This window comes from Geodermatophilus sp. SYSU D00703 (genome assembly GCF_054050155.1).
In genome coordinates this window covers 1-109343 of record NZ_JBJGYU010000015.1, presented here as the reverse complement: position 1 = coordinate 109343, position 109343 = coordinate 1, and the positions used below count along the sequence as shown (strand labels likewise).

At 74.4% G+C, this 109343-nt stretch carries 99 protein-coding genes and 1 tRNA gene; 55 read left to right on the top strand and 45 right to left on the bottom strand.

The annotated features are described in order from the left end of the window. Positions 1-180 precede the first annotated feature (180 nt). Positions 181-255, bottom strand: coding sequence for a 50S ribosomal protein bL37 (locus ACI782_RS15720; RefSeq protein ID WP_014377707.1), 75 nt, complete (start codon positions 253-255; stop codon positions 181-183). Between the two features lie 215 nt (positions 256-470). Here ACI782_RS15720 and ACI782_RS15715 point away from each other — a divergent pair, with 215 nt between their 5' ends. Then, positions 471-1514, top strand: coding sequence for a biotin carboxylase N-terminal domain-containing protein (locus tag ACI782_RS15715; protein WP_456910796.1), 1044 nt, complete (start codon positions 471-473; stop codon positions 1512-1514). A gap of 113 nt (positions 1515-1627) precedes the next feature. After that, a complete protein-coding gene (locus ACI782_RS15710; protein WP_456910794.1) occupies positions 1628-1879 on the top strand; it encodes a biotin/lipoyl-binding carrier protein in 252 nt (83 codons plus the stop codon). 53 nt (positions 1880-1932) lie between these two features. Here ACI782_RS15710 and ACI782_RS15705 read toward each other — a convergent pair whose 3' ends face one another. Further along, the gene (locus ACI782_RS15705; protein ID WP_456910792.1) at positions 1933-2457 is read right to left on the bottom strand and encodes a GNAT family N-acetyltransferase; all 525 of its coding nucleotides are present in this window, start codon (positions 2455-2457) and stop codon (positions 1933-1935) included. A 43-nt stretch (positions 2458-2500) separates the two neighbouring features. Between ACI782_RS15705 and ACI782_RS15700 the strand changes: the two genes are divergently transcribed. Continuing rightward, a complete protein-coding gene (locus tag ACI782_RS15700; RefSeq protein WP_456910790.1) occupies positions 2501-3985 on the top strand; it encodes a sensor histidine kinase in 1485 nt (494 codons plus the stop codon). 172 nt (positions 3986-4157) lie between these two features. On the opposite strand, the gene ACI782_RS15695 is transcribed toward ACI782_RS15700, so the two are convergent. Both ACI782_RS15695 and ACI782_RS15690 read right to left on the bottom strand, forming a co-directional pair. Further along, complete coding sequence (locus ACI782_RS15695) at positions 4158-4448, bottom strand: WhiB family transcriptional regulator (protein ID WP_456910788.1); 291 nt, start codon at positions 4446-4448, stop codon at positions 4158-4160. Between the two features lie 453 nt (positions 4449-4901). After that, a complete protein-coding gene (locus ACI782_RS15690) occupies positions 4902-5924 on the bottom strand; it encodes a diacylglycerol/lipid kinase family protein (RefSeq protein WP_456910786.1) in 1023 nt (340 codons plus the stop codon). Positions 5925-6012: 88 nt separating this feature from the next. Between ACI782_RS15690 and ACI782_RS15685 the strand changes: the two genes are divergently transcribed. Further along, positions 6013-6495, top strand: a complete 483-nt coding sequence (locus tag ACI782_RS15685) for a hypothetical protein (protein WP_456910784.1) — start codon at positions 6013-6015, stop codon at positions 6493-6495. A gap of 59 nt (positions 6496-6554) precedes the next feature. On the opposite strand, the gene ACI782_RS15680 is transcribed toward ACI782_RS15685, so the two are convergent. The 6 genes from ACI782_RS15680 to sodN all read right to left on the bottom strand — a co-directional run bounded on the left by ACI782_RS15680 (position 6555) and on the right by sodN (position 11127). Continuing rightward, positions 6555-7337: an HAD-IIA family hydrolase gene (locus ACI782_RS15680; protein WP_456910782.1), complete on the bottom strand. Its 783-nt coding sequence runs from the start codon at positions 7335-7337 to the stop codon at positions 6555-6557. After that, positions 7334-7822: an N-acetyltransferase family protein gene (locus tag ACI782_RS15675; protein WP_456910780.1), complete on the bottom strand. Its 489-nt coding sequence runs from the start codon at positions 7820-7822 to the stop codon at positions 7334-7336. Before ACI782_RS15675 ends, ACI782_RS15680 begins: the two co-directional genes overlap by 4 nt. Further along, the gene (gene pssA, locus ACI782_RS15670) at positions 7819-8646 is read right to left on the bottom strand and encodes a CDP-diacylglycerol--serine O-phosphatidyltransferase (RefSeq protein WP_456910778.1); all 828 of its coding nucleotides are present in this window, start codon (positions 8644-8646) and stop codon (positions 7819-7821) included. Before pssA ends, ACI782_RS15675 begins: the two co-directional genes overlap by 4 nt. 10 nt (positions 8647-8656) lie before the next feature. After that, positions 8657-9322: a phosphatidylserine decarboxylase gene (locus ACI782_RS15665; RefSeq protein ID WP_456910776.1), complete on the bottom strand. Its 666-nt coding sequence runs from the start codon at positions 9320-9322 to the stop codon at positions 8657-8659. Positions 9323-9354: 32 nt separating this feature from the next. Then, the gene (locus ACI782_RS15660; RefSeq protein WP_456910800.1) at positions 9355-10542 is read right to left on the bottom strand and encodes a PP2C family protein-serine/threonine phosphatase; all 1188 of its coding nucleotides are present in this window, start codon (positions 10540-10542) and stop codon (positions 9355-9357) included. 183 nt (positions 10543-10725) lie between these two features. Then, entirely contained in the window at positions 10726-11127 is a 402-nt protein-coding gene (gene sodN / locus ACI782_RS15655; RefSeq protein ID WP_456910774.1) for a superoxide dismutase, Ni, read from the bottom strand. A 51-nt stretch (positions 11128-11178) separates the two neighbouring features. Here sodN and ACI782_RS15650 point away from each other — a divergent pair, with 51 nt between their 5' ends. Continuing rightward, entirely contained in the window at positions 11179-11568 is a 390-nt protein-coding gene (locus tag ACI782_RS15650; RefSeq protein ID WP_456910772.1) for a S26 family signal peptidase, read from the top strand. Here the strand turns inward: ACI782_RS15650 and ACI782_RS15645 are convergent. Further along, entirely contained in the window at positions 11551-12156 is a 606-nt protein-coding gene (locus ACI782_RS15645; RefSeq protein ID WP_456910770.1) for a dTDP-4-dehydrorhamnose 3,5-epimerase family protein, read from the bottom strand. The two genes, ACI782_RS15650 and ACI782_RS15645, sit on opposite strands and share 18 nt — an antisense overlap. Positions 12157-12275: 119 nt before the next feature. On the opposite strand from ACI782_RS15645, the gene ACI782_RS15640 reads away from it, so the two are divergent. Further along, a complete protein-coding gene (locus ACI782_RS15640) occupies positions 12276-13466 on the top strand; it encodes an NAD(P)-dependent malic enzyme (protein ID WP_456910768.1) in 1191 nt (396 codons plus the stop codon). A 71-nt stretch (positions 13467-13537) separates the two neighbouring features. Here ACI782_RS15640 and ACI782_RS15635 read toward each other — a convergent pair whose 3' ends face one another. The 7 genes from ACI782_RS15635 to ACI782_RS15605 all read right to left on the bottom strand — a co-directional run bounded on the left by ACI782_RS15635 (position 13538) and on the right by ACI782_RS15605 (position 21713). After that, positions 13538-14251: a metal-dependent hydrolase gene (locus tag ACI782_RS15635; RefSeq protein ID WP_456910766.1), complete on the bottom strand. Its 714-nt coding sequence runs from the start codon at positions 14249-14251 to the stop codon at positions 13538-13540. A 92-nt stretch (positions 14252-14343) separates the two neighbouring features. After that, the gene (locus ACI782_RS15630; RefSeq protein WP_456910764.1) at positions 14344-14769 is read right to left on the bottom strand and encodes a DUF2269 family protein; all 426 of its coding nucleotides are present in this window, start codon (positions 14767-14769) and stop codon (positions 14344-14346) included. 90 nt (positions 14770-14859) lie between these two features. Beyond that, positions 14860-15039: a DUF6104 family protein gene (locus ACI782_RS15625; RefSeq protein ID WP_456910762.1), complete on the bottom strand. Its 180-nt coding sequence runs from the start codon at positions 15037-15039 to the stop codon at positions 14860-14862. Between the two features lie 67 nt (positions 15040-15106). Continuing rightward, a complete protein-coding gene (locus ACI782_RS15620) occupies positions 15107-18928 on the bottom strand; it encodes a multifunctional oxoglutarate decarboxylase/oxoglutarate dehydrogenase thiamine pyrophosphate-binding subunit/dihydrolipoyllysine-residue succinyltransferase subunit (RefSeq protein ID WP_456910760.1) in 3822 nt (1273 codons plus the stop codon). A gap of 190 nt (positions 18929-19118) precedes the next feature. Beyond that, positions 19119-19928 carry an ankyrin repeat domain-containing protein gene (locus tag ACI782_RS15615; RefSeq protein ID WP_456910758.1) on the bottom strand — a complete coding sequence of 270 codons (810 nt, stop codon included), beginning with the start codon at positions 19926-19928 and terminating at the stop codon, positions 19119-19121. A 91-nt stretch (positions 19929-20019) separates the two neighbouring features. After that, positions 20020-20775, bottom strand: a complete 756-nt coding sequence (locus ACI782_RS15610) for an ABC transporter permease (protein WP_456910756.1) — start codon at positions 20773-20775, stop codon at positions 20020-20022. Beyond that, entirely contained in the window at positions 20772-21713 is a 942-nt protein-coding gene (locus tag ACI782_RS15605) for an ABC transporter ATP-binding protein (RefSeq protein ID WP_456910798.1), read from the bottom strand. The genes ACI782_RS15610 and ACI782_RS15605 overlap by 4 nt, the downstream gene beginning before the upstream one ends. 190 nt (positions 21714-21903) lie before the next feature. On the opposite strand from ACI782_RS15605, the gene ACI782_RS15600 reads away from it, so the two are divergent. The 3 genes from ACI782_RS15600 to ACI782_RS15590 all read left to right on the top strand — a co-directional run bounded on the left by ACI782_RS15600 (position 21904) and on the right by ACI782_RS15590 (position 25129). After that, a complete protein-coding gene (locus ACI782_RS15600) occupies positions 21904-22362 on the top strand; it encodes a universal stress protein (RefSeq protein ID WP_456910754.1) in 459 nt (152 codons plus the stop codon). A gap of 114 nt (positions 22363-22476) precedes the next feature. Continuing rightward, positions 22477-23487, top strand: a complete 1011-nt coding sequence (locus ACI782_RS15595; RefSeq protein ID WP_456910752.1) for an adenylate/guanylate cyclase domain-containing protein — start codon at positions 22477-22479, stop codon at positions 23485-23487. Positions 23488-23491: 4 nt separating this feature from the next. Continuing rightward, a complete protein-coding gene (locus tag ACI782_RS15590) occupies positions 23492-25129 on the top strand; it encodes an ABC-F family ATP-binding cassette domain-containing protein (protein ID WP_456910750.1) in 1638 nt (545 codons plus the stop codon). Here ACI782_RS15590 and ACI782_RS15585 read toward each other — a convergent pair. The 7 genes from ACI782_RS15585 to ACI782_RS15555 form a co-directional block, all read right to left on the bottom strand. Continuing rightward, entirely contained in the window at positions 25116-25832 is a 717-nt protein-coding gene (locus tag ACI782_RS15585; RefSeq protein WP_456910748.1) for a hypothetical protein, read from the bottom strand. The genes ACI782_RS15590 and ACI782_RS15585 overlap by 14 nt on opposite strands. 81 nt (positions 25833-25913) lie before the next feature. Beyond that, positions 25914-27098: an MFS transporter gene (locus tag ACI782_RS15580; RefSeq protein ID WP_456910746.1), complete on the bottom strand. Its 1185-nt coding sequence runs from the start codon at positions 27096-27098 to the stop codon at positions 25914-25916. 26 nt (positions 27099-27124) lie between these two features. Then, complete coding sequence (locus ACI782_RS15575; protein WP_456910744.1) at positions 27125-27688, bottom strand: N-acetyltransferase family protein; 564 nt, start codon at positions 27686-27688, stop codon at positions 27125-27127. After that, positions 27689-28798: an alpha/beta fold hydrolase gene (locus ACI782_RS15570; protein WP_456910742.1), complete on the bottom strand. Its 1110-nt coding sequence runs from the start codon at positions 28796-28798 to the stop codon at positions 27689-27691. Beyond that, positions 28713-29114: a hypothetical protein gene (locus ACI782_RS15565; protein WP_456910740.1), complete on the bottom strand. Its 402-nt coding sequence runs from the start codon at positions 29112-29114 to the stop codon at positions 28713-28715. The genes ACI782_RS15570 and ACI782_RS15565 overlap by 86 nt, the downstream gene beginning before the upstream one ends. A gap of 27 nt (positions 29115-29141) precedes the next feature. After that, on the bottom strand, positions 29142-30341 hold the full coding sequence (locus tag ACI782_RS15560) for an acyl-CoA dehydrogenase family protein (RefSeq protein WP_456910738.1): 1200 nt from the start codon (positions 30339-30341) through the stop codon (positions 29142-29144). After that, positions 30338-31840 carry a long-chain-fatty-acid--CoA ligase gene (locus ACI782_RS15555; protein ID WP_456910736.1) on the bottom strand — a complete coding sequence of 501 codons (1503 nt, stop codon included), beginning with the start codon at positions 31838-31840 and terminating at the stop codon, positions 30338-30340. Before ACI782_RS15555 ends, ACI782_RS15560 begins: the two co-directional genes overlap by 4 nt. A 131-nt stretch (positions 31841-31971) precedes the next feature. Here ACI782_RS15555 and ACI782_RS15550 point away from each other — a divergent pair, with 131 nt between their 5' ends. Together ACI782_RS15550 and ACI782_RS15545 are read left to right on the top strand one after the other, a co-directional pair. Next, positions 31972-32742 carry an SDR family NAD(P)-dependent oxidoreductase gene (locus ACI782_RS15550; RefSeq protein WP_456910734.1) on the top strand — a complete coding sequence of 257 codons (771 nt, stop codon included), beginning with the start codon at positions 31972-31974 and terminating at the stop codon, positions 32740-32742. A 336-nt stretch (positions 32743-33078) separates the two neighbouring features. Continuing rightward, entirely contained in the window at positions 33079-34272 is a 1194-nt protein-coding gene (locus tag ACI782_RS15545; RefSeq protein WP_456910732.1) for an alpha/beta fold hydrolase, read from the top strand. Between the two features lie 94 nt (positions 34273-34366). Here the strand turns inward: ACI782_RS15545 and ACI782_RS15540 are convergent. The 3 genes from ACI782_RS15540 to ACI782_RS15530 form a co-directional block, all read right to left on the bottom strand. Continuing rightward, positions 34367-34441, bottom strand: a tRNA-Arg gene (locus ACI782_RS15540). A 58-nt stretch (positions 34442-34499) separates the two neighbouring features. Further along, entirely contained in the window at positions 34500-35165 is a 666-nt protein-coding gene (locus ACI782_RS15535) for a DUF305 domain-containing protein (protein ID WP_456910730.1), read from the bottom strand. After that, positions 35162-35965 carry a DUF3105 domain-containing protein gene (locus ACI782_RS15530; protein ID WP_456910728.1) on the bottom strand — a complete coding sequence of 268 codons (804 nt, stop codon included), beginning with the start codon at positions 35963-35965 and terminating at the stop codon, positions 35162-35164. The genes ACI782_RS15535 and ACI782_RS15530 overlap by 4 nt, the downstream gene beginning before the upstream one ends. Before the next feature lie 176 nt (positions 35966-36141). Here ACI782_RS15530 and argS point away from each other — a divergent pair, with 176 nt between their 5' ends. The 23 genes from argS to ACI782_RS15415 all read left to right on the top strand — a co-directional run bounded on the left by argS (position 36142) and on the right by ACI782_RS15415 (position 58583). Continuing rightward, positions 36142-37803: an arginine--tRNA ligase gene (gene argS, locus ACI782_RS15525; protein ID WP_456910726.1), complete on the top strand. Its 1662-nt coding sequence runs from the start codon at positions 36142-36144 to the stop codon at positions 37801-37803. Continuing rightward, positions 37800-39293: a diaminopimelate decarboxylase gene (lysA, locus tag ACI782_RS15520; protein ID WP_456910724.1), complete on the top strand. Its 1494-nt coding sequence runs from the start codon at positions 37800-37802 to the stop codon at positions 39291-39293. Before argS ends, lysA begins: the two co-directional genes overlap by 4 nt. Then, positions 39290-40582, top strand: a complete 1293-nt coding sequence (locus ACI782_RS15515) for a homoserine dehydrogenase (RefSeq protein ID WP_456910722.1) — start codon at positions 39290-39292, stop codon at positions 40580-40582. The genes lysA and ACI782_RS15515 overlap by 4 nt, the downstream gene beginning before the upstream one ends. Next, positions 40579-41664: a threonine synthase gene (thrC, locus tag ACI782_RS15510; protein WP_456910720.1), complete on the top strand. Its 1086-nt coding sequence runs from the start codon at positions 40579-40581 to the stop codon at positions 41662-41664. The genes ACI782_RS15515 and thrC overlap by 4 nt, the downstream gene beginning before the upstream one ends. Positions 41665-41693: 29 nt before the next feature. Then, a complete protein-coding gene (gene thrB, locus ACI782_RS15505) occupies positions 41694-42584 on the top strand; it encodes a homoserine kinase (RefSeq protein WP_456910718.1) in 891 nt (296 codons plus the stop codon). 241 nt (positions 42585-42825) lie between these two features. Beyond that, the gene (rho, locus tag ACI782_RS15500) at positions 42826-44937 is read left to right on the top strand and encodes a transcription termination factor Rho (protein WP_456910716.1); all 2112 of its coding nucleotides are present in this window, start codon (positions 42826-42828) and stop codon (positions 44935-44937) included. Positions 44938-45130: 193 nt separating this feature from the next. Then, positions 45131-45355: a 50S ribosomal protein L31 gene (rpmE, locus tag ACI782_RS15495; protein WP_456910714.1), complete on the top strand. Its 225-nt coding sequence runs from the start codon at positions 45131-45133 to the stop codon at positions 45353-45355. Positions 45356-45440: 85 nt separating this feature from the next. Next, complete coding sequence (prfA, locus tag ACI782_RS15490; protein ID WP_456910712.1) at positions 45441-46520, top strand: peptide chain release factor 1; 1080 nt, start codon at positions 45441-45443, stop codon at positions 46518-46520. A gap of 12 nt (positions 46521-46532) precedes the next feature. Then, on the top strand, positions 46533-47393 hold the full coding sequence (gene prmC, locus ACI782_RS15485) for a peptide chain release factor N(5)-glutamine methyltransferase (RefSeq protein ID WP_456910710.1): 861 nt from the start codon (positions 46533-46535) through the stop codon (positions 47391-47393). A gap of 31 nt (positions 47394-47424) precedes the next feature. Further along, positions 47425-48066, top strand: a complete 642-nt coding sequence (locus ACI782_RS15480) for an L-threonylcarbamoyladenylate synthase (protein ID WP_456910708.1) — start codon at positions 47425-47427, stop codon at positions 48064-48066. 230 nt (positions 48067-48296) lie between these two features. Further along, the gene (locus tag ACI782_RS15475; protein ID WP_456910706.1) at positions 48297-49562 is read left to right on the top strand and encodes a glycosyltransferase family 4 protein; all 1266 of its coding nucleotides are present in this window, start codon (positions 48297-48299) and stop codon (positions 49560-49562) included. Continuing rightward, positions 49559-50035, top strand: a complete 477-nt coding sequence (locus ACI782_RS15470; RefSeq protein ID WP_456910704.1) for a hypothetical protein — start codon at positions 49559-49561, stop codon at positions 50033-50035. The genes ACI782_RS15475 and ACI782_RS15470 overlap by 4 nt, the downstream gene beginning before the upstream one ends. Positions 50036-50154: 119 nt before the next feature. Continuing rightward, positions 50155-50379, top strand: a complete 225-nt coding sequence (locus tag ACI782_RS15465) for a hypothetical protein (protein WP_456910702.1) — start codon at positions 50155-50157, stop codon at positions 50377-50379. Next, a complete protein-coding gene (gene atpB, locus ACI782_RS15460) occupies positions 50376-51206 on the top strand; it encodes a F0F1 ATP synthase subunit A (protein ID WP_456910700.1) in 831 nt (276 codons plus the stop codon). The genes ACI782_RS15465 and atpB overlap by 4 nt, the downstream gene beginning before the upstream one ends. Positions 51207-51273: 67 nt before the next feature. Then, complete coding sequence (gene atpE, locus ACI782_RS15455) at positions 51274-51513, top strand: ATP synthase F0 subunit C (protein ID WP_100498270.1); 240 nt, start codon at positions 51274-51276, stop codon at positions 51511-51513. Between the two features lie 44 nt (positions 51514-51557). Continuing rightward, on the top strand, positions 51558-52136 hold the full coding sequence (locus ACI782_RS15450) for a F0F1 ATP synthase subunit B (protein ID WP_456910698.1): 579 nt from the start codon (positions 51558-51560) through the stop codon (positions 52134-52136). Further along, on the top strand, positions 52136-52954 hold the full coding sequence (locus ACI782_RS15445; protein ID WP_456910696.1) for a F0F1 ATP synthase subunit delta: 819 nt from the start codon (positions 52136-52138) through the stop codon (positions 52952-52954). Before ACI782_RS15450 ends, ACI782_RS15445 begins: the two co-directional genes overlap by 1 nt. Positions 52955-53030: 76 nt before the next feature. Next, positions 53031-54665, top strand: coding sequence for a F0F1 ATP synthase subunit alpha (gene atpA, locus ACI782_RS15440; protein WP_456910694.1), 1635 nt, complete (start codon positions 53031-53033; stop codon positions 54663-54665). Between the two features lie 2 nt (positions 54666-54667). Further along, on the top strand, positions 54668-55642 hold the full coding sequence (locus tag ACI782_RS15435) for a F0F1 ATP synthase subunit gamma (protein ID WP_456910692.1): 975 nt from the start codon (positions 54668-54670) through the stop codon (positions 55640-55642). A gap of 70 nt (positions 55643-55712) precedes the next feature. Continuing rightward, entirely contained in the window at positions 55713-57146 is a 1434-nt protein-coding gene (atpD, locus tag ACI782_RS15430) for a F0F1 ATP synthase subunit beta (RefSeq protein WP_456910690.1), read from the top strand. A gap of 248 nt (positions 57147-57394) precedes the next feature. After that, on the top strand, positions 57395-57574 hold the full coding sequence (locus tag ACI782_RS15425; protein ID WP_456910688.1) for a hypothetical protein: 180 nt from the start codon (positions 57395-57397) through the stop codon (positions 57572-57574). Between the two features lie 178 nt (positions 57575-57752). Continuing rightward, positions 57753-58142 (top strand): F0F1 ATP synthase subunit epsilon, encoded by a 390-nt coding sequence (locus tag ACI782_RS15420; protein ID WP_456910686.1) that lies wholly within the window; start codon positions 57753-57755, stop codon positions 58140-58142. A 39-nt stretch (positions 58143-58181) separates the two neighbouring features. Continuing rightward, entirely contained in the window at positions 58182-58583 is a 402-nt protein-coding gene (locus ACI782_RS15415) for a DUF2550 domain-containing protein (protein WP_456910684.1), read from the top strand. Between the two features lie 57 nt (positions 58584-58640). Here ACI782_RS15415 and ACI782_RS15410 read toward each other — a convergent pair whose 3' ends face one another. Beyond that, entirely contained in the window at positions 58641-59261 is a 621-nt protein-coding gene (locus tag ACI782_RS15410) for a cob(I)yrinic acid a,c-diamide adenosyltransferase (RefSeq protein ID WP_456910682.1), read from the bottom strand. A 124-nt stretch (positions 59262-59385) separates the two neighbouring features. On the opposite strand from ACI782_RS15410, the gene murA reads away from it, so the two are divergent. Next, positions 59386-60663, top strand: a complete 1278-nt coding sequence (gene murA / locus ACI782_RS15405) for a UDP-N-acetylglucosamine 1-carboxyvinyltransferase (RefSeq protein WP_456910680.1) — start codon at positions 59386-59388, stop codon at positions 60661-60663. Positions 60664-60752: 89 nt separating this feature from the next. Here murA and ACI782_RS15400 read toward each other — a convergent pair whose 3' ends face one another. Further along, positions 60753-61073 (bottom strand): hypothetical protein, encoded by a 321-nt coding sequence (locus ACI782_RS15400; RefSeq protein ID WP_456910678.1) that lies wholly within the window; start codon positions 61071-61073, stop codon positions 60753-60755. A gap of 93 nt (positions 61074-61166) precedes the next feature. Between ACI782_RS15400 and ACI782_RS15395 the strand changes: the two genes are divergently transcribed. After that, complete coding sequence (locus ACI782_RS15395; RefSeq protein ID WP_456910676.1) at positions 61167-63206, top strand: protein meaA; 2040 nt, start codon at positions 61167-61169, stop codon at positions 63204-63206. A 38-nt stretch (positions 63207-63244) separates the two neighbouring features. Here ACI782_RS15395 and ACI782_RS15390 read toward each other — a convergent pair whose 3' ends face one another. Both ACI782_RS15390 and ACI782_RS15385 read right to left on the bottom strand, forming a co-directional pair. Further along, positions 63245-63943, bottom strand: coding sequence for a YqjF family protein (locus ACI782_RS15390; RefSeq protein WP_456910674.1), 699 nt, complete (start codon positions 63941-63943; stop codon positions 63245-63247). Positions 63944-63949: 6 nt separating this feature from the next. Then, on the bottom strand, positions 63950-64978 hold the full coding sequence (locus ACI782_RS15385; protein WP_456910672.1) for a Gfo/Idh/MocA family protein: 1029 nt from the start codon (positions 64976-64978) through the stop codon (positions 63950-63952). A 98-nt stretch (positions 64979-65076) separates the two neighbouring features. Between ACI782_RS15385 and ACI782_RS15380 the strand changes: the two genes are divergently transcribed. The 3 genes from ACI782_RS15380 to ACI782_RS15370 all read left to right on the top strand — a co-directional run bounded on the left by ACI782_RS15380 (position 65077) and on the right by ACI782_RS15370 (position 68616). Beyond that, on the top strand, positions 65077-66291 hold the full coding sequence (locus ACI782_RS15380) for a diguanylate cyclase domain-containing protein (RefSeq protein WP_456910670.1): 1215 nt from the start codon (positions 65077-65079) through the stop codon (positions 66289-66291). A 9-nt stretch (positions 66292-66300) separates the two neighbouring features. Continuing rightward, positions 66301-67074 (top strand): enoyl-CoA hydratase-related protein, encoded by a 774-nt coding sequence (locus tag ACI782_RS15375; protein WP_456910668.1) that lies wholly within the window; start codon positions 66301-66303, stop codon positions 67072-67074. Positions 67075-67257: 183 nt separating this feature from the next. Continuing rightward, complete coding sequence (locus tag ACI782_RS15370) at positions 67258-68616, top strand: dicarboxylate/amino acid:cation symporter (RefSeq protein WP_456910667.1); 1359 nt, start codon at positions 67258-67260, stop codon at positions 68614-68616. Positions 68617-68674: 58 nt separating this feature from the next. Here ACI782_RS15370 and ACI782_RS15365 read toward each other — a convergent pair whose 3' ends face one another. Further along, a complete protein-coding gene (locus ACI782_RS15365) occupies positions 68675-69532 on the bottom strand; it encodes a hypothetical protein (protein ID WP_456910665.1) in 858 nt (285 codons plus the stop codon). A 78-nt stretch (positions 69533-69610) separates the two neighbouring features. On the opposite strand from ACI782_RS15365, the gene nucS reads away from it, so the two are divergent. From nucS to ACI782_RS15350, 3 genes are all read left to right on the top strand, one after another. Next, positions 69611-70282: an endonuclease NucS gene (gene nucS / locus ACI782_RS15360; protein WP_456910663.1), complete on the top strand. Its 672-nt coding sequence runs from the start codon at positions 69611-69613 to the stop codon at positions 70280-70282. Positions 70283-70391: 109 nt separating this feature from the next. Then, positions 70392-72173, top strand: coding sequence for a 3-hydroxyacyl-CoA dehydrogenase family protein (locus tag ACI782_RS15355; protein WP_456910661.1), 1782 nt, complete (start codon positions 70392-70394; stop codon positions 72171-72173). Between the two features lie 74 nt (positions 72174-72247). Further along, positions 72248-72484 carry a hypothetical protein gene (locus ACI782_RS15350; RefSeq protein ID WP_456910659.1) on the top strand — a complete coding sequence of 79 codons (237 nt, stop codon included), beginning with the start codon at positions 72248-72250 and terminating at the stop codon, positions 72482-72484. A gap of 107 nt (positions 72485-72591) precedes the next feature. Here the strand turns inward: ACI782_RS15350 and ACI782_RS15345 are convergent, their stop codons facing one another. From ACI782_RS15345 to mce, 5 genes are all read right to left on the bottom strand, one after another. Next, positions 72592-73203 carry a class F sortase gene (locus tag ACI782_RS15345; RefSeq protein ID WP_456910658.1) on the bottom strand — a complete coding sequence of 204 codons (612 nt, stop codon included), beginning with the start codon at positions 73201-73203 and terminating at the stop codon, positions 72592-72594. Further along, on the bottom strand, positions 73179-73997 hold the full coding sequence (locus tag ACI782_RS15340) for a DUF4397 domain-containing protein (protein WP_456910656.1): 819 nt from the start codon (positions 73995-73997) through the stop codon (positions 73179-73181). Before ACI782_RS15340 ends, ACI782_RS15345 begins: the two co-directional genes overlap by 25 nt. Before the next feature lie 59 nt (positions 73998-74056). After that, positions 74057-75448 (bottom strand): hypothetical protein, encoded by a 1392-nt coding sequence (locus ACI782_RS15335; protein WP_456910654.1) that lies wholly within the window; start codon positions 75446-75448, stop codon positions 74057-74059. A 186-nt stretch (positions 75449-75634) separates the two neighbouring features. Further along, positions 75635-76966, bottom strand: a complete 1332-nt coding sequence (ccrA, locus tag ACI782_RS15330; protein WP_456910652.1) for a crotonyl-CoA carboxylase/reductase — start codon at positions 76964-76966, stop codon at positions 75635-75637. A gap of 123 nt (positions 76967-77089) precedes the next feature. Next, positions 77090-77545, bottom strand: coding sequence for a methylmalonyl-CoA epimerase (mce, locus tag ACI782_RS15325; protein ID WP_456910650.1), 456 nt, complete (start codon positions 77543-77545; stop codon positions 77090-77092). Positions 77546-77727: 182 nt separating this feature from the next. Here mce and ACI782_RS15320 point away from each other — a divergent pair, with 182 nt between their 5' ends. Genes ACI782_RS15320 through ACI782_RS15300 form a run of 5 tightly spaced genes read left to right on the top strand, consistent with a single transcriptional unit; the run spans position 77728 to position 83044 of the window. Further along, a complete protein-coding gene (locus ACI782_RS15320) occupies positions 77728-78918 on the top strand; it encodes an acetyl-CoA C-acetyltransferase (protein WP_456910648.1) in 1191 nt (396 codons plus the stop codon). Next, positions 78915-79946 carry a methylmalonyl Co-A mutase-associated GTPase MeaB gene (meaB, locus tag ACI782_RS15315; protein ID WP_456910646.1) on the top strand — a complete coding sequence of 344 codons (1032 nt, stop codon included), beginning with the start codon at positions 78915-78917 and terminating at the stop codon, positions 79944-79946. The genes ACI782_RS15320 and meaB overlap by 4 nt, the downstream gene beginning before the upstream one ends. Before the next feature lie 23 nt (positions 79947-79969). Further along, positions 79970-81448, top strand: coding sequence for a phytoene desaturase family protein (locus ACI782_RS15310; RefSeq protein ID WP_456910644.1), 1479 nt, complete (start codon positions 79970-79972; stop codon positions 81446-81448). A gap of 58 nt (positions 81449-81506) precedes the next feature. Next, positions 81507-82031, top strand: coding sequence for a MarR family winged helix-turn-helix transcriptional regulator (locus tag ACI782_RS15305; RefSeq protein ID WP_456910642.1), 525 nt, complete (start codon positions 81507-81509; stop codon positions 82029-82031). A 47-nt stretch (positions 82032-82078) separates the two neighbouring features. Continuing rightward, positions 82079-83044 (top strand): tetratricopeptide repeat protein, encoded by a 966-nt coding sequence (locus ACI782_RS15300; RefSeq protein WP_456910640.1) that lies wholly within the window; start codon positions 82079-82081, stop codon positions 83042-83044. Between the two features lie 9 nt (positions 83045-83053). Here the strand turns inward: ACI782_RS15300 and ACI782_RS15295 are convergent, their stop codons facing one another. The 6 genes from ACI782_RS15295 to ACI782_RS15270 all read right to left on the bottom strand — a co-directional run bounded on the left by ACI782_RS15295 (position 83054) and on the right by ACI782_RS15270 (position 94630). Further along, positions 83054-84463: a neutral zinc metallopeptidase gene (locus tag ACI782_RS15295; protein ID WP_456910638.1), complete on the bottom strand. Its 1410-nt coding sequence runs from the start codon at positions 84461-84463 to the stop codon at positions 83054-83056. 63 nt (positions 84464-84526) lie between these two features. Continuing rightward, entirely contained in the window at positions 84527-85915 is a 1389-nt protein-coding gene (locus ACI782_RS15290) for a neutral zinc metallopeptidase (RefSeq protein ID WP_456910636.1), read from the bottom strand. 311 nt (positions 85916-86226) lie between these two features. Beyond that, positions 86227-89205 carry a 1,4-alpha-glucan branching protein GlgB gene (glgB, locus tag ACI782_RS15285; RefSeq protein ID WP_456910634.1) on the bottom strand — a complete coding sequence of 993 codons (2979 nt, stop codon included), beginning with the start codon at positions 89203-89205 and terminating at the stop codon, positions 86227-86229. Positions 89206-89258: 53 nt separating this feature from the next. Continuing rightward, a complete protein-coding gene (locus tag ACI782_RS15280; RefSeq protein ID WP_456910632.1) occupies positions 89259-90629 on the bottom strand; it encodes a maltokinase N-terminal cap-like domain-containing protein in 1371 nt (456 codons plus the stop codon). Beyond that, positions 90626-92494 carry a maltose alpha-D-glucosyltransferase gene (gene treS / locus ACI782_RS15275; protein ID WP_456910630.1) on the bottom strand — a complete coding sequence of 623 codons (1869 nt, stop codon included), beginning with the start codon at positions 92492-92494 and terminating at the stop codon, positions 90626-90628. Before treS ends, ACI782_RS15280 begins: the two co-directional genes overlap by 4 nt. Positions 92495-92596: 102 nt before the next feature. Then, entirely contained in the window at positions 92597-94630 is a 2034-nt protein-coding gene (locus ACI782_RS15270; protein WP_456910628.1) for an alpha-1,4-glucan--maltose-1-phosphate maltosyltransferase, read from the bottom strand. Between the two features lie 141 nt (positions 94631-94771). Here ACI782_RS15270 and glgP point away from each other — a divergent pair, with 141 nt between their 5' ends. Continuing rightward, on the top strand, positions 94772-97321 hold the full coding sequence (glgP, locus tag ACI782_RS15265; protein WP_456910626.1) for an alpha-glucan family phosphorylase: 2550 nt from the start codon (positions 94772-94774) through the stop codon (positions 97319-97321). Positions 97322-97453: 132 nt separating this feature from the next. After that, complete coding sequence (locus ACI782_RS15260; protein ID WP_456910624.1) at positions 97454-98443, top strand: FHA domain-containing protein; 990 nt, start codon at positions 97454-97456, stop codon at positions 98441-98443. 292 nt (positions 98444-98735) lie between these two features. Here ACI782_RS15260 and glgX read toward each other — a convergent pair whose 3' ends face one another. Beyond that, complete coding sequence (gene glgX, locus ACI782_RS15255) at positions 98736-100886, bottom strand: glycogen debranching protein GlgX (protein ID WP_456910622.1); 2151 nt, start codon at positions 100884-100886, stop codon at positions 98736-98738. 74 nt (positions 100887-100960) lie between these two features. Here glgX and ACI782_RS15250 point away from each other — a divergent pair, with 74 nt between their 5' ends. The 6 genes from ACI782_RS15250 to ACI782_RS15225 all read left to right on the top strand — a co-directional run bounded on the left by ACI782_RS15250 (position 100961) and on the right by ACI782_RS15225 (position 108919). Further along, the gene (locus tag ACI782_RS15250) at positions 100961-101752 is read left to right on the top strand and encodes an ABC transporter ATP-binding protein (protein WP_456910620.1); all 792 of its coding nucleotides are present in this window, start codon (positions 100961-100963) and stop codon (positions 101750-101752) included. Then, positions 101752-103482, top strand: a complete 1731-nt coding sequence (locus ACI782_RS15245; RefSeq protein ID WP_456910618.1) for a hypothetical protein — start codon at positions 101752-101754, stop codon at positions 103480-103482. The genes ACI782_RS15250 and ACI782_RS15245 overlap by 1 nt, the downstream gene beginning before the upstream one ends. 101 nt (positions 103483-103583) lie before the next feature. Next, entirely contained in the window at positions 103584-105125 is a 1542-nt protein-coding gene (locus ACI782_RS15240; protein ID WP_456910616.1) for an NAD(P)/FAD-dependent oxidoreductase, read from the top strand. Positions 105126-105246: 121 nt separating this feature from the next. Continuing rightward, complete coding sequence (locus ACI782_RS15235; protein WP_456910614.1) at positions 105247-106761, top strand: glycosyltransferase family 39 protein; 1515 nt, start codon at positions 105247-105249, stop codon at positions 106759-106761. Positions 106762-106830: 69 nt separating this feature from the next. Further along, entirely contained in the window at positions 106831-107616 is a 786-nt protein-coding gene (locus ACI782_RS15230) for an enoyl-CoA hydratase/isomerase family protein (protein WP_456910612.1), read from the top strand. Between the two features lie 139 nt (positions 107617-107755). Beyond that, positions 107756-108919 (top strand): extracellular solute-binding protein, encoded by a 1164-nt coding sequence (locus ACI782_RS15225; protein WP_456910610.1) that lies wholly within the window; start codon positions 107756-107758, stop codon positions 108917-108919. The last annotated feature ends 424 nt before the right edge of the window (positions 108920-109343 follow it).

Sequence of the window (109343 nt, the reverse complement as noted above, 5' to 3'; positions counted from 1 at the left end):
AGCGCCCCACCGCCCGAGGCGGTGGGGCGCTGCTGCGTTCGGCCCCGTCCCGGGTCCCGTCCTGAGCCTGCGAAGGCTGGGAGGACGGGGTCCTCACTCACGCGTTGCTGGCAGGCGTGACTCCGCGTCCTGGTCCGCTCCTCACTCGCTGGCGCTCGTTCGATGCCCCCAGGGCTGTCGTCACGCGTTCGGCCGCTTGCCGTGGTTGGCCTTGTTCCCCTTGCGGGAGCGCCGCTTGCGTCCACGCTTGGACATCGCTGCCCTCCTCTCCTCGCTGCTGCTGCGAGCCCGGTCGCGGGCCCCTGGATCCCTCCGGGTGCCGGGGACCGCGAGCGCGGAACCGGCAGACCCGTCAAGCTGACCCCTCCAGCCTCTCACGACCTCGCCCGCCACCTCCCCTGTGGCGTGGCAGCCCCGTGGCGGGTCAGGCTGGGGGAGAGCACGCGCACCACCCGGGGAGGATCGGCACGGTGGCACAGGTCGGGATCGAGAGCGTCCTCGTGGCGGGCCGGGGGCCTGCGGCGTGTGCGGTGGTGGCCGCCTGCTCCCGGCTGGACGTGAAGACGGTCGCCGTCCACTCCGAGGCCGACCGCGCGGCCCGCCACGTCCGGCTCGCCGACGAGGCGATCCTGCTCGGGCCGGCGCCGGCGGCGGAGTCCTACCTGGCGGTCGACCGGATCGTCGAGGCGGCCCGGCGCAGCGGCGTGGCCGCCGTCCTGCCGGTGCCGCCGGCACTGGCCGGCAACGCCCGGCTCGCCGGTGCCGTCGTCGCAGCCGGGCTGACCTGGGTCGGGCCGTCGGCGGCGGTGCTGGAGCGGCTCGGCGGCGACGGGGTCGAGCCGGCCAGCGAGCGCGGGTTGCTCGCCTGGGTCACCGACACCGGCCTGCACGCCACCACGCCGGTATGCCGCGACCGGGCGGCCGGCATCGCCCGCGTCTCCTGGACGCCGGACGAGCCGGTCGAGCTGCCCGCGGCCGCCAAGCGCCTGGCCGAGGTGGGCTGGCGTGGGTTGGTGACCGTCGGCATCGCGCCGGACGGCGAGCTCGCCGAGGTCGCCGCCGGGTTCTCCCTGGACATGGCCGTGCTGGAGCGCGCGCACGGGGTGGACGCCGTCGAGCTCGCGCTTCGCAGCGCCGCCGGCGGCCGGGCTCCGGCGGACCCCGGCCCGGGGCGGGCGCCGCGCAAGGCGGTCGCCGTCCAGCTGCGGTCGACCCTGCCACCGGGCACGGCCGGCCGCGTCACCGGCAGGCTGCCGCAGTCGGGACTCCGCCGGACCGCGAGGGACGTCGAGGTGGTGGCCGTCAGCGGCTACGAGCCCGGCGACCGGCTCGACGGCTGGTACGACGCCCTGCTGGCCACCGTGAGCGCCAGCGCACCCGACACGCCGACCGCTGCGCGGGCAGTCAGCGAGGTCCTCACCGGGTTGCCGGAGACCGGTGTCCCGCACGACGGCCTCGAGATCTGCCCGGTGCTCGACCGGCTGGCCGCCGGACACCCCACCCCCGGAGCGTGAAGGAGGACCCCCTCCTGGTCCCCTCGCACGCTCGGGAACGCCGAGGAGGGGGCCGCGTGGCAGGGCACGGCATCGACTCGACCTCCACCCGGTGCTCCGGGGTGCGTGCTTGGATGGTCCGCAGGTCAGCCCGGGAGGTGCAGGTGGCGGTCGAGGAGATCCACGCCGAGATGGTGTCGAGCGTCTGGAAGGTGCTCGTGCAGCCCGGCAGCCAGGTCGCGGCCGGCGACACGCTGGTCATCCTCGAGTCGATGAAGATGGAGATCCCGGTCCTCACCGAGCGCGCGGGCACGGTCCGCGAGCTGCACGTCGTCGAGGGCGAGGTCGTCCAGGAGGGCGACCTCATCGCCACCGTCGACGGCTGAGAGAGCCTCCCCACCCTTCCCACGCTCGGGGCCGGGCCCGGGACGGGGCCGCCTCAGAGAGCCCGCGCGTAGACCCTCAGCTCCACCCCGGGGAGCGGTGACCAGTCCCGCTCAGGGAGCCGGGCGAAGCCCATGCGCTCGTAGAGCCGGTGGGCCGCGGTCATCCGCGGGTCCGTGGAGAGCACCATCCGTGCCTTCCCGGCCGCGCGGGCCCGCTCCAGGCAGCCGGCCACCAGCCGCTCGCCGACGCCCCGGCCCCGCTCCGCCGGGTCGACGACGAGCATCCGGAACGCGGCCTCGTCGCCGGACCGGATCACCTCGCCGAAGTCGCCGTCGAGCACCAGCGCCACGCTGCCCAGCACCCGACCGCCGGGGTCCCGGGCGACGAGCAGTTCGGCGCGCGACGCCCGGCCCTCGACGTCGGCCAGGGCGGGCACGTACTCGGGCGGGGCCAGGTCACCGTCGACGTACACGCGCACGGTCAGCTCGGCGATCCGGGTGAAGTCCTCGGGACGCGCCGGCTCGACGGACACGAACGGCTCGACGGGCTGGGACGACGCGTCTGCGGGGGAGACCACGCCGGGGAGCCTAGGGCGGGCCGCTTCTACCCTCGGGGACACCATGAGCAGCCTCTCCGAACGCCTCACCCGGGGCTCGGCGTCCGCGCCCGCCCAGGTCGACCACGCCCGCCGGCTGGTGGCCGACTGGCAGCTGCTGTCCGACCTGTCCTTCGCCGACCTCACGCTGTGGGTGCCGCTGCCGTCGGGCGCGTGGTGGTGCGTGGCCCAGGTCCGGCCGCTGACCGCGCCCACCTGCCAACCCGAGGACCTGGTCGGCTCGGAGGTGGCGGGCCCGGCCGCGGGGCCGTTCGAGGTCGCCCACCGCGCGGGGCGCCCGGTGACCGAGGGGGAGCCGGACTGGTCGGGGCCCATGCCCCGGCGGCGGGAGGTGATCCCGGTGCGGCACGACGGCGTCGTCGTCGCCGTCCTGGCCCGGGACACGAACCTCGCGGTGACCCGGTCGCCGTCCACCCTGGAGCTGACCTACCTCGACATCGCGGCCGACCTGTGCCTCATGGTCTCGGCCGGCACCTTCCCGCCCCAGAAGATCCTCGACGCCGAGCTGAGTCCCCGCGTGGGGGACGGTCTGGTCCGCCTCGACGCGGCCGGGCGGGCCGTCTACGCCAGCCCCAACGCCCTGTCCGCCTACCGCCGGATGGGCGTGACCGGCGACGTCGTCGGCGCCGACCTGGCCCGGCTGACGCGGGACGCGGCGGCCGACCGCGTGGCCGGCGAGGCGGTGGCCGCCGGCATCCGCGCGGCGGTCCTGGGCCGGTTCCCCGACCCCATGGACGTCGAGGGCGGCACGGCCACGCTGCTCGTGCGGGCGCTGCCGCTGCAGGCTCCCGGCGGCGAGGAGGGCGCGCTGGTGCTGGTGCGGGACGTGACCGACGTCCGCCGCCGCGACCGGGCGCTGCTGACCAAGGACGCCACGATCCGTGAGATCCACCACCGGGTGAAGAACAACCTGCAGACGGTCGCGGCACTGCTGCGGCTGCAGGCGCGGCGGATGACCGAGCCGGCGGCGCGGGAGGCGCTCGAGGAGTCGGTACGCCGTGTGTCGTCGATCGCGGTGGTGCACGAGACGCTGGCCGGCAGCCGGGAGGACGTCGTGGACGTCGACGACGTCCTCGACCAGGTGCTGCCGATGTTGGGGGACCTCACGTCGGTGGGGCCGGCGGCGCGGACGCGGCGCGTGGGCCGGTTCGGGGAGCTCCCGTCGGTCGCGGCGACGCCCCTGGTGCTGGCGGTCACCGAACTGCTGCACAACGCCGCGGAGCACGCCTTCCCGGACGGCAGCCCCGGCGTGATCGAGCTGGTCGCCGAGCGCGACGGCGACGACCTGATCGTGCGGGTGCGGGACGACGGGCGGGGACTGCCCGAGGGCTTCGACGTGGCCGCCAACGACGGCCTGGGGCTGCAGATCGTGCGGACGCTGGTCACCAGCGAGCTGGGTGGGGGCCTGCGCATGGGCCGGCCGTCCACCGGCCGGCCGGGGACGGAGGTGGTGCTCACCCTGCCAGGTGCGGGCCGCGTCCGCCGATAGGCGCGCGCCGGGTGGGCTCGGCTCGCGCCGGGGACGGCACGTGGCCGCGGTGTCGTCCGGAGGACGACCGTGTCACAGCCGCGAGGCCGGCCCGGGACGTCCCGGACCGGCCTCGTGACGGTTCAGTGCGGCGGTACCGGGCGGCGGGCCCGGGAGCCGGATCGCGGTGAGTTCAGGCGGTGCGCACCCGAGTGCGAGCCTGGCGCCGCTTGAGCGCCCGCCGCTCGTCCTCGGAGAGCCCACCCCAGACGCCGGAGTCCTGACCCGAGCGCAGGGCCCAGTCCAGGCAGGACTCCACGACCGGGCAACGCCGGCACACACCCTTGGCCTGCTCGATCTGCACGAGAGCCGGACCGCTCGTCCCGATGGGGAAGAACAGCTCCGGGTCCTCGTCGCGGCAGAGCGCGCGGTGGCGCCAGTCCATGGCGGTGTTCTCCTCGATGTCGTCTACGGTGTGGTGCATCAGTCGCCGGCCGCGGGGGTCCCGCAGGCCGACACCGGGTTGACCAGCGCCATGGCACAGCGACTTAGTGCATTTGTTACCGACAGGTTGCCTTCCTCACGCGATGTTTTCACGGAGAAGTGCCCTGTCAAGCGAATCGGAGGCTTCGGTCGACCCCTCGTGAGCAAGCTCACCACGGGCATGCTAGGTGCGCCACTCGACCGGACACACCCGTTGCGACGGGCATTGACATCGGCCCCCCGGCGTGCGCAAAGCCGCTGGTGAGACGCGCAATTCCGAGAACGGGCAGTCCCCCGGGAGCGTGGTGGGGATCGGCTGTGGTCCTCGTCTCGACGGCCTCTCCCGGAGAGTCCGACGACGGCCGCTGCCGGGGTCGGCAGCGGCGGCGTCGACGGCAGGCCGTCGCTCGCTGCGACGACCCGCCAGGGAGGGTCGGACGACGGCCCGCCGGCGTCAGACGACGACGCGCAGGGCGGCCGGCACGCTGTGCACCCGCAGCCCCGTCGCGGTCCCGAGGTGGTCCCCGTCGAGCTGCCAGCCCTGCGGGCGCTCGGCGGTGAGGGTGACGGCGGGCAGGTCGTGCCGGCGGTGCACCCCCCGGCCCCGGGCGTCGGGACGCCGGGCGAACACCTGCCGCAGGTGGTGCAGCATCCGGAACACGCCCATGCGTCCCATGGCGAAGACGTCCAGGCCGGTGTCGAACGACGCCTCCGGGCTGGGGTTCACCGGCCGCGCCCCCAGGTAGGTCCACGGCGCCACGTTGGAGACCAGGCAGAGGAACAGCCCGTCCAGCGACGGCTCCCCGGGCAGCTCGAGCGTCATCGGCGGTTCCCGGCGCTCCCGGCCCAGCACGAACGCCGCGGTCGCCTCGCACACGTAGAGGACCCCGCTCGAGCGCCGTCCCCGGGCCCGGTGCGCCTCCACGCGACCGATGACGTCGGCGTCGAACCCGAGACCGGCACTGAAGACGAACCACCGCGGGTCGGTCCACCCCGGGGAGGCGGCGGCAGCGGCGTCCGCGGCCTCCTGGGCCACCACCGGGTCGGGCAGCGCGACCGTCGCGGCCGTCGTGCCGCGGGCGCTCGCCGTCCCCAGGGAGATGCGCCGGGTGCGCCCGGCCCGCAGCGACTCCAGGATCTCCGTGGCGGCCGCCAGCGGGTCCCGGGAGCGCCCCAGCGCCCGCGAGAAGACGTTCGTGGACCCTCCGGGCACCACCGCGAGGAGCGGCACCGCCGGACCGGGCCCCGCGTGCAGGAGCCCGTTGACGACCTCGTTGACGGTGCCGTCCCCGCCCAGCGCGATGACGACGTCCACGCCGTCGGCCCCGGCCGCCCGGCCCAGCTCCCGGCCGTGACCGCGGCAGGTGGTCTCGGCGACGTCCACCTTGAGCTCATCGGCCAGGGTGGCCAGCACCTCGTCGCGCACCCGGCGGGAGGTCGTCGTCGCCGCGGGGTTGGCCACCACGAGCGCGCGCATGTGTCCAGGCTAACCAGGGCCGCGGCCGCTCTCCGGCAGGCGCGGGCGGAGCCGGGCGCCGGAGGGTCCGGCGCGTACCCTCGCGGCCGTGACCGAGCAGCCAGGAGCCCGGCCGCCCCGGGAGCGGCGGCTGTCCGAGCGGCTGCTGGGCGGTGCCGCCGAGCCCTCCGCGGCGCGTCCGGCCCGGCCCCCGTCCGAGGCGCCGCCCGCCGTGCGCCGCGCCGCGCTGGTCGTGGGCCTGGAGGCGGCCGCGCTGGCCGCCGTCGCCGTGTGGCTGCTGTTCCTCACCTTCGCCTCGACGCCGGACAGCCTGCCCCGGGCGGTGGCCGAGGTCGTCTTCGTCGCCCTGTTCGCCGGCCTGCTGGGCGCCGCCGCCGTCGGGCTGTGGCGGGTCGCCGCGTGGGCGCGCGGACCGGTCGTGGCGGTGCAGCTGTTCCTGGCCCTGTTCGGCGTCTACTCGACGTTCGAGTGGAACGGCCCGCTGGTCGGCATCCCGCTCCTGGTGCTGGCCGCGGTGGAGCTCTACCTGCTGATGACCCCCGAGGCCCGGCTGGCGTTCCTCCGCCGCTGAGGCCCCCTGCAGGGTCCCGGCCGCGAGCCTGCGAGCCGCGGGGGGCAGGGGGTCCTCCCTCACACCATCTCGACGACGTCGGCGATCGAGTCCAGCACCCGGCCGGGGCGGAACGGGAAGCGGGCGACGTCGGCGGCGCGGGTCGACCCGGTGAGCACGAGGATCGTGTCCAGCCCGGCCTCGATGCCGGCGACGACGTCGGTGTCCATGCGGTCGCCGACCATCACCGTCGACTCGGAGTGCGCGGAGATCCGGTTCATCGCGCTGCGGAACATCATCGGGTTGGGCTTGCCGACGAAGTAGGGCTCGGCGCCGGTCGCCTTGGTGATCATCGCCGCGACCGACCCCGTCGCCGGGAGCGGGCCCTCGGGGGAGGGGCCGGTGACGTCGGGGTTGGTGGCGATGAACCGGGCGCCGGCCTCGACCAGCCGGATCGCGCGGGTGATGGCCTCGAACGAGTAGGTCCGCGTCTCACCGAGGACGACGTAGTCCGGGTCGGCGTCGGTGAGCGTGTAGCCGGCCTCGTACAGCGCGGTGGTCAGCCCCGCCTCGCCGATGACGTAGGCCGACCCGCCGGGCAGCTGGGACGACAGGAAGTCCGCCGTCGCCAGCGCCGAGGTCCAGATGGACTCCTCGGGCACCTGCAGGCCCGAGCGGGCCAGCCGGGCGGCGAGGTCCCGCGGCGTGAAGATCGAGTTGTTGGTCAGCACGAGGAAGCGGCGCTCGAGCTCGACCAGCCGCTGCAGGAAGTCCGCGGCCCCGGGCAGCGCCTGGCCCTCGTGCACCAGGACGCCGTCCATGTCGGTCAGCCAGCACGCGGGCGGCTTCCGCTCGGTGCTCACGCGCGCACGCGGGAGTCGGCGGCGAAGGCGCTCAGGGCGTCGTCGGTGAGCCGGAACACCGTCCACTCGTCCATCGGCACCGCCCCGGCCGCCGTGTAGAACTCGATCGACGGGGTGTTCCAGTCCAGAACCGACCACTCCAGCCGGCTGTACCCGCGCTGCACGCACACCTCGGCCAGCGTGCGCAGCAGCTCGCGGCCCAGCCCGCTGCCGCGGTGCCGGGGCTGGACGTAGAGGTCCTCGAGGTAGATGCCGTGGGTGCCGCGCCAGGTGGAGAAGTTGAGGAACCACAGCGCCGTCCCGACGACCTGGCCGCCGACCACGGCCACGTGGCCGAACAGCGTGGGGGAGTCGCCGAAGAGCGCGGCGGTGAGCTGCTCCTCGGTCAGCCGCACCTCGTGCGCGGCCTTCTCGTACTCCGCCAGCTCCCGGACCAGCCCGACCACGGCGGGGACGTCGTCGGGGCGGATGGGACGGACACTCACGTGAGCAGCTCCTTGACGCGGGCCGGCACCAGCCGGGCGAGGGGGGAGAGGGCCGGCACGAGCACCGGCGCCAGCAGGTAGCCGTAGGCGAGCACGCAGCCGGTGACCACCGGGACCAGGGCGAAGCCGACGACGATCGCCACCGCCGCGGCGATCAACCCGTAGGGGCGCCCGCTCTTCGGGCTGACCAGCGAGCGGAACGAGCGGAACCGGATGGTGCTGACCATCAGCAGCGCCGGGACGGCGACGATGAGCAGCACCCACAGCCGGTCGCGGCCCTGCATCTGGTCGCCGAAGGCGAACACCGAGGCCAGGACGACGCCGGCGGCACCGGGGCTGGGCATGCCGGTGAAGTACCGCTTGTCGGCGGTCGGGTCGATGGTCGTGTTGAACCGCGCCAGCCGGATCGCGGCGCAGGCCACCCACAGGAAGCAGGCGATCCAGCCCAGCGGGTCCCACTCGTCGCGGCCCTCGGAGAAGAGGGTGAACGCCAGCAGCGCCGGGGCCAGCCCGAAGGACACCAGGTCGGCCAGAGAGTCGAACTGCAGGCCGAACGGGGTGACCGCGCCGACCAGCCGGGCGACCGCGCCGTCGGTGATGTCGAAGACCACCGAGAGCCCCACCAGGACGGCGGCGAGCGTGTACTGCCCGCGGATGGAGACCAGGATCGCGGCGAAGCCGCACATCATGTTGGCGAGGGTGAACAGGCTGGGCAGGGTGGCCAGGGCCCGCCGCCGGCTGCCGCGCACCGACCCGCGGACGAACTCGACGGTGGCCGTGCGCCGGGTCTGCGGCGGGCGCGCGCCGGACGCGGAGCTGGGCATGGCCGCCTCCTCAGCCGGCCGCGGGCCAGCGGGCGATGACGGTCTCGCCGCCGCGCACCCGCTGTCCCGTGCGAACGGTGACCACGCACGCGCGGGGGACGAAGACGTCCATCCGCGAGCCGAACTTCATCAGCCCCATCCGCTCGCCGGTGGCCAGGTGCCGCCCGACGCCGGTGCGGGTCACGATGCGCCGGGCCAGGACGCCGACGATCTGCCGGAAGACCACGGTGCGGTCTCCGTCGCGCAGCCAGATCTCGCTGCGCTCGTTGCGGTGCGCCGACTCCTTGCGGTACGCGGCCAGGAAGCTGCCCCTGCGGTAGGAGCTCTCCACGACCTCGCCGCGGTACGGCGAGCGGTTGACGTGCACGTCGACCACCGAGAGGAAGACGCTGACCTGCTGCCAGTCGCCCTCGGGCGCGACGCCCTCCTGCGGCTCGCCCGCGACCATCACCACGCCGTCGGCGGGGGAGAGGACGTCGTCGGGCGCGGCCGGCTCGACGTCGCACCGGCGGTCGGGGTCGCGGAAGAACAGGGCCATGTAGGCCGACAGGGCCACGAACGGCCAGGCGGCGAGCCGGAGGCCGCGCCGTCCGGACACCCGCCCGACGACGGAGGCCAGGGCCGCAGGAGCCAGGGGTCCGGTGATGAACGGCCACCCGGCCGGGTCGATGCGCATCGTGGTCAGACGGTACCGGGACGCTCCCGGCGTCACCGCGCGGCGGCGGGCGGGGAGACGCGGGCGGGATCGGCGCCGTGCTCGCTCTCCCGGGCCCGCGGCGGGCCGCCGTACCAGTCCAGGCACAGCAGCGTCGCGTCGTCCCGGAGGTCGCCGCCGGTGGCGCCGAGGACCGCCGCGCCGAGGACGTGCACGACCTCCCGCGGGTGCAGGTCGGCGGTGTCGGCCAGTGCGGTGGCGACGTCGAGGGAGGCGGCGTTGCGCTCCTGCATGCCGTCGGTGAGGAAGACGACCCGGTCACCCGGCTCCAGCGCGAGGGGCTGGACGGTGAACGACGCGCCCGGCTGGACCCCGAACGGCAGGTCGATGGCCAGCGTCACCTCTGACACCCGGCCGGCCCGGAGCCGGAGCGGGAAGGGGTGGCCGGCGTTGATGGTGCGTGCCGCCCCCGTGCGGAGGTCGACCCGCACCAGCTGCCCGGTGACGAACTGGCCCGGGGCGGCGTTCTCGGCCAGCGCGTCGTTGGCGTACCGGGCCTGCTCGAGGAGGTCCATCCCCCGGCGCCGGCCGTTGCGCAGACCGCCGACGAGCAGCGTCGCGAGCAGGGACGCCGGGACCTGGTGGCCGACGGCGTCGGTGATCGACAGCTGCAGGACGTCGCGGTCCAGCGTGTAGTCGAAGGTGTCCCCGCCCACCGCGCTGGCCGGCTCCAGCCAGCCCGCGAGCGTGAACTGCGCGGCCTCGCAGGTGTAGGAGCTGGGCAGGAGACGGCGCTGGATCTCGGCCGCGAGGGAGAACGGCGTGGTGCGCTGGCCCCACTCGAACACGTCGGTGTACCGGCGGGCGGCGATGACGACGTAGGCCAGCGCGTGCGCCGCGCTGCGCACCTGCTCGACCTCCTCGGGCGTGGGGGACCGCGGCAGCAGCAGCTCGATCAGGCCGATCGCGTCCCCCCGGTCGGTCACGGGGACGAGGAGCTGGTACAGGTCGCCCTCGCGCCGCACGTCCACCTGCTGCAGGCGCAGGACCTGCTCGAAGACGGTGCCCTCGAGCGGCACCGTCTCGGCCCGCTCGGCGTCCTGGGTGCGCGCGCCCTCGACCGGTCCCGCGGAGGAGAGGCGGACGACGGCCCGGCCGCTGAAGTCGGCGATCAGCAGGCTGACCCCTCGAGCCCCGACCTGGTCGGCGAGGGTGGCGGCGACGGCCTCGACGGCCTCGATCGGTGCCGCGTCCTCGACCCGCTGGAAGAGCGCCCCGACGTCGATCCTGCACCTCCCGGAGGGCGTGGAGTGGGCGAACCGGTGCTGCCCCGGCAGGCGTCGCGGTGATCATGGGGCCGGAGGCGGCAGCGGCGCCGGGCGGCGGGTCCCCCCACCGTCCGGCGCCGCTGCTCGGGAGAGCGATCAGGCGGCGGCCTTCGTCTCCCAGAAGATCTTGTCGATCTCGGCGATGTAGTCGAGCAGCTTCTGACCCTCGGCCGGGTCCATGCTGCCCTTGCCGCCGGCCGCGCCGGCCTGCTTGGTCGCCTTGTTGAACAGCTCGTGCAGCTGCGGGTACTTCTCGAAGTGCGGGGGCTTGAAGTAGTCGGTCCACAGCACCCACAGGTGGTGCTTCACCAGGTCCGACCGCTGCTCCTTGATGAGCACCGCGCGCTGCCGGAAGACCGGGTCGTCGTTGGCCTGGTACTTCTCCTGGATGGCCTTGACCGACTCGGCCTCGATGCGGGCCTGGGCCGGGTCGTACACGCCGCAGGGGAGGTCGCAGTGCGCGGTGGCCTCCACGGCGGAGAACATGCGGAAACGCATGGACTGACCTCCGGGTCTCGGTGGGTTCGTTCGTCTGCGACCCTACTCCCGGTGACCGGCGACCACAGGCCCGAGGACCAGCGGCCCCCGACCGTTCCGCCGCTGGTCACGCCCTGGGTCGTGGCCCGAGTGGCCGGGCCGTCCATGTCCCCGACCGTGCGGCACGGCGACCGGCTGCTGGTGCGCCGGGTCCCTGCCGACGGCGCCGTCGGTCCCGGGGACGTCGTCCTGGCCCGGTTCCCGGCCCGGCCGGAACTGCTCGTGGTCAAGCGGGTGCGCCGCGCGGCGCCCGGCGGCCACTGGGTGGAGGGCGACAACCCCCTCGTCACCGACGACAGCCGCGCCTTCGGCCCCGCCGTCGTCGTCGGCCGGGTGGTGGGCCGGCTGTGGCCGCGCCCGGGACCGCTGGCGTCGCGCCCGGACTCAGCGGCCGGCGCGTAGCTGCGCGTACCGCGCCGCGCACTGCTCCATCGTGGGCAGCAGCCCCTGCTCGCGGGCCTGCTCCAGGGTCGGCGCCTGCCGGTCCTTGGCCGAGAGCTCGAACTCGACGTCCGCGGGCCACGGCAGGGCCAGGGCCGGGTCCAGCGGGTCGACGCCGAACTCGCGCGTCGGGTCGTAGCCGCTGGACACCAGGTAGGTCACCGAGCTGCCGTCGGCCAGTGACACGAAGGCGTGGCCCAGCCCTTCGGCGAGGTAGACCGCGCGCGGGGTCTCGCTGTCGAGGACGACGGCGTCGTGCGCGCCGAAGGTCGGCGAGCCGACCCGGACGTCGACGACGACGTCGAGCACCCGTCCGGCCGGGCAGTACACGTACTTGGCCTGACCGGGCGGCACCAGCGCGAAGTGCACCCCGCGCAGCACGCCGCGTGCGGACACGCTGTGGTTGGCCTGGGCGAGCGTCAGCCCGAACCCGAGCTCCTCGGACAGCACGTCGGCGCGGTACCACTCGGTGAACCGGCCGCGGGCGTCGCCGTGGGGGACCAGGTCGAGGGCGTAGGCGTCGCGGACGGCGAGTTCGCGGATCTGCACGTCGGCGACGGTATCCCGCACCGCGCAGCCCTCCGCCGGAGCGCCCGGTGCCCTCACCCGGAGGGGGGCCGGACGGTCCCGGACGGCCGTTGTCACGACTGGGTTACGCTCCCCGGTCCATGGGCGAGCACCAGCTGCACGACCGGACCATCGACCGATTCGCCGACGACCCGGCGTTCGCGGTGCACGAGGGCGGCAAGCTGGTGGTACGCCCGACGCGGTCCATCGACTCGGTCGCCGACCTCGCGCTCACGTACACGCCGGGTGTCGCCCGCGTCTCCAGCGCCATCGCCACCGAGCCCGAGCTCGCGCAGCGGTTCACCTGGGCGCCGCGCGTGGTCGCGGTGGTCTCGGACGGCACCGCCGTCCTCGGCCTGGGCGACATCGGGCCGGCCGCCGCGCTGCCGGTCATGGAGGGCAAGGCCTGCCTGTTCAGCGAGTTCGCCGGGCTGTCGTCGGTGCCGGTGGTCCTGTCCACCACCGACGTCGACGCGATCGTGGAGACGGTGGCGGCGATCGCGCCGTCCTTCGGCGGGATCAACCTCGAGGACATCAGCGCGCCGCGCTGCTTCGAGATCGAGGAGCGGCTGCGGGAACGGCTCGACATCCCGGTCATGCACGACGACCAGCACGGGACGGCGATCGTCGTGCTCGCCGCGCTGCGCAACGCGGCGCGGGTGGTCGGCCGGGAGATCGGCGACCTGCGGGTGGTCGTCTCCGGCGCCGGGGCGGCGGGGATCGCGTGCACCAAGATCCTGCTGGAGGCGGGTGTCGGCGACATCGCGGTGGCCGACTCCCGGGGGGTCCTGCACCCCGGCCGCGACGACCTCACACCGATCAAGCAGTGGGTGGTCGAGAACACCAACCGGGCCGGGTACGCGGGCACGATGGCCGGCGCGCTCGAGGGGGCCGACGTCTACCTCGGGCTGTCCGGCGGGTCGGTGCCGGAGTCGGTGGTCGCCGCGATGGCGCCGGACTGCATCGTGTTCTCGCTGGCCAACCCGATCCCCGAGGTGGACCCGGACATGGCGGCCCGGTACGCGGCGGTGGTGGCCACCGGGCGCAGCGGCGAGCCCAACCAGATCAACAACGTGCTCGCCTTCCCGGGGGTCTTCCGCGGGGCGATCGACGCCGGCGCGACCAGCATCACCGAGGAGATGAAGCTGGCCGCGGCGACCGCGATCGCCGACGTCGTGGGCGACGACCTCCGCCCGGACCACGTCGTCCCGAGCCCGCTGGACCGCCGGGTGGCCGCGGCCGTGGCCGCCGCGGTGTCCGCCTGCGCCCGCGAGCAGGGCGTCACCCGCTGAGAGCCCAGCGGAGGGTGGGGGTGCAGGGAACCGGCGCTCCCACCCTCCGAGTGGGGGCAGGGGGTCCTCCTTCAGCCCAGGGCGTGCAGGTCCTGCAGCCACGGCTCGACCACCTGCCGGACCCCCGTGTTGGCGTAGACGAACCACAGCGTGACCAGCACGAATCCGGGCGCCAGCACGGCCTTCTCCAGCACGGTGCCGGTGCGCAGCGGCGTCAGCTTCAACCGGCACCGCTTGACCACCCAGACGACGGGCACCGGGACGCCCGCCGTCGTGATGGCGTCACCGGCGATGTGGGTCAGCACCCCCAGCGCCACCGCCCACGGCAGCCAGGCCGGCTGGGGCATGTGCTCGAGCAGCAGCCAGGCGCCGGCCCACGACAGCACGAGGTTGCCGACGACGGTGTTCTCCGCCCGCCCGGGGATCACGAAGTGCAGGGCCCGCAGCGCCAGCCCGATGGCCAGCGCCATGAGCAGCAGGCTCGACCAGAACGCGTTGGCCGCGGCCAGCGCGAGCGCGCCGAACGCGGCCGGGGCCAGGAGGGCGTCGTGGGTGCCCCAGCGGTGGCCCTGCGCGAGCCGCCCGATCGCGCCGGACGGCACGTCGGTCATCGGCCCCCACATGTCCGAGACCGTCGACCCGCTGTGGTCGAGGTCGGGCAGCATGGCGAACCCGCCGGCCGCGGCGATCCAGGCGACCTGGGCGACGGGACCCTCCACCGGGGCCCAGGGCAGCGTCGCGGCGCCCGCGGCGAGCCCCGAGAGCGCGTGGGAGTGACCGAGCACGCACAGAGGGTCCCGCTGACCTGCACCGCAGCGGGGGATCCCGCCGTCCGGGCGTGTCGGTCGGGTCCCCGCCGGTCAGGGCCTCCCGGCCGTCAGGGCTTCCAGGCCATGAGGACGGCGACGGCGAGCAGCAGCAGGGTCACGATGCCGCCCCCCGCCGCGATCCGGCCGTAGAGGGCCTTCGCGGAGGAGTCGCCGCGCCGCAGGCCGGCCGCGGCACGGGAGAGCGCCGGGACGACGAGGACCAGGCTGAGCACCAGCGCCAGCAGGTACAGCACGACGGACAGCCACAGCCACGTCCGGGACAGCGGGATGCCCTCGACCCCGGAGACGCCGAACCCGAACACGGCCACCGCCAGCGACGCCCACGTGAAGACCCGGGTGGAGCGCGTGAGCAGCTCGACCACCCCGGCGTTCCCTGCCCGGACGGCGCGCAGGGCGGTGTGCGGCAACAGCGCCATCGGCCCGATGAGGAACACGGCGGTCACGACGTGGAGGACGGCGAGGACGGTGCCCATGTCTCGAGGTTAGGAGGCGTGCACGGCCTGGGACGTGCCCCTGCAGTGTCCCGCCGCGAGCCGGCGAGCGGTGGGGGGCAGAGGGTCCTCCTACTCGTCGTCGTCCGTGCCGCCGCGGGCCAGCCAGGTGGCCAGGCGCTCGACCGGCACCTCGAAGTCCGGGTACTGGTCCACGAACGCCTGCATCTGGTCGGCGAGCCAGGCGAGGGAGACCTGCTCCTCACCCCGCCGCTCGGCCAGCTCCTCGAGACCCCTGTCGGTGAAGTACACGCCCCAGGGAACCACGACGCCCGGCCCCCGGGGGAACCGGGAGCCGGGCGTCGTGGCGAGCGGGGACTCAGTCGGCGAAGGCCTGCGCGACCAGCTGCTTCTGCTCGACCTCGTGCACCTTGGCCGAGCCGACCGCCGGGCTGGCCGAGGCGCGGCGGCTGACCCGGCGCAGCGGACGCCCGTCGAGGTGCTCGGGCAGGTTGATCGCCATGAACTGCCAGGCGCCCATGTTGGCCGGCTCCTCCTGCACCCACACGAGGTCGGTCGCGTTCGGGTACCGGCCCACGGCCTCGCGGATCTGCTCGGCCGGCAGCGGGTACAGCTGCTCGACCCGCAGGACGGCGGCGTCGGCCCGGCCGTCGGACTCCCGCTGCGCCATGAGGTCGTAGGCGACCTTGCCGCTGCACAGCAGCACCCGGCGGACGGCGCCGTCGTCGAGCGGCTCACCACCCACACCCGGGTCGGGCAGCACCGGGCGGAAGAAGGTCTCCTCGGTGAAGTCCGCGACCGGGCTGACGGCGGCCTTGGCCCGCAGCAGCGACTTCGGCGTGAACACCACCAGCGGGCGGTGCACGTCCGAGAGCGCCTGGCGGCGGAGCAGGTGGAAGTAGTTGCCCGGCGTCGTGCAGTTGGCGACGGTCATGTTGTTCTCCGCGCACAGCTGCAGGAACCGCTCGATGCGACCGCTGGAGTGGTCCGGGCCCTGGCCCTCGAGACCGTGCGGCAGCAGCAGGGAGACGCCGGAGCGCTGGCCCCACTTGGCCTCGCCCGAGCTGATGAACTCGTCGATGACCATCTGGGCGCCGTCGACGAAGTCGCCGAACTGCGCCTCCCACAGCACCAGGGCCTGGGGATTGGCCACCGAGTACCCGTACTCGAAGCCCAGCGCCGCGTACTCGCTGAGCAGGGAGTCGTAGACGAAGAACTTCGCCTGGTCCTCGGCCAGGTGCGCCAGCGGCGTGTACTCGGCGGCGGTCTCCCGGTCGATGAGCACCGAGTGGCGCTGCACGAAGGTGCCGCGGCGGGAGTCCTGCCCGGCGAGGCGGACCGGGACGCCCTGCATGAGCAGCGACCCGAACGCCAGCAGCTCGCCCATCGCCCAGTCGATGCCGCCCTCGCTGACCATCGCCGCGCGGCGCTCGAGCATCCGCTTGAGCTTCGGGTGGACGGTGAAGTCCGCCGGCAGCGACACGTGCGCGTCGCCGATGGCCTTGAGCACCTCGGTGGTGATCGCCGTGGCGACCGGCTGCTCCTGCGCGGGCTGGTCCATGACCGGCTGCGGCTTGGAGGTCTCCTGCGCGTCGTGGGTCTCGGCGAAGGCCCGCTCCAGCTGACCGCGGTAGTCCTTGAGCGCCTCCTCGGCCTCGGCCAGCGTGATGTCGCCGCGGCCGATGAGCGCCTCGGTGTACAGCTTCCGGACCGACCGCTTGCGGTCGATGATGTCGTACATCAGCGGCTGGGTCATCGACGGGTCGTCGCCCTCGTTGTGCCCGCGGCGGCGGTAGCACACCATGTCGATGACGACGTCCTTCCAGAACGCCTGCCGGTAGTCGACCGCCAGCCGGGCCACCCGGACGCAGGCCTCGGGGTCGTCGCCGTTCACGTGGAAGATCGGCGCGTTGACCATCCGCGCGACGTCGGTCGAGTAGAGGCTCGACCGGGCCGCGGCCGGGCTGGTGGTGAAGCCGACCTGGTTGTTGATGACGACGTGCACCGTGCCGCCGGTGCGGTAGCCGCGCAGCTGCGAGAGGTTCAGCGTCTCGGCGACGACGCCCTGACCGGCGAACGCGGAGTCGCCGTGGATCAGGACGGGCATGACGGTGAACCCGCCCTCGCCCTTGTTGATCATGTCCTGCTTGGCCCGCGTGATGCCCTCGAGGACGGGGTTGACCGTCTCCAGGTGCGAGGGGTTGCTGGCCAGCGAGACGGCGATCTCGGCGCCGTCGGTGAACGGGTTGGTGAACGTGCCCTCGGCGCCCAGGTGGTACTTGACGTCACCGGAGCCCTGGACGGTGCCGGGGTCGATGTTGCCCTCGAACTCGCCGAAGATCTTGCTGTAGCTCTTGCCGAGCACGTTGGCCAGCACGTTGAGCCGGCCGCGGTGGGCCATGCCGATCGCGACCTCGTCGAGGCCGTGGTCGGTGCCGGCGATGAGGACCTCGTCGAGGATCGGGATGACCGACTCGCCGCCCTCGAGGCTGAACCGCTTCTGGCCGACGTACTTGGTCTGCAGGAAGGTCTCGAAGGCCTCAGCGGCGTTGAGCCGGCCGAGGATGTGCTTCTGCTTCTCCCGGTCGGGCTGCTCGGCCTTGACCTCGATCCGCTTCTGGAGCCACTCGCGCTCCTCGGGGTCGGTGATGTGCATGTACTCCACGCCGACGGTGCGGCAGTAGGAGTTGCGCAGCACGCCGAGGATGTCGCGCAGCGCCATCATCCGCTCGCCGGCGAACCCGCCGACGGGGAACTGGCGGTCGAGGTCCCACAGCGTCAGGCCGTGCTCGAGGATGTCGAGGTCGGGGTGGCTGCGGACCCGGTACTCGAGCGGGTCGGTGTCGGCCATGAGGTGGCCGTTGCGCCGGTAGGCCTCGATGACCTCGATGACCCGGGCTTCCTTGTCGATCTCGCCCTCGTGGCTGACCCGCACGTCGGGCATCCAGCGCACCGGGGCGTACGGGATGCGCAGCGACCGGAAGACGTCGTCGTAGAAGCCGTCGTTGCCGAGCAGCAGCTGGTGCAGCCGACGGAGGAAGTCGCCGGACTCGGCGCCCTGGATGATCCGGTGGTCGTAGGTCGACGTCAGGGTGATGATCTTGGAGATGCCGAGCTCGGTCAGCGCCTCCTGGCTCATCCCCTGGAACTCGGCGGGGTACTCCATGGCCCCGACGCCGATGATCGCGCCCTGGCCCGCGGTCAGCCGCGGCACCGAGTGGTTGGTGCCGATCGTGCCGGGGTTGGTCAGGCTGATCGTGGTGCCCGAGTAGTCCTCGAGGGTCAGCTTGCCGGCGCGGGCGCGGCGGATGATGTCCTCGTAGGCCGCCCAGAACTGGGCGAAGTCCATCTCCTCGGCGCCCTTGATCGAGGCGACGACGAGGGAGCGGGTGCCGTCGGGCTTGGGCAGGTCGATGGCCAGGCCGAAGTTGACGTGCTCGGGCTGGACCAGCGTCGGCTTGCCGTCGACCTCGGCGAAGGCCGCGTTCATGCCCGGGAAGTCGTCCAGCGCCCGGACCAGCGCGTAGCCGATCAGGTGGGTGAAGGAGACCTTCCCGCCGCGCGCCCGCGCGAGGTGGTTGTTGATGACGATGCGGTTGTCGGCCAGCAGCTTGGCCGGCACCGCGCGGACGCTGGTCGCCGTCGGGACGGTCAGCGACGCGTTCATGTTCTTGACGATGCTGGCGGCCGCGCCGCGCAGCGGGGTCCGCGTCGGGCCGTCGCCCGTCGCGGGGGCCGCCTTCGCGGCCGGCTTCGCGGCGGGGGCCGCCGGCCTCGCGGCGGGGGCCGCCGGCCTCTGGGCGGCGGTGCTGTCCGCGGCGCGGTCCACGACGGTGGCCTCGGTCTTCGGCTCGACGGTGGTGGCGCGGGACGGCGCGTCGTCGGCCCCGGCCGGCTGCCGCGGCGCGGCCGCGGGGGCCTGGGGCGCGGGCGCCGACGGCGCGGCGGCGACCTCGTCGGTCGGCGCGGGGCTGGCGTACGAGGTGGCCGCCGACTGCTCGGCCGGGGACGCGTCGGGCGCGGCGGCCGGCTGCGAGCGGTCGTCGCTGGCCGCCACCGGGCTGCCGGGCCGGTAGTCGGCGAAGAACTCGTGCCACGCCTGGTCCACGCTGGACGGGTCGGCGAGGTACTGCTGGTACATCTCCTCGACCAGCCACTCGTTGGTGCCGAAGCCTGCCACCGCTGAGGAGGAGGGGGTGGAGGACGGCCGGGATGAGCTCACGCTTGACACGGGGCGAGTGCCTTCTTCGTCGTCGGTGGACGTCTCAGGATCGGGTGGGGAGTCTACGCCCGTCGCCGCGAGGCGACGGAGCGTGCGGCCGACCCCGTGGTGGACATGGGTCCTGGTCGGGCGGGGGGAGGGACCACGGTCACTGGGTGGCGCCGTGGGCGACCAGGAGGGCGGCGAGCGCGTCGTGGGGGTCGGCTTGACCTGCGCCGTCGGGCCGGGTCCGGGCGGCGGCCACCCGGCTGATGTCCAGGGCGCTCGCGCCGTCGCTCGTGGTGGCGTCGACGTCGGCGCCGGCGGCGAGCAGCTCGCGCACGACCTCGGGCGCGTCGCCGTCGACGGCCGAGGCGATCGCGGCGTGCAGCGGGGACCGGCCGGAGTCGGGGTCCCGCCGGTTGACGTCGGCGCCGGCGGACAGCAGCAGGCGGACCAGCTCCAGGCGGCCCCGGCCGGCGGCGGCGTGCAGGGCGCCGCCGTCGGCGTCGGCGCCGCGGTCCAGCAGCGCCTGCGCGGCGGTGGCCGCTCCGCCGGCCGCCGCCCAGGTGAGCAGGTCCACGCCGGTGACCGGGTCGGCCAGCGGGGCGCCGGCGTCGAGTTCCGTCGCGAGCTGGTCGACGTCGTCGAGGTAGGCGGCACTGGGCGCGTCCACCGGGGCGCCGAGCTCGCGGAGCAGCGCCACCAGGGCGGGGGCGTGCTCGAGGGCCACGTGCAGGGGCGTCCGGTCGTGCTCGGTGCGGGCCGACAGGTCGGCGCCCGCCGCGGCCAGCAGCCGCACGATCTCGGTCTGTCCGGCGGCCACGGCCAGGTGCAGCGGCGTCCAGCCGCCCTGGCCGGCGTGTTCGACGGTCGTGGACAGCAGGCGCGGTGCGTCGGCGACGGCCGCGCGGACGGCGGCCACGTCGCCGTCGGCGATCAGCCGGGCCAGCCGCTGTGCGGTCATGCGGGTGGTCATCGGGGAGACCCCGTTCCGATCGGGAGGGTGTGGACGGCCCCCCTGCAGGGGCCCGCCGCGAGCTTGCGAGTGGTGGGCGGCAGGGGGTCTTTCAGACGACGTCGCGGCGGACGGCGAGGAGCGTGCCCAGCAGGGCAGCGACCAGACCGTATCCGAGCAGCAGCAGGCCGCCCTGCCAGGGGGAGAGGAGGTCCGGTCCCTGGAAGGTCGCCGTCATCGCCTCGAGCGCGCCACCGGGCAGCCACTTGTAGGCCGGCGCCGTCGCCGGGATCGAGCGGATGATCGGCTCGACGACGAACAGGTAGACCAGCCCACCGACGATCGCCCCCACCTGGTTGCGCAGCAGCGCGCCGAGGCCGACGCCGATGACGGCGTAGACCACCAGCGCCAGGCCGCTGCTGGCCAGGACCCGGAGGTTGTCGCCGGTCAGCGCCGGGGCCGCGCCGCGGGCCCCGGCGTGCAGGGCGACCACCAGGTAGTTGACTGCCATGACGACGAGGGCGAAGGGCACCGACACCAGGGCGTAGCCGAACAGCTTGGCGACGACGACCCGGCCGCGCCGCGGCGTGGTGAGGAAGGTCGGGGTGGCGGTGCGGTGCCGGTACTCCTGGGTCATCCCGATGATGCCCAGGATCAGGAACAGCACCGTGACGTTCGCGGTGACGGCGAGGACGAGCTGCTCGTACTGCTCGCTGCCGACAGGGGGCAGGCCGCTCTCGGCGCCGCCGGCGAAGGAGGTGAACAGCACCGCGAACCCGGCCACCATCACGCAGGCGCCGAGCAGCAGCCCGAGCCAGACGCGGGTGGTGAACAGCTTGGTCCACTCGGCGCGGACGAGGGCGGTCATCGAGCCGCTCCCTGCGGAGTCGGGTCGGTCGCGGACGCGGCGTACTGCTCCTGGCCGGCGGTGAGCCGGAAGTACAGCTCCTCCAGGCCACTGGTCTCCGCGCGCAGCTCGTGCAGCTCGACGCCGGCGGCGAAGGCCCGGGCCCCGACCGCGGCCGGGGTCGCGCCGCTGACGGTCACCAGGCCGTCCCCGTCCGGGGTCGCCGCGAACCCGGCGTCCGCGAGGACCCGGGCCAGCCGGCCGGCCTCGGGGCTGCGGGCCAGGACCGTGCCGGCGCCCTGCGCGCCGGTGCGGAGGTCGGCGATCGACCCCTCCCGGACCAGCCGGCCGGCGCCGACGATGACCACGCGGTCGGCGGTGTGCTCCATCTCCGACAGCAGGTGGCTGGAGACGAGCACGGTGCGGCCCTCGTCGTGGGCGAGGTGGCGGATGAAGCCGCGCAGCCACTGGATGCCCTCGGGGTCCAGCCCGTTGGCCGGCTCGTCGAGCACCAGCACCGCAGGGTCGCCGAGCAGCGCCGTGGCCAGGGCCAGCCGCTGGCGCATGCCCAGCGAGTAGCCGCCGGCGCGGCGGTTGCCCGCGTCGGCCAGGCCGACCTGGGTGAGCGTCTCGTCGGCGCGGGATACGGGCAGGCCGGCGGCGCGGCAGTACACGCGCAGGTGGTTGCGGCCCGAGCGCGCGGGGTGGAAGGCCGTCTCGAGGACCGCACCGACGGTGCGCACCGGCGACGGGAGGTCGGCGTAGGCAGCGCCGTCGAAGGTGGCGGTCCCGGAGTCGGGGCGCTCCAGGCCCAGCACCATCCGCATGGTGGTGGTCTTCCCGGCGCCGTTGGGGCCCAGGAAACCGGTCACCGACCCGGGCTCGACGGTGAAGGTGAGGTCGTCCACGGCGCGGACCGCGCCGAAGGTCTTGGTGAGTCCGCGGACCTCGACCCGCACGGGGTCGCGGTGGGCGGTGCTGCCGGGGTGGATGGCGGTCTCCTCGTCGTCGGCCGGACGGCGGGTCCATCCAAGCGCACGGTGGCGCACCGGTCGCGGCCCCGCGCGGTGCGTTCCCGCAGTTCCGCGCCGTCCCGGCTGTGACCCCTCCCACGCCGCAGGACCGCCGTTCCCGGTAGGTTCCCCGCCCGTGAGCGCGTATCGCACGGTGGTCGTCGGGACCGACGGGTCGGAGTCCTCTCTCAGGGCGGTGCGCCGGGCCGCGGCCCTGTCCGGGGCCTGCGGCGCCCGGCTGGTCATCGTCTGTGCCTACCTGCCCCCGCGGGTCGACGACCGCGAGCTGCAGGAGGCGCGCGACGTCTTCGGTGACGACGCCTACCAGGTGATCGGCTCGGGGCCGGCCGAGGAGACCGTGCGCACCGCCGGCGAGCGGGCGCGGGAGGCCGGGGCGACCGACGTCTACCCGCTCGCCGTCGTCGGGTCGCCCGTGGAGACGCTGATGGACGTCGTCGGCCGCGAGCAGGCGGACCTGCTCGTGGTGGGCAACCGCGGGCTCAACAGCCTCAAGGGCCGGCTGCTCGGCTCGGTCCCGTCCGACGTGACCCGCCGTTCCCCGGTCGACGTGCTGGTCGTGCACACGACGGGCTGAGCGCTGCCCGACACCGTCCCGGGGGACGCCCCCGGCGCGCCCGACGCCCGGGAGGCACTCGAGCGCCTGCTGCTCGGGGGCCCGCGGCGCTACACGCGGCTGGACGTCGGCCGCATGGCCGGCATGCCGTCGCACCGCACGCAGCGGCTGTGGCGGGCACTGGGCTTCCCGGACGCCGCCGACGACGACCTGGTCTTCACCGACGCCGACGTCCACGCGCTCGGGCTGCTGTCGGCGCTGATCGACACCGGCTTCGTCGACGAGGACGCCGAGGCCTCCATCGCGCGGGCCATGGCGCAGTCGCTGTCCCGCCTGGCGGACTGGCAGACCGACATGCTGGCCGACGCCCTGACCCGCGGCGAGCAGCCCGAAGGCGGGCGTGCGGCGATGGACCCCGACCGGGCGGTGGACAGCGCGCGGCGGCTGCTGCCGATGCTGCGCGCCGTGCAGGACTACGTCTGGCGGCGGCACCTGGCCGCCAACGCCGAGCGGCTGTTCGCCTCCTCCGGCGCCGGGGACCGCCGGGAGCTCGCGGTGGGCTTCGCCGACCTGGTCGGCTACACCACCCGGAGCCAGGGCATGGGCGGCCGCGAGCTCGGCGCGATGGTGGAGGACTTCGAGGCCATCGCCGCCGAGGTCATCGCCCGCCACCACGGCCGGGTCGTGAAGACCGTGGGGGACGGCGTCCTCTACACCGCGGTCTCGGCGATCGACGCCGTGGAGATCGGGCTGGAGCTGCCCGACGCGTGGCACGCGGAGGACCGCCCGCCGCTGCGGGTGGGTGCCGCCTACGGCACCGTGCTCACCCACCTCGGCGACGTCTACTCGCCGGTGGTGAACCTGGCCAGCCGGCTGACCACGATCGCCCGGCCGGAGGCGCTGCTGGTCGACCGCGAGCTGGCCCGGCACCTGCGGGGGCTCCCGCGCTACCGGGTGCGGCCGCTGCGGCGGGTGTCGGTGCGCGGCTACGACCAGCTGCAGCCGTGGCTGGTCCGCCGCCGGCCGGCGGGTGCGGACGACGACGCCGCGGCCCTGCTGGACCTGGAGCGGATGCTCGACGAGATGGCCGACGAGGTGCTCGCCACCGGGGACGAGGAGGACGGCGACACGGCCCAGGGAGGATGAGGCGGTGAGTGCCACCCTCGTCGCCCGCGGACTGGCCGCCGGTCACGGCGCCCGCGTCCTGTTCTCCGACCTCGACCTCGTCGTCGCCCCCGGCGACGTCGTCGGCCTGGTCGGGGTGAACGGCGCGGGCAAGTCGACCCTGCTGCGGACCCTCGCCGGCGAGCTGCCCGCGGAGTCCGGCAGCGTGGCGGTGAGCCCGCCGACGGCCACCCTCGGGTACCTGCCGCAGGAGCACGACCGCCGGCCGGGGGAGACCGTGCGCCAGGCGCTGGCCCGCCGGACCGGCGTGGCCCCGGCGCAGGCGGCGCTCGACGCCGCCACCGAGGCCCTCACCGCCGGCGTCGACGGTGCCGACGACGCCTACGGGGAGGCGCTCGAGCGCTGGCTGGCCCTCGGCGGCGCCGACCTCGACGAGCGGGCCGGCCAGGTGGTCGCCGAGGTCGCGCCCGGGGTCGGCCTCGACGCCGCGACGACCGGGCTGTCCGGCGGCCAGGCCGCGCGGGTCGGGCTGGCCTCGCTGCTGCTGTCCCGGTACGACGTCCTGCTCCTCGACGAGCCCACCAACGACCTCGACCTCGCCGGGCTGGCCCAGCTGGAGCGGTTCGTCACCGATGCCCGCAGCGGCATCGTGCTGGTCAGCCACGACCGGGAGTTCCTCGCCCGGACCGTGACCCGGGTGGTCGAGCTCGACCTCGCGCAGCAGCTGGTGCGGGTGCACGACGGCGGCTACGAGGCCTACCTGGCAGAGCGGGAGGTCGCCCGCCGGCACGCCCGCGAGGAGTACGAGGAGTACGCCGAGACGAAGGGCGGCCTCGAGGCGCGGGCGCGCACCCAGCGGAACTGGATGGCCAAGGGCGTCCGGGACGCGATGAAGAAGTCGAAGGACCCCGACAAGCACGTCAGGAACTTCGCGCGGCAGACGTCGGAGAAGCAGGCGGCCAAGGCCCGCCAGACCGAGCGCCGGATCGAGCGGCTGGAGGTGGTCGAGGAGCCCCGCAAGGAGTGGGAGCTGCGGATGGAGATCGCTGCGGCGCCGCGCGCCGGCGCCGTCGTCGCCACGCTCTCCGGGGCGGTCGTGCGGCGCGGCGGGTTCACCCTCGGCCCGGTGGACCTGCAGGTCGACTGGGGCGACCGGGTGGCGATCACCGGCCCCAACGGCGCGGGCAAGTCCACCCTGCTCGCCGCCCTCCTCGGGCGGGTGCCGCTGGACGGCGGCCGGTCGGCGCTGGGTCCGTCGGTCCGGATCGGCGAGATCGACCAGGCCCGGCAGGCGTTCCTCGGCTCGGAGACGCTGCTGGACGCCTTCTCGGCCGAGGTCCCGGACTGGCCGACCGCCGAGGTGCGCACGCTGCTGGCCAAGTACGGTCTGACCGCCGAGCACGTGCTGCGCCCGGCCGACACGCTCTCGCCCGGCGAGCGGACGCGGGCCGGGCTGGCGCTGCTGCAGGCGCGCGGGGTCAACGTGCTGGTGCTCGACGAGCCGACCAACCACCTCGACCTGCCCGCGATCGAGCAGCTGGAGCAGGCCCTCGCCGCCTACCGCGGGACGCTGCTGCTGGTCACCCACGACCGCCGGATGCTGGCGGCGGTGGCGACGACCCGGCGTCTCACCGTCGACGGCGGCCGGGTCACCTCGGCCTGAGCGCTCCCGCACTCGCCGGCGCGGTCTCCAGCTCCGCGGCCACCGCGTACTCGGCGAGCGTGGCGAGCTCCTCGGCCGTCGCGCCGTCCCAGGTCAGGGCCGGCCGCGGGCGCACCTCGACGACCACGTCCCGGGTGTCGCCGATCCAGCGCAGCGCCGCGCGCAGGGACCGCCCGCCGGGCGCCGGCGGTGGCGCGCCGCCGTCCCCCGTGTAGCGCAGGACGACGGGGCACACCGCCGCGCCCGTGGCGACCGCGGCGGCGAACAGCTCGGAGGAGAAGCGGCCCAGCGTCGCCCGCCCGCCGGCCGGGAGCTCGGGCCGGACGACGACCTTCGCGCCGCCGGCCAGCGCGGCGCGCACCCCGTCGACCGTGGCCGGGACGGTGGGGCACGGCACCCCGGCGACGCGGTCGTGCCCGGAGGTCGCCACGACGACGCCGGGCAGCGCGGTCAGCAGCACCAGCGGGTCCAGCGGCGAGACGGAGTTGGCCACCAGCAGCAGGCCGCGGCCGCGGGCGGCGCGGGGCCACGCCGTCGACGGGGCCCGGACGTCGATCCGCACGCCGAGACCGGTGAGCAGGCGGGCCGCGCCGCACACCGCCCGACGTCGTCCGGTGCCGGGGCGGAGGCGTTCGGCGGCGAGCACGGCGCCGGCGCGTAGCAGGCGGGAGCGGTCGGGCGGCAGCACGTCGGGTCGGGGCACCGGGACCTCCGGAGCGCTCGGGGCCCGGGCGGGCCCGCGTGCCTGCGAGCGTCGCGGGCCCAGGTGACCGGCTGATGACGGTCAGGGAGCGACCGGTGGTCGGTCCGGGGACGGTCGCGCCGCCCGCCGGGTGAGCACCAGGGTGGCGGCGGCGAGCACGGCCGCCCCGGCGAGCAGCACCCCGTACGGGACCAGGGTCGCGAGTCCGGCCAGCACGACGGGCGCGGCGAAGCCGAGGTACGTCAGCGCGTAGTAGACCGCGGTCAGCCCGGCCAGCTCCCGCGGCGGCGCGACCCGCTGGGTCTCGAGCAGGCCGGCGACCAGGCACAGCCCGTAGCCGCAGCCCAGGGTTCCCGCGGCCAGGACGACCAGCGCCGGGTGGGTGGTCGCGGCGGCGGCCGCGGCGCACCCCAGCCCGGCCACGATCGCGGCCATCCCGATCGCCGCCCCCCGGCGGGTGTCGGCGGCCGACAGCCGGCGGGCGAGCGGCTGCACCGCGACGCCGGTGCCGAGGGTGACGCCGGCGATCGCGGCGTTGAAGGCCACCGTCCAGCCCGGGGTCGAGTCGCGCACCAGCCCGGGCAGGACGGCGATGGAGACCGTCGCCACGGCGAACACCCACGGCGCCACCGGGGCCACGTGCCGGCGGAAGCGCGGGTCGGCCGCCGACGGCACGCGCATCCGCGACCACAGCGAGCCGGTCTCCGGGCCGGTGTCGGCGACCGTCTCCGGCGCCCGCCACAGCGGGACGAGGACGGCGAGGGCGACGGCCAGGTGCGGCAGGTAGGCGGTGACCAGCGGCGCGGGCGCCCACTGGGCGACCAGCCCGGCGACGACCGGGCCCAGGCCGAAGCCCGCGGTGAGCGACATCGCCGCCCGGCGCGCGCCGGTGCCGTCCGGGGCCGCCGGGTCCCACGGCGCTGTCGACAGCTCCTCGACCCACGCGCTGCCGGCGGCGAACGCCGCACCGCTGGCCAGGCCGGCGAGGAAGCGCCCGGCGTAGAGCGCGGCCAGGCCCTCCAGCAGCAGCACCAGCGTCGCGACGAGCGAGACCAGCAGCGCGGTCCGCAGCACCGGCCGCCGCCCGTGCCGGTCCGACACCGGCCCGAGCACCAGCAGCGCCGGGACCAGGCCGAGGGCGTAGACGCCGACCAGGGCGTCCACGGTGGCGACCGACAGCCCGCTGCGCTCGCGGTAGGCGACCAGCAGGCTGACGAACTGGTTCGCGCCCCAGCCGATGGCGAACAGCGTCGCGGCGACGGGCACCCAGGCGCGGGGAGTGGCCGGCCGGCTCAGGGGAGGTCCTCGCCCAGCGCCTCGGGCAGCCCGACGGTGCTCATCCCCGACCAGGTGTCCCGCACGTGGTGGGCCAGCACCATCAGGTCGCGCAGCCGGCCCTCCCGGTCGCGGATGTGGTCGACCAGCAGCGCCTCACCGGTGAACCCGAGGTCGCTGAAGAGGGCCAGGGCCGCGCCCTGCTCGGCCACCACCTCGACGACGAGCTTGGTGATCCCGTCCTCGACCGCCGCGACCAGCGCGTGGCGGGCCAGCGTGCGGCCCAGCCCGCCGCCCCGCGCGCCGGGCGCGACGACCAGGCGGACCTCGCCGACGTGGTCGGACCAGCCGGGCAGCCGGAGCACCGCCACGTAGCCGGCGACCCGCCCGCCGTCGTCCAGCGCGACCCAGCGGCGCACCCCGGGGGTGCCGCCGGCCGCCCAGCCGCGCACCACGTCGGGGTCGGTGACGTCCTCGCGGATGAAGGTGCGGTCACCCTCGGGGAGGCCGGTGAAGAAGTGCAGCAGCGCGTCGCAGTGCGCGTCGGTGAGCTCGGTGACGGCCGGACGGGCGTCGGCCACTCAGGCCTCCTCGGCGGACCCGTCCACCGGCTCGCTGCGCTGGCGGAGGAAGTCGATGATCGTCGGCACCGTCGTCCGGGCCGCCGTCCGGCCGACCACCAGGCCCATGTGACCGGCCGGCAGCCGCAGCTCGTGCTTGTCCGGGGAGCCGACCAGGTCGATCAGCGGCGCGGTCGCCTCGGGCGGGACGATGTGGTCGCGGTCGGCGCGCACGGTGAGGAACGGGACCCGGACGTCGGACAGGTGCACGCGGTCGCCCCCGACGGTCAGCCGGTCGGTGACCATCCCGTTGTCGCGCACGAGCATCCGCACCGTCTCCTCCGCGGCGGCCCCCGGGAAGGGCACGTGGTCGTCCGACCAGCTGGTCATCGCCTGGTAGGCGGCCACGTACTCGTCGTTCCAGAGCCGCTCCCAGAGGGTCACGTAGCGGGTCACCTCCGCCGTGGGGGTCAGCGCCCGGAAGCCCTGCAGCACCACCTGCGGCGGCACGTTCCCGTCGGCGTCGAGGACGTCGCGCACGTCCAGCCCGCCGACCCGGAACAGGTCGGCCAGCGGCCCCATGTGGCGGAAGTCGACCGGGGTGGCCAGGACGCTGAGGCTGCGCAGCGGCGCGTCGGGGTGGTGGGCGGCGTACAGCAGCGCCAGGTCGCCGCCGAAGCAGTAGCCGAACAGGTTGACCTCGTCGGCGCCCGCGACCTCCCGGACCCGCCGCACCCCGGCCGGCACGTAGTCGTCGACGTAGTCCTCGAGGGTGTTGGCGGCGTCCCGCGCATCGGGCTCGCCCCAGTCGAGCAGGTAGACGTCGAAGCCGGCGGCCAGCAGGTGCTCGACGAAGCTGTTGCCGGGCGTCAGGTCGAGGACGTAGCTGCGGCTGACCAGGCTGAACACGACCAGGAGCGGCGGGGAGTACCGCACGTCCCCGTTGCGGTAGTGCCACAGCTGGGTCCGCCCGCGCTGCCAGACGACGTCCTTGGGGGTCTGGCCCACCCCCGGCCGGTCGACGCCGGCGACCAGCTTGAGCCCGTTACGGGCGCGGAGGGCGTTGCGCTCGACGTCGCGGCGGACGCGGTCGAGGATGGTCTGCGCGCTCGGGACGGTCGGTATCGGCACGGTCGGCATGGTCCTCCTCGGGAGCGCGGCGCCGTTCGGCCTCCAACTGCAGGGTGAGCCGCCGGACCTCCCGGTCCAGCGCGCCGACCTGCGTCCGCAGCCGGCTGACGTCGGTGCCGGCGGGCAGGTTCAGGAGGTGCCAGGCGCGGGTGGTGGCGCCGCGGGCGGAGTCGCGGGCCAGCGCCGAGGCCCGGCGGAAGAGCGCGGCGCCGATCGCGAAGGTCTCCGTGCGGACGAACTCCTCGGCGCGCGGGGTCACCCGGCGCTCGGCGGCGTCGAAGGCCTGCCGCCACAGCGGCGGGCGGGCGTCGGCCATGCGGTCCCCCTCCCGGGCGTCGACGGCTCAGGTGAAGGCGCTGACCCCGGTGATGTCCCGGCCGACGATCAGCGTCTGCACCGTCTCGGTGCCCTCGAAGGTGTGGATGGCCTCGATGTCGGCCATGTGCCGGATGACGTGGTTCTGCAGCAGGATCCCGTTGCCGCCGAGCAGGTCGCGGGCCTCGGCGAGGATCGCGCGAGCGGTGCGCGTGTTGTGCATCTTGGCCAGCCCTGCGACGGTCGGGGAGAGCCGCCCGGCCTCGGCGAGGCGGCCGATCTGCATGCAGTACAGCTGCATGCCGGTGAGGTCGGCCAGCATCCGCACCAGCCGCTCCTGGATGATCTGGAAGCTCACCAGCGGCTTGCCGAACTGCCGGCGCTCCTTGGCGTAGGTGAGCGCGGCCTCGTAGCCGGCGGTCGCGTGGCCCAGCGCCATCCAGGCGCACGCGCCGCGGGTGGTGGCCAGGACCCGCCCGGTGTCGGCGAAGCTGTACGCCTCCTGCAGCCGGTTCTCCTCGGGCACCCGGACGCCGCGCAGCTCGATCTGGGCCTGCCACACCGAGCGCAGGGACACCTTCCCGGTGATGACCGTCGCCTCGTACCCCTCGGCCGGGGTCTCGACGACGAAGCCCTTCACCTGACCGTCGCCCTCGTCCCGCGCCCACACGATCACCAGGTCGGCCAGCGAGCCGTTGCCGATCCACCGCTTGGCGCCGTCGAGCACCCAGGTGTCGCCCTCCCGGCGCGCGGTGGTCTCCAGCGCCACGGAGTCCGACCCGTGGTGCGGTTCGGTGAGCGCGAAGGCGCCCAGCTTCTCCAGCGTCGCCATCTCGGGGAGCCAGCGGGCCTTCTGCTCCTCGGAGCCGCACATGTCGATCGACTGCATGGCCAGTCCGGCGTGCACGCCGACGAACGTGCCCAGGCTGCCGTCGCCCCGGTGCAGCTCCATCTGCACCAGCCCGGCGGCCATCGGGCTCATCTCCGCCGCGCCGTGGCCCTTGATGCTGCCGCCGACGATGCCGAGCTCCGGCAGCCGGCGGATCAGCGGCCACGGCACCTCGGCCTTCTCCCAGTAGTCGCCGGCGACCGGCACGACCTCCCGGTCGACGAACCGGCGGACGGTGATGAACTTCTCCCACTGCTCCTCGGTGAACTGCTCGCGCACCGAGAAGAAGTCCGTGCCCACGGCCTCGCCCAGGTGGCTGGTGTCCAACTGCTGCGTCACTTCGCGACCTCCGCGGGGACCTCGACGGCGCGGCGCAGGATCTTGCCGGTCGGCCCCTTGGGCAGGGCCTCGACCAGCCAGACGTGCCGCGGGTACTTGTAGGCGGCCACCCGCTCCTTGACCCAGGCCTGGAGCTCGGCCGGGTCGGCGGCGCTGCCGGGCTTGAGCGCGACCGCGGCGGCGACCTCCTCGCCGAGGTCGGGGTGCGGGACGCCCACGCAGGCGGCCTCGGCGACCGCGGGGTGCTCGTAGAGCGCCTCCTCGATCTCCCGCGGGTACACGTTGTAGCCGCCGCGGATGATCATCTCCTTCTTGCGGTCGACGATCGCGTAGTAGCCGTCGGCGTCCCGGCGGGCGAGGTCGCCGGTGCGGAACCAGCCGTCGGGGATGGCCTTCGCCGTCTCCTCGGGGCGGTTCCAGTAGCCCTTCATCACGTTCTCGCCGCGGACGGCGATCTCGCCGACCTCGCCCTCGCGCACGTCGCGGCCCTCGTCGTCCACGAGGCGCATCTGCACGCCGCGGACGGGGGTGCCGATGGTGCCGGGCTTGCGCTCGGCGTGCGGGTGGTTGAACGAGGCGACGGGGGAGGTCTCCGACAGCCCGTAGCCCTCCAGCACGATGCAGCCGAAGACCTCCTCGAAGCCGCGCATCACCTCGACCGGCATGGCCGAGCCGCCGGAGACGCACAGCCGCAGGCTGGAGACGTCGTACCGGTCGCGGTCGGGCTGGTGGAGCATCGCGGCGAACATCGTCGGCACGCCCTCGAACACGGTCACCCGGTCCCGCTGGACGACCTCGAGCGCCTTGGCGCCGTCGAACCGCGGCAGCAGGGTCAGGCACGACCCGGCCAGGACGGCGGCGTTGAGGGCGCAGGTCAGCCCGAATACGTGGAACAGCGGCAGGCAGCCCATCACGACGTCGTCCGGCGTGCCCTCGAGGAGCGTCTCCTGGGTGGTCCGGGCGTTGCCGCGCAGGTTGGCGTGGGTCAACTCGGCGCCCTTGGGCGGGCCGGTGGTGCCGGAGGTGTAGAGGACCACCGCGGCGTCGGTGTCGTCCCGGTCGACGGTGCGCCCGCCCTCCGGGGGGCCGGTCAGGTCCTCGCCGGGCCCGGCCGGCCCGACGGTCACCGCGTCGACGCCCACGACGCCGGCGGCCTCGGTCGCCGCCGCCGCGACGGAGTCCATCGCCACGACCACCCGCGCACCGGAGTCCCGCAGGTAGTACTCGACCTCTCGGGCCTTGAGCAGCGGGTTCATCGGGACGACGGCGGCTCCGGCCATCAGAGCGCCGTAGAAGACCACCGGGAAGCTCAGGACGTTGGGCAGCACCATCCCGACCCGGTCGCCCGGGGCCACCCCGCGTGCCTTCAGGCCCGCGGCCACCCCGGCCGCGGACGCCCGGAACGCGTCGTAGGTCAGGACGGCGTCGTCCATGCGGAGCGCGGTGCGGTCGCCGTGCCGGGCCGCCGTGTCGAGCAGGTGCTGCGCGAGGTTGGCCACGGTGCCTCCCTGTGCTCGGGGACCTGGGCCGCACCCCTACCCGCCGCTCGTGCGGTCCACCCCTCGCGGTGGCGACCGGGCGCGCCGCGCGACAGGCTCCCGGTACCGACACCGACGACGGGAGCGCCGACGTGGCTGGCAGGACGATCCTCGACATGTTCCGGCTCGACGACCGGGTGGCGATCGTGACCGGGGCGTCGTCCGGGCTGGGGGCGGTCTTCGCCCGGGCCCTGGCCGAGGCCGGCTGCGACGTCGCGCTCGGCGCGCGGCGGGAGGACCGGCTCGGCGACACCCGGGCGGCGGTGGAGGGGGCGGGACGCCGGGCGATCACCGTGCGCACCGACGTGTCGCTGCCGGAGGACTGCCAGGCGCTGGTCGACGCGACGATGGCCGAGTTCGGGAAGGTCGACGTGCTGGTGAACAACGCGGGTGTCGGCACCGCCGTCCCGGCCACCCGGGAGACGCCGGAGCAGTTCCGGCAGGTCATCGACGTCAACCTCAACGGCTGCTACTGGATGGCGCAGGCCGCCGCGCGGATGATGCAGCCGGGCAGCTCCATCGTCAACATCTCGAGCATCCTGGGCCTGACCACGGCCGGGCTGCCGCAGGCGGCGTACGCGGCCAGCAAGGCCGGGTTGATCGGCCTCACCCGCGACCTCGCCCAGCAGTGGACCGGCCGCAAGGGGATCCGGGTCAACGCGCTCGCGCCCGGGTTCTTCGAGTCGGAGATGACCGACCAGTACCCGGAGGGCTACATCGAGGCGCAGATGTCCCGCGTGCTGGCCGGCCGCAAGGGCGACCCCGACGAGCTGGCCGCCGCGCTGGTCTTCCTGGTCAGCGACGCGGGCGGCTACGTCACCGGGACGACGCTCCCGGTCGAGGGCGGCCTGCTCACCAGCTGACCGGCGTCGGGCGCGCTCGGGGACGTCGGCCGCTCCGCTCACGGCAGGGCAGGCTCGACCTCCGGGGACCGGTCGCCGCCGGCGGGCTGTCCCTCCTCACCGGAGGCGACATGGAGGCCCTTGACATGGGGATCTGCGTCACACCAGGCTCCGGGTCGGTCGAGCGCTCGACCGGGAGCACCGGGCGCGGCCGGACGGCTGGTCCGACTCCCTGGAGGCGCCGATGCCCCGTTCTCCGTCCCACGGCCCGGCAACGCGGGCCGGACGCCGAGGACGCCGGGCTCACCCGAGGACGGTGCCCTGCCTGCGCTCGGCTGGCCGGGAGGGGAGGCAGCCGTGGCCGACCCGACCGAGCTCGCCGGCGCAGGAGTCGGCATCGCGTTCGGCGCGCTCGGCACGGCGAGCCGGCCCGACCTCCGATCCCGTCCGATCCGTCGAGAGAGGCCCGTGATGGCACTGGACAACCCCTTCTACACCCCTGAGGTCCAAGGCGCGTACGAGCTGCACAGCCTGGGCGAGTTCCGGCTTCAGGAGGGTGGGGTCATCCCCGACCTGCAGTTGGCCGTCGCCACGTACGGCACGCTCAACGAGGCCAAGGACAACGCGATCTGCATCCCGACCTGGTTCTCCGGGACGCACCAGACCTGGGAGCTGGTCTACATCGGCCCGGGCCGGGCTCTGGACCCGGAGAAGTACTTCATCGTCGTCGTCAACCAGATCGGCAACGGGCTGTCGACGTCGCCGCACAACGCCGACGGTCCCAACCGCGCGATCGCGATGTCGGAGTTCCCGAAGGTGCACATCGGCGACGACGTGCGCGCCCAGGAGCAACTGCTCCGGGAGCGGTTCGGCATCGAGCGACTGCACGCCGTCGTCGGCGGCTCGATGGGAGCCCAGCAGGCCTGGGAGTGGGCGGTCCGTTTCCCGGAGAAGGTGCTGCGTGTGGCGGCGATCGCTGGCACCGCCCAGAACACCCCGCACGACTTCCTGTTCACGCAGACCCTGCTCGACGCGATCACCGACGACCCCGGCTGGAACGGTGGGGAGTACACGTCGCACACCGATGTCGCCCGCGGGCTGGACCGGCACGCGGACCTGTGGGCGGTGATGGGGCTGTCCACCGAGTTCTGGAAGTCCGAGTTCTGGCGCAACGTCGAGCTGCCCGACGTCACCTGGGACGACGAGACCGAGTTCAAGGACCGCTTCATCCGGGCCGTGTTCAGCGCGATGGACCCGAACTCCCTGCTCGTCCAGGGCTGGAAGTGGCAGCGGGGCGACGTCTGTCGGAACGCCGGCGGCGACCTCGCGGCGGCCTTGGGGCGGATCACGGCCAGGGTCTTCGCCATGCCGATCGACGAGGACATGTTCTTCCCGGTCCGGGACGTCCAGGCGGAACAGCAGCTCGTCCCGAACAGCGAGCTGCGGGTGCTGCACTCGATCGCCGGGCACTTCGGCCTGTTCGGCTTCGAGGAGTCCTATCTCAAGGAGGTCGACGAGAACCTCGCCGAGTTGCTGACCTCGCCGGTCTGACCAGCGGGACGTCCTCGCGCGAGGCCGTCGGAGGCGCCGCCCCGCACGACAGAGGCCCTGCCGGACCGACGGTCCGGCAGGGCCTCTGCCTGTCTGGTGCCCCCGGCAGGATTCGAACCTGCGCACCCGCCTCCGGAGGGCGGTGCTCTATCCCCTGAGCTACGGGGGCTCTGCGATGGGGCGAGGAGAAACCTACCAGCCTCTCCGGCCGCGCCGGACGGCGGCTCTCAGGGAGCCGGCAGCGGGATGCCGCCGCGGGCGGTCAGCATCCCCGTCATCGTCGACGTCTCGGCGGTCTGGGTCTCGGCGATGGTGCGGGCGAGCGTCGCGACGGCCGGCACGGACGCGTGCGCGGCGGCGTACTCGGCCATCTCCCGGCCACCCTGGTGGTGACGGATCATGAGCTGCAGGAACCGGACGTCGAACGCCGTGCCGGTCAGCCCGCGCAGCTCGGTCAGCTCGTCCTCGGTGGCCATCCCGGGCATCAGCCCGCCCGCCGTGTCGTGCCCCGCGTGGCCGGTGTCCGGGCCCATCCAGGCCATCGGGTCGCCGCCCGACGGCGGCAGGCCCCACAGCGACAGCCAGCCCTGCATCCGGCCGACCTGGTTGGTCTGGGTGGCCGAGATGTCGAACGCCAGCTGGCGGACCTCCGGGTCGGTGGACCGCTCCAGGGCGACGTTGGCCATCTCCACGCCCTGCAGGTGGTGGGTGGCCATGTCGCGGGAGAAGCCGGCGTCGACCGAGTCGGCGGTCGGGGTGGCGGGGGAGTCGTCCCGGCCGATCCCGAGGGCGACCGCCGCCCCGCCGCCGAGCAGCAGCAGCCCCGCGCCGATGACCGCGAGCAGCGCCGTCCGCAGCCCGCGACCCGCGGCCGGAGGCGCCTCGCCGGTCACGGCGCGCCGGTCTCCGCCGCGGCCGTGGGCGTGGTCGGGGCGTCGGTGGTCATCGCGCTCGTGCCGCGGCTGCCGTCGTCGACGGTCAGCGGGTCGCTGACGAACTGCGGGTTCTCGCAGCTGGCGCCGACCTCGGGGTAGAAGTCGGGGTTGAAGGTCATGAAGTCGGCGAACTGCTCGACCCGCGGGTCGTCGACCGAGTCGACCTTCAGCTGGTGGTTCCAGGACTGCAGGCTGACCGGGGAGTCCAGCCCGGCGTACGGCGAGAGCATCCGGCCGGACTCACCGGCGACGTCGGCGAGCTCCTCGACGTCGGCGCCCGAGACCTCGTCCGGGTCGTAGGTGATCCAGACCGCGCCGTGCTCCATGCTGTGGACGGCGTTCTCGTGCCGGATGTCGACGTCGTAGACCGTGCCGGTGCAGTCGGCCCACTCGCCGTCGTGCGGACCGCCCACCGGCGGGGACTGCTCGTAGGGCACGGGCGTGGTCACGTGCTCCTGACCGGCGGCGTAGTCGAAGGTCTCGACGCCGGCGATCTCGTCGACGGAGTCCACGCGGGCGGCGTCGGCCTCGTTGACCTGCACCACCGCGTAGGTGATGACGGCGGCGGCGAACACCACCACGGCGACCGCGGCCGCGATGAGCCCCCAGGGCCGCTGCGGGCTGACGACGTTGGCGGCCGGGCGGGTGCGCCCGGCCTTGCCCGCGGTGCGCGCGGCCGGCCGGCTGCCCGAACCGGAGCCCGGCGTGCCGGACCCGCCGCGCGCGCGGCCGTCCTGGGGCTTACGGTCCTTGGCCACGGCCTGCTCCTCGTGCTCGTCGGGCGGTGCTCGGGCTCCGGCGGGCGCGCCGGGCCCGGGGACGAGCCGGTGCCCGCCCCCTTCGACACCCACTGTAGGTCGGCGCCCCGGCAGGTCCGGGCACGCACGCCCGGAGGGCCGCCGGGCGCCCGAACGGGGGTCAGTACGCTCGTGCGGTGACACCGGAGCAGTTGCGCGACGTCGTCCGGACCGCCGTGGCCGCCGCCGTCGAGCGCGGCGCGCTGCCCGTGGCGGTCCCCGAGGACGTGCTCGTCGAGCGTCCCAAGAACCCCGAGCACGGCGACTACGCCACCAACGTCGCCCTCCGCCTGGCCAAGCCCGCCGGGAAGCCGCCGCGGGCGGTCGCCGAGGTGCTGGCCGAGGAGCTGCGCGCGCACCCTGGCATCGCCGCCGTCGACATCGCCGGCCCCGGCTTCCTCAACATCACCCTGGCGCGGGGGGCGCTCGGGCGCATCGCCGTCGAGGCGGTCACCGCGGGGGAGGCCTACGGGCGGACCGGCACCCTCGCCGGGCAGCGGCTGGACCTCGAGTTCGTCTCGGCCAACCCGACCGGCCCGGTGCACATCGGCGGCAGCCGGTGGGCGGCCGTCGGCGACGCGATCGGCCGGCTGCTGGAGGCCAGCGGCGCCGACGTGACGCGCGAGTACTACATCAACGACGCCGGCGCGCAGATCGACCGCTTCGCGCGCAGCCTGCTGGCCGCGGCGAAGGGCGAGCCGGTCCCCGAGGACGGCTACGGCGGCACCTACATCGCCGACATCGCCTCCCAGGTCGAGGCCCTCGAGCCCGACGTCCTCGGCCGGGACGAGCCTGCGCAGCTGCGCGTCTTCCGCGACCGCGGCGTGGCGCTGATGCTCGACGAGATCCGCCGCTCGATGGAGGAGTTCGGCGTCGACTTCGACGTCTGGTTCAGCGAGAAGTCGCTGTACGAGACGAAGGCGGTGGAGAAGGCGCTGGCCCGGCTCCGCGAGCAGGGGCACGTGTACGAGGCCGACGGCGCGGTGTGGCTGCGCACCACGGACTTCGGCGACGACAAGGACCGCGTGCTGGTCAAGGCCGACGGCGAGACGACGTACTTCGCCTCGGACTGCGCCTACTACCTGGACAAGCGGGCCCGCGGCTTCGACCGGGTCGTGATCATGCTGGGCGCCGACCACTCCGGCTACGTCGGCCGGTACAAGGCGCTGGTGGCCGCGGCCGGGGACGACCCGGACACCCACCTCGAGATCCTCATCGGCCAGCTGGTCAACCTGCTGCGCGGCGGCGAGCCGGTGCGGATGAGCAAGCGCGCCGGCACGATCGTGCTGCTGTCGGACCTGGTCGACGCGATTGGGGTGGACGCCGCCCGGTACGCGCTGGCCCGCGCCTCGGTCGACCAGCAGATCGACATCGACGTCGACCTGTGGAGCCGGCAGACCAACGACAACCCGGTCTTCTACGTCCAGTACGCGCACGCCCGGATCTCCTCGGTGCTCCGCAACGCCGCCGACCTGGGCCTGGCCCTCGGCGGGGAGGGGGACGTCGACGCGGCACAGCTGACCCACGAGCGGGAGAACGACCTGCTCCGCGCGATCGGGGAGTTCCCGCGCGTGCTGACGGCGGCCGCCGAGCTGCGCGCGCCGCACCGCGTCGCGCGCTACCTCGAGGAGCTGGCCGGCACCTACCACCGGTTCTACGACACCTGCCGGGTGCTGCCGCGCGGCGACGAGGACCCGACCGCCCTGAACACCGCCCGGCTGTGGCTGTGCGCCGCGACCGCCGTCGTCCTGCGCAACGGCCTGGGCGTGCTCGGCGTGAGCGCACCGGAGCGGATGTGAGAGCGCACCCCGCGGGGCCGCTGCACGGCAACGTCACCCCGCCACCGGCCGCGGGGCCACCCCCCACCGACCTCGGCGCCCTCGACCCGCACGTCTGGCCGCGCTCGGCGACCCGCGTCGACGGCGAGCTGCACCTGGGCGGCCAGCCGGTGACCGAGCTGGCCCGCACGCACGGGACGCCGCTGTTCGTCCTCGACGAGGCCGACTTCCGGGGCCGGGCCGAGGACTTCGCCGCCGCGTTCGACGGCGCCGACGTCCACTACGCCTCGAAGGCCTTCCTCTGCGGGCAGGTGGCGCGGTGGATCGCCGAGGACGGGCTGCACCTCGATGCCTGCTCGGGCAACGAGCTGGCCCTCGCGCTGGCCGCCGGGTTCCCGGCCGAGCGGATCGCGCTGCACGGCAACAACAAGTCCCTGGTCGAGCTGCAGCTGGCGGTGGACGCCGGCATCGGCCACGTGGTCCTGGACTCGTTCGACGAGATCGAGCGGCTGGTCCCGCTGGCCGCGGCCCGCGTCGCCGTCGGCGGCGCGCCGGTCCCGGTGCTCATCCGCGCCACCGTCGGCATCGAGGCGCACACCCACGAGTTCATCGCCACCGCCCACGAGGACCAGAAGTTCGGCTTCTCGCTGGCCACCGGCGATGCGCTGACCGCCGCGGTGCGGGTGATCCGCGAGCCGGCGCTGCGGCTGACCGGGCTGCACAGCCACATCGGCTCGCAGATCTTCGACACCGCCGGCTTCGAGGCCGCCGCGCACCGCGTCGTCGGGCTCATGGGGCAGGTGCACCAGGCCACCGGGCAGGTGCTCGAGGAGCTCAACCTCGGGGGCGGTTTCGGCATCGCCTACCTCTCCGAGGACGACCCGGTCAGCCCCGCCGACGTCGCCCGGAGGCTGCGCGCCGTGGTCGAGGCGGAGTGCGCGATGGTCGGGCTGCCCGTGCCGCGGCTGGCCGTCGAGCCGGGCCGGGCGATCGCCGGGCCGGGCACCGTCACCCTGTACGAGATCGGCACCATCAAGCCGGTCCGGCTCGGGGCCAGCGGCACGCCGGGCGCGCCGCTGGTGCGCAACTACGTCTCGGTCGACGGCGGGATGAGCGACAACATCCGCACCGCGCTCTACGACGCCGCCTACACCTGCGTGCTGGCCAACCGCGTGTCCGGCGCCCCGCCGGCGCTGTGCCGCGTCGTGGGCAAGCACTGCGAGAGCGGCGACATCCTGGTCCGCGACCTGTGGCTGCCCTCCGACGTGCAGCCCGGCGACCTGCTCGCGGTCGCCGCGACCGGCGCCTACTGCTGGTCGATGGCGAGCAACTACAACTACCTGCTCAAGCCCCCGGTGGTCGCCGTGCGGGACGGCGTCGCCACGGAGGTCGTCCGACGTCAGACACTGACGGACGTGTTCGCCCTCGACGCCGTCCTCGCCGACGTGCCCGCACCCTCGCCGGCGATCGACCAGCCCGCCCCCGAGCACCCGGCGGGGGTGACCTCGTGACCCAGCCGCTCAAGGTCGCGCTCCTCGGGTGCGGGACCGTCGGCAGCGCCGTGCTGCGGCTGCTCGGCGAGCAGGCCGACGACCTCGCCGCGCGCATCGGCCGGCCGGTGGAGGTGGCCGGCGTCGCCGTCCGCCGTCCCGACCGGCACCGCGACGTCCCGGCCGCGCTGCTCACCACCGACGCGCACGGGCTCGTGACCCGGCCGGACGTCGACCTCGTCGTCGAGGTCATCGGCGGCATCGAGCCGGTGCGCTCGCTGCTGCTGGCCGCGTTCGAGGCGGGCAAGTCGGTGGTCAGCGCCAACAAGGCCCTGCTCGCCGACGACGGCGTCGAGCTGCACGCGGCCGCCGCGAAGGCCGGCGTGGACCTGTACTACGAGGCGGCCGTGGCCGGGGCGATCCCGCTGCTGCGCCCGCTGCGCGAGTCGCTGGCCGGCGACCAGCTGCGCCGGGTCGTCGGCATCGTCAACGGGACGACGAACTACATCCTGTCCCGGATGGCCGAGACCGGGCACGGGTTCACCGAGGCGCTGGCCGAGGCGACCGAGCTGGGCTACGCCGAGGCCGACCCCACCGCCGACGTCGACGGCTTCGACGCCGCCGCCAAGGCCGCCATCCTCGCCTCGCTGGCGTTCCACACCGAGGTCACCGCCGCCGACGTCCACCGCGAGGGGATCTCCACGGTCACCGCGACCGACGTCGCCCGCGCCGCGGAGATCGGCTGCACGGTGAAGCTGCTGGCCATCTGCGAGCGGGTGCCGGGCGAGGGTGGCGACTCGGTCGCCGTCCGCGTGCACCCGGCGATGATCCCGACGACGCACCCGCTGGCCGCCGTCGGCGGGGCGTTCAACGCCGTGTTCGTCGAGGCCGAGGCCGCCGGGCAGCTGATGTTCTACGGCCAGGGCGCCGGCGGCGACGCGACCGCCAGCGCCGTCCTCGGCGACCTGGTGGCCGTCGCCCGCAACCGGGTCGCCGGCGTCGCCGGCCCCGGCGTCACGACCTACGCGGGGCTGCCCGCCCGGCCGATCGCCGAGACGCCCACCCGCTACCACGTCAGCCTCGACGTCGCCGACAAGCCCGGCGTGCTCGCGACGGTCGCGCAGGAGTTCGCCCGGCACGACGTCAGCATCGCCACGGTGCGGCAGGACGGGCACGGGGACGCCGCGTCGCTGGTCATCGTCACCCACAGCGCCCCCGACGCCGCGCTGTCGACGACGGTCACCGCGCTGCGGGAGATGCCCGCCGTCCGGGCCGTGACCAGCATCCTGCGCGTGGAAGGACTGTCATGACGACGCAGCTGCCCGTGCGGGGCACCGTCTCGCCGCTCTGGCCGGGGCTGATCGAGGCCTACCGGTCGCGGCTGCCGGTCAACGACAGCACCCCCGTGGTGACCCTGCAGGAGGGCGCCACCCCGCTCGTGCCGGCGCAGGAGCTCTCCCGCCGCACCGGCTGCGAGGTCTACCTCAAGGTCGAGGGGGCCAACCCGACCGGCTCGTTCAAGGACCGCGGGATGACGATGGCCATCACCAAGGCCGTCGAGGAGGGCTCGCAGGCGGTGATCTGCGCCTCCACCGGCAACACCAGCGCCAGCGCTGCGGCCTACGCCGCCCGCGCCGGCCTCGTCTGCGCCGTCCTCGTCCCGCAGGGCAAGATCGCGCTGGGCAAGCTGGCCCAGGCGCTGGTGCACGGGGCCAAGCTGCTGCAGGTCGACGGCAACTTCGACGACTGCCTCGCGCTGGCCAGCAAACTGGCGATCGACTACCCGGTGAGCCTGGTCAACAGCGTCAACCAGTACCGCATCGAGGGGCAGAAGACCGCCTCGTTCGAGATCGTCGACGTCCTCGGGGACGCTCCGGACGTGCACTGCCTGCCGGTGGGCAACGCCGGCAACATCACCGCCTACTGGCAGGGTTACCGGGAGTACGCGGCCGACGGGACGGCGTCACGGACGCCTCGCATGTGGGGCTTCCAGGCCGCCGGCGCCGCGCCGATCGTCAGCGGGCAGGTCGTCGAGCACCCGCAGACCATCGCCACTGCCATCCGCATCGGCAACCCGGCGTCGTGGACCAAGGCGCTGGCCGCCCGCGACGAGTCGGGTGGGCGCATCGACGCGGTCACCGACCGGGAGATCCTCGCCGCCTACCGGCTGCTGGCCCGCAGCGAGGCGGTCTTCGTCGAGCCCGCCTCGGCCGCCTCGGTGGCCGGCCTGCTCAAGGTGGCCCAGGCCGGCGGGCTCGAGCGCGGGCAGCGGGTGGTCTGCACCGTCACCGGCAACGGCCTCAAGGACCCGGAGTGGGCCATCTCGGGCGCGCCGGCCCCCGTGACCGTCCCGGTCGACGCCGCCGCCGCGGCCGCGCAGCTGGGCCTGTGAGCTCCCCGCAGGGCGGGGTGCGCGTCCGCGTGCCCGCGACCAGCGCCAACCTCGGCCCCGCGTTCGACTGCGCCGGCCTCGCGCTGGCCCGTCACGACGTCCTGGAGTTCGCCGTCGAGCGGGCCGGGCTGACCGTCGAGGTCACCGGCGTCGGGGCCGGCGAGCTGCCCACCGACGAGTCGCACCTGGTCGTCCGCGCCTTCCGCGCGGCCTGCGACGAGCTGGGCTGGACGCCGCCGGGCCTGCGGGTCACCGCCGACAACGGCATCCCGCAGGGGCGGGGGATGGGTTCCTCGGCGGCGGCGGTCGTGGCCGGGGTGCTGGGTGCGTGGGCGCTGTGTCCCGAGGTCGACGCGGTGGACGACGCCGCCGTGCTGCGGCTGGCCACCGAGCTGGAGGGGCACCCGGACAACGTGGCCGCCTGCGTGCTGGGTGGGGCGACGCTGTCGTGGATGACCGCGACGGGGGCGCGCGCCGAGCGGCTCGAGGTGCACCCCGACGTCGTCCCGGTGCTGTTCGTGCCGGACGCGACGCTGTCGACGCACGTGGCGCGCGGGCTGCTGCCCGACGCCGTCCCGCACGCCGACGCGGCGTTCTGCGCCGGCCGCGCCGCGCTGCTGGTGCACGCGCTGACGACGGCGCCGGCGCTGCTGTTCGACGCGACCGAGGACCGCCTCCACCAGCGGCAGCGGGCGGCGGCGATGCCCGCGTCGATCGACCTGGTGGACCGATTGCGCTCCGCCGGCCACGCTGCCGTCGTCTCCGGGGCCGGACCGACGGTCCTCGTGCTCGCCCGCGGGGCGGCGGCCGACGCGGACGTGGCCGATCTCACTCCTCCGGGGTGGACCGTGCTCCCGCTCGAGGTCGACCGGTCGGGTGCCCGCGTGACCGCAGGTCAGCCTCAGGTATCGTCTCGGTAACGAGGAACACACCGGCGCCCGACGGTGTTGTCGTGGCCGTGAGCGCGGTTTAGGCTCACGGCGTAGCCGCCCAGTAGGGCGAGCCTCGCGCGGGGCGTTGCAGACGATTCGATTCCGTCGCCGCAGATTCCGCCTCGCACCCACTCGATCCCGTTCTCCTCGCTGTCCTGAGACAGGCGGAGGGGGACCGGGTCACCCCCTGCGCTGGTAGGCGCAGGTCTCCGCAGGGAAGGACCTGTACGTGAGCGAGACCACCGACCTCGTCACCCCGCAGCAGAACGCGGGTACGGACGAGGCACCTGCCGCTTCTGGGACGACGGGACGCAGCCGTCGCCGCGGCAGCGGGCTGTCCGGCATGCTGCTGCCCGAGTTGCAGCGGCTGGCGGCCGAGCTCGGCATCTCCGGCACCGGCCGGATGCGCAAGGGCGACCTGGTCGCCGCCATCTCCGCCCGCCAGGTCGGCGGCTCCGAGACCCCGGCTGCGGCGCCCGCGCCGCGCGCCGAGGCCCGCGGCGCCGACTCCGGCCCCGCCACCACGGCCGCGCCGCTCGAGGCCCCCGTCAGCGGCGGCGCGAACAGCGGCCCGGTGACCGCACCGGCCGAGGCGCCCGCCGAGGCCGCGCCGCGGCGCCGCCGCGCGGCGAGCCGGCCGGCCGGCGCCCCGGCGGCCGAGACCGCCGCCCCGGCCGGCGAGACCACGACCGCCACCCCCGAGCCGCGCGTCGAGGCACCCGCCGCCGACACGACCGCGGCTCCTTCCCCGGCTCGTGAGAAGACCGAGGGCGACCGCACCGACAGCGAGCGCACCGACGGTGACCGGACCGACGGCGACCGTCCGCAGCGCAACCGCGACCGCGGTGGCCGCAACCGCGGCGACCGCACCGAGCGGGACGGCGCCCGCGACGCCGGCGACCGTGCCGAGCGCGGCACCCGCGACGGCGACCGCGCCGAGCGCGGCACCCGCGACGGCGACCGCAACCGCGGCGACCGGGACGGCAACCGCGGTCCCGAGCGCGGCGAGCGGGGCGGCCGGCCGGACAACCGGAACGACAGCCGTGGCCGGGGCGACGACAACCGCGCCGACAGCCGCAACGACGAGGACGACGACGACTTCGAGGGCGGCCGCGGCCGCCGCGGGCGCCGCTACCGGGACCGCAACCGCCGCAGCAACGGCCGCGACCGGTTCGAGCAGAACGAGCCCACGATCAGCGAGGACGACGTCCTGCTGCCGGTGGCCGGCATCCTCGACGTCCTGGACAACTACGCCTTCGTCCGGACGTCGGGCTACCTGACCGGCCCGAACGACGTCTACGTGTCCCTGTCGCAGGTGCGCCGCTACGGCCTGCGCCGCGGCGACGCCATCACCGGCGCCGTCCGGCAGCCGCGCGAGGGCGAGCGCAAGGACAAGTACAACGCGCTGGTCCGGCTGGACACGGTCAACGGTCTCGAGCCCGAGCAGGCGCGGCAGCGTCCGGAGTTCACCAAGCTGACCCCGCTCTACCCGCAGCAGCGGCTGCGGCTGGAGACCGAGCCGCACCAGCTGACCACCCGGGTCATCGACCTGGTCATGCCGATCGGCAAGGGCCAGCGCGCGCTGATCGTCAGCCCGCCGAAGGCCGGCAAGACGATGGTGCTGCAGGCGATCGCCAACGCGATCACCGCCAACAACCCCGAGTGCCACCTCATGGTCGTCCTCGTCGACGAGCGGCCCGAGGAGGTCACCGACATGCAGCGCTCGGTGAAGGGCGAGGTCATCGCCTCGACCTTCGACCGGCCGCCGTCGGACCACACCACGGTCGCCGAGCTGTCCATCGAGCGGGCCAAGCGCCTGGTCGAGATGGGCCACGACGTCGTCGTCCTGCTGGACTCGATCACCCGCCTGGGCCGCGCCTACAACCTGGCGGCCCCCGCCAGCGGGCGCATCCTCTCCGGCGGTGTCGACTCCACGGCGCTCTACCCGCCCAAGCGCTTCCTCGGCGCCGCCCGCAACATCGAGAACGGCGGCTCGCTGACCATCATCGCCTCGGCGCTGGTCGAGACCGGCTCCACGATGGACACGGTCATCTTCGAGGAGTTCAAGGGAACCGGTAACGCGGAGATCAAGCTCGACCGCCGGCTGGCGGACAAGCGGGTCTTCCCGGCCGTCGACGTCAACGCGTCGGGCACGCGCAAGGAGGAGATCCTCATGTCGCCCGACGAGCTGGCCATCGTCATCAAGCTGCGCCGGGTGCTCGCCGCGCTGGAGCCCCAGCAGGCCCTCGAGCTGCTGATCGACAAGCTCAAGAAGACGCGGAACAACATCGAGTTCCTCATGCAGATCCAGAAGACGACCCTCGGCCCCGAGCGCGACTAGAAGGACCCCCGTCCTCCCCACCCTTCGCACGCTCAGGGCGGGGCCCTGGACGGGGGCCGTTCCAGCACCTCGCGGCGGGCGGGGCTCGCGCATCAGGGATACTGAGCGACTGAGCCCCGCTGCGCGGCCGGAATGACCGGCCGGCCGCCGGCGTTCGACAGACCAGTACGGCACAGACCCCGGAAGAGGCGAGATGAAGCCCGGAATCCACCCCGACTACCACACCACCACGGTGACCTGTGGTTGCGGGAACACCTTCACCACCCGCAGCACGGCCCCCGGTGGCCAGCTGACCGTCGAGACCTGCTCCGCCTGCCACCCGTTCTACACGGGCAAGCAGCGGATCCTGGACACCGGCGGCCGCGTCGCCCGCTTCGAGAAGCGGTTCGGCAAGCGCAACGCCACCGCCGGCAAGTAGTCCCCCCGACGGCGCCCGTCCCACTCTCGTGGGGCGGGCGCCGTCGTCGTGTCCGCCTGAGCCCCTTCCCGAGAGAGGTGCCCCGTTGAGCAGCCCCACCGAGGCCGCGCCGGACCGCCTGACCGGGCTGCTGGCCGAGCACGCCGCGCTGGAGATCGAGCTCGCCGACCCCGCCGTCCACGCCGACGCCGCCCGCGCCCGCCGGCTCGGCCGGCGCTACGCGCAACTGGCCCCGCTGGTCGAGACCAAGCGCGCCCTGGACGCCGTCCGTGACGACCTCGCCGCCGCGCGGGAGCTCGCCGCCGAGGACCCGTCGTTCCGCGCCGAGGCCGAGGCGATGGAGCAGCGGATCCCCGAGCTGGAGGACCGGCTGCGCGAGCTGCTGCTGCCCAAGGACCCCGACGACGACAAGGACGTCATCCTCGAGATCAAGGCGGGGGAGGGGGGCGCGGAGTCGGCGCTGTTCGCCGGGGACCTGCTGCGCATGTACCTGCGCTACGCCGAGCGGCGGGGCTGGTCGGCCGAGGTGATCGACGCCGTCGAGGCCGACCTGGGCGGCTACAAGGACGTCTCGGTCGCCATCAAGTCGCGGACGGACGAGGGCATCTGGTCGCGGCTGAAGTTCGAGGGCGGCGTGCACCGCGTCCAGCGGGTGCCGGTGACCGAGAGCCAGGGCCGCATCCACACCTCCGCCGCGGGCGTCCTCGTGCTGCCCGAGGCCGAGGAGGTCGACGTCACCGTCGACCCGAACGACCTGCGCATCGACGTCTTCCGGTCCAGCGGCCCGGGCGGGCAGAGCGTGAACACCACGGACTCCGCCGTCCGGATCACCCACCTGCCCACCGGCATCGTGGTCAGCTGCCAGAACGAGAAGAGCCAGCTGCAGAACCGGGAGTCCGCGCTGCGCATCCTGCGCTCGCGGCTGCTCGCCGCCGCCCGCGAGGAGGCCGCCGCCGCGGCCAGCGACCAGCGGCGCAGCCAGGTGCGCACCGTCGACCGCAGCGAGCGGGTGCGCACCTACAACTTCCCGGAGAGCCGGATCAGCGACCACCGGGTCGGCTTCAAGGCGCACAACCTCGACCAGGTGCTCGACGGTGAGCTCGACCCGGTCATCGACGCGCTCACCCGCGCGCACACCGCCGAGCTGCTGGCGGCCGGCGCGTAGGAGGAGTTCGTCGTGAGGTGCAGCACCCTGCTGGCCGACGCCGCGCGCCGGCTGGCCGACGCCGGCGTGGCGTCGCCGCGGGTGGACGCCGAGCTGCTGCTGGCGCACGTCCTGGGCGTGACCCGCACCGGCCTGCTCACCCTCGGCGACGTCCCCGCCGACGCGGACCGGCGCTTCGCCGACCTGCTCGACCAGCGGGCCTCCCGCGTGCCGCTGCAGCACCTCACCGGGCGGGCGCCGTTCCGGCACCTGGAACTCGCCGTCGGACCCGGGGTCTTCGTGCCGAGGCCGGAGACCGAACAGCTCGTCGAGTGGGCCCTGGGCCGCCTGGCCGGGACCCCCGCTCCCGTAGTCGTCGACCTGGGCAGCGGCTCCGGCGCCGTCGCGCTGTCGATCGCGCACGAGCACCCCGGCGCCCGCGTCACCGCCGTCGAGCGGGACGCCGGTGCCATCGAGTGGACCCGCCACAACGCCGCCGCCCGGGCCGCCGCGGGGGACACCCCGGTGGAGGTGCTGGCCGGGGACATGACCGACCCGGGTTTGCTCACCCCCCTCGACGGCACGGTCGACCTCGTCGTCTCCAACCCGCCGTACGTCCCGGACGACGCCCGCGTGCCCCCCGAGGTCGCCGACCACGACCCGCCGCTGGCGCTGTGGGGCGGCCCCGACGGGCTGGACGTCGTCCGCGGCCTCCTCCGGACCGCCGCCCGGCTGCTGCGCCCCGGGGGGTGGCTCGGCATCGAGCACGCCGACCAGCAGGGGAGCGCGCTGCCCGCGCTCGTCCGCGCGCACGGCGGCTTCACCGACGTCCGCGACCACGCCGACCTGGCCGGCCGCCCCCGGTACACCATCGCCTGCCGCACGGTGGGATGACCGACGGGCCGGGATGACACACTCCGGTCCCGTGGCCGACGTCTACGACTGCACCGACCCCGAGGCCCGAGCGGCCGGCCTGGACGCCGCGGTGACGGCGATCGGCGCCGGTGACCTGGTGCTGCTGCCGACCGACACCGTCTACGGCGTCGCGGCCGACGCGTTCACGCCGGCGGCGGTCACCAGCCTGCTGGCGGCGAAGAACCGCGGCCGGACGATGCCCGTGCCCGTCCTGATCGGGGAGGCGTCCACCCTCGCCGGGCTCACGAACCGCGTGCCGGACGTCGCCACGCGGCTGGCCGAGGCGTTCTGGCCGGGTGGGCTGACCCTCGTGGTCGAGCACGCGCCCTCCCTGGCCTGGGACCTGGGGGACGCCGAGGGCACCGTGGCCGTCCGCCTCCCGGACGACGACGTCGCCCGCGACCTGCTGCGGCGCACCGGGCCGCTGGCGGTCTCCAGCGCCAACCGCTCGGGCCGGCCGGCCGCCACGACCGCCGAGCAGGCGATCGCGCAGTTGGGCGTGCACGCCGCGGTGGTCCTCGACGGCGGGCCGCGGAACTCCACGGCCGCCAGCACGATCGTCGACTGCACCGGTCCCACCCCGCGGGTGCTGCGCATCGGCGCGGTCCCCGTCGACCGGCTCCGCGAGGTCGTGCCCGAGCTCACGGACTGAACGGAGGGACCCCCTCCTCCCCACCCCTCGCAGGCTGGGGGCGGGACCCGGGAGGGGGCCGGGCGCGGCGGGACGTGCCGTCGGGCTGGACGGCCGTCCGGAGGGATACCGTGGGAGCACCGTCCGTCGCCGACCCCGCCGGGAGTCCTGCCGCCATGAGCACCCCCTCCTGGGCCACCGGCCGGGCGGAGGGCCGTGCGGCTGGCGCCCCTCCCGGTCCGGCCTGACCCATGCGCGAGTACGTCGTCGTCCTGCTCACCGCCGGGCTGGTCACCTTCCTGGCCACCCCGGTGGTGCGGATGGCGGCGGTCCGGCTGCGCATGATGGCCGCCCCGCGCGAGCGCGACGTGCACGTCATCCCCACCCCCCGCGGCGGCGGCGTGGCGATGTACCTCGGCGTGGCCGCGGCGATCCTGGTCGCCACGCGGCTGCCGGCGCTGCAGCGCACCTTCGAGGACTCCCAGACCGCGGCGGTGCTGGTCGCGGGCGGGCTCATCTGCGCCCTCGGCGTCCTCGACGACAAGTTCGGGCTCGACGCGTTGACCAAGCTCACCGGCCAGATCGCGGCGGCCGGCGTCATGGTCCTGCTCGGCGTCCAGTTGGCATTCGTGTTCCTGCCCGTCGCCGACATCGGGACGCTCTCCCTCGGCCCTGACATCGGCGTCCCGCTGACCATCCTGCTGACCGTCCTCACGGTCAACGCGCTCAACTTCATCGACGGCCTCGACGGCCTCGCGGCGGGCGTCTCGGCGGTCGCCGCGCTGGCCTTCTTCGCCTACAGCTACAACCTCGCCCTGGTCGGCTACGACGAGGTCGCGAGCGCCCCGGCGCTGATCACCGCGGTGCTCGCCGGTGCCTGCCTCGGGTTCCTGCCGCACAACTTCAGCCCGGCGCGCATCTTCATGGGCGACTCGGGCTCGATGCTGGTCGGGCTGATGCTCTCGGCGGCGGCGGTCTCGGCGACCGGCCGGGTGGACCCGCAGTCGTTCGACTCCGCGGCGAGCCTGCTGCCGCTGGCCCTGCCCCTGCTGGTCCCGGTGGCGGTGCTCTCCATCCCCTTCATCGACCTGGTGATGGCCGTGATCCGCCGCACGCGGCGCGGGCAGTCGCCGTTCTCACCGGACAAGATGCACCTGCACCACCGGCTGCTGGCCATCGGCCACTCGCACCGGCGCGCGGTGCTGGTCATGTACTTCTGGGCGGCGCTGCTGTCCTTCGGCGCGGTGACGCTGTCCATCACCGGCGGCACGGCCGAGCTGCTGGTCGCGATCGGCGTCCTGCTGGTCGTCGGCGTCGTCGTCGTCCTCAGCCCGCGGGCCCGCCGGGCCGCGCGGGAGGCGCGGGCCGCCGAGCTCGCCGCGCAGCGCGAGCGCAGTCGCGCCGACCACCCCACGGCGCGGGCCCTCCGCGCCGCCTCGAGCACGCCCGGCCGGTTCCCGGACCAGGACGCCGAGCCGTCCCCGCGGGCGGCCGGAGCCGGGCAGGGAGTCAGATGACGCAGGCCACACCCCAGCGGGAGATCCCCTGGGACCTCTCCTTCCTCCGCGTCGGCGGGCTGGTCACCGCCGGCCTCACCGCCGTCGCCGCTCCGCTCGCGGCGCTCCTCGGCGGTGCGGACGACGCCCTCGCGGTGCTGGTCGGGGCGATCGTGGTGACCGCGTTCTTCGCCGCGTCCGGCCTGGTCATCGCCTGGGCCGGTCGTCACGGCGACGCCTTCACGCTCCCCGCCGCGCTGGGCTCGTTCTTCGTGAAGGTGCTGGTCCTGGCCGTGGTGCTGGAGTCCCTGCCGGCCGACGGCCCCATCGACCGGCGCACCCTGGCGTGGACGGTCATCGCCGGTGCGCTGCTGTGGAGCGTCGTCCAGCAGCGGTGGGTCTGGACCCGGCGCATCTACTACGTCCAACCCCCCGCGCCGCCCACGTCCGGGGGATCTCCCAGTCCGCCGGAGAGGCCCGCGACACGCGGCTGATAGTGTCCGCAGCGATGGCCGAGGACAGCTCCTCTCGCGGGGGTTCTCGACCCCGACCTGCAACGCCTGCCGACCGTCAGCCCAGCGGGGCCGACATCGGCTGGGGGATCACCGGGACCATGCTCTCCGGGATCATCGTGTGGGGCGGGGCCGGGCTGTTGCTCGACCGCTGGTGGGGCACGCGCTTCGTCGCCCTGATCGGCGTTCTCCTCGGCCTCACGGTGGCCATCTACCTGGTGGTCGTCAAGTACGGCGCCGTGCCCTCGCCCGAGGAGGCCCGGCGCACCGGCTCCACCCGGGGCGGGCGACGCAGCCCGACCAGGACGCAGAAGGGACAACGGTGACCTCCAGCGCCCTCGCGCTCGTCGACGTGCTCGCCGCCGCCGAAGGTGGTGAGGAAGGCGGCTTCCAGGCTCCGACGATCGAGGAGTTCTACCCGGAGCCCCTCGCCTCGTTCTCCCTCCTGGGGATCGACTTCGAGATCACCCGCATCACGATCCTCCTCTGGATCGCCACCGCCGCGATCCTCGCGCTGCTGGTCGCGTCGGTCCGCAAGCCCTCGATCGTGCCGGGCAAGCTGCAGTGGCTCGGCGAGAGCGGCTACTCCCTCGTCCGCGACGGCATGGCCCGTGACGTCATCGGCCCCAAGGGCCTGCCGTTCGCGCCGTTCCTCGCGTCGCTGTTCTTCTTCATCCTCGCGAACAACGCGATGAGCATCATCCCGTTCGCGCAGATCTCGCCGATGTCGAAGTTCGCCTTCCCGCTGGTCCTCGCGGTGATCGTCTGGGTGCTCTACAACTGGGTCGGCATCCGCGAGCAGGGCTTCGGCCGGTACTTCAAGGACGCCGCGATCCCGCCGGGCGTGCCGATCGGCGCGCTCATCCTGGTCACGCCGATCGAGCTGCTCCAGGTGTTCGTCATCCGGCCGTTCACCCTGGCCGTGCGGCTCTTCGCGAACATGTTCGCCGGCCACATGCTGCTCGTCGTCTTCTCCCTGGGCGCGGTCTACCTGTTCACCGCGGGCGGCATCATGCCGCTCTTCGGGGCCGCCTCGTTCGTCATGGCCGTGATCATGACGTTCTTCGAGCTCCTGGTGATCGTGCTCCAGGCGTACGTCTTCACCGTGCTGACGGCGACCTACCTCAACGGCGCCGTCGAGCCGGCTCACTGACCGCACCACCCCCCAAAGCCAGCCGCCCGGGAGGCCCGGGCGACCGACACAGGAGGAACCACCCCGCATGGACGTCATGGCAGAGCTCGTCGGCAGCATCGGTTCGGTCGGCTACGGCCTCGCCGCGATCGGCCCGGGTATCGGCGTCGGCATCGTCTGGGCCGCGTACATCCAGGCCACGGCCCGTCAGCCCGAGTCCGCCGGCCTGACCCGCACCTACGCCTTCCTCGGTGCCGCCCTCTCCGAGGCGCTCGCGCTGATCGGCCTGGTCGTCCCCTTCATCTTCGGGCCCGGCAACGCCGGCTGACCCGTTCCCTCCAGGTCGGACCCATCTGACGTAGGGACACAGACATGAACGTGCAGGCTGCGGAGGCGCACAACCCGCTGATCCCGCCGTGGGGCGAGATCATCATCGGGCTGATCGCGTTCGGGATCGTCTTCTTCGTCTTCGCGAAGTACGTCGCCCCCCGCTTCGAGCAGGTCTTCCGGGCTCGCCGGGAGGCCATCGAGGGCGGCATCGAGCGGGCCGAGACGATGCAGGCGGAGGCCAAGGCGGCGCTGGACCAGTACCGCGCCCAGCTGGCCGAGGCCCGTACCGAGGCGGCCCAGATCCGCGACCAGGCCCGGGCGGAGGGGCAGCAGATCCTCGAGGAGCTGCGCACCCAGGCCCAGCAGGAGTCGGCGCGGATCCTCGCCCGCGGCGAGGAGCAGCTGGCCGCCTCCCGCCAGCAGGTGGTCAACGAGCTGCGCGGCCACATCGGTGTCCTCGCGGTCGAGCTCGCCGGCCGCGTCGTCGGCGAGTCCCTCGAGGACCAGGCGCGGCGCAGCGGCACCGTCGACCGGTTCCTCGACCAGCTCGACGGCATGGCCGCCGGTTCGCCGGACGGCCGCAGCGGCGCCTCGGTGTACGCCCCGGACGGCAACCGCTGATGGACGCCTCCAGCCGGGCGGCGCTCGCGCAGGCGCGCGAGCGCCTCGAGATGCGTTCCAGTGGCGCGGCAGGCACGGCGCTGCTGAGCCTGGCCGACGAGCTGTTCGCGGTCGCCCGCCTGCTCGACGACCAGGTCGCGCTGCGCCGGGCGCTGTCGGACCCGTCGGCCAAGCCGGCCGACCGGGCCGGCCTGGCCCGCCGGGTGCTGGCCGGCCGGGTGTCGGAGGCCGCGGTCGACCTGGTCGAGACGGAGGCCCGCCTCCGCTGGTCGCGCCCGCTGGACCTGGTCGAGGCGACCGAGACGCTGGCCACCGAGGCCGCGCTGGACGCCGCCGCGGCCCGCGGTGAGCTCGACGGGGTCGAGGACGAGCTGTTCCGGTTCGGGCGGATCGTCGCCGGGGACCCGGAGCTCTCCCGCATCCTCAGCGACCGCGCCGCCCCGGCCGCCGGGAAGACGGCACTGCTGGACCGGCTGGTCTCCGGCCGGGTCAGCCCGGTCACCGCGCTGCTGCTGCGGAACCAGCTGACCGGCCGCTCCGTCGGTTCTGCCGAGAACGTCGTCGAGCGACTCTCCGAGGCGGCCTCCCGCCGCCGCGGCCGCTCGGTCGCGCGGGTGACCACCGCCGTGGCGCTCACGCCGGCGCAGGAACGCCGGCTGACCGACGTGCTCAGCCGTCTCTACGGCCGGGCCATCGGGCTGCAGGTGACCGTGGACCCCGCGGTCCTCGGCGGCCTGGTCATCCGCGTCGGTGACGAGGTCATCGACGGCAGCGTCGCCCACCGTCTCGAGGCCGCCGGGCGGCGGCTGGTCGGCTGACGCCGGCCGCCCCGCGCACCCGAGCCCCAGTCCAGCAGTCAGACACGACCCCAGCAGGGAAGAGGACGAGAGCCCCATGGCCGAGCTGACGATCTCCGCAGACGAGATCCGCAGTGCCATCCAGAACTACGTCACGGAGTTCACCCCCGACGTCTCCCGGGAGGAGGTCGGGATCGTCACCGAGGCCGGTGACGGCATCGCCCGGGTCGAGGGGCTGCCCTCGGTCATGACCAACGAGCTGCTCGAGTTCGAGAGCGGCGTCCGCGGCCTGGCCCTGAACCTGGACGTGCGCGAGGTCGGCGTCGTCATCTTGGGTGACTTCTCCGGCATCGAGGAGGGCCAGCAGGTCCGCCGCACCGGCGAGGTGCTCTCCGTCCCGGTCGGCGACGGCTACCTCGGCCGCGTCGTCGACCCGCTGGGCAACCCGATCGACGGTGCTGGCCCGATCGCCACCACCGGGCGCCGGGCGCTGGAGCTGCAGGCCCCGACCGTCGTCCAGCGCAAGTCGGTGCACGAGCCGCTGCAGACCGGCATCAAGGCCATCGACGCGATGACCCCGATCGGCCGCGGTCAGCGCCAGCTGATCATCGGCGACCGGCAGACCGGCAAGACCGCGATCGCGATCGATGCGATCATCAACCAGAAGCAGAACTGGGCGACCGGCGACCCGACGCAGCAGGTGCGCTGCATCTACGTGGCGGTCGGCCAGAAGGGCTCGACGATCGCCTCCATCCGCTCCGCCCTCGAGGAGGCGGGCGCGATGGAGTACACGACCATCGTCGCCGCCCCCGCGTCGGAGGCCGCGGGCTTCAAGTACATCGCCCCCTACACCGGCTCGGCCATCGGCCAGCACTGGATGTACGAGGGCAAGCACGTCCTCATCGTCTTCGACGACCTCTCCAAGCAGGCCGAGGCCTACCGCGCGGTCTCGCTGCTGCTGCGCCGTCCGCCGGGTCGTGAGGCCTACCCGGGCGACGTCTTCTACCTCCACTCCCGGCTGCTGGAGCGCTGCGCCAAGCTGTCCGACGAGATGGGCGCCGGCTCGATGACGGGGCTGCCCCTGATCGAGACCAAGGGCAACGACGTGTCGGCGTACATCCCGACCAACGTCATCTCCATCACCGACGGGCAGATCTTCCTCGAGACGGGTCTGTTCAACTCCGGCGTCCGCCCGGCCATCAACGTCGGCATCTCGGTGTCCCGCGTCGGTGGTTCGGCGCAGATCAAGGCGATGAAGTCCGTCGCCGGCCGCCTGCGGCTGGACCTGGCCCAGTACCGCGAGCTCGAGGCGTTCGCCTCGTTCTCCTCGGACCTCGACGCCTCCAGCCGGGCGACGCTCGAGCGCGGCCAGCGCCTGGTCGAGCTGCTCAAGCAGGGCCAGTACCAGCCGTACCCGGTGGAGCGCGAGGTCGTCTCCATCTGGCTGGGCACCACGGGCAAGCTCGACCGGGTGCCGGTCCCGGAGGTCCGTCGCTTCGAGTCCGAGTTCCTCGACTACATCGGCCGCGGCAACAACGGCATCTACGACGAGATCCGGCAGTCCCGGGCGCTCGGCGACGACGCCGTCCGCAGCCTCGAGGGCGCGGTCGAGGAGTTCTACGGCCAGTTCCAGACCTCCGAGGGCGGGACCCTGCTCAACGAGCCCGAGGCCGAGGCCATGGACGCGTCCGAGCGCGGCCAGGAGCGCGTCCAGGTCAAGCGGAGCGCCTGACCGTGGCCGGCAACCTCCGCGCGCTGCGGCGCCGGATCCGCTCCACGCAGTCGACGAAGAAGATCTTCTCGGCGCAGGAGCTGATCGCCGGCGCCCGCATCGTGCGCGCCCAGGCCCGGGTGGAGGCCTCCAAGCCGTACGCCCGGGAGATCACCCGGGTGCTCTCGGCGCTGGCGTCCTCGGCGTCCCTGGACCACCCGCTGCTCACCGAGCGGCAGAACCCGCGCCGTGCGGCGGTCCTCGTGATCACCTCCGACCGCGGGTTCGCCGGCTCGTACAACGTGAACGTGCTGCGCCGCACCGAGGAGCTGCTCTCGCTGCTGCGCCAGGAGGGCAAGGAGCCGGTCCTCTACGTGGTGGGCCGGAAGGGGGAGACGTACTACTCCTTCCGCAACCGCCAGATGGCCGACACCTTCACCGGCTTCTCGGAGCAGCCGAACTACGTCGACGCCCAGCGGGTCGGTGAGGTGCTCATCGACGCCTTCACCGCCGGTGAGGACGACGACGAGTCCGGCGCCGGGGCCGACGGGGTCCTCGGGGTGGACGAGCTGCACATCGTCTACACCGAGTTCCGCTCGCTGCTCTCGCAGGTCCCCGTCGCCAAGCGGATGGCCCCGCTGGAGGTCGAGGAGGTCGAGGAGTTCGACTACGAGCGGGAGGACCGCGAGGCCGGTCGCACCGGCGGCGACAGCGGGGTGCCGACCTCGTACGAGTTCGAGCCCTCGGCCGACGTCCTGCTCGACGCCCTCCTGCCGAAGTACGTCAACGCCCGCATCTACGCGTCCATGCTCGAGGCCGCGGCCTCCGAGTCGGCGTCCCGGCGGCGGGCGATGAAGTCGGCGTCGGACAACGCCGAGGAGCTGGCGAAGAACCTGGCCCGGCAGGCGAACCAGGCCCGCCAGGCGGAGATCACCCAGGAGATCAGCGAGATCGTCGGCGGCGCCGACGCGCTCGTGTCGGCCAACGCCGACGACTGACCCCTCCCCGCGCAGCGGGGAGCCAGAAGACGCGGACCACACCGAGCCCGAGGGCAGGAGAGCAGTACAGATGACCGTCACCGAGGACCGTCCGACCACCCAGACGACCGGCCGCGTCGTCCGGGTCACCGGGCCGGTCGTCGACGTCGAGTTCCCGCGCGACGCGATGCCCGACCTGTTCAACGCCCTGAAGGTGGAGGTCACCCTCGCCGACCTGGGCAAGACGCTGACCCTCGAGGTCGCCCAGCACCTGGGCGACAACGTGGTCCGCACCATCTCCATGCAGCCGACCGACGGCCTCGTCCGCGGCGCCGAGGTCCTCGACACCGGCTCCGCGATCTCGGTGCCCGTCGGTGACGCGACCACGGGACACGTGTGGAACGCCCTCGGCGAGTGCCTGGACACCCCGGGCTACGGCACCGACTCCCCGCGCTGGACGATCCACCGGCACGCGCCGCGGTTCGACCAGCTCGAGGGCCGCACGGAGATGCTGGAGACCGGCATCAAGGTCATCGACCTGCTGACCCCGTACGTGGCCGGCGGGAAGATCGGGCTGTTCGGTGGCGCCGGCGTGGGCAAGACGGTGCTCATCCAGGAGATGATCCGCCGGGTCGCCCAGGAGTTCGGTGGCGTGTCGGTGTTCGCCGGCGTCGGCGAGCGCACCCGTGAGGGCAACGACCTCATCACCGAGATGACCGAGTCCGGCGTCATCGACTCGACCGCCCTGGTGTTCGGCCAGATGGACGAGCCGCCGGGCACCCGGCTGCGGGTCGCGCTGTCGGCGCTGACGATGGCGGAGTACTTCCGCGACGAGCAGAACCAGGACGTGCTGCTCTTCATCGACAACATCTTCCGGTTCACCCAGGCCGGCTCCGAGGTCTCCACGCTGCTGGGCCGCATGCCCTCCGCCGTTGGGTACCAGCCGACCCTGGCCGACGAGATGGGCGAGCTGCAGGAGCGGATCACCTCGACCCGCGGCCACTCCATCACCTCGATGCAGGCGATCTACGTGCCCGCCGACGACATCACCGACCCGGCGCCGCACACCACCTTCGCCCACCTCGACGCGACGACGGTGCTCTCCCGGCCGATCTCGGAGAAGGGCATCTACCCGGCCGTGGACCCGCTGGACTCCACCAGCCGGATCCTCGACCCGCAGTACGTCGGCCAGGAGCACTACGCGATCGCCCAGACGGTGAAGCAGGTGCTGCAGCGCTACCAGGAGCTGCAGGACATCATCGCCATCCTCGGCATCGACGAGCTCTCCGAGGAGGACAAGGTCACGGTCAACCGGGCCCGGCGCGTCGAGCGGTTCCTCTCGCAGAACATGTTCGTCGCCGAGGCGTTCACCGGGCAGCCGGGCTCCTTCGTCCCGCTGGCGGAGACGCTGCAGGCGTTCAAGGCGATCACCGACGGCGAGTACGACCACGTGCCCGAGCAGGCCTTCTTCATGTGCGGTGGTCTCGAGGACCTCGAGCGCAACGCCGACAAGCTGAAGAAGTAAGAGGACCACCCTTCCCCCACGCCTCGTACCTCGGCGCGGACCCCCCAGGGGTGGCCGTTCCAGCACCGCGCGACGGCCGGGTCCCCTCGGGGCCCGGCCGTTCCGTGTTTCTCGGGGGCCGGTGTCCGGGTACCTGGCTCACCACGTGACGAAAGGCCTCGCGGCGCCCCGCTCAAGCGCGGGATGCTGGGTGCCGATCAACCAGGACGGGACGCCCGGAGTGGCCGGGCGGCGTACGGGAGAAGACCGTGGACGCGACGACGGGGACCAGGTGGGACGGCGCCGACTGGAGTTGGCCGCCCTCCGCAGGTCTCCCGTACGCCGGCCTCCAGCAGTACGCCACCGAGCGCTGGGCCCCGGCGTCGACCGTGCGGCACCCGTGGCTGCGGGTCGGCCGGTGGACGCTGCTCTACCGCCGGGCCGCTTGAGGAAGGACCCCCCGCCCCCACCGCTCGCAGGCTCGCGGCGGGACCGTGGAGGGGGGCTGGGCGGGGATCGCCCGCCGGTCCCGCGACACGCGGCCGATACAGTGGGCCCTGACCCGTCGTCGTGTCCTCCCCGGACCGGCGACCCCGCACCGCCCGTCGGTGGACCCCGAGGAGTGTCGTGGCGACCCTGCAGGTCGAGTTGGTGGCCGTCGAGCGGCGGATCTGGTCCGGCGAGGCCAACATGGTCATCGCCCGCACCACGGAGGGTGAGCTGGGCGTCCTGCCCGGGCACGCACCGCTGCTGGGCCAGCTCGCCGAGGGCGGTGTCGTGACGATCCGCACCGCCCAGGGCGAGGACCTCGTCGTGGCGGCCCACGGTGGCTTCCTCTCGGTCACCGACCGGGGGGTCTCGATCCTGGCCGAGACGGCGGAGATCTCCTCCGAGATCGACGTCGAGCGGGCCCGCGAGGCGCTGCGCCGCGCCCAGGACGCCGGTGACGAACCCGAGGCCGTGGCCGCCGCCCGCCGCGCCCAGTCCCGGCTGCGGGCCGCCGGACAGGACGCCTGAGCCCCGGCGGGACCGTTCGACGATGCGCGGGCTGTCAGGATGACGACCGCACTCATCGTCCTGGCCGTCGCGCTCGTCGTCGGGCTCGTCGTCGCGTTCCTGCTGCGCCGGCGCTTCGTCCTGTCCGGCCTCGGCGCGGTCACCATGTGGCTGCGGCCGACCGGGTCGACCCGCTGGTCGGTCGGCGTGGCCTGGTACGGCGGCGACGCGCTGCTCTGGTACCGCGCGCTGTCACTGTCGCCGCGCCCCCAGCAGCGGCTGTGCCGCGCGGAGTTCCAGGTCGAGGGGCGGCGCCGGGCCACCCCCGAGGACGTCGCGCTGCCCCCGGACGTCGTCGTCCTGTCCTGCGCCACCGCCGCCGGACCCCGCGAGCTGGCCATGGACCCGGCGACCGTGACCGGCTTCCTGTCCTGGGTGGAGTCCGCGCCCCCTGTCCGCTGAGCGGCCCCCTCCGGGGCACCGCTCCGAGCGTGCGGGGAGCGCGGAGGAGGGGTCCTACTACTCGGGAAGCGGCGCCTGCGGGGTGGCGGCGCGCTGGGCGTGCGCGCCGCTGTGCGCGCCCGGCTCCCACAGCACGTCCCCTCCGGGGTTGGCCACCCGGGCGAGGATGAACAGCAGGTCCGACAGCCGGTTCAGGTAGCGCGCGGTCTCGGGGTTGGTGCGGTCGGCGTCGGCGGCCAGCAGGGCCCACACGCTGCGCTCGGCGCGGCGGACGACGACCCGCGCCTGGTGCAGCAGCGCGGCCAGGGGGGTGCCGCCGGGGAGGATGAAGCTGGTCAGCTTGGCCAGCGTCGCGTTGTGGGTGTCGCACGCCGCCTCCAGCCGCTCGGTGTAGGACGCGGTGACCCGCAGCGGCGGGAACTGCGGATCGGGGGTGATCGGCGTGGAGAGGTCGGCGCCGACGTCGAACAGGTCGTTCTGCACGCTGCGCAGCAGGGCGGCGAACTCCGGCTCGGGGGAGCCGAGGGCGAGCGCGACGCCGAGCACGCTGTTCGCCTCGTCGACGTCGGCGTAGGCGGCCAGCCGGGGATCGGTCTTCGCCACCCGGCTCATGTCGCCGAGGTGGGTCTGCCCGGCGTCACCGGTCTTCGTGTAGATGCGGGTCAGCCGGACGGTCATGCGGCCAGCCTAGGAGAAGGACCCCGCTGCCCCCGGCCCCGTCCCGAGCGTGCGAGGGACGAGGAGGACGGGGTCCTCCCCCTCGCCTCGGGACCCTGCACCGGGGCCACCGTAGGGTGGTGCGGTGGAGTGCTTCGAGGTGCACGGCGGCACGGCCCTGACCGGACGGGTGCGCGTCACCGGCGCCAAGAACAGCGCCCTCAAGCTGATGGCCGCCGCGCTGCTCGCGTCCGGCCGGACCGCGATCGACGAGGTCCCCGACATCCTCGACGTCGCGATCATGAGCGAGGTGCTGCGCCGTCTCGGCTGCGACGTCAGCTACGAGCGCCACGAGCACGGCGGCGGGGGCCGGGTGGTGGTCGACGTCCCGGACGCGCCCGGCACGGAGACCGACTACGACCTGGTGCGCAAGATGCGCGCCTCGATCAGCGTGCTGGGGCCGCTCGTGGCGCGGTGCGGATCGGCCCGGGTGGCACTGCCCGGTGGCGACGCGATCGGCTCGCGCGGCCTCGACATGCACATCTCCGGCCTCGAGCGGCTGGGCGCGACGATCGAGAGCGAGCACGGCTTCCTCGTCGCCACAGCGCCGCGGCTGACCGGCACCTCGATCTGGCTGGACTTCCCGTCGGTGGGCGCGACGGAGAACCTCGTGATGGCCGCCGTGCTCGCCGAGGGCACCACCGTCATCGACAACGCCGCCCGCGAGCCGGAGATCGTCGACCTCTGCGCCATGCTCACCGCGATGGGCGCCACCATCGACGGGGCCGGTACCTCGACGATCACCGTGGACGGCGTCCCCGAGCTCAAACCGGTCACCTACACGACCGTGCCCGACCGGATCGTCGCGGGCACGTGGGCGATCGGCGCGGTCATGACCCGTGGGGACGTCGTCATCGAGCGGGGGGTCGCCGAGCACCTGACCGTGGCCCTCGACAAGCTCACCGACGCCGGCGCGCAGGTCGAGGTGCTGCCCGAGGGCCTGCGCGTCGCCATGGCCGACCGGCCGCGCGGGGTGGACGTCGTCACGCTGCCCTACCCGGGGTTCCCGACCGACCTGCAGCCGATGGCGGTCGCGCTGGCGGCGGTCTCCACGGGCACGGCCCTCATCACCGAGAACGTCTTCGAGGGCCGGTTCATGTTCGTCAACGAGCTCGTGCGGCTGGGCGCCTCGGTGCGCATCGACGGGCACCACGCCGTCGTCCGGGGGCGGGAGCGGCTGTCCAGCGCGCCGGTGCTGGCCACCGACATCCGCGCCGGCGCCGGGCTGGTGCTCGCCGGGCTGGTCTCCGACGGCGTCACGGAGGTGCAGGACGTGCACCACGTCGACCGTGGTTACCCCGACTTCGTGCAGCAGCTGCGCGGCCTGGGAGTGGAGATCGAGCGGCTACAGCGCGCCGACTGAGGAAGCACCCCCGTGCCCCCGGATCTCGCTCCGCTCGGCCCGGGCCCCTGCACGAGGGCCGTCCGCAGCGACCCGGTCGGGGCTCGACCTCAGGAACCGGGGAACGAGGTGGCCAGCGCCCGAGCCCGGTCGGCGTCCTCCGGGAAGACGAGCACCTCGGCGCGGTGCGGTGCGGGGAAGCGGATGGTGGAGCGGATGCCCGCGTCGGACAGGACCGCCCGCAGCGCCAGCGCCGACTCCCGGTGGGAGAGCGTGGCGATGCGGGTCAGCAGGCCGTCGTCGGACGGCGGGCGGCGGCGCTCGTCGGAACCGAAGGCCCAGCGCAGGAAGAGCGCCAGCAGGGCCAGGACGGCGAAGGCGATGGTCGGCCCGACCAGGTAGTGCAGGCTGCTCCCCGCCCCGATCGGCATGTCGCCCTCCTCGCGTGCCCCTGCGAGTGTGCCACCGGGGACCCCGCCCGAGGCCGCGCTACTGACGAGTAACAGGCCCTAGACTCCGCGGGCATGCCGTTCCCGCACACGCCGCAGGACCGGGACCGTCCCTGGGTCATGCGGACCTACGCCGGCCACTCGTCCCCGGCCGAGTCCAACGCCCTGTACCGGCGGAACCTGGCGAAGGGGCAGACCGGGTTGTCGGTCGCCTTCGACCTGCCGACGCAGACCGGCTACGACCCCGACGACGACCTGTCGGTGGGTGAGGTCGGCAAGGTCGGCGTGCCGATCACCCACCTCGGCGACGTGCGGGCGCTCTTCGACGGCATCCCGCTCGACGAGATGAACACGTCGATGACGATCAACGCCACGGCGATGTGGCTGCTGGCCCTCTACCAGGTGGTGGCCCAGGAACAGGCGGAGCGCAGGGGCTCGGATCCGGACGCAGTCCTGGCGACGCTGGCCGGGACGACGCAGAACGACATCATCAAGGAGTACCTGTCGCGGGGGACCTACGTCTTCCCGCCCGGACCGTCGATGCGGCTGGTCACCGACGTGGTCGCCCACACCGTGACGGCGATGCCGAGGTGGAACCCGATCAACATCTGCAGCTACCACCTGCAGGAGGCCGGTGCGACGCCGGTGCAGGAGATCGCCTACGCGCTGTCCACGGCCATCGCCGTCCTGGACTCGGTGCGCGACTCCGGGCAGGTGCCGCCGGAGCGCTTCGGCGAGGTGGTCGCCCGCATCTCCTTCTTCGTCAACGCGGGCGTCCGCTTCGTCGAGGAGATGTGCAAGATGCGCGCCTTCACGCAGCTCTGGGACGAGCTGACCGAGCAGCGCTACGGCGTCCGGGACCCGAGGCACCGGCGGTTCCGCTACGGCGTCCAGGTCAACTCGCTGGGGCTGACCGAGGCCCAGCCGGAGAACAACGTCCAGCGGATCGTGCTGGAGATGCTCGCGGTCACCCTGTCCCGCGACGCGCGCGCCCGGGCCGTGCAGCTCCCGGCGTGGAACGAGGCGCTCGGCCTGCCCCGCCCCTGGGACCAGCAGTGGTCGCTGCGGCTGCAGCAGGTGCTCGCCTACGAGACCGATCTGCTCGAGTACGAGGACCTGTTCACCGGGTCGGTGGTCGTCGAGGCGAAGGTCGCCGAGCTCGTCGGGGGCGCCCGGGAGGAGATGGCCCGGGTCGCGGAGGTGGGCGGCGCGGTGGCCGCGGTCGAGTCCGGCTACATGAAGGGGCGGCTGGTCGCGTCGCTGGCCGAGCGGCGCCGCCGGATCGAGCGCGGGGAGGACGTCGTCGTCGGCGTCAACCGGTTCGAGACCACCGAGCCCAACCCGCTGCTCGCCGACCTCGACGCCGCCGTCCAGGTGGTCGACCCGGCGGTGGAGGCCGCGGCGTGCGAGTCGGTGCGCAGGTGGCGCGCCGAGCGCGATCCGGAGCCGGTGCGCCGGGCGCTCGACCGGTTGCGCGCGGCCGCCGGGACCGACGAGAACCTCATGGCCGCCAGCCTCGAGTGCGCCCGCGCCGGCGTGACCACGGGGGAGTGGGCCGGGGTGCTGCGCGAGGTCTTCGGCGAGTACCGGGCGCCCACCGGCGTCGCCGCGGCTCCCGGCGGTGCGGGGGACACGACGCTGGCCGACGTCCGGGAGCGGGTCCGGGCCACGGGGGAGGAGCTGGGCGGCCGGCTGCGGTTCCTCGTCGGCAAGCCGGGCCTGGACGGGCACTCGAACGGCGCCGAGCAGATCGCCGTCCGCGCCCGGGACGCCGGATTCGAGGTCGTCTACCAGGGCATCCGGCTGACCCCGGCGCAGATCGTCTCCGCCGCCGTCGAGGAGGACGTCGACGTGGTCGGGCTGTCGGTGCTGTCGGGCTCCCACCTGCAGGTGGTCCCGGCCGTGCTGCGGGGGCTGCGGGAGGCCGGGCTGGACGACGTCCCGGTGGTGGTCGGCGGGATCATCCCGGACAGCGACGCCCGCCGGCTGCGCGAGCAGGGGGTCGCCCGGGTCTTCACCCCTAAGGACGTCGGCCTCACCGACATCATGGGCCAGGTCGTCGACGTCGTCCGCGCGGCCCGCGGCCTCGACCAGCGGGCCCCCGCGAACGCCTGACCGGAGGAGGAGGGCGCGGAAGGCGCGCCCCTCCTCCGCTAGACGGTCGGCAGCCCGATGCGGACGTCGTCCACGCCGGGGGAGAACAGCACGCTGACCGGGGGGCCGGGCACGGGCGGCAGCCCGGCCGCGGCCAGCGGGTCCCCGATGAGCGTGCTGACCTCCGCCGACCGCAGCGGCCACGGCCCGTGGACGACCGGCAGGTACACGAGGCGGCCCGCGACCCGGGTGTGCAGGCCCCAGCGGGCGGTCAGGAAGGCCTCCAGCGGGTCGGGCTCCACCGGGGCGCCGATGCGCAGGGCCATCCACAGGCGCCGGCCGACGGTCACCGCGTACCGGTCGCCGTCCCGCCGCACGCGGGTGCGGGACCAGACGTACGGCAGGCGGGGCAGCGCCCGCGCGGTCAGCACCGCCGGCAGCCGCCCGGCGTCCATCCGCCGGAACACGACGCCGCGGCGGCCGCGCTCGTCGACCGCGTAGAGCCGCACGTTGACCTCGTCGAACGAGCCCGCCCAGGGCAGCGCCGGGCCGGTCGGGAGCGCGGTCCGCGCGATGCGCAGGGCGACCACGCCGACGTGGGTCGTGCCGGCTCGCACGTCCGGCCGGGTGCCCGGCGGCAGGAGCGGCGCGGCGCAGGCGGGGTCCAGCGGCCAGTGCAGGAACGCCACGTCCCGCCAGGCCTGCCGCAGCAGGACCGGCCGGACGGCGCCCGGCGGGAGGACCTGCTGCGGCGGCACGTCGCGTCAGCCCAGCGGGACGACCCGGCCCTCGGTCGCGCTGCGCCGGGCGGCGTCGAGCACGGCGGCGGTGGCGACGGCGTCCTGCGGGTCGACCGGCGCCGGCCCCCGCCCGCGGACGGCGGCGGCGAAGGTCGGGTAGAAGGTGTCCCAGCGCCCGCGGTGGGTCGGCACGGTCTCGCCGCCGTCCCCGCGGCGGAGCCGCCCCCACCGCTCCTCCGGCTCGGCGCCCCAGCGCTCCCTGAGGGTCGCCGGGGTCTCCCCGGCCAGGAGCAGCGCCTCCTGCCCGTCCATCGGGCCGCCGACGGTGTAGGCCCCCTCGGTGCCGGCGACCCGGAACCGGTCGCCGGGCGCGCCCTGGCTCCAGCTCCCCCACAGGTGGGAGCGGGCGTCGCCGGCGTGGGTCAGGGCGACGAAGACGTCGTCGTCCAGGCCGGTGTCGCGCAGCCGCCACTCGGCGTAGACGGAGGTGACCGGCCCGAGCAGCACCAGTGCCTGGTCGACCAGGTGGGCGCCGAAGTCCAGCAGCGTGCCGCCGCCGGCCGCGGGCGGGCCGGGCTCGGGGTCGAACCGCTCGAACCGCGACTCGAAGCGGGTCACCGTGCCCAGCCGCCCCTCGGCGACCAGCTCCCGGACGGTGAGGAAGTCGGAGTCCCAGCGGCGGTTCTGGTACGGCGCGAGCGGGAGCCGTCTCGCCGCGGCGAGGTCGACCGCGCGCCGGGCGGCCGCGGCGTCCAGCGCGAACGGCTTGTCGCACACCACGGCGAGGTCCAGCCCCAGCGCCTGCTCGGTCAGCGGGGTGTGCGTGTCGGCCGGTGTCGAGATCGCGACCGCCTCCGCGCCGGCCCCGGCCAGCTCCTCCAGCGACGCGAACGTCCGCAGGCCGGGGTGCTCGGCGGCCACCTGGGCCCGCCGCTCGGGGGATGTCGTCACCACGCCGAGGAAGTCGCACTCCGCGGCGGCGGCCAGCAGGGGCGCGTGGAAGTACCGGCCGCCGAAGCCGTACCCCACCAGTCCGAACCGCACGGGATCCATGCGGTGATCATGCCCTCCGCCGGTTCCCGCCGAAGTTCCGAGACCGCGCGTACCGCTGCGGGCACACTTGGTCACCGACACCCGCTACGGTGCCGCGCGTGCAGAGCCCTCGCCCCGCCGTCGCCGACCCCGATCGGCTCGCCGCGCTGGCCAGTTACCGGCTCGGCGGGCACGCCGGCGACGCGGACCTCGACGCCGTCGTGGCCTACATGGCCCGCGCCCTGGACGCGCCCATCGCGGTGATCAACCTGGTCGGTCCCGACCTGCAGTGCTTCCCCGCCGAGATCGGCGTCGGCGCACCGTTCTCGCACGTCCCCGACGAGCTGTCGTTCTGCGCCTACGTGGTGGCGGCGCGCGAACCGCTGGAGGTGTCCGACGCGCTCGCCCACCCGGTCTTCGCCGACAACCCCGCGGTGGCCGCCGGCGCGATCCGCTCCTACCTCGGGGTCCCCCTCATCGACGAGGACGGCTTCGTCCTCGGCTCGCTGGGCGTCTTCGACGACGACGTCCGCACCTTCCGCGGCGACGACCTGGACACCCTCGAGATCCAGGTCCGCCTCGTGCGCAGCGTCCTCTCGCTGCGGCGCCAGGTCGCGGCGCACCGCTGGGACGCCCGCCTGCTCGCCGCGCAGGGCCGGGTGCTCGAGGCGGTGGCCACCGGGGCACCGCTGGAGGACGTCCTCGACCTGCTCTCCGCCGCCGTCCGTGAGCTCTCGCCGGACGCCGACGCCGACCAGCAGCGGGCCCTGACCGAGACCGTCGACCGGCTGACCACGGTGGCGACCGACGCCGACGGCTGGCGCCGGGCGCTGACCCGCGTGGCGCGGCAGGACCCGCTGACCGGCCTGGCCAACCGCGCCCACCTCCTCGACGCCGGCCGGGCGGCGCTCACCTGTGGCGGTGCGGTCCTGTTCGTCGACGTCGACCGCTTCAAGGAGGTCAACGACCGGGGCGGTCACGCCGTGGGCGACCAGCTCCTGGTGCGGCTCGCCGACCGCCTGCGAGCGCACCTGGAGGACGTGCCGGACGCGGTCGTGGGCCGCCTGGGCGGGGACGAGTTCGCCGCCGTCCTGCCCGGCCTGGACCGCGCGACGGCCGAGACGGTGGGCAGGCGGCTGGTCGCGGCGCTCGTGGACGAGGTCGTTGTCGGACGGCGCAGCGTGCGGGTCTCGGCGAGCATCGGGCTGGCCATGGCCGAGCCGGGCACGCCGTTCGAGGTCGTCCTGCAGCAGGCCGACCTGGCGATGTACGGCGCCAAGGAGGGCGGCCGCGGGCGGCTCTCGAGCCGGGTCCCGGACGCCGAGGTCGGCTAGCGTCGGGCCATGACTGCAGAGGGTGCGCCCCGGGTCGTGCGCGACGGGGACGTCGTCACCATCACGATGTGCCGGCCGGCCCGGCGCAACGCCCTCTCCCGGGAGCACCTCGGCCAGCTGCTCGCCGCCGTGACCGAGGTGGGGGAGAGCGACGCGGCCGGCATCGTGCTCGCCGCCGAGGGGCCGGTGTTCAGCGCCGGCCACGACTTCGCCGACGTCGTGGGCCGGCCGGTGACCGAGGTGCGCAGCCTGCTGCAGCTGTGCACCGAGCTGATGCAGACCATCCAGGCGGTGCCGCAGGTGGTGCTCGCGCGGGTGCACGCGCTGGCCACCGCGGCCGGCTGCCAGCTGGTCGCCTCCTGCGACCTCGCCGTCGCCGCGGAGTCGGCCGGCTTCGCCGCCCCGGGCGGCAAGGGCGGCTGGTTCTGCCACACGCCGATGGTGGCGATCGCCCGCAACGTGGGCCGCAAGCGGGCGATGGAGCTGGCGCTCACCGGGGACGTCATCGACGCCGCCACCGCGCTGGACTGGGGCCTGGTCAACCGGGTGGTCCCGGACGCGGAGCTCGACGCGGCCGTGGCCGACCTGATGGCGCGCGCGACCCGCGGCTCACGGGCGAGCAAGGCCTGGGGCAAGCAGACGATGTACGCCCAGCTCGACCGCCCCGAGCGGGACGCCTACGGGACCGCCGTCGAGGTGATGGCCTCGGCCAGCCAGCTGCCCGGCGCCGTCGAGGGCATGAGCTCCTTCCTGGAGAAGCGCCGGCCGGTCTGGCCCGACTAGGGCGTGAGAGTGGCCACACCCGGGATGGGCGGTCGGCCGGCGGGCCTTGATCCCTGCGTGCGCAACGTGTGGGGACTGACCCGGCGGCGCGCGCTCGACTTCGGGCGGGTGACGGCCGACGGCTGAGTGCGCACGCCCGCACCCCGTCGTCCCCTCCCTGAACTGCCCGGAAGGCACCCTCTCGTGCTCGCTCGTCTCCGCCGCGTCCCCTTCGCGGCGCAGGTCCTCCTCGGCCTCGTGGTCGGCGTCGCCCTCGGGTTCGTCGCCCGCGACCTGGGTCCCGTCGCCGACGGCACCCCGAACTGGCTGACCAGCACCCTCCAGACCGTCGGCAGCACCTTCGTGACGCTGCTCAAGGTCCTCGTCCCGCCGCTGATCGTCACCGCGGTGATCGTCAGCATCGCCAACCTCAAGCAGGTCTCCAACGCCGCCCGGCTGGCCGGCCAGACCCTGCTGTGGTTCGCCGTCACCGCCCTGATGGCCGTCTCCATCGGCATCGGCCTCGGCCTGCTCACCGAGCCCGGCCGCAACAGCTCGGTCGACGCCTCGGCGCAGACCGACCCCGGCACCGCCGGCTCGTGGTGGGACTTCCTCAACGGCATCGTGCCGGGCAACGTCCTCGGCCTGCAGGCCTCGCCGCACGACGACGGAACGGTCGGGCTGTCGTTCAACGTCCTCCAGCTGATCGTCATCGCGGCCGCCATCGGCATCGCGGCGCTCAAGGTCGGAGCGGCGGCCGAGCCGTTCCTCGCGCTGACCCGCTCGGCCCTCGCGATCGTGCAGAAGGTGCTGTGGTGGGTCATCCTGCTCGCCCCGATCGGCACCGTCGGCCTGATCGGCAACGCGGTGGCCACCTACGGCTGGGAGTCCCTGGGCTCGCTGGGTGTCTTCGCCGGCTCGGTCTACATCGGCCTCGCGCTCGTGCTGTTCGTCGTCTACCCGGTGCTGCTGCGGCTGCACGGCCTCTCGCCGCTGCGGTACTTCGCCGGTGCCTGGCCCGCGATCCAGCTGGCGTTCGTGTCGCGCTCGTCGATCGGCACGCTGCCGGTGACCGAGCGGGTGACCGAGCAGAACCTCGGCGTCCCGCGGTCCTACGCCTCCTTCGCCGTCCCGCTGGGCGCGACGACGAAGATGGACGGCTGCGCGGCGATCTACCCCGCGCTGGCGGCGATCTTCGTGGCCCAGTTCTTCGGCGTGGACCTGTCGCTCACCGACTACCTGCTCATCGCGCTGGTCTCGGTCGTCGGCTCGGCCGCCACCGCCGGGGTCACCGGCGCGGTGGTCATGCTGACGCTGACCCTCTCCACGCTGGGCCTGCCGCTGGCCGGGGTCGGCCTGCTCCTGGCCGTCGACCCGATCCTCGACATGGGCCGCACCGCGGTGAACGTCGCCGGCCAGGCGCTGGTCCCGACGATCGTCGCCAAGCGCGAGGGCATCCTCGACGTCGAGCGGTACCGGTCGACGTCGACGGTGGACCCGCTGGCCCGCGTCGACGAGCGGCAGGGTGTCGACGCCGACCCGCGCGAGCCCGCCGCCGTCTGATCCGGCAGACGCCGACGGCCCGGTCCGCTCCTCGTGAGCGGGCCGGGCCGTCGTCGTCCTACTGCTGCCGCAGGTCGGCGCAGCCGGTCTCGTGCGGGAGCAGCGGTCGCAGGGTGAGTGCCCAGCGGCCGCCGTCCTCCGCGGTCCACGGCGTCAGGGCGTTGGCGCCGGCGGCCGCCTCGAGGACGGCCGCGGCCTCCGCTCCGCGCGCGACCACGCAGAACAGGCCCAGCCGCTCCTCCAGCGGCTCGCCGGGCAGCGCCGGCCCCGGCCAGGCCACCTCCGGCTGCACCAGCTCCGGCTCGGGGGTGGGGGTGTACGCGGTGACCACGGCGCCGACCGCGTCCGGCCGGTAGGACTCCGGCCCCGCGGCGCCGAACGGGCCCTCCGGCGAGGTGAGCACCTCGACCAGCCCCATCAGCTCGCCGCGGGTGGTCCGCTGCTCGGGGGTGAGGCCGCCGTCGTCGGGCAGCTCGAACAGCGCCTGCACCTCGCGCACGAAGGTGCCCTCCTCGGTGACGAGGGTGAACCGGGTCGCGGGGGCGTCGGCGACCGGCGGGCTGCCGAGGTCGCCGGTCCCGGTCACCCCGGCGGCCACGGCCCGGTCGACGACCGTCTGGACGCCGGCCTCGTCCAGCTGCCACACGAGCAGGTTCGGCAGGGCCGGGGCGGGATAGATGGCGATCTGCGGCCCCTGGGCGATCACCCGGCCGTCGGAGTAGACGCTGACCAGCGGCAGGCGGCCGGCCAGCATCTCCGGCGTCACGAAGCCGCCGACGAGCTCGACCTCCAGCACCAGCCGGCCCGGACCCTCGGCCGGCGACGTCGGCGCGGCGCCCGCGTCGCCGGCGCGCTGGGCGCAGGCGGACAGCAGGAGCAGGACCAGGACGACGGCGGGACCCAGGGCTCTCGTCACCGCGCCAGGATGTACCCGGCGGACGCCCCGTCCCGCCGTCCCGGACCGGTCGTTAGCGGTTCGGTACCGTCGGACCCCGTGCGCCTGGTCATCGCCCGCTGCTCGGTCGACTACATCGGGCGGTTGACCGCCCACCTGCCGATGGCCCCGCGCCTGTTGCTGGTGAAGGCGGACGGTTCGGTGTCCGTGCACGCCGACGACCGCGCCTACAAGCCGCTCAACTGGATGACCCCGCCGTGCACGTTCAAGGACGAGCTTACCGACGGGGCGGGCACCTGGACGATCACCAACAAGGCCGGCGAGCAGCTGATCATCACCATCGAGTCGGTCGAGCACGACTCGTCGCACGAGCTGGGGGTCGACCCCGGGCTGCAGAAGGACGGCGTGGAGGCCGAGCTGCAGCGGCTGCTGGCCCTGCACGTCGAGACCTTCGGGACGGGCTGGTCGCTGGTCCGGCGCGAGTACCCGACCGCCATCGGCCCGGTGGACCTCCTCTGCCGGGACGCCTCGGGCGCCACTGTCGCGGTGGAGGTCAAGCGGCGCGGGGAGATCGACGGCGTGGAGCAGCTGACCCGCTACCTGGAGCTGCTCAACCGCGACCCGCTGCTGGCGCCGGTCCGCGGGGTGTTCGCCGCGCAGGAGATCAAGCCGCAGGCGCGGGTGCTCGCCGGGGACCGCGGCATCGACTGCCTGACCGTCGACTACGCCGTCCTCAAGGGCACCGACGACCCGTCCGAGCGCCTCTTCTGACGGTTACCGGTCGGTAGGCCGCCGTCCCGGAGGGCCCGCCCGGGTGGGAGACTCGCCCCGATTCCGGACGACGGTGCCCGGGGCACCGGATCTCGAGGGAGATGGCAGCGTGGCCAGGGAGCTGAACGAGGTCGGCGTCGTGGGGCTGGGCACGATGGGCGCCGGCATCGCCGAGGTGCTGGCCCGGGCGGGCCTGGCGGTGACCGCGGTGGACGTCGACGACGCGGCGGTGGCCCGCGGGCGCGAGCACCTGGCGCACTCCACCGGGCGCGCGGTGCAGCGCGACAAGCTCGACGAGGCCGAGCGCGACGCGATCCTCGAGCGGATCCGGTTCACCACCTCGCTCGAGGACCTCTCCCAGGCCGAGCTCGTGGTCGAGGCCGTGCCCGAGCGGATGGAGCTCAAGCGCGAGATCTTCGCCGCGCTGGACAAGATCTGCCCGCCGGACACCATCCTCGCGACCAACACCTCGAGCCTGTCGGTCACCGAGATCTCCGTGGCGACCGGCCGGCCGAGCAAGGTCGTCGGGATGCACTTCTTCAACCCGGCGCCGGTCATGAAGCTGGTCGAGGTGGTGCGCACCGTCGTCACCGAGCCCTCGGTGATCGAGGACGTCGAGGCCCTCGCCGCGCGGCTGGGCAAGGTCGACGTGACCATCGGCGACAAGGCCGGGTTCATCGCCAACGCGCTGCTGTTCGGCTACCTCAACCACGCGGTGTCGATGTACGAGAACCGCTACGCCAGCCGCGAGGACATCGACGCGGCCATGCGGCTGGGCTGCGGCCTGCCGATGGGCCCGCTGGCGCTGATGGACCTCATCGGCATCGACACCGCCTACGAGATCCTCGACACGATGTACAAGCAGTCGCGCAACCGGCTGCACGCACCCAGCCCGATCATCAAGCAGATGATGATCGCGGGCCTGCTGGGCCGGAAGGTCGGTCGCGGCTTCTACACCTACGCCGACCGGGACTCCGCCCAGGTCGTCCCCGACGACCTCACACCGGCCGAGGGCGGGGCCGCCGAAGGTGCCCGACCGGTGCGCCGGGTCGGCGTCGTCGGCTCGGGCACGATGGCGACCGGCATCGTCGAGGTCGTCGCCAAGGCCGGCTACGAGGTCGTCTTCGTCGCGCGCACCCTCGACAAGGTCGAGGCGGTGCAGGCCGCGCTGGGCCGGTCGCTGGACAAGCAGGTGGTCCGCGGCCGGCTGGAGGAGGCCGCCCGCGACGAGGCGCTGGCGCGGGTCACCGGCAGCGCCTCGCTCGACGACCTCGCCGACGTCGACCTGGTCGTCGAGGCGGTCGTCGAGCACCTCGGCGTCAAGCAGGCGCTGTTCGCCAACCTGGGCGAGATCTGCAAGCCCGGTGCCGTGCTGGCCACGACCACCTCGAGCCTGCCGGTGATCGAGTGCGCGCGGGCCAGCGGCCGCCCGGCCGACGTCGTCGGCCTGCACTTCTTCAACCCGGCCCCGGTCATGAAGCTGGTGGAGGTCGTCTCCACGATCGCGACCGCGCCCGACGTCGCCGCCACCGCCCACGCCGTCTCGGTGGCGCTGGGCAAGCACCCGGTGTCCTGCACGGACCGGGCCGGGTTCATCGTCAACGCCCTGCTGTTCCCGTACCTCAACGACGCGGTGAAGATGCTCGAGGCGCACTACGCGACCGCCGACGACATCGACGCGGCGATGAAGGTCGGCTGCGGCTACCCGATGGGTCCGTTCGAACTGCTCGACGTGGTCGGGCTCGACGTCGCCCTGGCCATCGAGCGGGAGCTCTACGTCGAGTTCCGCGAGCCCGGCTTCGCCCCGGCGCCGCTGCTCGAGCACCTGGTCACCGCCGGGTACCTCGGCCGCAAGACCGGCCGCGGGTTCCGCGACCACGTCGCGCGCTGAGCCCGGTGCCGCGCAGGAGCGGACGGAGGGGGTCGCGGCCGCCCGGCCGGGACCTCCTCCGCCGGTCGGACCCGGTGGAGGAGGCGGGGGACGGCGACTGGGTGGTGCGCTCCCTGACCGGCTCGGCGACCGGCAAGACCTACCGCTGCCCGGGCTGCGACCAGGAGATCCGCCCGGGGACGCCACACCTGGTGACCTGGCCGGCCTACGCCCGCGACTCCGACCTCGACCCCTGGGACACCGAGTCGGCGGCCGACTGGCGCCGGCACTGGCACACCGCCTGCTGGCGGGCGCGCGGCCGGCGGCGTTGAGAGGACCCCTTCCCCCACGCCTCGCAGGCTCGGCGCGGGACCCTGCAGCGGAAAGACCCCGTCCTCCCCACCCTTCGCACGCTCAGGGCGGTGCCCTGGACGGGGCCTCACGTCACCACCGCCGTGACCACGACGTTGTCGGTGTAGCTGCGCCGGGTGCGGTCGAAGTCCCCGCCGCAGGTGAGCAGCCGCAACTCGGCCCGCGGCGTGGGCCCGTAGACGGCCTCGGTCGGGAACTCCGCCTTGGGCCATCGGGTCACCCCGGTGACCGTGAAGCGCACCGCCGTCCCGTCGGCGCGGTCGACCGCCACCTCGTCGCCGGGGCCCAGGTCGCGCAGCCGCCAGAAGACCGCCGGCCCGGTGCGCGAGTCCACGTGCCCGGCCAGCACGGCCGGGCCGACGTCCCCGGGAGCCGGCCCGCCGGGGAACCACCCGGCCCGGTCGAACTCCGCCGGCGGCACGAGGGCGCCGTCGGCGTCGACGCCGAGGTGCACGAGGGTGGTGCCCACGCCGATCGCCGGGATGCGCAGGCGCACCGGCGCGGCGGCGGGGTCGGCCGCGGTGGCCGCGGCGACGACCGGGGCAGAGGCGGCCGGGGCCGGCTCGGCGGGCGAGAGCAGCGCGACCGCGCCGGCGACGAGCGCCGTGGCGGCCAGCACCCGGTGGACGACGGACAGCGCCGGCCAGCGGCCGCTCACCGGCGCCGCGCCCGTGGCCACAGCAGCGCGACCGCCCCGAGGACGGCACCCGCCGCGAGCACCACCGCAGCGGGCGCGGGCCCCGCCGCCCCGCCCGCGCCGGTCTCCACGCCTCCGGTGGGGACCACGGCGGCGCCGGCGGCGTCGAGGACCGTCCGCACCTCCAGCCCGCCGTCCGGGCGGTCGAGGACCAGCACCGTGTAGACCGAGCCCGCGGCGAGGTCGGCCGGCACGTCGGTCGTCGTGCTGCCCACGGTGACCTGCAGGCTCGCGGGACCGCCGGGCACGGTGGCAGGAGGGCCCGCGGTACCGGAGGTCAGCCCGGTGGCCAGGGCGCTGCCGTCGGCGGTGGTCACGTCGACCGACGGGGCGGTCGCGGCGGCGTCGACCACGCGGACGCGGGCCGATCCGGCGGGCGGGGTCGAGAGGTCGGCGTCGAGGACGGCGAGCCTCAGGTCGGCGAAGCCGCCCATCGCGGCCACCGTGCGGGCGCCCCCGGCGGGCACCTCGACCGTGGTGGACAGCACCGGCGGGCGGGCCGGGTCGCCGCCGGCGGTGCGGACGCTGACCGTGTAGGTCCCCGCGGGCAGTTCCTGGTGGTCGGAGACGTCGCCGTAGCCGATGCCGCGCGCGGTGGTGCCCGTGCCCGGCCGGCCGAGCGGGTCGACGGCGAGGTCGACCGCGGGGGTGTCCGGCGACAGGTGCGCCACCCGCAGCAGTCCGGTGTCCGCCGCCGCGCCGGGCGTGACCCCGGCGGTGAGCAGGGCGCCCACGGTGAGCAGCGCGACCGCCAGCGCGCGGAACGGCCGGAGCACCGCGGGCCACCCGCGGGTCCTCGACCGCCGGGGCGGCGGAGGACCGGACCCCGTGCCGCTCAGCGGTGGCCGGGGGTGACCGGCTGGCTGCCGGTGTCCGCGTCGTCGGGCTTGACCGCGGGCTGCACCAGCGTGGGCGGGTCCGTCCGGGGAGTGCCCGCGGCGGTGCTGCCGGAGGGGACCGGCGGGATCACCTGGGTCTGCTGCGGGGACGGCGACGCGGCACCGGGCTGCCCGGTTGCCTGCTCGGGCGCTGGACCCTGCTGACCGGGCCCCGACGGGGCCGCCGGCTGCGGGGCCGGGGGACGGGTCGGCTGGCGGGCCGCGGCCGCCTCACCGCTGCCCCCGCGCGGGGAGTCGCCCGGGCGGACCGCCGGCTGCGGGGCGGTGGTGGGCCGGACGGCGGGCTGGTGGCCGGTCAGCGGACCGACGGCGGGCTGCTGCGTCGTCGTCGGGCCCACCGGCTCGGGAGCGGCGCTGCGCTGCCCCTGCCCCGGACCGGGCTGGGCCTGCGGCTGGGGCTGGCCCTGCGGCTGGGGCTGGCCCTGCGCCTGCGCCGCGCCGGGCTGGGCCTGCGGCTGGCGCGGACCCGGCTGCGGCCGGTCCTGCCCGGGCACCGGGGGCCGCTGGCCGGCCGGGGCCTCGGACCTGCGGTCGCTGAGGTCGGGCAGCTTCTCCAGCACCCGGCGGGCCTCGACGAGCCGGCCGGCGAGCTCGTCGCGCACCGCACGGATCGACGCCGCGGACGCCTCCGCCTCGCCGACCACCTGGGCGGCGTGCTTCTCGGCCGCGGCGATGCGCTGGCGGGCGGCCTCGGCGGAGGTGCGGTCGCGCTCCTCGTCGATCCGCGCGGCCTCCTGCCGGCGCGCCCGCTGCGCGATCTCGAAGTCCTCCTCGACCTTGGTGCGCCGCGCCTGCGACTCGGCGTCGAGCCGGGCCACCTTCTCCTGGGCCTTGCTGACCAGCTCGTCGGCGCGGATCTGGGCCTTGGTGGCGATCTGCTCGGCGTTGTGACGAGCCTCAGCGATCATGCGCTCGACCTCGGCCTGGCCGGCGGCGTGCCGCTCGTGCATGGCCCGTTCCTCGGCGGCGGTCTGCTCCCGCACCGCCTGCGCTTCCTGCTCGGCGGCCCGCCGGATGTCGGCGGCCTCCTCCTCGGCCAGCCGCAGCATGTGCTGGATGCGCTCGCTCATGTTCTCGAACGTGGGCGGGCCGGACGAGGCCGCCTTGCGCCGCAGGGCGTCGATCTCCCCGTGCAGGGCCGAGAGCTGGCCGGCGAGGTCGGACGACCGGTTCATTGCGGCGTCGCGGTCGGCGAGCGCCACCCGGATGTCGGCCTCGAGGCGCTCGATGGTCTCGGCCACTTGGTGCCGGTCGTAGCCCCGCAGCACCACGTCGAACGAGTGCTGGGCCTCACGCATGGGCAGCAGGTCGCGGCGGGGATCGTCCATGCATTCATCCTCGCAGAGTCGGGGGACCGGAGGCGGCCGATGGGGCAGCGCCTCCCTGCAGGGTGCCAGCCCTCCCGGGGAACGCGCTACGTGCCCCGCGCGGCCCGGTCCCGGGCACCGCCCCGAGCCTGGTGAGGTCCTGGAGCGGCCATCCTGCTGGGGCGCGTGGGGAGGAGGATGGTCCTCCTACACGCCGCGGAAGCGGTTGATCGCGTTCAGGTGCCGCTCCCGCTTCTCGGGGTCGCGGACGCCGAGGCCCTCCTCGGGGGCGAGGGTGAGGACGCCGACCTTGCCCTGGTGGGCGTTGCGGTGGACGTCGCAGGCGGCCTGGCCGACCTCGGCCATCGGGTAGACCTTCGACAGCGTCGGGTGGACCAGCCCGCGGTCGATGAGCCGGTTGGCCTCCCACGCCTCGCGGTAGTTGGCGAAGTGCGAGCCGATGACCCGCTTGAGGTTCATCCACAGGTAGCGGTTGTCGTACTGGTGCAGGAAACCGCTGGTCGAGGCGCAGGTGACGATCGTGCCGCCCTTCTTGGCGACGTAGACGCTCGCGCCGAAGGTCTCCCGGCCGGGGTGCTCGAAGACGATGTCGGGGTCGTCGCCGCCGGTCAGCTCGCGGATCCGCTTGCCGAACCGCTGCCACTCCCTCGGGTCCTGGGTGTCCTCGTCCTTCCAGAAGCGGTAGCCCTCGGCGGTGCGGTCGATGACCAGCTCGGCGCCCATGGAGTGCACGATCTCGGCCTTCTCCGGGCTGGAGACGACGCAGACCGGGATGGCGCCGCCGTTGAGCGCCATCTGGGTGGCGTAGGAGCCCAGCCCGCCGGAGGCACCCCAGATGAGGACGACGTCGCCCTGCTTCATCGCCGCGCCGTTGTGGGAGACCAGCTGCCGGTAGGCGGTGGAGTTGACCAGCCCGGGGGCGGCGGCCTCCTCCCAGGTGAGGTGGGCCGGCTTGGGCATCAGCTGGTTGCTCTTGACCAGCGCGAGCTCGGCCAGGCCGCCGAAGTTGGTCTCGAAGCCCCAGATCCGCTGCTGCGGGTCGAGCATCGTGTCGTCGTGGCCGGCCGGGTCCTCCAGCTCCACCGACAGGCAGTGGGCGACCACCTCGTCGCCGGGAGCCCACTTGTGCACGCCCGGGCCGACCCGCAGGACGACGCCGGCCAGGTCCGACCCGACCACGTGGTAGGGCAGGTCGTGCCGCTTGGCCAGGTCGTGCAGCCGGCCGTAGCGCTCCAGGAACCCGAAGGTGGAGACCGGCTCGAAGATCGACGTCCAGACGGTGTTGTAGTTCACCGACGAGGCCATCACCGCCACGATCGCCTCGCCCGGTCCCAGCTCCGGGGTCGGCACCTCCTCCACGTGCAGCGACTTGCGCGGGTCCTTCTCCCGGGTGGGCAGGCCCTCGAACATCCCCTGCTCGTCCTTGCGGACCAGCACGGCCCGGTAGGACTCCGGCACCGGCAGCCCGGCCAGGGCGTCGGTGGCGTCGGCGAGGATGGCGTCCCTGATCTCGATCACGTGCGTCTCCCGGGTCTTCGTCGGCTGCGGTCGGGGGCGGCGCGGGCGGGGGAGTGGCGGCAGTGCGATGGCGCGAGACGTTACCGGGGAGTAGCTACGGCGGCAGCTCCCCGGTCGAGCGGGTCAGTGGCCGCCCGCGGCCGGCTCGACGAGTTCGACGAGGACGCCGCCGGTGTCCTTGGGGTGCACGAAGTTGACCCGGCTGCCGGCCGTTCCGCGCTTCGGGACGTCGTAGAGCAGCCGCAGGCCACGCTCGCGCAGCGTCGCGCTCACCGCGTCGACGTCGTCCACCCGGAAGGCCAGCTGCTGCAGGCCGGGGCCGGAGCGGCCGATGAACTTCGCGATGGTCGAGTCGGGGGTCAACGGCGCCAGCAGCTGGATCCGCGTCTCGCCGCCACCGACGGCGAGCATCGCCTCGTGGACGCCCTGCTCCTCGTTGACCTCCTCGTGGACCGAGGTGACGCCGAAGGCGAGCTCGTAGAAGGCGATCGCCTCGCGCAGGTCGGGCACGGCGATGCCGACGTGGTCGATCGTGGTGAACAGCTCGGCGGGCAGGTCGGTGCTGGCGTCGGTGGTCACGGCGGCATCCTCCCGAAGAGACGTCTGAGACGACAGTTCCATGTGACGGGAGTCACATGCTCTCCCAGGGCGGCCTGACGGGGCGCAGCCGGGCCTATCCTGGGCGGTAGCCCGAGGCCGCGGGACCGCGGCCAGCTCGACTCCCGGCCGCCAGCGACGGCGGCCCGGCACTGGAGGCCCCCATGCCCCGATCCGTCATCGTCAGCGGCGCCCGCACCCCCATGGGCCGGCTGCTCGGCTCGCTCAAGGACTTCTCCGCGGCCGACCTCGGCGGGATCGCGATCAAGGCCGCCCTGGAGCGGGCCGGGATCTCCGGCGACCAGGTCGACTACGTGATCATGGGCCAGGTGCTGCAGGCCGGCGCGGGGCAGAACCCGGCGCGGCCCGCGGCGGTGGCCGCCGGCATCCCGATGTCGGTGCCCTCGTTCACGCTGAACAAGGTCTGCCTGTCCGGCATCGACGCGATCGCCCTGGCCGACCAGCTGATCCGGGCCGGCGAGTTCGACGTCGTCGTGGCCGGCGGCATGGAGTCGATGACCCAGGCCCCGCACCTGCTGGCCAACTCCCGCACCGGCGTCAAGTACGGCGACACGAAGCTCGTCGACTCGATGGCCCATGACGGGCTGAGCGACACCTTCGACCAGGTCGCGATGGGCGAGCTGACCGAGTCCGCCAACGCCCGCTACGGGCTGACCCGCGCCGAGCAGGACGCCTTCGCCGCGGCCAGCCACCAGAAGGCCGCCGCCGCGGCCAAGAACGGCCTGTTCGACGAGGAGGTCACCCCGGTGCTGATCCCGCAGCGCAAGGGCGACCCGATCGAGTTCCGCGAGGACGAGGGCATCCGCCCCGACACCACCGCCGACAGCCTGAGCAGGCTCAAGCCGGCCTTCGCCAAGGACGGCACCATCACCGCCGGGACGGCCTCGCAGATCTCCGACGGTGCCTGCGCGGTCGTGGTCATGTCCGCGGCGAAGGCCGCCGAGCTGGGGCTGACCCCGCTGGCCGAGATCGGCGCGCACGGCGTGGTCGCCGGCCCCGACGCCACGCTGCAGAGCCAGCCGTCGGCGGCGATCGCCAAGGCCTGCGCCCGCGAGGGCATCGACCCGGCCGACCTGGACCTGGTCGAGATCAACGAGGCCTTCGCCGCGGTCGGCATCGCCGCCACCCGCGAGCTGGGCATCGACCCGGAGAAGGTCAACGTCAACGGCGGCGCGATCGCCCTGGGGCACCCGATCGGCATGAGCGGCGCCCGCATCACCCTGCACCTGGCCCTCGAGCTCGGCCGCCGCGGCGGCGGCGTGGGTGCGGCGGCGCTGTGCGGTGGCGGCGGCCAGGGCGACGCGCTCGTCCTGCACGTGCCTGCCAGGGCGTGACGGACGCCCCCGAGACGACACCGGTCCCGACGCCCGGCCCCGCCACCCCCCAGGGGAGGCGGGGCCGTCGCGCTGCCGACGTCCCCGAGCTGGTGGCCCGCGCCCGCCAGGGGGACGCCCGGTCGGTGGCGCGGCTCATCTCGCTGGTCGAGGACGCCAGCCCGCTGGTGCGGGAGGTCGCCGCGGCCCTCACCCCGCATCCCGGCTCGGCCCAGGTGATCGGCCTGACGGGAGCGCCGGGTGTCGGCAAGTCCACGACGACGACGGCGCTGGCCGCGGCCTACCGGCGGGCGGGCCAGCGGGTCGGCGTCCTCGCGGTCGACCCGTCGTCCCCCTTCTCCGGCGGCGCCCTCCTCGGTGACCGCGTGCGCATGCAGTCCCACGCGCAGGACGCGGGTGTCTACATCCGGTCCATGGCCACCCGCGGGCACCTCGGCGGGCTGGCGTGGGCCACACCGCAGGCGCTCCGGGTGCTCGACGCCGCCGGCTGCGACGTCGTGCTGGTCGAGACCGTCGGCGTCGGGCAGTCGGAGCTGGAGATCGCCTCGCTGGCCGACACCACCCTGGTGCTCCTCGCGCCGGGGATGGGCGACGGGATCCAGGCGGCCAAGGCCGGGATCCTCGAGGTCGCCGACGTGCTCGTCGTCAACAAGGCCGACCGGGCCGGCGCCGACCAGACGGTGCGGGACCTCCGGACGATGCTGTCCCTCGGCCACCGGGACGACGCCCCGGGAGCGTGGCGGCCGCCGGTCTGCCGGACGGTCGCCGCGCGGGAGACCGACAACGGCATCGACGGGCTGCTGGCCGCCGTCGAGGAGCACCGGGCCTGGCTGGCCTCCTCCGGTGCGGGCCACCGGCGCCGGGTGGAGCGGGCGGCGCGGGAGATCGAGGCGGTCGCGCTGACCGGCCTCCGGGAGCGGATGGCGGCCGTGCACGGGTCGGCCGCCCTCGGCGCCCTGGCCGAGCGGGTGCTCGCGGGGGAGACCGACCCCTTCCGGGCCGCGGACGAGCTGATCGCGCGGCTGTGACCCGCTGAGGGCAGGATGGCGGGGTGAACGGGAAGCCGGATGCCGTCGTCGTCGGAGCCGGACCCAACGGGCTGGCCGCGGCGCTCCGGCTGGCCGCGGCGGGCCTGCGGGTACAGGTCGTGGAGCAGGCCCAGCGCCCCGGCGGCGGCATGCGCACCGAGGAGCTCATCCGGCCCGGCTACCGCCACGACGTCTGCTCGACGGTGCAACCGATGGCCGCGGCGTCCCCGTTCTTCCGGGAGTTCGACCCGGTCAGCCGCGGTGTCCGGCTGCTGCACCCGGAGGTCTGCTTCGCCCACCCGCTCGACGGCGGCCGGGCGGCGCTGTCGTTCCGGTCCCTGGAGGAGACCGCCGCGGGGCTCGGGCCCGAGGACGGCCGGTCCTACCGGGGGCTGATGGGCCCGCTCGTCGACCACGGCGACGACGTCATCGACTTCTTCCTCGCCAGCCAGCTGCGCCGGCTGCCGACGCGCAGCGTCGGGGCGATCACGAAGTTCGGGCTCAACGCGCTGCCGAACATCCGGTGGTTGGCCCGCCGCTACTTCGACACCGACGAGGGGCAGGCGCTCATCGCCGGCGCCGCCGCCCACGGGATGCTCGACCTCTCCCGGCCGCTGACCGCGGGCCTGGGCATGGTGCTCGGCATGCTGGCCCACCACGTCGGCTGGCCGCTCATCGAGGGCGGGTCGCAGAGCCTGGCCGACGCGATGGTCACCGCGCTCGAGCAGCAGGGCGGCGAGGTGGTGACCGGTCACCTGGTCACCGACCTGCGCGAGTTCGACGGCGTCCCCGCGGTGCTGCTGGACACCACGCCCGGCGCCTTCGTGGCGATGGCCGGCGACCGCGTGCACCCCGGCTACCGGAAGTGGGTGGCCCGGTACAAGCACGGGCCGGGGGTCTTCAAGGTCGACTGGATCCTGTCCGAGCCGGTGCCGTGGACCGATCCCGACGTCCGGCGGGCCGGGACCATCCACATCGCCGGGACCCTCGCGGAGACGATGGCGGGGGAGGCCGCGCCCGCGGCGGGCCGGCCGAGCGAGCACCCCTACGTGCTCGCCGTCCAGCCCACCGTGGTCGACCCGTCCCGCGCGCCCGAGGGCGGGCACGTCTTCTGGGCCTACGTGCACGTGCCGCACGGGTCGGACGTCGACATGACCGACGCGATCGAGGCGCAGGTGGAGCGGTTCGCCCCCGGGTTCCGCGACACGATCGTCGAGCGGGCGACGAAGGACGCCGTCCAGATGGAGGAGTGGAACCCCAACCACGTCGGCGGGGACATCTCCAACGGCGAGGCGTCGCTCCCGCAGATGCTGGCCCGGCCGGTGCCGCGGTGGAACACCTACAAGACGCCGATCCCCGGCACCTACCTGGCGTCGGCGGCGACCCCGCCGGGGCCCGCGGTGCACGGCATGTGCGGGGACAACGCCGCCCGCGTCGCGCTGAAGGAGGTCTTCGGCGTGCGGCACGTGCCGCCGCTGCGCCCCGCCCCGCCCGTCGTCTGACCGCGGCCGCCGCCTGCTGCGCCGGAGCCGCGGTGGGTGGGCCGGTAGCGTCGCCGGCATGGTCCGACCGCTGGGGTTGCCGTTCGATCCCATCGCGCGCGCCGGCGAGACGTGGGAGCAGCGTTTCGGCCCGGCCGCGACGATGCGCGCCGCCACGTCGGTGTTCCGCGTGCAGCAGATCCTGCTCTCCCGCTTCGACGAGGCGCTGCGGCCGCACGGGCTGACCTTCGCGCGCTACGAGGTGCTGGTGCTGCTCACCTTCAGCCGCAGCGGTGAGCTCCCGCTCAAGGTCATCGGCAGCCGGCTGATGGTCCACCCGACCAGCGTCACGAACGCCATCGACCGGCTGGTGGCGGCGGGCTACGTCGACCGCCGGCCCAACCCCGCCGACGGCCGCGGCGTGCTGGCCGGCATCACCGACCGCGGCAGGGCGGTCGTCGAGGCGGCCACCGCGGCCCTCACCGCCCTGGACTTCGGGCTCGGCGACCTGCCCGAGGCCGAGCTCGACACCCTGTTCGACATCCTCAAGCGGGTCCGGCTCGGCGCCGGCGACGTCGCGGACGTCACACCCGCCGTCCCCTGAGGCCGGGCCGCCGACAGGCCGCGCAGGTCGGTGGGATGATCGAGGTCATGCAGCCTTCCCGCCCCGGACGCCCCGACCCGCGCGCGCAGGCGCAGCAGGCCCAGCTGGCCGCCTCACTCGCCGGCGCGGTCGACCTCGCCGCCGTCAAGGCCCGCTCCGAGGCGGCGGCCCGGGCGCAGGCGGCGCCGCCGCCGAGCGCCGCCACCCCGGCCGGAGCCCCCGGCGCGGCCGTCGTCGACGTCACCGAGGCCACCTTCCAGGCCGAGGTCCTCGACCGCTCCTTCCTGGTGCCGGTCGTGCTGGACCTGTGGGCCGAGTGGTGCGGTCCGTGCAAGCAGCTCTCCCCGGTGCTCGAGCGGCTGGCCGCCGAGGGCGGCGGGTCGTGGGTGCTGGCCAAGGTCGACGTGGACGCCAACCCCGCGCTCGCCCAGGGCCTGCGGGTCCAGGGCATCCCGGCGGTCAAGGCCGTCTGGCAGGGGCAGCTGGTCGCCGAGTTCACCGGTGCCATCCCCGAGGAGCAGGCCCGGCAGTTCGTGACCGAGCTGGTCCGCGCGACCACCGGCGGCGCCGTCCCGGACACGGAGCAGGAGGGCGGCGAGGTCGACGACCCGCGGCTGGACGCCGCCGAGGCCGCCCTGGAGCGCGGCGACCTGGCCGCCGCCGAGGCCGCCTACCAGGCGATCGTCGACGCCGAGCCCGACCACCCCGTCGCCGGCCTCGCGCTGCGCCAGGTGCAGCTGTTCCGCCGCGCCGACGAGGCCGGGCCCGACGCGCTGGCCGCCGCCGACGCCGCCCCCGACGACGTGACCGCGCAGACCCGCGCCGCCGACTTCCTCCTCGGCACCGGGGACGTCGAGGGCGCCTTCGAGCGGCTGCTCGACGTCGTCCGCCGGACCGCCGGCGAGGACCGCGACCAGGCCCGCAAGCACCTGGTCGAGCTCTTCGGCATCGTCGGCGACCAGGACCCCCGCGTCGCCGCCGCCCGCCGGCAGCTCACCATCGCCCTCTACTGAGCGGCCCGGTCACACCCCGACGTCGCAGGCGCGGGCGCCCTCGAGGAACCCGGCCCGGAACAGGTCGACCAGCTGGAAACCGGAGACGTCGAGGTCGCCCAGGACCTGCGGGTCGTTGCCGTACTCGAGCAGGAACTGGACGCTCTCGTCGAGGTCGCCCGGTGAGATGAGCACGTCGGTCAGCTCGCCGTTGTAGACCTGTGCGCTGTACCAGCCGGCCAGGCAGACCGCCGACCGCAGCGCCTCCTCGCCGTCGACCGGTAGTCCCAGCTGGTCGCGGGCGGCCAGGCCGTAGGGGATGGCCACGGCCGTCGGGACGGCGTAGTCGCCGAGCTCCTCGTAGGCCGGCCCGGCGAGCTCCTGCTCGTCGTAGCCGACCACGCCGCCCTCGGTGCCCGCCTCGTCGGGCGGGCAGTACACGAGGTCGAGGTCCTCGGCGGCGCAGGACGGCGCCTGACGGTCGAACGCCTCCAGCTGCGGCGCGGTGAACCGCTCGTCGAACACCTCGGTGGCGGCTCGCTCCCAGAACTCCGGCAGCGAGCTCTCCACGATCGAGACGATGGTGGGGTAGGGCGCGTTGCCGCCCGAGACGAGGTCCTCGTCGCTGGTGAACTCGCTCTGCGTGAAGACCCGGTCGGGGCCGAACCGGTCGCGGCACGCTGTCGGCCCGTCGTCGAAACCCTCCTGGAAAGCCGACACCCGGTCGAAGTAGGAGCCGTGCGCCTGCTCCTCGCCCTGGCCCGTCCCGACCGGGTCGCGCAGCAGCAGGTAGCCGCGCAGCAACTCGTCGAGCTCGGGCGCCCGGATGCGGGAGTGCTCGGCCTCGCCCGCGGCCACCCACGCCGTCCAGGCGCCGGCGAAGCAGTCGGCCTGCGTCTCGGTCGCGATGGACGCCGGGGGGTACCCGACCCGCCCCTGGACGGCGTGCCCGAACTCGTGGGCCATCACCAGGGCGGGGATGAAGCGCCCGTAGCCGCCGGCGAGCTCGCCGAGGTAGGTGCGGTCGTAGCTGATCGAGTCGGAGTTCGGGGTGTTCGGTGCCTGGCAGTAGAAGGCGTTGTCCTCGACCTCGCGCGGGTCCGCGCCGCAGCCGACGCCCTGCGGGTACACCGCCGGGTCGACGTCGTCGGGGTCGACGCTGAAGTAGCCGCCGGTCGGCGGGGTGAAGCGGGTGCCGAACACGTCGGGGAACTGCGCGGCCCAGTAGTCCTCGAGGTCGGCCAGCGCGTTGCGGGCCAGCACGTCGATCGGCCCGTCGGTGGCGCCGACGACGGTGACCTCGCCCGGGAGCGCGTCGTCGGGCAGGGGCTGGGCCGCGGAGGGGCGGCCCAGCACCACCACCGAGCAGCCGGACAGGACGAGGAGGGCGGCCGCGGCGAGCAGGGCCAGGGCCGCCCGGCGGGATCGGAGGGCAGGCATGGTCCCGGCATCGTCCCACCGCGGCGGTGGCCGCGCAGGGCCGCCGTCGCGGCGGTCAGCGGGTCAGATGCCGAGGTCGCAGGCGGTGCCGCCCTGCAGGAAGCCGTCCCGGAAGGCGCCGACGAGCTCGAATCCGCTGGCCTCGACGTTGGGCAGCACCGTGTCGGTCTGCCCGTAGGTGAGCAGGAAGACGATCGCCTCGTCGACGTCCCCGGGGGACAGCGACGTGACGTCGGCGAAGTCGCCGTCGAAGAAGCGGGCCGTGTACCAGCCGGTCAGGCAGACCGTCGAGACGGTGGCCGCGCCGTCGTCGATCGACAGCCCCAGCTGCGCGCGGGCGGCCTGGGCGTAGGGGAGGGAGACCGCTGTGGCGACGGCGAAGTCCCCGACCTGCTGGTAGGTCGGCCCGAGGAGGTCCGCCTCGTCGACGTACACGGTGGAGTCCGCGTCGCAGAAGCCGAGGTCGCGGTCCTCGGCGCCCATGTCGCCGCAGGTGGGCGCGGTGCCGTCGAACGCCTCGATGGCCGGCGCCTCGAACCGGCCGCCGCTGACCTGCGGGAACCAGGAGTCGTAGAACCGCGGCAGCGAGTCGTCGACGATCGAGCCGATCTGCTCGTAGGGGGCGTTGCCCTCGTTGGCCTCCTCGCCCCGCTCGAACTCGCGCGCGGTGAAGACGCGGTCGGGCCCGAAGTCGTCGCGGCAGCTGCCGACGCCGCCGGTGAAGCCGGCGTAGAAGCCCGACACCCGGTCGAAGCCCGAGCCGTGCGCGCCCTCCACGGACGCGTCGGTGAAGCCCACCGGGTCCCGCAGCTCGAGGAACCCGACGAGGACGTCGTCGAGCTCGGTGACCCGCAGGGTGACGTGGTCGGCGTTGCCGTCGGCGACCCACCGCGTGAAGGCGCCGGCGAAGCAGTCGGCCTGCGTCTCGTCCCGGATGGTGACCTCGCTGAAGCCGAACCGGCCCTGCATGGCGTGGCCGAACTCGTGGGCCATGACGGCGGGGCCGAGGAAGCGGCCGTGCTGCTCGCCGAGCTCCTGGAGCAGCGAGCTGTCGTAGACGATGACGTCGCAGGTCCGCTCGTAGAAGGCGTTGCCCTCGACCTCGGGGGGGTCGATCGGCAGGCGGGCGCAGCCGACGCCGGTGTCGGGGTACAGGCCGGGGTCGATGTCGTCGGCGTCCACCGAGAAGTAGCCGCCCTGCAGGGGCGTGAGCTCCTCGTCGTAGAACTCGGGGTAGGCCTGCGACCAGAAGGTGTTCAGGTCGGCGAGCGCGTTGCGCGCGTACCGGTCGATGTCGCTGTCGGTGGCTCCCGTGACGGGGAACTCCTCGGCGGTCACGTCGGTCACCGGCCGGGCGGCCGAGGCCGTCCCGGTCACCGTGGTGGAGCAACCGGTGAGCAGCACGCTGCCCACGGCAGCCGCGGCGATCGCGCGGCACTGGACCTGCCTCATGGAGCCGTGTTCCCTCGCGATCCGGACGGGCCCGCCACGGGGCGGCGGCGGGCGGAGCCGGCACATGATGCCCGGTCAGGGCCGTCCTGAGGGGGGTTCGGCACACGGGGAGTCGCCGGATGCGACCGGCTCGTCGCCGTGGGTGGTGTCCACAGGCGGTCAGGAGAGGGGCCGGACAGGCCGGCGGCCGGACGGGGTCACCGCCCGGCCGCCGCCGCTCCGCCGGGTCCCGCCCTCAGCGTGCGAGCGAGCAAGGACCTCCCTGCCCCCCACTGTTCACGGGCGCAGCGGGACCCTGCAGGAAGGCCGTTTCAGCCCTCGTGCAGCAGCCAGACGGTGCCCAGGGGCGGGGCCGACACGGTCGCCGAGTACGGCTGGCCGTGCCACGGCTCCTCGACCGCCTCGACGCCGCCGAGGTTGCCCACGCCGGACCCGCCGTAGCCGTCGGAGTCGGTGTTCACCACCTCGCGCCAGAACCCGGGGTGGGGCAGCCCGATCCGGTAGCCGTGGTGGGGCACGCCGGCGAAGTTCACCACGCAGGCCAGGGCCTGGCCGGTGCCGCCGTCGGCGTCCGGGCGGCCGTAGCGCAGGAAGGACAGCACGTTGTTCGCCGAGTCGTTGGCGTCGATCCACTGGAAGCCCGCGGGGTCGACGTCCTGCGACCACAGCGCCGGCAGCTCCTTGTACCGGGCGTTGAGGTCGGTGACCAGCGCGAGCACGCCGCGGTGAGCGGGGTCGTCGAGGTGCCACCAGTCCAGCGAGCGGCTCTCGGCCCACTCGGAGTCCTGGGCGAACTCCGAGCCCATGAACAGCAACTGCTTGCCGGGGTGCGCCCACATGTAGGCCAGGTAGGCGCGCAGGTTGGCCAGCTGCTGCCAGCGGTCGCCGGGCATCTTCCGCAGCAGCGAGCCCTTGCCGTACACGACCTCGTCGTGGCTGATCGGCAGCACGTAGTTCTCGGAGTAGGCGTAGATCATCGAGAACGTCAGCTGGCCGTGGTGGTAGCTGCGGTGCACCGGCTGCTTGGTCATGTACGCCAGCGAGTCGTGCATCCAGCCCATGTTCCACTTGAACCCGAAGCCCAGGCCGCCGAGGTGGGTGGGCCGGGTGACGCCGGGCCAGGCGGTCGACTCCTCGGCGATGGTGACCACGCCGGGGACCTCCCGGTAAACCGTCGCGTTCGTCTCCTGCAGGAACGCGACCGCCTCGAGGTTCTCCCGGCCGCCGTGCACGTTGGGGACCCACTCGGTGCGGGAGTAGTCCAGGTAGAGCATCGAGGCCACCGCGTCGACGCGCAGGCCGTCGACGTGGAACTCCTTGCACCAGTACAGGGCGTTGGCGACGAGGAAGTTGCGCACCTCGGAGCGGCCGAAGTCGAACACGTAGGTGCCCCAGTCCTGCTGCTCACCGCGCCGGGGGTCGCCGTGCTCGTACAGCGGCGTCCCGTCGAAGCGCGCCAGCGCCCAGTCGTCCTTGGGGAAGTGCGCCGGCACCCAGTCGACGATGACCCCGATGCCGGCCTGGTGGGCGCGGTCGACGAAGTAGCGGAAGTCGTCGGGTGTGCCGTACCGCGCCGTGGGGGCGTAGTAGGAGGTCACCTGGTACCCCCACGAGCCGCCGAAGGGGTGCTCGGCCACCGGCATCAGCTCGATGTGGGTGAAGCCGGCGGAGACGACGTAGTCGACCAGCTCGTCGGCGAGCTCGCGGTAGGACAGGCCCTGCCGCCAGGAGCCGGCGTGCACCTCGTAGATGCTCATCGGCCGCGCGTGCCAGTCGGCGCGGGCCCGGTCGGCGAGCCACTCCTCGTCGTTCCACTCGTGCGTGGACTCGGTGACGACCGAGGCGTTGAGCGGCGGCACCTCGGTGGCGAAGGCCAGCGGGTCGGACTTGTGCCGCCAGACGCCGTCGCGGCCGAGCACGTGGTAGCGGTACCGGGTGCCGATCGCCACGCCGGGGATGAAGACCTCCCAGACGCCGGAGGAGCCCAGGGACCGCATGGGGTAGGCGCGGGCCTCCCAGTAGTCGAAGTCGCCGGTGACCCGTACGCCCTGCGCGTTGGGTGCCCAGACCGCGAACGAGACGCCCTGCACCTGTCCACGCGCGGTGTCGTAGCGGCGGACGTGCGCGCCGAGCACCTCCCACAGCCGCTCGTGCCGGCCCTCGCGGATCAGGTGCTGGTCGAGCTCGCCGACCGTCGGCAGCCAGCGGTAGGGGTCGTCGACGACGAAGGTGTTGGTGCCGCCCTCGCCGTCGGCGTACGTGACGTCGAGCCGGTAGTCCCCGGGCTGCTTCGGCAGGGAGGCCTCGAAGATGCCGCCGGGGTGGATCTGGCCGCCGTCGTAGCGGGCGCCGTCCTCGTCGACGACCACCACCGCCACGGCGTCCGGCCGCAGGGTACGCACCACCCAGCCGGTACCGGACGGGTGGGCGCCCAGCACGCTGTGCGGGGCGTAGGACCACCCGTCGACGATGGCCCGCAGCTGCTCCTCGCTGACCCGCCGCACCGAGGGCTGGCCGCCCTCGCCGATGGTGATGCCCTCGGCGACGTCGGCCAGGGAGGCCTCGTCGCTGGTGACCTCCCCCGCAGCGGTGGCCTCCCCGGCGGAGGTGGCCACCCCGCCGGCCGGGGTGCCGGCGCCCGTCCCGTCGGGCACGAGGCCGGTGACGACGCTGCCGGCCGCGCCCGTGCCGTGCGCGACCGCGGTGTCGCGGTCGTCCGGCGCCTGCGGCGTGCTGGGCTCGTCGGGGGAGGGGCTGGGCGGCTCGGGCTGGGGTGCGGGCGCGCCCGAGGGGCTGCCCGGCTCGGCGATGGGCGCCGGCGCGACCACCGGGGTCGCCGTGCCGCCCTGCGCGGCCACGACCTCGGCCTGCGCCTTCTTGCGCGGCGCCCGCTTGGTGGCCTTCTTCGCCGGGGCCGCCGCGCCGTCCTCGGTCGCCGGGGTTCCCTCGGCCGCCGCGGCGGTCTTCTTCGCGGCGGTCTTCTTGGCCGTCGTCCGGGTGGCCGCCGTCGTCTTCTCGGCCGTCGTCTTCTCGGCCGCGGTCTTCTTCGCTGCCGTGGCCTTCTTCGCTGCCGTGGCCTTCTTCGCCGCGGGGGCCTTCTTGGCGGCCGCCCGCTTGCCGGCCGGCGCGTTCACGACCGGCCCGGACTCGGCGGCCTGGGCCTGCGCGGTCTTCTCCTCGACGACGGCCTGCAGCTCGTCCTTGGTGGCGGGTGGCCGAGCGCCGGAGTCGATGGTCGGCTCGGTCGCGCCCGTCGCCTTGTCCTCGGTCGTCCCGTCAGGGGATGTCATCGCGTCGCCGTCCTCTTCGGTGCGGTCCGTCGGTGGTCTCGGGTGCGCGTGTGCTAGTCCGCGGCGGTGAGCCGGGACAGCGACTGCAGCGGGATGATCAGCCAGTGCGGGCGGTTGCGCGCCTCGTAGACGCACTCGTAGACGGCCTTGTCCGCCTCGAAGGCCCGCAGCAGGGGGGAGTCGCCGCAGGAGGTCAGCCCGCTCGCCGCCGAGTACCCGGCGCAGAACGCGGTGCGGTTGCGCTCTGCCCACTCCTGCGCGCGGTATGCGCGTTGGGGGTCCTCGGGCTGCTCGACGAGCATGTGTCGTGCGGCGTAGTCGAAGCTGCGCAGCATCCCCGCGACGTCGCGCATCGGGGTGTCGAGCTCGCGCCGGGACGCCAGCGGCCGGGCCGGCTCGCCCTCGAAGTCCAGCACGATCCACCCGGTGGCGGTGCGCAGCACCTGGCCGAGGTGCAGGTCGCCGTGCACCCGCTGCCGGACGACGGGCTCGTCGGCGTCGGCGACGGCGGCGTACACCGCGCGCAGCCCGTCGGCGTGCTCGGCCAACTGGGGGACGACGGCGATCGCCGCCTCCAGCCGCGCGGTCATCTGCTCGGCCACGGTCGCGAACCAGGCCCGGTCGGCGCTCTCGGTGGGCAGCACCTGGGCCAGGTCGGCGTGCACCGACGCGGTCGCGGCGCCGAGCCGCTCGCTGTCGGCGGCGAAGTCCCCGCCGACCTCGTCGGCGTGCAGGTCGCCCTCGGAGAACAGGTCCCGCACGCTGGCGGTGGCCAGCCGCCACCCGTCGCTGGCGTTGGGCACGAACGTCTGCAGCATCGCGACCGTGGCCGGCGGGACCGACGGGTCGGGGTCGTCGATCTCGATGTGGCCCAGCAGTGGCGCGATGTGCGGGTTCTGCGTCTTGCGCAGCGCGTCGTGGATCTCGACGTCCGGGTTGAGCCCGGGCTCCAGCCGGCGGAACAGCTTGAAGATCGCCTCCTGGCCGTAGACCAGGGAGGTGTTGCTCTGCTCGGTGGAGAGGACGTCGCCGGGCAGGCCCTCGGGGATGTAGGCGACCCCGGCCGGGTGGAAGTGCATCGGCCCGATCGTCGAGGCGTTGACCAGGTGGATCAACCACGGCGTGGTGGCGTCCCGGTCGCGCAGCGCGTCGTAGGCGTAGTTCTCCCGGTCCTTGCCGGGGACGGCGCCGACGAACGCCGAGCTGAGCTCCTCGGCCGGGTGCTCGCGCCAGGACAGCGGCACCAGGTAGGTCTCGACCGCGCCGTCGGTGTAGGTGACCCGCACCCGGTGCACCGACAGGACGGGGTCGGCCTGGTCGAGCAGGAAGCCCTCCTCGGCGACCTCGGCCCACTCGCGGCCCTTGCCGCCGAACCACCGCTGGTGCGGCATCCAGTCGCGGAGCAGGTCTGTGAGCGCGCTCATCGGGGTCCTCCGGAGCTCGGGGGCACGTCGTCGCCGGTGCGGGTGTCGCTGTCGCCGGGGATCTCCTCCGCGGCGGAGACCACGCCGGCGGCCAGCAGGTCCTCCGCCACCGTGCTCGAGGCGGTGCTCTCCCAGTCCTCCGGTTCCTCCGGCGCGGGCTCGGCCGGCCTGGCCAGCTCGAACCAGTAGAAGCCGTGCCCGGCGAGGGTGAGCATGTACGGCAGGACGCCGATCTGGGGGAACTCGACGCGGCCGGTGAGCTCGACGGGCGTGTAGCCCTCGAACTGGCGCAGGTCGAGCTCCACCGGCTGCGGGAACCGGGACAGGTTGTTCACGCACAGCACGATGTCGTCGCCGAACCGGCGGACGAAGGAGAGCACCGTCGGGTTGCGCGAGCCGACCTCCTCGTAGGTGCCGAGGCCAAAGGTCGGGTGCTCCTTGCGGACCCGGATCATCTGCCGGATCCAGTGCAGCATCGAGGTGGTGTTGCGCAGCTGCGCCTCGACGTTGGTGGTCTGGTAGCCGTAGACCGGGTCCATGTTCAGCGGCAGGTACATCCGCTGCGGGTCGGCGGTGGAGAAGCCGCCGTTGCGGTCCGGGGTCCACTGCATCGGCGTCCGCACGCCGTCCCGGTCACCGAGCCAGATGTTGTCGCCCATGCCGATCTCGTCGCCGTAGTACAGGACCGGCGAGCCCGGCAGTGACAGCAGGAGCGCGTTGAACAGCTCCAGGGTGTCCATGTCGTTGTCCAGCAGCGGCGCCAGCCGGCGGCGGATGCCGATGTTGGCCTTCATGCGGGGGTCCTTGGCGTACTCCGCCCACATGTAGTCGCGCTCCTCGTCGGTGACCATCTCGAGGGTCAGCTCGTCGTGGTTGCGCAGGAAGATGCCCCACTGGCAGTTGGCCGGGATGTCCGGCGTCTGGGCCATGATCTCCGAGATCGGGAACCGCTGCTCCCGCCGCACACCCATGAACAGGCGCGGCATCACCGGGAAGTGGAAGGCCATCTGGCACTCGTCGCCGTCCTCGCCGAAGTACTCGACGACGTCGGCCGGCCACTGGTTGGCCTCGCACAGCAGCACGCGGTCGGGGTAGTCGGCCTCGACCACCTTGCGGACGTGCTTGAGGAACTCGTGGGTCTTGGGCAGGTTCTCGCAGTTGGTCCCCTCCTCCTCGTAGAGGTAGGGGACGGCGTCGAGCCGGAAGCCGTCGATGCCCAGGTCCAGCCAGAACCGCAGGGCGTCGATGATCGCCTCCTGCACCCGCGGGTTCTCGAAGTTCAGGTCCGGCTGGTGGGAGAAGAACCGGTGCCAGAAGTACTGCTTGCGCACCGGGTCGAAGGTCCAGTTGGAGCTCTCGGTGTCGACGAAGATGATCCGCGCGTCGGCGTAGCCGGTGTCGTCGTCGGCCCACACGTAGAAGTCGCCGTAGGGCCCCTCGGGGTCGCTGCGGCTGGCCTGGAACCAGGGGTGCTGGTCCGAGGTGTGGTTCATGACGAAGTCGATGATCACGCGGATGCCCCGCGCGTGGGACGCCTGCAGGAGCTCCCGGAAGTCCTCGATGTCGCCGAACTCGGGCAGGACGGCGGTGTAGTCGCTGACGTCGTAGCCGCCGTCGCGCAGCGGCGAGGCGAAGAACGGCGGCAGCCACAGGCAGTCGACGCCGAGCCACTGCAGGTAGTCCAGCTTGTCGATCATGCCGCGCAGGTCGCCGACGCCGTCGGCGTTGCTGTCGGCGAAGCCGCGGACGAGCACCTCGTAGAAGACGGCGCGCTTGTACCACTCGGGGTCGGTCCCCGGGGCCGGCAGCGCCGACCGCGGGGCGTCGGGACGGCCGTCGGGGAGGCCAGGGACGGTAACGGTCATCGCGGGGGATCGCCCTCGATCTCTTGCTCGTCGCGGGGGAGCGGATGGGTGGTCGCGGCCTGCCTGCGGGGGCCCGCCGCGAGCCTGCGAGTGGGTCCTTTCTCAGGCCACGGGCGGTGGCACCTGCACCGGCCGGTGGTGGGTGATCGAGAAGACGTGCGCCGGCTCCCGGTGGGGGTCGAGCTCGACGTAGTTGAACTGGCCCCAGTCGTACGAGGCGCCGGTGAGCTCGTCGGTCACGGTGAACCGCTCGTGCCAGTCGAGGCCGAGCACGGGGAGGTCCAGGGCCGTCGTCCCGATCTGGGTGTTGTGGCTGTCCAGCGACACGACGACCAGGACGGCGTCCTGCGAGCCCGGGTCGGTCTTCGTGAAGCAGATCAGGTTCGGGTTGTCCACGGGGTGGAACCGCAGCGTCCGCAGCTGCTGCAGGGCCGGGTGGGCACGGCGGATCTCGTTGAGCCGCCGCAGGTAGGGCGCGAGGCTGTGCCCGGAGGCCTCGGCCCCGGCGAAGTCCCGCGGCCGGAGCCGGTACTTCTCGCTGTCGAGGTACTCCTCGCTGCCCGGGCGGACGGCGACGTGCTCGAACAGCTCGTACCCGGAGTAGACGCCCCAGGTGGGGCTCATCATGGCCGCCAGCACGGCGCGGATCTTGAACATCGGCGGGCCGCCGTACTGCAGCGACGCGTGCAGGATGTCCGGGGTGTTCACGAAGAAGTTCGGCCGCATGTAGTGGCAGTTGGCGGCCAGCTCCCGGCCGTAGTCCTCCAGCTCACCGCGCGCGGTGCGCCAGGTGAAGTAGGTGTAGGACTGGGTGAACCCCAACCGGGCGAGCTGGTGCATCATCGCCGGCCGGGTGAACGCCTCGGCGAGGAACAGCACGTCGGGGTCGGTCCGCTTGACCTCCCAGATCAGCCAGTGCCAGAAGTTCAGCGGCTTGGTGTGCGGGTTGTCGACGCGGAAGACCCGCACCCCGGCGTCCATCCACACGCGCACGACCCGCAGCACCTCGGCGTAGATGCCCTCGGGGTCGTTGTCGAAGTTGACCGGGTAGATGTCCTGGTACTTCTTCGGCGGGTTCTCCGCGTACGCGATCGTGCCGTCGGGCTTGGTGGTGAACCACTCGGGGTGGCTGGTCACCCACGGGTGGTCCGGCGCCGCCTGCAGCGCCAGGTCCAGGGCGACCTCCATGCCGAGCTCGCCGGCCCGCCGGACGAAGTCCCGGAAGTCCTCCATCGTGCCCAGTGCCGGGTGGACGGCGTCGTGCCCGCCCTCCGCGCTGCCGATGGCCCACGGTGAGCCGACGTCGTCCGGGCCCACCTCGTTCGGGTTGCCGCCCGGGAACAGCGGCGTGTTCGGGCCCTTGCGGTTGACCCTGCCGATCGGGTGGATCGGCGGCAGGTAGACGACGTCGAAGCCCATCTCGGCGACGGCCGGCAACCGGTCGGCGGAGGTGGCGAAGGTGCCGTGGGTGGGCCGGTCCCCGACGACGGGGCCGGTGGAGCGCGGGAAGAACTCGTACCAGGAGCCGAACAGCGCCCGCTGACGGTCCACCCACACCTCGTACCGGGGCCCCCGGGTGACCAGTTCCCGGACGGGGTGCTCGTACAGGTAGTGCTGCACGCCCTCGGCCAGCGCCGGGCCGACGCGGGCGGGGACGTCGAGCGAGGTGTCCCGCAGCGCGGCGGCGGCGTCGGTCAGCCGCTGCTTCCACTCCCCGTCGGCCTCGGCGGTCACCCGGTCGAGCAGCCGGGCGCCCTCCTCCAGGTCGTTGGCGAGCTCGTCGGCGCCCTGACCGGCGGCGATCTTCACCTCGACCGCGTGGTGCCAGGTCGCCAGCGGGTCGCTCCAGGCCTCGACCCGGAACGACCACCGCCCCTCCCGGTCGGGCACGACCGTGGTGATCCAGCGGTCGGGCTCCGACCCGAACCGCACCATCCGCCGGAGCGGTCGCGCCTCGCCGTCCGCGCCGGGCGGGGTCCAGACGACGTTCGCCGCGACGGCGTCGTGGCCCTCGCGGAAGACGGTGGCGGTGATCGGCAGGTGCTCACCGACCACGGCGCGGGCCGAGAACGACCCGCACGACACGACGGGGGCGACATCGGTGATGCCGAGACGGAGGTCTGCGCGGCCAGTCATCCCGGCCACGCTATCGATCTCCGGCCCGGCGGGCACGTCGACCGGGAAACGCCTCCGCGGGGCAGGTGGGAGCCGCGTGTCGGCCCGGTGGACTCCCGTCGGCACCCGGTGTCGGGGGCGTCACCTGGTTACTCTTCGGCGGTGCGTGCTCTCCGCCGGTTCACCGTCCGCGCCTCGCTCCCCGCGGAGCTGATGCCGCTGTCCCAACTGGTGACCAACCTCCGTTGGTCCTGGCACCCCGAGACCCGGGACCTGTTCGAGGCCCTCGACCCGCAGCTGTGGCAGACCTGCAAGGGGGACCCCGTCAAGGTCCTCGGGGAGGTCTCCGCCGAGCGGCTGGCCACCCTCGCCCGGGACCGCCGGTTCCTGCGCCGGCTCCAGGACGTCGTCGACGACCTCGAGGACTACCTGTCGGGCCCGCACTGGTACCAGACGCTGGGGGACGGCGCCCCGGCCACGATCGCCTACTTCTCGGCCGAGTTCGGCATCACCGAGGTGCTGCCGCAGTACTCCGGCGGCCTCGGCATCCTCGCCGGTGACCACCTCAAGGCCGCCTCCGACCTCGGCGTCCCGCTCGTCGGGGTGGGCCTGCTCTACCGGGCCGGCTACTTCGAGCAGTCGCTCTCGCCCGACGGCTGGCAGCTGGAGCACTACCCGTCGCTGGACCCGCACGGCCTGCCGGTGAAGCTGCTGCGCCAGCCCGACGGGTCGGCGGTCGTCATCACCGTCCCGCTGCCCGAGGGGCGCACGTTGCACGCCCACGTCTGGCGCGCCCAGGTCGGCCGCGTGTCGCTGCTGCTGCTCGACAGCGACATCGAGGAGAACGCGCCGTCGGAGCGGGTGGTCACCGACCGTCTCTACGGCGGCGACGAGGACCACCGGCTGCGCCAGGAGATGCTGCTGGGCATCGGCGGCGTCCGGGCGCTGCGCGCCTACTGCCAGCTCACCGGCACCCCGGCGCCGGAGGTCTACCACGCCAACGAGGGCCACGCCGGCTTCCTCGGCGTCGAGCGGATCCGCGAGCTCACCGAGTCCCACGGGCTGTCGTTCGGCGAGGCGCTGCAGGCGGTGCGCGCCGGCACCGTGTTCACCACGCACACGCCCGTGCCGGCCGGCATCGACCGCTTCCCGCGGGCGCTGATCGAGCGCTACTTCGCGGGCTTCGGCGTCCCCCTGGACCACCTCATCCCGCTGGGCGGCGAGCAGGACGCGAGCAAGTTCAACATGGCCCACATGGGCCTGCGGCTGGGTCAGCGGGCCAACGGCGTGAGCGAGCTGCACGGGCACGTCAGCCGCTCGATGTTCCGCGGCCTGTGGCCCGGGTTCGACGAGGACGACGTCCCGATCGGCTCGATCACCAACGGGGTGCACGCCCCGACCTGGACCGCGCGCGAGCTGGTCGAGCTCGGCACGCAGACGAGCACCCAGGGCGACCCGGTCGAGGTCGAGGGGCCGGTGCACTTCGACGGCGTCGACCGCATCCCGGCCAGCGAGCTGTGGAGCACCCGGCGGCTGCTGCGCGGCCGGCTGGTCGACGAGGTGCGGCGCCGGCTGCGGGAGACCGCGCTGTCCCGGGGTGCGGCGGAGTCGGAGATCGGCTGGACCGACACCGCCTTCGACCCCGACGTCCTCACCATCGGCTTCGCCCGCCGCGTGCCCTCGTACAAGCGGCTGACCCTCATGCTGCGCGACCCGGAGCGGCTCAAGGCGCTGCTGCTCGACGAGCAGCGGCCGATCCAGCTGGTCATCGCCGGCAAGAGCCACCCGGCCGACGACGGCGGCAAGCAGCTGATCCAGCAGATGGTGAAGTTCGCCGACGACCCGGCGATCCGGCACCGGATCGCCTTCCTCCCCGGCTACGACATCGGCATGGCCCGCTACCTCTACTGGGGCTGCGACGTCTGGCTGAACAACCCGCTGCGCCCGCTGGAGGCCTGCGGCACCTCCGGCATGAAGGCCGCGCTGAACGGCGGGCTGAACCTCTCGATCCGGGACGGCTGGTGGGACGAGTGGTTCGACGGCCAGAACGGCTGGGCGATCCCCACCGCCGACGGCGTCGCCGACCCCGACCGGCGGGACGAGATCGAGGCCCGGGCCATCTACGAGCTGCTCAGCACCCAGGTGCTGCCCCGCTTCTACGAGACCGACCGCGACGGCATCCCCACCCGCTGGGTCGAGATGGTGCGGCACACCCTGCGCGAGACCGGCCCCAAGGTGCTGGCCACCCGCATGGTGCGGGACTACGTCGAGCAGCTCTACGTGCCCGCGGCCGGCTCCGCCCGGGCGATGGCCGAGGGCGGCTACGGCATCGCCCGCGAGGAGGCGAACTGGCGGGCGCACCTGCTCGACAACTGGGGGAGCGTGCGGGTCGCCCACGTGGAGGCCACCGGTGCCGGGGACACCCCGGAGATCGGCTCGACGCTGGCGCTGCGGGCGGAGGTGGAGCTGCCCGGCCTCACGCCCGCCGACGTGGAGGTGCAGGCCGCCTACGGCCGGGTCGACGACTCCGACGGGCTGCACCAGGTCACCACGTTGCCGATGAAGCACGAGACCACCGAGGGCTCCCGGCACTGGTTCACCGCCACGCTGCCGCTGGAGCGCACCGGTGCGTTCGGCTACACGGTGCGGGTCCTGCCGAGCTCGCGGCACATGGCCGACCCGGCCGAGCTCGGGCTGGTCGCCAGCCCCTGAACGCCGGCGGGCACACGCGACTCGCGGCACACGCGCCACGGCGGTCGCACGCGCACCGTGAGCGTCGCGACCCTCCGGCGTGGCGGCGTTCCCGGTCCGCCCGCGCGTGCCCGAGGTCATTAGGCTTGCGCCATGCCCGACCGCTGTGAAGTCCTGCCCGGAGACTCCGTCGTCGCCCGACGGGGAGGCGGTCTGCTCTGGGTCGACGCGCCGGGGTCCCCGGCCCTGGTCGCCGCGCTGCACGCCTGCCTGGGGGTCTCCGGCCCCGGCGCCGAGCGGGTGCTCGGCGCGGTGGCGAGCCAGGTCGCCGCGCTGGGCTCCGGGACGGCGTCCTTCGCCCTGGTCCTGGTCGACAGCGCCGGCGGCACGGGCACGGGCACGGCGCTGTGGTCCGGCAAGGGTCAGCCGGCGGTCGACGGCGTCCCGGTGTCGGGCTCGTCGCTCGACGGCTGCACGCTGGCCAGCGGCTTCCACCTCGGCCAGACCCTCTACGTCGGCCCCGGGCAGCCGGTGCCGTCGATGCCGCCGGGCGTGGCCTACGACCTGATCGAGGGCACCGTCCCCGGCTCCGGCGCGATGCTGCAGCTGGCCGCGGTCGCCCACCCGTCGACGGCCGCCGTCCCGCAGTCGAGCCCCTCGGTGTTCTCCGCCGGTTCCGACGCCGGCTTCGGGAGCGACGCCCCGTCGTCCGGGTCCTCCGGCTTCGGTGCCACCGCGGCCCCGGCCCGGCAGGACGACGAGGGCGAGGCGACCGCGTTCTGGAAACCCGAGCCCGCCGCGGCGCCGATCCTCCGCTTCGACGACGGCCTGGTCGTGACCGTCGACGAGGACCTCGTCCTCGGCCGCCGTCCGGACAACCACGAGCTGGTCACCGGCGGGTCGGCCCGGCCGGTGCCGATCGCCGACACGCAGAACGTGCTCTCCTCCGCCCACGCCGCGATCCAGCGCAGCGGCCGCGAGGTGTCGCTGGTCGACCTCGGCTCGCTCAACGGCACGCACGTCGCCGGGCCCGAGGCCACCGAGTGGACCCAGCTGGAGCCCGGCGTGGCCCACCCGCTGTCCGACGGCGACCGCCTGCTGCTGGGCTGGACCGTGATCACCTTCGAGCAGCAGCCCGACTGAGAGGCCCCCTGCCCCCCACCGCTCGCAAGCTCGCGGCGGGACCCCGCAGGGGGCCGGAGCCGCTGCCCGTGTCCCGGCCGGGCCCCGCGACCGCTCCACCCCGGCTGAGAGCCGTCCCCGAGCCCCGGATCCCCGTGCGGACCCGGGGCTCCGGGGCGTGCTCGACGCCCACCACCGGCGTTGCTCGCGCAGGGCGGGTCCTGCAGCACCGGCAGTCCGCGAGGAACACCCGCGATGGCGGGCAGGCGGGGCGGGCCGCGGCGAGGCGCGACGCCGGGCGGGCGGAGCGACCTCAGGGGCGGCGCAGGACGCGCAGCAGCCACACGGTGCGGGACGGCATCTCCAGCGGCCCGGGGGCGACCACGGCCGGCCGCGGCGGCGCCCCGGTCGGGTACTCGGTCGAGACGACGAACTCGTAGCCGTCGGCCCAGGGCGGCCCGGGCAGGTGCACGGTGACCGGCGCCGGGCCGGCGTGCAGCTGCACCAGGTACGAGTCGTCCTGCACCGGTCGGCCGCGCTGGTCGCGGTGCCGGATGCCGCGGCCGTCGAGGTACATCCCGATCGTCTGCAGCCCGCCGTCGAACCAGTCCGCCGTGGACAGCTGGTGCCCGGCGGGGTGGAACCAGGCGAGGTCGCGGGTGCCGCCGGTGCCGGGGATCTCGTGGCCCTCGAAGAACGCCTCCTGCCGCAGCACGGGGGAGGACCGCCGCAGGGCCACCAGCCGGGAGACGAAGGCGCGCAGGTCCTCGTCGACGGACTTCCAGTCGATCCAGGAGATCTCGTTGTCCTGGCAGTAGGCGTTGTTGTTGCCCTCCTGCGTCCGGCCGAGCTCGTCGCCCGCGGTCAGCATCGGCACGCCGGTCGACAACAGCAGGGTGGCCAGGTGGTTGCGCACCTGCCGGGCCCGCAGCGCGGTGACCTCCGGGTCGTCGGTGGGGCCCTCCACCCCGCAGTTCCAGTTGCGGTTGTGGCTCTCGCCGTCCCGGTTGTCCTCGCCGTTGGCCTCGTTGTGCTTGCGCTGGTAGGTGACCAGGTCGGCGAGGGTGAAGCCGTCGTGGGCGGTGACGAAGTTGATGCTGGCGAAGGGCCGGCGGCCGTCGGAGCGGTAGAGGTCCGAGGAGCCGGTGAGCCGGTAGGCGAGGTCGCGGACGCCGACGTGCGCCCCGGACCACACGTCCCGGACGGTGTCGCGGTACTTGCCGTTCCACTCGGTCCACAGCGGCGGGAAGTTGCCCACCTGGTAGCCGCCCTCGCCGACGTCCCACGGCTCGGCGATGAGCTTCACCTGGCTGACCACCGGGTCCTGGTGGACGACGTCGAAGAACGCCGACAGCCGGTCGACGTCGTGCATCGAGCGGGCCAGCGCCGCGGCGAGGTCGAACCGGAAGCCGTCGACGTGCATCTCGGTGACCCAGTAGCGCAGCGAGTCCATCAGCAGCGCCAGCACCGGGGGACGGCGGACGTCGAGGGTGTTGCCGCACCCGGTGTAGTCCGTGTAGCGGGACGGGTCGCCGCCGTCGAGCCGGTAGTAGCCGCCGTTGTCGATGCCCTTGAACGACAGGGTGGGCCCGGTGTGGTCGCCCTCGGCGGTGTGGTTGTAGACCACGTCGAGGACGACCTCGATGCCGGCCGCGTGCAGGGTCTTGACCATCGCCTTGAACTCGGTGACCTGCTGCCCGGCGGTGCCCGAGGAGCTGTAGGCGGCGTGCGGGGCGAAGTAGCCGAGGGTGTTGTAGCCCCAGTAGTTGGTCAGGCCGCGGCGGAGCAGGTGCGGCTCGCTGACGAAGTGGTGCACCGGCAGCAGCTCGACCGCGGTCACCCCGAGCGCCTGCAGGTGCTCGATGAACGCGGGGTGCGCCAGGCCGGCGTAGGTGCCGCGCAGCGCGGGCGGGATCTCCGGGCAGCTCATCGTCGCGCCCTTGACGTGCACCTCGTAGATCACCGTGTCGGCCCACGGCGTCCCCGGCCGCCGGTCGCCGTCCCACGGGAACGGGTCGTGCACCACCACGCCCCGCGGCACGTACGGCGCGGAGTCGCGGTGGTCGGCCGGCCCGTCGCCCCGGCGGCCCTCGGTCAGGCCGTCGGCGTAGCCGAACAGCGCCGGGTCCAGGGTGAGCTCGCCGTCCACGGCGCGGGCGTAGGGGTCCAGCAGCAGCTTGGCCGGGTTGTACCGCAGCCCCGACTGGGGGTCGTAGCCGCCGTGCACCCGGTAGCCGTAGCGCTGGCCGGGGCCGATGCCGGGCAGCCGGGCGTGCCACACCTGGTGGGTGGTCTCCTGCAGCCGGTGGCGGTGCTCGGTCCCGTCGCCGTCGAACAGGCACAGGTCCACCGCCTGCGCGCCGGCCGACCACAGGGCGAAGTTGGTGCCGGTCCCGTCCCAGGAGGCGCCCAGGGGGCTGGGGGCGCCGGGCCAGACCGCGACGTCGTCCGGGCTGCTTCGCACGGGTCGATCCTGGCAGGACCGGCGGCCGTCGGGTGGCACGCCGGGGCGCGCGGGCGGGTTGGTTGGATGGAGGGGTGTCGAGGGACCCGGTCGTCGAGATGCACGGTGTGGACGTCGTCCGCGGGCAGACCCACCTGCTCCGCGGGGTCGACTGGACGGTGCACGACGACGAACGCTGGGTCGTGCTCGGCCCCAACGGCGCGGGCAAGACGACGCTGCTGCAGCTGGCCGCGGCGCACATGCACCCCACCCGCGGCACGGTCACCCTGCTCGGGGAGACCCTCGGCGCGGTCGACGTCTTCGAGCTGCGGCCGCGCATCGGCCTGACCAGCGCCGCGCTGGCCCAGCGCATCGAGCCCGCCGAGCGCACCGGGGACGTCGTCCTGTCCGCCGGGTACGCCGTGGTCGGCCGCTGGCGGGAGCGCTACGACGTCCACGACCTGACCCGGGCGGCGATGCTCATGCAGCAGTGGGGCGTCACGCCGATGGCCCACCGACCGTTCGGCACGCTGAGCGAGGGCGAGCGCAAGCGGGTGCAGATCGCCCGCGCGCTCATGCCCGACCCCGAGCTGCTGCTGCTCGACGAGCCCGGCGCCGGCCTCGACCTCGGCGGCCGCGAGGACCTCGTCAGCCGGCTGTCGGACCTCGCCCGCTACCTCTACGCCCCGGCGCAGGTGCTGGTCACCCACCACGTCGAGGAGATCCCGCCGGGCTACACCCACGCGCTGCTGCTGCGCGCCGGCCAGGTGGTGGCCGCCGGGCCGGTGGAGCAGGTGCTCACCCGGGAGACGCTGTCGCAGACCTTCGGGTTGGCGCTCCAGGTCCAGCGGGCCGACGGCCGCTGGACCGCCCGCCGCGCCGCCTGATGGAGCACCCCCTCCTCTCCACCCCTCGCAGGCTCGGGGCGGGTTCCTGGAGGGGCCCGTCGAGCGGACCCACGGCGCTGGTCGCGGGGCTGCTCGTCGCCGGGCTGGCGGTGCAGCTGGTCCCGCTGGTGGCCTTCCCGACCGTCCTGAGCCAGGACGGTCCGGCGCACGTCGCCGGTGCCTGGGCGCTGGTCCACCACGGGGAGGACGGGGCCGTGGGGACGGCGCTGCGGGAGCACTACCGGGTCGACCTGACCCCGGTGCCGAACATGGCGGCCACGCTGCTCCTGGCGGGCCTGCTGCAGGTCGTCGGGCCGGACACCGCCGAGCGGCTGCTCGTGGCGGGGATCGTCGCCGGTCTGGTCGCGGCGCTGGCGTACGCCGTCCGGGGGGTGTCGCCCCGGGCCGGCTGGCTCGCGGGTGCGGCGCTGCTGTTCGGCAGCAGCCACCTGCTGGCCTACGGCTTCTACAACTTCGTGCTCGGCGTCATCGGCTCGCTGCTCGTCCTGGGCGTCGCCCTCCGCTGCCGGGCGGGGTGGTCCCCGCGCGCGGTGGGCGGTCTCGCCGTCCTGTCGCTGCTGACCTGGACGGCGCACCTCCTGCCGTGGGTCGTGGGGGTCGGCGGGGTGCTCCTGCTCGAGTCGTCCCGGGCGGGGGCGGCGGTGCGGGGCGGGACGCCGGCCCTGTCCGCCGCCCGGCGGCACCTGGCCCCGGCCGTCCTCGCCGTCCTGCCCGGCGTGCTGCTCACCGCGGCCTACCTCGCCACCGGCGAGGGGCCGCCGGCCACGCCGGAGGGCGAGCCCTCGACGGAGCGGCTGGAGACGCTGCTGCGCGGGGAGCGCCCGTTCCTGACCGGCTGGGGGGTCGACGGCGTTCCCGACCTCGCCCGCGCCGCCGCGCTCGCCGCGACGGTGGCGCTGCTCGTGCTCGCGCTGCTCGCCCTGCGCCGGCCGGGGCCCGACGGCCGCGACGAGCCCGGCCGCGGGGCCGACCGGGTGGCCCTGGGGGTGCTGCTGGCCGGCGCGGTCCTCGCCGTCAGCCTGACCCCCGAGCGCCTGGGCCCGGACTTCGGGTTCCTCGTCGGCCGGCTGGCCTGGTTCCCGCCGCTGCTGCTGGTCCTCTGGGCGGCGACGCGGCTGCCGGGACGGGTGGTCGGCGCCGTCCTCGCCGCCGTCCTGGTGGGCTCGGCGTCGGCCGGCGCGATCGCGCGGCTGCCGGCGCAGGCCGTGGCGGCCGACGAGGTCGCCGAACTGCTGTCGGTGGCCGCCGCCGTCCCGCCGGGGTCCACCCTCGTCGTGCTGCAGTACAGCCGGTCGGCGGCGGCGCCGGAGCGCGGCACGCCCGACCCGCTGCGCCATGAGTCGAGCCGGCTGGCCGTGCGCAGCGGCGCCGTCGACGTGGGCCACTACGAGGCCGCCGAGGCGTACTTCCAGGTGGAGTTCGCCGCCGGCTCCTCCCTGCGCAGCCGGCTGGACCCGGGGCTGCGCGGCCTCGAACGGCTCCCCCCGGCCGTGGACCTCCCCGCGGTGCGCGGCGACCTGGACGCCGTCGTCGTCCTGGGGCTGGACCGGGCCACCCCGGAGGTCCGAGGATCGGCACGGACCCAGGCAGTCCTCGCCGAGCTCGCCGCCCACTACCGGCCCGTCGAGACCTCCTCTCCGACCGGGCTGGTGACGGTGTGGCGGGCCGCCGGGGAGGGGTCCGGGACGGGTGCGACCGGTGCCGGCTGAGCTGGTTTCGGTCCGCATCGGTCCGGGGTAGGGCGGGGCCGTTGCTGCCGGGGGAGCTGGCGGGCGCAGCCCCGCGGGGCAGGGGACGAGGCGGAGGACGCGTGCGCGGACCACAGGCGGGAACCGGACCTCACACCGTCGTCATCGGGGCCGGCCCGGCCGGTCTCACCGCCGCGCACGAGCTCACGGCCCGGGGCCTGCCCGTGACCGTGCTCGAGGCGGACACCGTCGTGGGGGGTATCAGCCGCACCGTGGAGCGGGACGGCTGGCGCTTCGACATCGGCGGGCACCGCTTCTTCACGAAGGTGCCCGCCGTCGAGCGGTGGTGGCACGAGATGCTCGACGACGACGAGTTCCTCTCCCGCCCGCGGCTCTCACGCATCCACTACGCGGGCCGGCTGTTCGACTACCCGCTGCGGCCGCTCAACGCCCTGCGCGGCCTCGGCCCGGCGGAGGCGGTCCGCTGCCTGGCGTCCTACGTGGCGGCGCGGTTGCGCCCGCCGCGCGACCAGAGCCACTTCGAGGGCTGGGTGACCGCGCGCTTCGGGCGGCGGCTCTACGGGATCTTCTTCAAGACCTACACCGAGAAGGTCTGGGGGATCCCGGCCACCGAGATCCAGGCGGACTGGGCCGCGCAGCGGATCAAGGACCTCGACCTGTGGCGGGCGGTCGTGCACGCGCTGCGGCCGAGCGCCGGGTCGCAGATCACCACGCTCATCGACCGCTTCCAGTACCCCCGCACGGGCCCCGGGCTCATGTGGGAGCGGACGCTGGAGAGGGTGCGGGAGGCCGGGGGACAGGTGCGGCTCGGCGTCCGCTGCACGACCGTCCACCGCGATGAGCGGGGCGTCGTGGCGGTCAGCACCCGCTCGGACTCGTCCGGCCGGCACCCCGCGGAGCCGGACCAACGGGTCCCGGCCGACCACGTCATCTCCTCCATGCCGCTGCCCGAGCTGGTCCTCGCGATGGACCCGCCCGCACCGCCGCACGTCCGTGAGGCCGCCGAGGGGCTGTCGCACCGGGACTTCCTCACCGTCGCCCTCGTCGTGCCCCAGGAGGCGGGTTTCCCCGACAACTGGATCTACATCCACTCCCCGGAGGTCCGGGTCGGCCGCATCCAGAACTTCGGCAGCTGGTCGCCGTTCCTGGTCAAGGACGGGCGGACGTGCCTGGGGCTGGAGTACTTCGTCGACGAGGGCGACGACGTCTGGGCGGCCGACGACGAGGCGCTGGTCGAGCTCGCCACGCGGGAACTCGTCCAGCTCGGCCTGGTGGGCGCTGACCGGGTCGAGCGCGGCTTCGTCGTACGGATGCCCAAGGCCTACCCCGTCTACGACGCGGGTTACGACGAGCGGGTCGAGCTCATCCGGGCCTGGCTGGCCGAGGAGGTGCCCAACGTGCACCCGGTGGGCCGCAACGGCATGCACAAGTACAACAACCAGGACCACTCGATGGTGACGGCGATGCTGACCGTCGAGAACATCGCCGACGGGGCCGACCACGACGTGTGGGCGGTCAACGTCGAGGAGGACTACCACGAGGGGAGTGCGGCGTCGCAGTCCTCCGCCGGGCAGCGGAGCGTGCGGGCCGGGACCGGCCGGGCAGCCCCGATCCTGCCCCGTCGTCGGCCGCGTGCCGCCTAGTCCGGACGCCGCAGGGACGTCGTCCGCCGCGGCGCAGGCCGCGCAGGACGACCCGGCTGCGCGCCGCCCGGCCCCGCGGCCGGGGGGGCCGTCCCGGCCGGGGCAACGGTCCTGGAGACCGGTGCTGCCCGCGCTGCCGGCCCTGCTCGTGGTCGCCGTCGTCGTGGTCGGCGCGGTCGCCCGCGTCGTCGCACCGCCCGACCTGTGGCTGGACGAGGCGCAGAGCGTCGCCATCGCGCGCCTGCCGCTCCCGGAGCTGTTCGCCGCGCTGCGGGAGGACGGCTCGCCCCCGCTGTACTACCTGCTGCTGCACGGCTGGATCGGGCTGTTCGGGCAGGGCACGGCGGCGGCCCGGGGCCTGTCGGTGCTCATCGGCCTGCTGACGTTGCCGGCCGCCTGGCTCGTGGCGCGGCGGATGGCCGACCGGCGGGTGGCGGCCGCTCTGGTCGTGCTGCTGGCCACCTCGCCGTTCGTCATCCGGTACGCGGCGGAGACCCGGATGTACGGGCTCCTGCTGCTGCTCACGGTGCTGGGCGGACTCGCGGTGCACACCGTCGTCCGCCGGCCCGGGACGTGGCCGGTGGCCGCGCTCGGTCTGGTCGCCGGCGCCCTCCTGCTCACCCACGTCTGGGCGTTCCACCTGGTCGCCGCGACCGGGCTGTGCGCCTTGGCCGCGCTGCCTGCGCGGCCGCGTCCCGCACTCCGGGTGCTGGCCGGCCTCGCCCTGGGCGGCCTGCTGTACCTCCCGTGGCTGCCGACCCTGCTGTTCCAGATGGCCCACACCGGCACGCCGTGGGCGGAGGAGCCGGGTCTGGCCGCCCTGCCGATCGCGCTGGAGGCGTGGCGCGGCGGCTTCGAGGTCCGGGCCCACGTCCTGGGGACGGCGCTGGTGCTGCTCGCTGCGCTCGGCGCCCTCGCCCTCGGCACGGACCATCGCCGCGGGGACACCACGGTGCTGCTGTCGCTGCGCCCTCGGCCGTCGCGGGCTGCCCTGCTGGTCCTGTCGGTCGGCACCCTCGTCCTCGCCGGGCTGGTCAGCCGGGCCACCGGCACCGCGGTGCACGGCCGGTACACCAGCGTGGCGCTGGTGCCGTTCCTGGCGCTGGTCGCGCTCGGCCTGGCCGCACTGCCCACCGCCCGCGCCCGGCTCGGCGGGCTCGTCCTGGTGGCCGTGCTGGGCCTGGCGACGGCGCTGCCGCACCTCTCCGACCCCCGAACGCAGGCCGGTCAGGTGGCCCGCGCCCTGGCCGCAGCCGCGCCCGGGGACCTCGTCGTCTTCTGCCCCGACCAGCTCGGCCCGTCGGTCGCCCGCCTCGTGCCCCCGGAGCGCGGCCTGGACCTGGTCGTGTACCCGGACCTCCGGCCGGCCGACCGGGTGGACTGGACCGACTACGTCGACCGTGTGCGGGGGACACCCTCGGAGACCGTCGCCGCGGCGGTGCTCGACCGCGCCGGGGGAGCGGCGGTCTGGGTGGTGACCGGCCGCGGGTTCCTCGTGCCCTCCCCGGAGCGGTGCGGGGACCTCGTCGACGCGCTGGCCGCCGTCCGGGGCCGCCCGGAGCTGCTCGTCCCGCCCGACGTGGAGGTGCCGGAGAACATGCGGCTGCAGCGCCTCCCCGCCCGACCGGGGGGCTAGGGCGTGGCCGAGCCGACCTGCTGGCTAGGGTGCGGCGACGACGTCGTCCCAGCTCGCTGGAGGACCCCCATGGCAGCGCCGGAGTTCGTGACCCTGCAGGTGGCTGATGGGGTGGGCACCATCCGCCTCGACCGGCCGAAGATGAACGCGATCGACGAGCAGCTGCACCGGGAGGTGCGCGCCGTCGCCATGGAGGCGGGCGAACGCGCCGACGTCCGGGCGGTGGTGCTCTACGGCGGGGAGCGGGTCTTCGCCGCCGGCGCCGACATCAAGGCCATGGCACCGCTGGACGGCGCCGGCATGACCGCCTGGGGCCGGGAGCTCACCAACTCCTTCACCGCGGTGCAGCGCATCCCGAAGCCGGTCATCGCCGCCATCACCGGCTACGCCCTCGGCGGCGGGTACGAGCTCGCGCTGTGCGCCGACTTCCGGGTGATGGGCGCCGGCGCGAAGGTCGGCCAACCGGAGATCCTGCTCGGCGTCATCCCCGGCGCGGGGGGCACGCAGCGGCTGGCCCGCCTGGTCGGGCCGGCGAAGGCCAAGGACCTGGTGTTCACCGGCCGGCACGTCGGCGCGGAGGAAGCCCTGGAGATCGGGCTGGCCGACGCCGTCGTCCCCGACGCGGAGGTCTACGACACCTCGGTGGCGATGGCGCGCAAGTTCGCCGCCGGCCCGCCGCTGGCGCTCGCGGCGGCCAAGCGGGCCATCGACGAGGGGCTCGACCGGCCGCTGGACCAGGGGCTGGCCCTGGAGACCGAGCTGTTCGCCGGGTTGTTCGACACCGAGGACCAGAAGACCGGGATGCGCTCGTTCCTGGAGAGCGGCCCGGGCAAGGCGACGTTCAGCGGTCGCTGACCGGCCCCGGGCGTTCGCCGGACCGTTCCCCGCCGTCGACGTCGGCTCCCCCTCGCAGACACCCCAGGTCTGCCACCATCCCGGCAGACCGCCCGCGGCACCCGGCCGGGCGCCACGGACCCACCACCGGAGGAGACACGTGCAGCGCAGCACCCTGAGGAGACGTCCCCCCGTGCGGACGGCGACGGCGCTGGCCGTCGCGGCCCTCGCACTGGCCGCCTGCGGAGGTGGGGACGACGGCTCCGGCGGCGGGGGCTCCGGCACCGAGGCGGCCGGCGCGACGTCGGTGCAGGACTTCGGGGACCTCGACGCCCTCGTCGCGGCCGCGCAGGCCGAGGGCGAGCTCAACGTCATCGCGCTGCCGCCGGACTGGGCCAACTACGGGGAGGTGATCGCCGCCTTCGAGGAGGAGTACGGCATCACCGTCAACAGCGCCCTCCCCGACGGCTCCAGCCAGGACGAGCTCAACGCGGTGACCAGCCAGCGGGGGCAGGACCGCGCTCCCGACGTCCTGGACCTCGGGACCGCCTTCGCCCGCCAGGCCCAGGCGCAGGACCTGCTCGCGCCCTACCGGGTGCAGACCTGGGACGAGATCCCCGAGGACCAGAAGGACCCCGAGGGCCACTGGTACAACGACTACGGCGGCTACGTGTCGATCGGCTGCAACGCCTCGGTCATCGACCAGTGCCCGGCCAGCTTCGCCGAGCTGCTCGACCCGCGGTACGCCGGCCAGGTCGCGCTCAACGGCAACCCGACCCAGGCGGCGGCGGCCTTCGCCGGGGTCTGGGCGGCGTCCCTGGCCAACGGCGGCAGCCTCGACGACATCGGCCCGGGCATCGACTTCTTCCGGCAGGTCAAGGACGCCGGGAACTTCAACCCGGTGGAGATCACCCCGGCGACGATCCTCAGCGGCGAGACGCCGCTGTCCATCGACTGGGACTACAACAACGCCGCGCTCACCGACGACCTCGCCGACCAGGGCGCCGAGTGGCAGGTCGCCGTCCCGTCCGACGGGCTGTTCGGCGGCTACTACAGCCAGGCGATCAGCAAGTTCGCCCCGCACCCGGCCGCCGCGCGGCTGTGGCAGGAGTTCCTCTACAGCGACCAGGGGCAGAACCTGTGGCTGAACGGCGGCGCCCGGCCGGTGCGGTTGCCGACCATGCAGGAGGCGGGCACGGCCGACGCCGACGCGCTGGCGGCGCTGCCGCCGGTCGAGGGCACCGCGGACTTCCCGACCCAGGAGCAGGAGACCGCCGCTCAGCAGGTGGTCGCCGAGCGGTGGAACGCGGAGATGTCCGGCTGAACACCACGACGAGCAGCCCGGTCCGGGACGGCGGCCCCGCGGTCGCCGCCCCGGACCGCGCGCGCGTGCGGGGACGGGTCCGGGCCCGGCTGCTGCCCTGGCTCGGCGCGGTGCCGTTCTTCCTCTACGTCGCGGTCTTCCTCGTGCTGCCGGTCGGCGTCCTCGCGGTGGAGGCCTTCCGGGTGACCGACCCGGTCACCTTCGAGGAGAGCTGGTCGGCGGCGAACCTCGGCGCGATCACCGAGGGCGCCTACCGGCGGGCCTACGTCGGCAGCCTGCAGCTGTCGGCGCTCACCGCCGTGCTGGGTGCCGTCCTCGGCCTCGCCGTGGGGGGGGGGGGGGGGGGGGGGGGGGGGGGGGGGGGGGGGGGGGGGGGGGGGGGGGGGGGGGGGGGGGGGGGGGGGGGGGGGGGGGGGGGGGGGGG

Bases quoted from the DNA above. Each gene is read 5' to 3' on its own strand.
- thrC (WP_456910720.1), top strand. From the start codon at position 40,579: ATGACGACGCAGCTGCCCGTGCGGGGCACCGTCTCGCCGCTCTGGCCG.
- ACI782_RS15245 (WP_456910618.1), top strand. From the start codon at position 101,752: ATGGAGCACCCCCTCCTCTCCACCCCTCGCAGGCTCGGGGCGGGTTCC.
- atpE (WP_100498270.1), top strand. From the start codon at position 51,274: ATGGACGTCATGGCAGAGCTCGTCGGCAGCATCGGTTCGGTCGGCTAC.
- ACI782_RS15445 (WP_456910696.1), top strand. From the start codon at position 52,136: ATGGACGCCTCCAGCCGGGCGGCGCTCGCGCAGGCGCGCGAGCGCCTC.
- ACI782_RS15260 (WP_456910624.1), top strand. From the start codon at position 97,454: ATGCCCGACCGCTGTGAAGTCCTGCCCGGAGACTCCGTCGTCGCCCGA.
- ACI782_RS15695 (WP_456910788.1), bottom strand. From the start codon at position 4,448: ATGCACCACACCGTAGACGACATCGAGGAGAACACCGCCATGGACTGG.
- ACI782_RS15395 (WP_456910676.1), top strand. From the start codon at position 61,167: ATGCCGTTCCCGCACACGCCGCAGGACCGGGACCGTCCCTGGGTCATG.
- ACI782_RS15475 (WP_456910706.1), top strand. From the start codon at position 48,297: ATGCGCGAGTACGTCGTCGTCCTGCTCACCGCCGGGCTGGTCACCTTC.
- ACI782_RS15470 (WP_456910704.1), top strand. From the start codon at position 49,559: ATGACGCAGGCCACACCCCAGCGGGAGATCCCCTGGGACCTCTCCTTC.
- ACI782_RS15290 (WP_456910636.1), bottom strand. From the start codon at position 85,915: ATGAGGCAGGTCCAGTGCCGCGCGATCGCCGCGGCTGCCGTGGGCAGC.
- atpD (WP_456910690.1), top strand. From the start codon at position 55,713: ATGACCGTCACCGAGGACCGTCCGACCACCCAGACGACCGGCCGCGTC.
- pssA (WP_456910778.1), bottom strand. From the start codon at position 8,646: ATGCCCAGCTCCGCGTCCGGCGCGCGCCCGCCGCAGACCCGGCGCACG.
- ACI782_RS15295 (WP_456910638.1), bottom strand. From the start codon at position 84,463: ATGCCTGCCCTCCGATCCCGCCGGGCGGCCCTGGCCCTGCTCGCCGCG.
- ACI782_RS15385 (WP_456910672.1), bottom strand. From the start codon at position 64,978: ATGGATCCCGTGCGGTTCGGACTGGTGGGGTACGGCTTCGGCGGCCGG.
- ACI782_RS15305 (WP_456910642.1), top strand. From the start codon at position 81,507: ATGGTCCGACCGCTGGGGTTGCCGTTCGATCCCATCGCGCGCGCCGGC.
- ACI782_RS15615 (WP_456910758.1), bottom strand. From the start codon at position 19,928: ATGACCACCCGCATGACCGCACAGCGGCTGGCCCGGCTGATCGCCGAC.
- ACI782_RS15415 (WP_456910684.1), top strand. From the start codon at position 58,182: ATGACGACCGCACTCATCGTCCTGGCCGTCGCGCTCGTCGTCGGGCTC.
- ACI782_RS15300 (WP_456910640.1), top strand. From the start codon at position 82,079: ATGCAGCCTTCCCGCCCCGGACGCCCCGACCCGCGCGCGCAGGCGCAG.
- ACI782_RS15610 (WP_456910756.1), bottom strand. From the start codon at position 20,775: ATGACCGCCCTCGTCCGCGCCGAGTGGACCAAGCTGTTCACCACCCGC.
- ACI782_RS15280 (WP_456910632.1), bottom strand. From the start codon at position 90,629: ATGAGCGCGCTCACAGACCTGCTCCGCGACTGGATGCCGCACCAGCGG.
- sodN (WP_456910774.1), bottom strand. From the start codon at position 11,127: ATGCGTTTCCGCATGTTCTCCGCCGTGGAGGCCACCGCGCACTGCGAC.
- ACI782_RS15465 (WP_456910702.1), top strand. From the start codon at position 50,155: ATGCTCTCCGGGATCATCGTGTGGGGCGGGGCCGGGCTGTTGCTCGAC.
- ACI782_RS15450 (WP_456910698.1), top strand. From the start codon at position 51,558: ATGAACGTGCAGGCTGCGGAGGCGCACAACCCGCTGATCCCGCCGTGG.
- ACI782_RS15630 (WP_456910764.1), bottom strand. From the start codon at position 14,769: ATGGGCACCGTCCTCGCCGTCCTCCACGTCGTGACCGCCGTGTTCCTC.
- rpmE (WP_456910714.1), top strand. From the start codon at position 45,131: ATGAAGCCCGGAATCCACCCCGACTACCACACCACCACGGTGACCTGT.
- glgB (WP_456910634.1), bottom strand. From the start codon at position 89,205: ATGACATCCCCTGACGGGACGACCGAGGACAAGGCGACGGGCGCGACC.
- ACI782_RS15665 (WP_456910776.1), bottom strand. From the start codon at position 9,322: ATGCGCATCGACCCGGCCGGGTGGCCGTTCATCACCGGACCCCTGGCT.
- ACI782_RS15230 (WP_456910612.1), top strand. From the start codon at position 106,831: ATGGCAGCGCCGGAGTTCGTGACCCTGCAGGTGGCTGATGGGGTGGGC.
- treS (WP_456910630.1), bottom strand. From the start codon at position 92,494: ATGACCGTTACCGTCCCTGGCCTCCCCGACGGCCGTCCCGACGCCCCG.
- ACI782_RS15375 (WP_456910668.1), top strand. From the start codon at position 66,301: ATGACTGCAGAGGGTGCGCCCCGGGTCGTGCGCGACGGGGACGTCGTC.
- ACI782_RS15400 (WP_456910678.1), bottom strand. From the start codon at position 61,073: ATGCCGATCGGGGCGGGGAGCAGCCTGCACTACCTGGTCGGGCCGACC.
- ACI782_RS15690 (WP_456910786.1), bottom strand. From the start codon at position 5,924: ATGCGCGCGCTCGTGGTGGCCAACCCCGCGGCGACGACGACCTCCCGC.
- ACI782_RS15710 (WP_456910794.1), top strand. From the start codon at position 1,628: ATGGTCCGCAGGTCAGCCCGGGAGGTGCAGGTGGCGGTCGAGGAGATC.
- atpA (WP_456910694.1), top strand. From the start codon at position 53,031: ATGGCCGAGCTGACGATCTCCGCAGACGAGATCCGCAGTGCCATCCAG.
- ACI782_RS15595 (WP_456910752.1), top strand. From the start codon at position 22,477: ATGGCCGGCATGCCGTCGCACCGCACGCAGCGGCTGTGGCGGGCACTG.
- ACI782_RS15320 (WP_456910648.1), top strand. From the start codon at position 77,728: ATGCCCCGATCCGTCATCGTCAGCGGCGCCCGCACCCCCATGGGCCGG.
- ACI782_RS15270 (WP_456910628.1), bottom strand. From the start codon at position 94,630: ATGACTGGCCGCGCAGACCTCCGTCTCGGCATCACCGATGTCGCCCCC.
- ACI782_RS15410 (WP_456910682.1), bottom strand. From the start codon at position 59,261: ATGACCGTCCGGCTGACCCGCATCTACACGAAGACCGGTGACGCCGGG.
- ACI782_RS15565 (WP_456910740.1), bottom strand. From the start codon at position 29,114: ATGGCCGACGCCCGCCCGCCGCTGTGGCGGCAGGCCTTCGACGCCGCC.
- ACI782_RS15700 (WP_456910790.1), top strand. From the start codon at position 2,501: ATGAGCAGCCTCTCCGAACGCCTCACCCGGGGCTCGGCGTCCGCGCCC.
- ACI782_RS15335 (WP_456910654.1), bottom strand. From the start codon at position 75,448: ATGGACGATCCCCGCCGCGACCTGCTGCCCATGCGTGAGGCCCAGCAC.
- ACI782_RS15640 (WP_456910768.1), top strand. From the start codon at position 12,276: ATGGGCGAGCACCAGCTGCACGACCGGACCATCGACCGATTCGCCGAC.